General features: G+C 43.4%; 93 protein-coding genes, 1 tRNA gene and 1 pseudogene (1 of these 95 running past the window's edge). 40 read left to right on the top strand and 55 right to left on the bottom strand.

What is annotated here, in order from left to right; genetic code table 11:
* The first annotated feature begins 245 nt into the window (after positions 1 to 245).
* Positions 246 to 758, top strand: a complete 513-nt coding sequence (locus KXD93_RS09650) for a lipocalin family protein (protein WP_258136860.1) — start codon at positions 246 to 248, stop codon at positions 756 to 758.
* Between the two features lie 286 nt (positions 759 to 1,044).
* Here the strand turns inward: KXD93_RS09650 and KXD93_RS09645 are convergent, their stop codons facing one another.
* From KXD93_RS09645 to KXD93_RS09630, 4 genes are all read right to left on the bottom strand, one after another.
* Positions 1,045 to 1,248, bottom strand: coding sequence for a hypothetical protein (locus KXD93_RS09645; RefSeq protein WP_258136859.1), 204 nt, complete (start codon positions 1,246 to 1,248; stop codon positions 1,045 to 1,047).
* 102 nt (positions 1,249 to 1,350) lie between these two features.
* A complete protein-coding gene (locus KXD93_RS09640) occupies positions 1,351 to 1,668 on the bottom strand; it encodes a hypothetical protein (protein WP_258136858.1) in 318 nt (105 codons plus the stop codon).
* Between the two features lie 52 nt (positions 1,669 to 1,720).
* Positions 1,721 to 4,867 carry a DEAD/DEAH box helicase gene (locus KXD93_RS09635; protein WP_258136857.1) on the bottom strand — a complete coding sequence of 1,049 codons (3,147 nt, stop codon included), beginning with the start codon at positions 4,865 to 4,867 and terminating at the stop codon, positions 1,721 to 1,723.
* Entirely contained in the window at positions 4,857 to 5,273 is a 417-nt protein-coding gene (locus KXD93_RS09630; RefSeq protein ID WP_258136856.1) for a (deoxy)nucleoside triphosphate pyrophosphohydrolase, read from the bottom strand. Before KXD93_RS09630 ends, KXD93_RS09635 begins: the two co-directional genes overlap by 11 nt.
* Before the next feature lie 424 nt (positions 5,274 to 5,697).
* Here KXD93_RS09630 and frr point away from each other — a divergent pair, with 424 nt between their 5' ends.
* The gene (gene frr / locus KXD93_RS09625) at positions 5,698 to 6,261 is read left to right on the top strand and encodes a ribosome recycling factor (protein ID WP_258136855.1); all 564 of its coding nucleotides are present in this window, start codon (positions 5,698 to 5,700) and stop codon (positions 6,259 to 6,261) included.
* Positions 6,262 to 6,895: 634 nt separating this feature from the next.
* On the top strand, positions 6,896 to 8,650 hold the full coding sequence (locus tag KXD93_RS09620) for an ABC transporter ATP-binding protein (RefSeq protein ID WP_258136854.1): 1,755 nt from the start codon (positions 6,896 to 6,898) through the stop codon (positions 8,648 to 8,650).
* A gap of 23 nt (positions 8,651 to 8,673) precedes the next feature.
* Here the strand turns inward: KXD93_RS09620 and KXD93_RS09615 are convergent, their stop codons facing one another.
* Both KXD93_RS09615 and KXD93_RS09610 read right to left on the bottom strand, forming a co-directional pair.
* Complete coding sequence (locus KXD93_RS09615) at positions 8,674 to 9,354, bottom strand: response regulator transcription factor (protein ID WP_258136853.1); 681 nt, start codon at positions 9,352 to 9,354, stop codon at positions 8,674 to 8,676.
* On the bottom strand, positions 9,326 to 10,855 hold the full coding sequence (locus KXD93_RS09610) for a sensor histidine kinase (protein ID WP_258136851.1): 1,530 nt from the start codon (positions 10,853 to 10,855) through the stop codon (positions 9,326 to 9,328). The genes KXD93_RS09615 and KXD93_RS09610 overlap by 29 nt, the downstream gene beginning before the upstream one ends.
* 133 nt (positions 10,856 to 10,988) lie before the next feature.
* Between KXD93_RS09610 and KXD93_RS09605 the strand changes: the two genes are divergently transcribed.
* From KXD93_RS09605 to pgl, 9 genes are all read left to right on the top strand, one after another.
* Positions 10,989 to 12,182 (top strand): TIGR03435 family protein, encoded by a 1,194-nt coding sequence (locus tag KXD93_RS09605; protein WP_258136850.1) that lies wholly within the window; start codon positions 10,989 to 10,991, stop codon positions 12,180 to 12,182.
* Between the two features lie 256 nt (positions 12,183 to 12,438).
* Positions 12,439 to 13,194, top strand: a complete 756-nt coding sequence (locus KXD93_RS09600) for an ROK family protein (protein WP_258136849.1) — start codon at positions 12,439 to 12,441, stop codon at positions 13,192 to 13,194.
* 12 nt (positions 13,195 to 13,206) lie between these two features.
* Positions 13,207 to 15,210 carry a transketolase gene (tkt, locus tag KXD93_RS09595; RefSeq protein ID WP_258136848.1) on the top strand — a complete coding sequence of 668 codons (2,004 nt, stop codon included), beginning with the start codon at positions 13,207 to 13,209 and terminating at the stop codon, positions 15,208 to 15,210.
* 115 nt (positions 15,211 to 15,325) lie between these two features.
* Positions 15,326 to 15,775 (top strand): RpiB/LacA/LacB family sugar-phosphate isomerase, encoded by a 450-nt coding sequence (locus KXD93_RS09590; protein WP_258136847.1) that lies wholly within the window; start codon positions 15,326 to 15,328, stop codon positions 15,773 to 15,775.
* Between the two features lie 93 nt (positions 15,776 to 15,868).
* Positions 15,869 to 16,963, top strand: coding sequence for a transaldolase (gene tal / locus KXD93_RS09585; protein WP_258136845.1), 1,095 nt, complete (start codon positions 15,869 to 15,871; stop codon positions 16,961 to 16,963).
* 5 nt (positions 16,964 to 16,968) lie between these two features.
* Positions 16,969 to 17,595 carry an HAD family hydrolase gene (locus KXD93_RS09580; RefSeq protein ID WP_258136844.1) on the top strand — a complete coding sequence of 209 codons (627 nt, stop codon included), beginning with the start codon at positions 16,969 to 16,971 and terminating at the stop codon, positions 17,593 to 17,595.
* 1 nt (position 17,596) lies between these two features.
* Positions 17,597 to 19,027, top strand: a complete 1,431-nt coding sequence (gene gnd / locus KXD93_RS09575; protein WP_258136840.1) for an NADP-dependent phosphogluconate dehydrogenase — start codon at positions 17,597 to 17,599, stop codon at positions 19,025 to 19,027.
* A gap of 36 nt (positions 19,028 to 19,063) precedes the next feature.
* Entirely contained in the window at positions 19,064 to 20,581 is a 1,518-nt protein-coding gene (gene zwf / locus KXD93_RS09570) for a glucose-6-phosphate dehydrogenase (RefSeq protein ID WP_258136839.1), read from the top strand.
* Between the two features lie 97 nt (positions 20,582 to 20,678).
* Positions 20,679 to 21,404: a 6-phosphogluconolactonase gene (gene pgl / locus KXD93_RS09565; RefSeq protein WP_258136838.1), complete on the top strand. Its 726-nt coding sequence runs from the start codon at positions 20,679 to 20,681 to the stop codon at positions 21,402 to 21,404.
* Between the two features lie 101 nt (positions 21,405 to 21,505).
* Here pgl and KXD93_RS09560 read toward each other — a convergent pair whose 3' ends face one another.
* The 3 genes from KXD93_RS09560 to KXD93_RS09550 all read right to left on the bottom strand — a co-directional run bounded on the left by KXD93_RS09560 (position 21,506) and on the right by KXD93_RS09550 (position 23,130).
* The gene (locus tag KXD93_RS09560) at positions 21,506 to 22,114 is read right to left on the bottom strand and encodes a superoxide dismutase (protein ID WP_258136837.1); all 609 of its coding nucleotides are present in this window, start codon (positions 22,112 to 22,114) and stop codon (positions 21,506 to 21,508) included.
* 207 nt (positions 22,115 to 22,321) lie between these two features.
* Positions 22,322 to 22,795, bottom strand: coding sequence for a nucleoside deaminase (locus tag KXD93_RS09555; RefSeq protein WP_258136835.1), 474 nt, complete (start codon positions 22,793 to 22,795; stop codon positions 22,322 to 22,324).
* Complete coding sequence (locus KXD93_RS09550; RefSeq protein ID WP_258136833.1) at positions 22,795 to 23,130, bottom strand: tRNA-binding protein; 336 nt, start codon at positions 23,128 to 23,130, stop codon at positions 22,795 to 22,797. The genes KXD93_RS09555 and KXD93_RS09550 overlap by 1 nt, the downstream gene beginning before the upstream one ends.
* Before the next feature lie 249 nt (positions 23,131 to 23,379).
* Here KXD93_RS09550 and KXD93_RS09545 point away from each other — a divergent pair, with 249 nt between their 5' ends.
* Complete coding sequence (locus KXD93_RS09545) at positions 23,380 to 25,644, top strand: transglycosylase domain-containing protein (RefSeq protein WP_258136831.1); 2,265 nt, start codon at positions 23,380 to 23,382, stop codon at positions 25,642 to 25,644.
* Positions 25,645 to 25,842: 198 nt separating this feature from the next.
* Here the strand turns inward: KXD93_RS09545 and KXD93_RS09540 are convergent, their stop codons facing one another.
* Both KXD93_RS09540 and KXD93_RS09535 read right to left on the bottom strand, forming a co-directional pair.
* Positions 25,843 to 27,363, bottom strand: coding sequence for a Gfo/Idh/MocA family protein (locus KXD93_RS09540; protein ID WP_258136830.1), 1,521 nt, complete (start codon positions 27,361 to 27,363; stop codon positions 25,843 to 25,845).
* A gap of 7 nt (positions 27,364 to 27,370) precedes the next feature.
* A complete protein-coding gene (locus tag KXD93_RS09535) occupies positions 27,371 to 28,054 on the bottom strand; it encodes a 3-keto-disaccharide hydrolase (protein WP_258136829.1) in 684 nt (227 codons plus the stop codon).
* 201 nt (positions 28,055 to 28,255) lie between these two features.
* On the opposite strand from KXD93_RS09535, the gene KXD93_RS09530 reads away from it, so the two are divergent.
* The 4 genes from KXD93_RS09530 to KXD93_RS09515 all read left to right on the top strand — a co-directional run bounded on the left by KXD93_RS09530 (position 28,256) and on the right by KXD93_RS09515 (position 31,451).
* Positions 28,256 to 28,720: a DUF4920 domain-containing protein gene (locus tag KXD93_RS09530; RefSeq protein ID WP_258136828.1), complete on the top strand. Its 465-nt coding sequence runs from the start codon at positions 28,256 to 28,258 to the stop codon at positions 28,718 to 28,720.
* 107 nt (positions 28,721 to 28,827) lie between these two features.
* The gene (locus tag KXD93_RS09525) at positions 28,828 to 29,844 is read left to right on the top strand and encodes a YXWGXW repeat-containing protein (RefSeq protein WP_258136827.1); all 1,017 of its coding nucleotides are present in this window, start codon (positions 28,828 to 28,830) and stop codon (positions 29,842 to 29,844) included.
* A 123-nt stretch (positions 29,845 to 29,967) separates the two neighbouring features.
* Positions 29,968 to 30,237 (top strand): hypothetical protein, encoded by a 270-nt coding sequence (locus KXD93_RS09520; protein ID WP_258136826.1) that lies wholly within the window; start codon positions 29,968 to 29,970, stop codon positions 30,235 to 30,237.
* Between the two features lie 140 nt (positions 30,238 to 30,377).
* The gene (locus KXD93_RS09515; protein WP_258136825.1) at positions 30,378 to 31,451 is read left to right on the top strand and encodes a YXWGXW repeat-containing protein; all 1,074 of its coding nucleotides are present in this window, start codon (positions 30,378 to 30,380) and stop codon (positions 31,449 to 31,451) included.
* A gap of 73 nt (positions 31,452 to 31,524) precedes the next feature.
* On the opposite strand, the gene apaG is transcribed toward KXD93_RS09515, so the two are convergent.
* A complete protein-coding gene (gene apaG, locus KXD93_RS09510; RefSeq protein ID WP_258136823.1) occupies positions 31,525 to 31,911 on the bottom strand; it encodes a Co2+/Mg2+ efflux facilitator ApaG/CorD in 387 nt (128 codons plus the stop codon).
* A 134-nt stretch (positions 31,912 to 32,045) separates the two neighbouring features.
* Positions 32,046 to 33,050 carry a tRNA dihydrouridine synthase DusB gene (dusB, locus tag KXD93_RS09505; RefSeq protein WP_258136822.1) on the bottom strand — a complete coding sequence of 335 codons (1,005 nt, stop codon included), beginning with the start codon at positions 33,048 to 33,050 and terminating at the stop codon, positions 32,046 to 32,048.
* A 37-nt stretch (positions 33,051 to 33,087) separates the two neighbouring features.
* Between dusB and KXD93_RS09500 the strand changes: the two genes are divergently transcribed.
* From KXD93_RS09500 to KXD93_RS09480, 5 genes and pseudogenes are all read left to right on the top strand, one after another.
* On the top strand, positions 33,088 to 34,026 hold the full coding sequence (locus KXD93_RS09500) for a CPBP family intramembrane glutamic endopeptidase (protein WP_258136819.1): 939 nt from the start codon (positions 33,088 to 33,090) through the stop codon (positions 34,024 to 34,026).
* Complete coding sequence (locus KXD93_RS09495) at positions 34,026 to 34,238, top strand: putative signal transducing protein (protein ID WP_258136817.1); 213 nt, start codon at positions 34,026 to 34,028, stop codon at positions 34,236 to 34,238. The genes KXD93_RS09500 and KXD93_RS09495 overlap by 1 nt, the downstream gene beginning before the upstream one ends.
* Positions 34,235 to 35,053, top strand: coding sequence for a phosphatidate cytidylyltransferase (locus KXD93_RS09490; RefSeq protein ID WP_258136816.1), 819 nt, complete (start codon positions 34,235 to 34,237; stop codon positions 35,051 to 35,053). Before KXD93_RS09495 ends, KXD93_RS09490 begins: the two co-directional genes overlap by 4 nt.
* A gap of 53 nt (positions 35,054 to 35,106) precedes the next feature.
* A pseudogene (locus KXD93_RS09485) lies at positions 35,107 to 35,760 on the top strand (phosphatidylserine decarboxylase family protein); the annotation flags it as partial.
* Between the two features lie 264 nt (positions 35,761 to 36,024).
* Positions 36,025 to 36,495, top strand: a complete 471-nt coding sequence (locus tag KXD93_RS09480; protein WP_258136814.1) for a hypothetical protein — start codon at positions 36,025 to 36,027, stop codon at positions 36,493 to 36,495.
* Positions 36,496 to 36,506: 11 nt separating this feature from the next.
* On the opposite strand, the gene KXD93_RS09475 is transcribed toward KXD93_RS09480, so the two are convergent.
* The 16 genes from KXD93_RS09475 to KXD93_RS09400 form a co-directional block, all read right to left on the bottom strand.
* Positions 36,507 to 38,531 (bottom strand): PAS domain S-box protein, encoded by a 2,025-nt coding sequence (locus KXD93_RS09475; RefSeq protein WP_258136812.1) that lies wholly within the window; start codon positions 38,529 to 38,531, stop codon positions 36,507 to 36,509.
* Positions 38,532 to 38,723: 192 nt separating this feature from the next.
* Positions 38,724 to 39,092, bottom strand: coding sequence for a type II toxin-antitoxin system VapC family toxin (locus KXD93_RS09470; protein ID WP_258136810.1), 369 nt, complete (start codon positions 39,090 to 39,092; stop codon positions 38,724 to 38,726).
* Positions 39,093 to 39,100: 8 nt separating this feature from the next.
* Entirely contained in the window at positions 39,101 to 39,322 is a 222-nt protein-coding gene (locus KXD93_RS09465; RefSeq protein WP_258136809.1) for a hypothetical protein, read from the bottom strand.
* 160 nt (positions 39,323 to 39,482) lie between these two features.
* Positions 39,483 to 39,830, bottom strand: a complete 348-nt coding sequence (gene rplS, locus KXD93_RS09460; RefSeq protein ID WP_258136808.1) for a 50S ribosomal protein L19 — start codon at positions 39,828 to 39,830, stop codon at positions 39,483 to 39,485.
* A gap of 222 nt (positions 39,831 to 40,052) precedes the next feature.
* Positions 40,053 to 40,286 carry a hypothetical protein gene (locus tag KXD93_RS09455; protein WP_258136807.1) on the bottom strand — a complete coding sequence of 78 codons (234 nt, stop codon included), beginning with the start codon at positions 40,284 to 40,286 and terminating at the stop codon, positions 40,053 to 40,055.
* Positions 40,287 to 40,290: 4 nt separating this feature from the next.
* The gene (locus KXD93_RS09450) at positions 40,291 to 40,782 is read right to left on the bottom strand and encodes a hypothetical protein (RefSeq protein ID WP_258136805.1); all 492 of its coding nucleotides are present in this window, start codon (positions 40,780 to 40,782) and stop codon (positions 40,291 to 40,293) included.
* A 43-nt stretch (positions 40,783 to 40,825) separates the two neighbouring features.
* Positions 40,826 to 41,419, bottom strand: a complete 594-nt coding sequence (locus tag KXD93_RS09445) for an RNA polymerase sigma factor (RefSeq protein ID WP_258136804.1) — start codon at positions 41,417 to 41,419, stop codon at positions 40,826 to 40,828.
* Positions 41,420 to 41,573: 154 nt separating this feature from the next.
* Positions 41,574 to 42,251 (bottom strand): tRNA (guanosine(37)-N1)-methyltransferase TrmD, encoded by a 678-nt coding sequence (gene trmD / locus KXD93_RS09440; RefSeq protein ID WP_258136803.1) that lies wholly within the window; start codon positions 42,249 to 42,251, stop codon positions 41,574 to 41,576.
* Between the two features lie 220 nt (positions 42,252 to 42,471).
* Positions 42,472 to 42,876, bottom strand: coding sequence for a VOC family protein (locus KXD93_RS09435; protein ID WP_258136801.1), 405 nt, complete (start codon positions 42,874 to 42,876; stop codon positions 42,472 to 42,474).
* Positions 42,866 to 43,291, bottom strand: a complete 426-nt coding sequence (locus KXD93_RS09430; protein WP_258136800.1) for a VOC family protein — start codon at positions 43,289 to 43,291, stop codon at positions 42,866 to 42,868. Before KXD93_RS09430 ends, KXD93_RS09435 begins: the two co-directional genes overlap by 11 nt.
* 51 nt (positions 43,292 to 43,342) lie before the next feature.
* A complete protein-coding gene (locus KXD93_RS09425) occupies positions 43,343 to 43,543 on the bottom strand; it encodes a helix-turn-helix transcriptional regulator (RefSeq protein ID WP_258136799.1) in 201 nt (66 codons plus the stop codon).
* A gap of 1 nt (position 43,544) precedes the next feature.
* Positions 43,545 to 44,429 (bottom strand): hypothetical protein, encoded by an 885-nt coding sequence (locus tag KXD93_RS09420; protein ID WP_258136798.1) that lies wholly within the window; start codon positions 44,427 to 44,429, stop codon positions 43,545 to 43,547.
* Positions 44,426 to 44,863, bottom strand: a complete 438-nt coding sequence (locus KXD93_RS09415) for a hypothetical protein (RefSeq protein WP_258136796.1) — start codon at positions 44,861 to 44,863, stop codon at positions 44,426 to 44,428. The genes KXD93_RS09420 and KXD93_RS09415 overlap by 4 nt, the downstream gene beginning before the upstream one ends.
* Positions 44,864 to 44,957: 94 nt before the next feature.
* Positions 44,958 to 45,158 (bottom strand): hypothetical protein, encoded by a 201-nt coding sequence (locus KXD93_RS09410; RefSeq protein WP_258136794.1) that lies wholly within the window; start codon positions 45,156 to 45,158, stop codon positions 44,958 to 44,960.
* A 96-nt stretch (positions 45,159 to 45,254) separates the two neighbouring features.
* Positions 45,255 to 45,827 carry a ribosome maturation factor RimM gene (gene rimM / locus KXD93_RS09405; RefSeq protein WP_258136793.1) on the bottom strand — a complete coding sequence of 191 codons (573 nt, stop codon included), beginning with the start codon at positions 45,825 to 45,827 and terminating at the stop codon, positions 45,255 to 45,257.
* A gap of 84 nt (positions 45,828 to 45,911) precedes the next feature.
* The gene (locus KXD93_RS09400; protein WP_258136792.1) at positions 45,912 to 46,454 is read right to left on the bottom strand and encodes a 30S ribosomal protein S16; all 543 of its coding nucleotides are present in this window, start codon (positions 46,452 to 46,454) and stop codon (positions 45,912 to 45,914) included.
* 417 nt (positions 46,455 to 46,871) lie between these two features.
* Between KXD93_RS09400 and KXD93_RS09395 the strand changes: the two genes are divergently transcribed.
* Positions 46,872 to 47,921 carry a PAS domain S-box protein gene (locus KXD93_RS09395; protein WP_258136791.1) on the top strand — a complete coding sequence of 350 codons (1,050 nt, stop codon included), beginning with the start codon at positions 46,872 to 46,874 and terminating at the stop codon, positions 47,919 to 47,921.
* Positions 47,922 to 48,331: 410 nt separating this feature from the next.
* Positions 48,332 to 48,547, top strand: a complete 216-nt coding sequence (locus tag KXD93_RS09390) for a hypothetical protein (RefSeq protein WP_258136790.1) — start codon at positions 48,332 to 48,334, stop codon at positions 48,545 to 48,547.
* A 52-nt stretch (positions 48,548 to 48,599) separates the two neighbouring features.
* On the opposite strand, the gene recQ is transcribed toward KXD93_RS09390, so the two are convergent.
* From recQ to KXD93_RS09330, 12 genes are all read right to left on the bottom strand, one after another.
* On the bottom strand, positions 48,600 to 50,759 hold the full coding sequence (recQ, locus tag KXD93_RS09385; protein ID WP_258136788.1) for a DNA helicase RecQ: 2,160 nt from the start codon (positions 50,757 to 50,759) through the stop codon (positions 48,600 to 48,602).
* Positions 50,760 to 50,840: 81 nt separating this feature from the next.
* The gene (locus KXD93_RS09380; protein ID WP_258136787.1) at positions 50,841 to 51,323 is read right to left on the bottom strand and encodes an SgcJ/EcaC family oxidoreductase; all 483 of its coding nucleotides are present in this window, start codon (positions 51,321 to 51,323) and stop codon (positions 50,841 to 50,843) included.
* Between the two features lie 30 nt (positions 51,324 to 51,353).
* Positions 51,354 to 51,932, bottom strand: a complete 579-nt coding sequence (locus KXD93_RS09375; protein ID WP_258136786.1) for a cupin domain-containing protein — start codon at positions 51,930 to 51,932, stop codon at positions 51,354 to 51,356.
* Between the two features lie 60 nt (positions 51,933 to 51,992).
* Complete coding sequence (locus KXD93_RS09370; RefSeq protein ID WP_258136785.1) at positions 51,993 to 53,036, bottom strand: hypothetical protein; 1,044 nt, start codon at positions 53,034 to 53,036, stop codon at positions 51,993 to 51,995.
* A 153-nt stretch (positions 53,037 to 53,189) separates the two neighbouring features.
* The gene (locus KXD93_RS09365) at positions 53,190 to 54,488 is read right to left on the bottom strand and encodes a serine hydrolase domain-containing protein (protein ID WP_258136783.1); all 1,299 of its coding nucleotides are present in this window, start codon (positions 54,486 to 54,488) and stop codon (positions 53,190 to 53,192) included.
* Between the two features lie 171 nt (positions 54,489 to 54,659).
* Positions 54,660 to 55,235 (bottom strand): hypothetical protein, encoded by a 576-nt coding sequence (locus KXD93_RS09360; RefSeq protein ID WP_258136782.1) that lies wholly within the window; start codon positions 55,233 to 55,235, stop codon positions 54,660 to 54,662.
* An 18-nt stretch (positions 55,236 to 55,253) separates the two neighbouring features.
* Positions 55,254 to 55,478 carry a hypothetical protein gene (locus tag KXD93_RS09355; protein ID WP_258136779.1) on the bottom strand — a complete coding sequence of 75 codons (225 nt, stop codon included), beginning with the start codon at positions 55,476 to 55,478 and terminating at the stop codon, positions 55,254 to 55,256.
* Positions 55,479 to 55,522: 44 nt separating this feature from the next.
* Positions 55,523 to 56,023, bottom strand: coding sequence for a hypothetical protein (locus KXD93_RS09350; RefSeq protein WP_258136777.1), 501 nt, complete (start codon positions 56,021 to 56,023; stop codon positions 55,523 to 55,525).
* A gap of 176 nt (positions 56,024 to 56,199) precedes the next feature.
* A complete protein-coding gene (locus KXD93_RS09345) occupies positions 56,200 to 56,805 on the bottom strand; it encodes a YceI family protein (RefSeq protein ID WP_258136775.1) in 606 nt (201 codons plus the stop codon).
* A gap of 46 nt (positions 56,806 to 56,851) precedes the next feature.
* The gene (locus KXD93_RS09340; RefSeq protein WP_258136773.1) at positions 56,852 to 57,352 is read right to left on the bottom strand and encodes a cupin domain-containing protein; all 501 of its coding nucleotides are present in this window, start codon (positions 57,350 to 57,352) and stop codon (positions 56,852 to 56,854) included.
* A gap of 71 nt (positions 57,353 to 57,423) precedes the next feature.
* A complete protein-coding gene (locus tag KXD93_RS09335) occupies positions 57,424 to 58,197 on the bottom strand; it encodes a LuxR C-terminal-related transcriptional regulator (protein WP_258136771.1) in 774 nt (257 codons plus the stop codon).
* 155 nt (positions 58,198 to 58,352) lie between these two features.
* Positions 58,353 to 61,274, bottom strand: a complete 2,922-nt coding sequence (locus KXD93_RS09330) for an ATP-binding protein (RefSeq protein WP_258136769.1) — start codon at positions 61,272 to 61,274, stop codon at positions 58,353 to 58,355.
* Positions 61,275 to 61,442: 168 nt separating this feature from the next.
* Here KXD93_RS09330 and KXD93_RS09325 point away from each other — a divergent pair, with 168 nt between their 5' ends.
* Entirely contained in the window at positions 61,443 to 63,995 is a 2,553-nt protein-coding gene (locus KXD93_RS09325) for a M14 family metallopeptidase (RefSeq protein WP_258136768.1), read from the top strand.
* Positions 63,996 to 64,605: 610 nt separating this feature from the next.
* On the opposite strand, the gene KXD93_RS09320 is transcribed toward KXD93_RS09325, so the two are convergent.
* Both KXD93_RS09320 and KXD93_RS09315 read right to left on the bottom strand, forming a co-directional pair.
* Positions 64,606 to 65,394, bottom strand: coding sequence for a TlpA family protein disulfide reductase (locus KXD93_RS09320; protein ID WP_258136766.1), 789 nt, complete (start codon positions 65,392 to 65,394; stop codon positions 64,606 to 64,608).
* A 1,166-nt stretch (positions 65,395 to 66,560) separates the two neighbouring features.
* Positions 66,561 to 67,799, bottom strand: coding sequence for a phage integrase SAM-like domain-containing protein (locus KXD93_RS09315; RefSeq protein ID WP_258136765.1), 1,239 nt, complete (start codon positions 67,797 to 67,799; stop codon positions 66,561 to 66,563).
* Positions 67,800 to 68,878: 1,079 nt separating this feature from the next.
* Here KXD93_RS09315 and KXD93_RS09310 point away from each other — a divergent pair.
* Positions 68,879 to 69,265 (top strand): response regulator, encoded by a 387-nt coding sequence (locus KXD93_RS09310; protein WP_258136764.1) that lies wholly within the window; start codon positions 68,879 to 68,881, stop codon positions 69,263 to 69,265.
* A gap of 135 nt (positions 69,266 to 69,400) precedes the next feature.
* Positions 69,401 to 69,946, top strand: a complete 546-nt coding sequence (locus tag KXD93_RS09305) for an REP-associated tyrosine transposase (RefSeq protein ID WP_258136762.1) — start codon at positions 69,401 to 69,403, stop codon at positions 69,944 to 69,946.
* Between the two features lie 108 nt (positions 69,947 to 70,054).
* On the opposite strand, the gene KXD93_RS09300 is transcribed toward KXD93_RS09305, so the two are convergent.
* The 8 genes from KXD93_RS09300 to KXD93_RS09265 form a co-directional block, all read right to left on the bottom strand.
* Positions 70,055 to 70,354, bottom strand: coding sequence for a hypothetical protein (locus KXD93_RS09300; RefSeq protein ID WP_258136761.1), 300 nt, complete (start codon positions 70,352 to 70,354; stop codon positions 70,055 to 70,057).
* Between the two features lie 64 nt (positions 70,355 to 70,418).
* A complete protein-coding gene (locus KXD93_RS09295) occupies positions 70,419 to 70,856 on the bottom strand; it encodes an Hsp20/alpha crystallin family protein (RefSeq protein ID WP_258136759.1) in 438 nt (145 codons plus the stop codon).
* Between the two features lie 419 nt (positions 70,857 to 71,275).
* Positions 71,276 to 71,854, bottom strand: a complete 579-nt coding sequence (locus KXD93_RS09290; RefSeq protein ID WP_258136758.1) for a Crp/Fnr family transcriptional regulator — start codon at positions 71,852 to 71,854, stop codon at positions 71,276 to 71,278.
* Between the two features lie 80 nt (positions 71,855 to 71,934).
* A complete protein-coding gene (locus tag KXD93_RS09285) occupies positions 71,935 to 72,240 on the bottom strand; it encodes an NIPSNAP family protein (protein WP_258136757.1) in 306 nt (101 codons plus the stop codon).
* A gap of 8 nt (positions 72,241 to 72,248) precedes the next feature.
* Positions 72,249 to 72,656, bottom strand: a complete 408-nt coding sequence (locus KXD93_RS09280; protein WP_258136756.1) for a DUF4267 domain-containing protein — start codon at positions 72,654 to 72,656, stop codon at positions 72,249 to 72,251.
* Between the two features lie 497 nt (positions 72,657 to 73,153).
* Positions 73,154 to 75,601 carry an outer membrane beta-barrel family protein gene (locus KXD93_RS09275; RefSeq protein WP_258136755.1) on the bottom strand — a complete coding sequence of 816 codons (2,448 nt, stop codon included), beginning with the start codon at positions 75,599 to 75,601 and terminating at the stop codon, positions 73,154 to 73,156.
* A gap of 384 nt (positions 75,602 to 75,985) precedes the next feature.
* Positions 75,986 to 77,632: a PspC domain-containing protein gene (locus KXD93_RS09270; RefSeq protein WP_258136754.1), complete on the bottom strand. Its 1,647-nt coding sequence runs from the start codon at positions 77,630 to 77,632 to the stop codon at positions 75,986 to 75,988.
* Between the two features lie 22 nt (positions 77,633 to 77,654).
* The gene (locus KXD93_RS09265; RefSeq protein WP_258136753.1) at positions 77,655 to 77,987 is read right to left on the bottom strand and encodes a PadR family transcriptional regulator; all 333 of its coding nucleotides are present in this window, start codon (positions 77,985 to 77,987) and stop codon (positions 77,655 to 77,657) included.
* A 184-nt stretch (positions 77,988 to 78,171) separates the two neighbouring features.
* Here KXD93_RS09265 and KXD93_RS09260 point away from each other — a divergent pair, with 184 nt between their 5' ends.
* From KXD93_RS09260 to KXD93_RS09225, 8 genes are all read left to right on the top strand, one after another.
* On the top strand, positions 78,172 to 81,411 hold the full coding sequence (locus tag KXD93_RS09260; protein WP_258136752.1) for a SusC/RagA family TonB-linked outer membrane protein: 3,240 nt from the start codon (positions 78,172 to 78,174) through the stop codon (positions 81,409 to 81,411).
* A 43-nt stretch (positions 81,412 to 81,454) separates the two neighbouring features.
* Positions 81,455 to 82,918 (top strand): SusD/RagB family nutrient-binding outer membrane lipoprotein, encoded by a 1,464-nt coding sequence (locus KXD93_RS09255; RefSeq protein ID WP_258136751.1) that lies wholly within the window; start codon positions 81,455 to 81,457, stop codon positions 82,916 to 82,918.
* Positions 82,919 to 83,005: 87 nt separating this feature from the next.
* Positions 83,006 to 83,941, top strand: a complete 936-nt coding sequence (locus KXD93_RS09250; RefSeq protein ID WP_258136750.1) for a BT_3044 domain-containing protein — start codon at positions 83,006 to 83,008, stop codon at positions 83,939 to 83,941.
* 149 nt (positions 83,942 to 84,090) lie between these two features.
* Positions 84,091 to 85,068, top strand: a complete 978-nt coding sequence (locus KXD93_RS09245; RefSeq protein ID WP_258136749.1) for a carboxypeptidase-like regulatory domain-containing protein — start codon at positions 84,091 to 84,093, stop codon at positions 85,066 to 85,068.
* A 344-nt stretch (positions 85,069 to 85,412) separates the two neighbouring features.
* Positions 85,413 to 86,402 (top strand): carboxypeptidase-like regulatory domain-containing protein, encoded by a 990-nt coding sequence (locus tag KXD93_RS09240; protein WP_258136748.1) that lies wholly within the window; start codon positions 85,413 to 85,415, stop codon positions 86,400 to 86,402.
* 152 nt (positions 86,403 to 86,554) lie between these two features.
* Complete coding sequence (locus KXD93_RS09235) at positions 86,555 to 87,592, top strand: carboxypeptidase-like regulatory domain-containing protein (protein WP_258136747.1); 1,038 nt, start codon at positions 86,555 to 86,557, stop codon at positions 87,590 to 87,592.
* Positions 87,593 to 87,742: 150 nt separating this feature from the next.
* Entirely contained in the window at positions 87,743 to 88,774 is a 1,032-nt protein-coding gene (locus KXD93_RS09230) for a peptidase associated/transthyretin-like domain-containing protein (protein WP_258136746.1), read from the top strand.
* 237 nt (positions 88,775 to 89,011) lie between these two features.
* A complete protein-coding gene (locus KXD93_RS09225) occupies positions 89,012 to 90,028 on the top strand; it encodes a carboxypeptidase-like regulatory domain-containing protein (protein WP_258136745.1) in 1,017 nt (338 codons plus the stop codon).
* A 90-nt stretch (positions 90,029 to 90,118) separates the two neighbouring features.
* Here KXD93_RS09225 and KXD93_RS09220 read toward each other — a convergent pair whose 3' ends face one another.
* From KXD93_RS09220 to KXD93_RS09210, 3 genes are all read right to left on the bottom strand, one after another.
* The gene (locus tag KXD93_RS09220; RefSeq protein WP_258136744.1) at positions 90,119 to 90,478 is read right to left on the bottom strand and encodes a hypothetical protein; all 360 of its coding nucleotides are present in this window, start codon (positions 90,476 to 90,478) and stop codon (positions 90,119 to 90,121) included.
* 160 nt (positions 90,479 to 90,638) lie between these two features.
* Entirely contained in the window at positions 90,639 to 91,205 is a 567-nt protein-coding gene (locus tag KXD93_RS09215; protein ID WP_258136743.1) for a Crp/Fnr family transcriptional regulator, read from the bottom strand.
* 198 nt (positions 91,206 to 91,403) lie between these two features.
* Positions 91,404 to 91,820, bottom strand: a complete 417-nt coding sequence (locus KXD93_RS09210) for a DoxX family protein (protein WP_258136742.1) — start codon at positions 91,818 to 91,820, stop codon at positions 91,404 to 91,406.
* Between the two features lie 245 nt (positions 91,821 to 92,065).
* Between KXD93_RS09210 and KXD93_RS09205 the strand changes: the two genes are divergently transcribed.
* Positions 92,066 to 92,242 carry a hypothetical protein gene (locus KXD93_RS09205; RefSeq protein ID WP_258136741.1) on the top strand — a complete coding sequence of 59 codons (177 nt, stop codon included), beginning with the start codon at positions 92,066 to 92,068 and terminating at the stop codon, positions 92,240 to 92,242.
* A gap of 58 nt (positions 92,243 to 92,300) precedes the next feature.
* Here KXD93_RS09205 and KXD93_RS09200 read toward each other — a convergent pair whose 3' ends face one another.
* Entirely contained in the window at positions 92,301 to 93,227 is a 927-nt protein-coding gene (locus KXD93_RS09200) for a S66 peptidase family protein (protein WP_258136740.1), read from the bottom strand.
* Between the two features lie 127 nt (positions 93,228 to 93,354).
* Here KXD93_RS09200 and metG point away from each other — a divergent pair, with 127 nt between their 5' ends.
* The 4 genes from metG to KXD93_RS09180 all read left to right on the top strand — a co-directional run.
* Positions 93,355 to 95,424 carry a methionine--tRNA ligase gene (metG, locus tag KXD93_RS09195; RefSeq protein ID WP_258136739.1) on the top strand — a complete coding sequence of 690 codons (2,070 nt, stop codon included), beginning with the start codon at positions 93,355 to 93,357 and terminating at the stop codon, positions 95,422 to 95,424.
* A 195-nt stretch (positions 95,425 to 95,619) separates the two neighbouring features.
* Positions 95,620 to 95,691: transfer RNA gene (locus KXD93_RS09190), tRNA-Arg, on the top strand.
* 106 nt (positions 95,692 to 95,797) lie between these two features.
* Positions 95,798 to 96,355: a hypothetical protein gene (locus KXD93_RS09185; protein WP_258136738.1), complete on the top strand. Its 558-nt coding sequence runs from the start codon at positions 95,798 to 95,800 to the stop codon at positions 96,353 to 96,355.
* A 261-nt stretch (positions 96,356 to 96,616) separates the two neighbouring features.
* Positions 96,617 to 96,875: the beginning of a hypothetical protein gene (locus KXD93_RS09180; RefSeq protein ID WP_258136737.1), read on the top strand. Its footprint extends 359 nt past the window's final position; 259 of the gene's 618 nt are visible here — the first part of the coding sequence; it begins with the start codon at positions 96,617 to 96,619; its stop codon lies off the right edge, out of view.

Here is a 96,875-nt window from a genome sequence, read left to right as displayed (position 1 = left end):
CACTTCGAGTGCCTCAGTGTGACACCCCACCCTAAGATGTATAACTTGTCATGGGTAGGAGGAACGACGAAGCAACCTCGTCGCCATACCTATCAGCCATGCCGGTTTTACACTTTTCTCCTGGCTCTGTGTAGCTACGAGATTGCCGCGCTATCGCTCGCAATGACAACGGGATAGTTTTTTCTATATCCCCAAAACCCTCCTCCCCAAATTTTCGTAATATCCTAATAACCAACAATACAATTATGAAGGCCATTAGCATCATCCTGGTCAGCTTTTTAACGCTTTTTGCGACAGCGCCCAATAAAACTGTAAGCAATGTGGACAGCAAGCGCTTCGCCGGCACCTGGTATTCCCTTTACTCCATCCCCACCATGTTCGACAAGGGCAGCCGCCAAACCACCACGCATTACACGCTCAATAAGGACGGCTACTACGACGTGGTTACCACCTGCATAAAAAACGACAAGGGCGATATCCGCACCGTAAAGTCGAAGATCTTCCGCGTTGATGGCACCACCGACGGACAAATGAAAGCCCAGTTCATCTGGCCCATAAAGGTTGATTATTGGGTGATAGACCTTGCGTCCGACTATTCATGGGTGGTAGTTGGTCACCCGAACCACCGCTTCCTGTTCATCATGAGCCGCAAGCCCGAAATGGACAAATCCCTGCACGACGAACTGGTGGCCAAATGCAAGGCCATGGGCTACCCTGTCGAAAACCTGGTGTCGCAGCAGTTTCCGGGAGCGCGTTAGGGTTAGTTGGGTTTAGAGATTAGTTGATTAGAGGACAGAGGTTAGCAATGTCACCTATCACGGTTCATTGCGAATAACGAACCGTTAGATTGCGAAAGTGAAATGGCAAGAAAGGGGGTGTCATGCTGAGGCACTCGAAGCATGTGGGCAAAGGCCTCTGCACCATGCTTAGCACGCGGATTGGCCACTGCGCACGTCGCCCTTCGAGTGCCTCAGGGTGACACCCCACCCCTAAGTTGAATATAACCGCCTCGCAATGACGCGGAGTTAAGGGGTTAATTAACCCTTACGAATTCGCCTTAATAAACTCAGCCGAGAACTGGTTTAAATACTTGTCTACGTTATCGCGGATGTCTTCAAGGTCGCGGCCTTCCAATTTGGCCAGGATCTGCATCAGCAGCAGGTTATTTATTTTGTTGTAGGCATGTGTTGAAGCGGCAATGCTTAAAAAGTCAGCCTTGAATTTGTCGTTTTCTGTTTGATCGATCATTTTAATTGGGGGTATTTATAATTTTTTGCTAATGTATGATGTTTGAGGGAAAAGTGGAAAAAAGAACTCACAACCTGAACAACATACCGACTCATAGAAACTTTAATATTGCCGGTTTGTTTTCTCTAGAAGGGTTTTTAATGTTTTAATAGTCATGAATTCATCGCCGGCCACGTTTGTATATTCAAAACATTCAAACTCATGCCATGTCGGATCAATCCTAAAATCGACCGTCTCCAAAAACAATTCCGGTAGTCCCCATTCATCAGCATAGAACCATTCACCCCAAATTAGTTTAGAGCGAATGAGTTTTTCTATTTCTAATAGTTCAAAACCATCATGATTTGAAAGGATCACGAAGCCATACTTTTTGTAGTTGGCGGCATCGCGATATAGGTAATTGAATTTAATGTTTGGCACTTAGCCAAGATAGGTGCAGAGTGAATTACTGTCAATCGGATATAAGTGAACTTTAGCCGATTGCCAGCTTACCGCTTTCTTTCCAAATGTAAGCGGGCATTGGCTCACGTAATTGCCATTCAATATTCATTGGTTTTGAGCCGCTTGAATTAATAAATTTTGCTTCACCTAAAAAAACATACGACATTGTAAGTTCAAACTCATCATTGTTCTGCTCTCTTACGAACAATAAGATTTTTTTATTTAAGTCAGCTTGGTTAATATAAGACACCCCTTTTGATGACTCTGGTGATGTGGCATTTTGTGATTGCCAATGGAAAAGATATTCATTAATAGCGTAATCATCATACAAGGTAGTAGGCGAATATTCTTTTTCTGATTTTTTTAGTGTAATAAATAGCGCTTCCATATTTAGTTCATTATTTGAAGCAACTCCTTCACGATTTGAAACTGCTTTTTCAAATCGGTGCTTACCCATGGCTACTAGTATTTGATCTCGATTATATCGGCTATGAACTTTTAGTGGGAATGGATAATCCATATCAATGGGCTTTTCAACAAAATCAACCTTATCAATTAAATAGGTGATGACTTCTTCTAGCTCTTCAATCATTCTTGGATTTTTGCCAAGTTGCAGTATACTTTGCTTTAGTGATGTAAAACCCGCCTTCGGACCGTCCTTCTGCCAAATATCATAGTGCAACATTAATAGCATCAATTTTTCTTCTTCAGATTGAGCATTGATGAGGAAATTGTTTTTGATAACCTGCTTTATGAAATTTAAATAGGTAATAGAGTTGCATTGAAGTAGGCGTTTAATGCCCTTTGTAATTTCATTCTCGTTAAGTTCATTAAAGTTTTCAATGACACCGGCTTCTGCGCAAAGCCTTTTCCAACTTCCTTTTTTATAAATCAATTGCAAATCGACCTGTTGAAATTCAAGAAAGTGTTTTAGCGTTAGCGTTGATAATGATTGATGTTTGAAATTCTGAATTTTAACAATTAGCTGACGTCTGTTAAAACCTATCGCTGCCGCTATGTTTCTTAAAATGATTTCTTTTGCTTTCTTTTCAAGGATTATTGAACAACCTAACGGTAAATGCGGAAAATCATCTTCAATTTCCTTTATAATAGATGTATGAGTTTTTCCAACCAGTGCTCTGAATTTATGTTCAAAATCATATTCAGGTCGAGCGTTTCCCACAAAATCTAAAACTGTTAAGCAATCTTTATTTGGTGCAAGGCGCAACCCTCGCCCTAGCTGTTGAAGAAAGATAGTTAGGCTTTCTGTCGGTCTTAAAAAAAGCACCGTGTCAATTTCTGGGATATCCACACCTTCGTTGAAAATATCTCTAACAAATAAATAATTGATCTCCTTCTTCCTAAGCCTTTCTCTTAACTCTACTCTATCTCCTTCACTGTTGCTCGTTAAGTAATCAGCTTTCAATCCTGCCAAAGTAAACTTTTCGGCCATGTAACGTGCGTGTTCCTGGCTAACACAAAAGCCAAGAGCAATTACATCATTTACATCGGTTAAATATTTTTCACAGTTATTTAAGATGTCTGTTATTCTACGATCATCCTCAGTATAGAGTTTTGTTAATTCATTGATCTCATACTTGCCGTTTTTCCAAGATAACTTTGATAAATCAATATTATCTGATAATGCGAAGTATTGAAATGGCGAAAGAAGTTTTCTATTTAGGGCCTCTGGCAACCGGATTTCAGCAGCGATAACGCCACAAAAGTCTTTTAAAATATCCTCCCCATCTCCACGTTCAGGAGTAGCGGTTAATCCTAATAAAATTTTAGGTTTAAATTTTTCAAGTATTGGTCTATAGCTTGATGCCGATATATGGTGTACTTCGTCAATAATTATGAAATCGTAAAAATCCTCTGAAAGAGTTAATTGATTTATTCGATTTGAAAGGGTTTGAACTGAGGCGAAAACATATTCGTAACTATCGGGCTCAACTCCATCCCCCCACAAATCACCAAAATTTGCATCTCGTAGAATATGCTTAAAAGTAGTTTGTGCCTGTTCTAGTATTTCTTTGCGATGAGCAACAAACAGCAGCCTCGCCCTAGGATGGTTGTCTCTGAAGTTTTTGTAATCAAATGAAGAAATTACGGTCTTTCCAGTGCCGGTGGCGGCCACTACTAAGTTTTTATATCTCTGATGAACTACCCTTTCGGATTTTAACTTTTCTAAAATTTCTTCCTGATAAGGAAATGGCTTTAGATCAAAAAAAGTAGTTATTCCCTCTTTATAACTGGAATTCTGTTTTAAAGCTTTATTAAGCTTTTGTTTGTCCTTGCCCGGTTCATAATATTCAAAGTCTTTATCAACCCAATAGGTATCAAAAGTTTTTTTAAACTTATCTATAATGTGACTAATCTCCTTTGAGGTAACTTTCAAATTCCATTCAAGGCCGTTTGTTAGGGCAGAACGCGAAATGTTAGAAGAACCGATATAACCGGTATTAAACCCGGTTTTTCTTAAAAACAAATAAGCTTTTGCATGTAAGCGCTCGTGCTCTGAATTGTAAGAAACTTTTATTTCTGTGTTTTTTAAATTAGATAGGAATTCAACAGCCTTAACATCAGTTGCCCCCATGTAGGTAGTTGTAATAATCTTTAGCTTTCGTCCGCTATTAGTAAACTCTTCCAGTTCCTCCTTAAAAATTCTAATGCCGGAAAATTTGATAAAAGACACAAGCCAACAAATCTCATCAGAAGAAAGTATTTCTTTTTTTATCTCACTTTCTAATGTAATTCCTGAGTTACTGCCTGTAAACAGTTCGCTCTGACTTAAGCGGGTATATGGGGTTATCTGTTTCAGCCTTTCGTTAAAGATTAAGTCTGAATACGGAGAATCAATTTTAGAAAAAACAGCCTCTAATATCTTGCCCTCATTATCTATCAAATTGTCTGACAACCCTAATTTAGGCAGCTCATTTATAAGCACTTGAATTATTTTGTTAGATAGTTCAATTTGCTGGAAAGGCTTGTTTTCGTCTTTAATCTCATTTAAGGCAAATCTTATTGTCTCGGCTAAGTACGAACTTAAATATCTTGAAGCCTCTTCTTTATCAACGATGGTTCTTTTGATAAAAAAGCTATCACCGCTCAATGACCCTAATTGATTAGCAATTAGTTTGGTTATCAGTTGTTCATATATTCCTAGTTCAAATTGCATTTAAATAGTTTAGGTAATTGTGAAGTATCGGTACATCGGCTGCTGCCCAATCCAAATCTAATAGTTCTTTTTTAGTTAGCCATTTAAAATCGGCGTGTTCTTTTAGTAGGATTTCGCCTTTCAAGTGCTTGCAAATAAACGGAATAAGCTTAATCGTTATCGAAGGATAGTCGTGAACGTTAGCATTAAGGCCTGTTACAATTTCGATTTCAATATTGAGTTCTTCATGGATCTCCCTAACTAAACAAGCCTCAGCAGTTTCCCCAGATTCAATTTTGCCGCCGGGCAATTCCCATTTTAATGGCAAGCCCATTGTACTACTTCTTTGAGCGGCAAAAACACGATTTTGATCGTCAATAATTAAGGCGCAAGTAACATCAATTATTTTCCTCTGGCCTTCCTTCATAGTTAATTTTCTACCTCACAAAATACATGTTTACATTGGGTATTTAAACACTCATTAACATTCATTTGAAGTAGGGTGTGAAGGAAGCTTGAAATAACGTCAGTCCGCGTGCCGCAAATTGGGCATGTGGTTGGTTGATCGGTGAATAGGTAAAAGGATACATCTGCCATAATGTAAAAGTACTACAAACATCCTTTTAAAAAAGTTTGCAGTTGGCGGTTTACAGTTGGCAGTCCTCCGCTTGTTACAACTGTTACCTATATGTACCACCTGTTCTGCGTATCCGCAATGTATCGGATGCACGCCTTGTTTACTTGGAACACCGCCATTTCCCGCCCCAAAAACATCCAGCTGAATTACTATCCCTGCAGACTTTCGGACTCCCAAACTTTTTATTATTTTTGTCGGCAAAACGTACAAAACAATGAGCGAACTCATTAAAAAACAAGTTACTGACGCCCGTGCCCACATGGACAAAGCTATTGACCATTGCGACGGCGAATTACAAAAGATCCGCGCCGGCAAGGCAAGCCCTTCCATGCTCGACGATATATTTGTTGACTATTACGGCAGCCCGACCCCGCTAAGCCAGGTGGGCAGCGTAAACACCCCCGATGCGCGTACCATTGTGGTGCAGCCCTGGGAAAAGTCGTTGCTTGGCCCTATTGAAAAGGCTATTATGGAGGCGAATCTTGGTGTTAACCCGCAGAACGACGGGGTTATTATCCGCATCAACGTACCGCCGCTAACCGAAGAGCGTCGCCGCGATTTGGTAAAAAAGGCAAAGGCCGAGGCTGAAACCGGTAAAATTGCCATCCGCAATATCCGCAAGGATGCCAACGAGAAGATCAGGAAGCTGAAAACCGAAGGCGTTTCGGAAGACGAAATGAAAACCGGCGAGGGCGAGATCCAGAAGCTTACCGATGCTTACATCGTTAAGGTGGATGTTTTGTCTGACGCTAAGGAAAAGGATATTATGACAGTGTAAGCTGTTTTGGAATTTATATGGAAAGCCACTTGCTGTTTGCGGGTGGCTTTTTTGGTGTTGGGAGGTATTGGGTGCGGGTAGCTTCGAAAGTGTTTTTTTCTCGTCAGCAGACAAGCTTCGGGAAAAAGCCGAAAAAGCTGCCGGCCTAAAGCGGTGGGATAGGGCATAGGAAGTTTTTGCATACAGGGTGATAAAGCGACAGGGTAATCCGGCAAAAAAATTCCAGCCCGCAGCTTTTGCGGATTTGTGCTGAAAAGGCCTTGTGCGCCAAGAAGCATTTCTGATGACTTGATCTTTTGGTTACTTTTGGATCAAGCCAAAAGTAACTAGGCCTCCGCGGCTATGAGCGGGGGCAACATTAAGTGTTTCCACAAATTACATTCGGAGCCAACTTTGCCTTTCTTTCAAAAGTCAGACGGTATAGTGACTGATAATCATCATGTTTCAAAGTGTTCCGGGTGTTCCATGTGTAAAAATGGAACGCTTTGCCGGCGTGGGTACATAAACTGCGCTTCGCGGCAACTAAAGACGGCGCATATAAATAAAGCCATTACATACTCCGAATGTCAAATTAAAGTGAATGAGGTGCTTAGGGCTTTGCTTTTTTTATTTTTGCAGAAATTCTTGAATTCGAATGAAAATACTACTATCATATTTGTCAAAACACCGCTGGGTTGTTGCGCTTGCACTGCTCATGGCGGCCCTGAACATCGGTTTTTCCCTGCTTGATCCCTACATCACCGGTCGCATTGTTGATGGTGTGATTGAAAAACGCAGCGTGCTGCAATATGACCAATACGTTCATAACATCATTGTTTTGGTGAGCATGGCCATTGGTGTTGCCATGGTATCTCGCATAGCCAAAAACTTCCAGGATTATTTTACCAATATCATCACCCAAAAAGTGGGCGCCGAAATGTATGCCGATGGCTTAACCCATTCGCTCGAACTACCTTACCAGGTATTCGAAGACCAGCGCAGCGGCGAAACTTTGGGCATCCTGCAAAAGGTGCGTTTGGATTGCGAGAAGTTCATCACCTCGTTCATCAGCATTTTGTTTGTGAGCCTTATCGGGATGGTGTTTGTGATTGTGTATTCGATACATGTAAGCTATAAGGTAACGCTGGTTTATTTTGCAGCTATCCCGATCATCACCTTTGTAAGTATGGCGATGAGCCGCAAGATCAAAACAATTCAAAAGCGCATCGTATCTGAAACTACTGCGCTTGCTGGATCAACTACAGAATCGTTAAGAAATATCGAGCTGGTAAAAAGTCTTGGCCTGGTAAAACAGGAAATTGAAAGGCTAAATAATACTACCTATAAGATCCTCGGCCTTGAATTAAAAAAGGTAAAATATGTACGCAGCATGAGCTTTGTGCAAGGCACAACCGTGAACTTTGTGCGGAGTGTGATGGTAGTGGTTTTGTTGCTGCTGATCTTCAAGGGAACCATTTCACCTGGGCAATATTTCAGCTTTTTGTTCTATTCGTTCTTCCTGTTTAACCCATTGCAAGAGCTTGGCAACGTAATCCTTTCATGGCGCGAGGCGGAAGTATCCTTAGGAAACTTTACCGGCATCCTGAATACGCCTATCGATGCAAAACCAGAAAAACCAGTATTGCTTGAAAAAGTAAAAACCCTCACATTTGATAACGTTACGTTCAAGCATTTAACCGCTAATCGTAACGCATTAAATAACATCAGCTTTGAAACCAATACGGGCGAAACCATTGCCTTTGTTGGTCCGTCAGGTTCGGGAAAAACTACTTTGGTGAAATTATTGGTTGGGCTTTACCAGCCTTTGGAAGGTGATATTTTATACAACAATACGCTCAGCAAGGAGATCGATCTGGATCAGCTGCGCGAGAAGATAGGTTTCGTTACGCAGGACACGCAGTTGTTTTCGGGAACCATCCGCGAAAACTTACAGTTTGTTCGCCCGGGCGCAACTGACGAGGAATGTATGGACGTGCTGCAGCGTGCGGCCTGTCAAACCCTCCTGGCCCGCGCCGACAAAGGCCTGAGCACCGTAATTGGCGAAGGTGGCGTAAAAGTTTCCGGTGGCGAAAAGCAACGCTTATCGATAGCCCGTGCCCTGCTGCGTAAACCGGATATTTTGGTGTTCGACGAAGCTACATCTTCATTGGATTCCATCACCGAGGAAGAGATTACCGAAACTATTCGTGATGTTTCCGTACTGGACAACCACATTACCATATTGATCGCTCACCGCCTTTCAACCATTATGCACGCCGATAATATTTACGTGCTGGAAAAGGGCCATATCATTGAATCGGGCAAGCACTTCGACCTGCTGGCGCAAAAAGGCCTGTACTACGCCATGTGGAGGCAACAGATCGGCGAAAAGGTGAGTGTGGAAGCTTAATTGAGGGGAAAGCTTAAGGTTTTTTAGAAGATCAATTTGTAGCCTACTCCGCGCATGTTGATGATCTCGACTGAGGGGTCTTCCTTTAAATGCTTGCGCAGTTTGGTGATAAAAACATCCATGGTGCGGGTGTTGAAGAAATTGTCATCGCCCCAAAGCTTCAACAGTACCGCCTTACGATCAAGCACCTGATTTTTGTTTTGGAGGAGCAATGATAACAGCTCATTTTCACGATGGGATAGTTTACCCGATAATTGGCCGTTAAACCACAGTTCCTGCCTGGTTTGGTAAAAGGTGTACTGCCCTATGATCTCACTAACTGCCGATTGGATGGCTGCGTTCCGTCGCAACAACTCATTTAATCTTAGGATCAGTTCCTCTAAACTGAAGGGTTTTTTCAGGTAGTCGTTGCCGCCGGTTGCATAGCCTTTTATTACATCCTCCGTTTGAGATTTTGCGGTTAAAAATAAAACAGGCGCCTGCTTGTCGGTTTTACGCAGCTCCTCAACAAAGGTAAAGCCGTCCAGAAAGGGCATCATTACATCCACGATGTAGACGTCGAAGTCGTTTTTGCGGGCGGCATCCAAACCCAAAACGCCGTTATTTACATGCGTTACCGCAAACCCGCGCGAGCGGAGTGTTTCGCTTACAATTTTTGCAAGCTGCAACTCGTCCTCAAGCAACAGAACTTTGGCCTGCTTCATGGTAAATTAATGGGATGCTGATAATAAATTCGGTTCCGCTGCCTTCCTTGCTGATTAAGGTAAGTGAGCCTTTGTGCCTTTCAATGATACTTTTTGCATAGCTCAAACCAAGTCCGTAACCCTTCATATTATGGATATCTCCGGATGGAACGCGGAAAAAGCGATCAAATACTTTATCCTGGTATTGCTGCGGGATGCCGGGGCCATTATCGCTTACTTTGATGATAATGCTGCTGTTTTCTGTGGATTGATTTACGTTAATGACAGCCCCGTTGCCGCTGTATTTTATAGCATTATCAAGTAGGTTGGCGATTGCATTTTTTAAAAGGGGCTCGTCGGCCACAGCCATTAAATGTTGATCGCTACTGTTATAATTAACGCTGATGTTTGCGGCAGCCGATTGTGGCTTATAATCCTTTATTACCCTGCCGATCAATTCGCCGGTATTAACTTTTGTTAGGTTAAGATTGATATTTTCCTGTTCGGATACTACATTTTTAAGGATCTGGTCGATCAGGTTGGTAAGGTTCCCCGCCTGGTGGCGGATGATGCCAAGGTATTCATCAGCCGAAGCCTTGCTCAGGTTAAAATCCTGGATGGCTTCGGCAGCAATATTGATAGTGGCCACGGGCGTTTTTAGCTCGTGCGTCATGTTGTTTACAAAATCGTTCTTCAACTCGGCAAGTTTCTTTTGCCTCAGAATAGTTTTCACCGTGTAGGTAAAGCAAAAAACTGTAATGGCAATAAGGATCAGGGAGCTTAGCAGCAACCATTTCATCTGCCTGAAAAAAACAAGATCAGGATCCGGGAACCATGCGCTGATGGCTTTTTGGGATGAAGAAAAGCCGTAATTATAAGCCAGCGTAGCAAAGCTGTAGCCCTTTGCAGGTTTATTAACCTCACTGAACTTTTTAACGGAAAAGTTGGTGACGTAAAAGCGATGGGGTGTGTTAATGTCTCTTTTTAAAAGCTCAACTTTAAACAAAGAATCAAGTTGGGCACGGTTTAAACGATCTCTTTTATAGGCATTGTTCAAGCTATCACCTAAATTTTGGGTCACAAAATAAACTTCCTTTAATTTTAACTGGGTATAAACATTGGTTTTAACAAAGTGATTGATAATAAAAGCTTTTGTGGTGTTGTTAATGGTGCTAAGCTGTTGTTTAAAAGTATCGATACTAAATGATATCGATTTTGATCCCGCTACTTTTTGGTGTTTATCTGCAATGGTAAACACGGTTGAATGATAGGTAGTATTTACCTTGCAGGTAATTGAAACCATGCTGGTATCGGCCAGCCACGTTTTATATTTGGCCGCAAACTCATCCCTGCGCATATTGGTTAAATGTTCAACGGCGTCACTAAGCGCGCTGTTGCTTTCACTTTTAAAGGCCTTAACAGAACTCTGGTATGCCTTGTAATTCCAATAAAGCTGCAGGCACAGCAAAAATGTTGTGCAAAAAGCCATTGATATTACCACCAGGTTTATCCTTTTTTTCATTGCCGATGCAAAATAGCAGTTCATCAGCATAAACCGGCTAAACGTTAACACTAATTAACCCTTCTTAACGATGGTTAACTCCCGCCGTATTTTAATAGGTATATGTTTGGGATAATTAAAACTAATCAATGTCATGAAAAAAACAATGTTGCTAACTGTAGCCGTTTTGCTTGCTCTTTTTACAAGGGCACAGGTAAATATAGGGCAAACCATTCCCGAAATTAAATTGCCAGTTCTTTTAAACACCGGCGAAAAGATAGATAACCTTGGCGCATTAAAAGGTAAGGTTATCTGGCTGGAGTTTTGGGGCACTTACTGTGGCCCCTGTGTTTCGGCCATGCCACATTTGCAACAACTGCAAAAACAATACGCCGGTAAACTGCAGGTAATAGCCATCAGCATGGAAAAGGAAAGGAGGATAAACCAGTTTATTACCAACAAGCCGTCAAACCTGTGGTTTGCGCTGGACACGGCAGACACGTTCAGGAAATATTTCCCTTATCATACCATTCCGCATGCGGTACTGATTGACGAAAGCGGCAAAGTAGTAGCCATCACTGACCCCTCCAATATTACAACTAAAGTTATAGCTGATGTAATTGCAGGCAGGACAATTAACCTGCCGGTTAAAGCCGACAATATGACGGAGGACCCTATAAAAACCTATTTTGGTGCAGCCGCTTCTGTTCAAAACAGGTTTTTGGTTCAGCCGGAGATTAAAGGATTGAGCAGTATGTCAAAAACCTACATAACAGACAGTGTTTTTAAAAACCGCCGCCTAACCATGATCAACTTGCCCCTGGAAACTATTTATCGCGTAGCTTATAAAGATCTGCCGTATGGCAGGGTAATAGATCTTAGTCCCAAGGAAAATATTAAAGAAAATAAAACAATGTATTGTGTTGATGTAATTGTTGCCAAAGGACACGAGGCTGATTTATATCCAACATTGATAAAGGAACTTCAAACAAAGTTTGATTTAAAAGCCGGTATTGAAAAACGCAGCAAGGAGGTGTATATTCTTAAAATTGCCGATCCGGCTAAAATAAAGCAACTTAACCCGCCATCAGAAAAGGAGGAAACGTTTGCTGGCAGCGGAGGGGCATTTAGCGGGCAGAATGTTAAATTAAGCAAGGTTGCCGATTACCTGGAGGGCTTTGGGCTGGTGCAAATGCCGGTGGTTGACGAAACAGGATCAAATACCAGGTATGATATTGCTTTTGATTACCAGTCCGAAAAAAAAGGCAGCCTGATGGAAGCAATTGCAAACCTTGGGCTTAAGCTTGAAAAAGGTAAAAGAGATATTGATGTACTGGTATTTAGGTAACAGCGTATATGAAATTTGTTTTCAAAGATGAAGGCCCCTTACAGGGCCTTTTCCTGTTAATAATCCCTTTTTTATAACAACATTGTCAAAACCGCAAAAGCATGACATTAAAAAAACAATGGCTTAAGGTTAATGTTGTTTATTTGAAAATGAGATTTATGCGTATTATTAATACATTATATTATATAATTATTGATATTTACAGCGCTAAAATCGCTATTTCAATTATTCATACATCTCTGCCAGGCTCAATTTAATGAAATCAACCCCGCAACAATTAAAAGTACTCTCCATCGACATCGGAGGCTCGCACATAAAGAGCACCATCCTTAACGAAAAAGGTGAGCTGCAAAAGAAGTACGAAAAGATAGTAACCCCGGTTCCCGCCAGCCCCGAAAATGTTATCAATTCCATCAAAACACTGGTAAAAGATTTTCCGGAGTATAATAAGATCTCCGTTGGTTTTCCCGGCTATGTAAAAAACGGGGTGATAAAAACTGCACCAAACCTTAGCAATGAGCTTTGGAAGGACTTTGACCTGGCCAACAAGCTAAAGGAAGTTCTGGGCCACGAAACACAGGTGGTTAATGATGCAGATATGCAGGGCTTAGGCGTTGTGGATGGCAAGGGCCTTGAAGTGGTAGTTACGCTGGGTACCGGCTTCGGAACCGCGGTATTGCTAAACGGTAACTTGTTGCCGCATCTTGAATTTGCCCACCAGCCGGTTGGTAAAGTAGCGTCATACGATAAATACATTGGCGAGGCTGCACTTGAGAAGGAAGGCGATAAGAAATGGAATAAGAGGATGAAAAAGGTTTTTGAAACCCTGAAAACCGTTTTCAATTACGACTATTTATATATAGGCGGCGGCAACTCCGACAAGCTTACCTTTAAGCTTGATGCGAACATGAAAATTGTATCGAACGCCGATGGAATAAAGGGAGGTGCCCGCTTATGGGTACACGAAAATGCACCCGAAACAATCAATCCAATAAAAATCAAAAAGAAATAACTATAAACTATAATGAGCGCAAATAAACAGGACATAGAAACCTTGGCAATTGATACAGCAAGGATCTTATCTGCAGATGCAGTACAAAAGGCAAATTCAGGGCACCCGGGTACGGCCATGGCCCTTGCACCAATGGGACACGTACTTTGGAGCAAGTTTATGAACTATAATCCAAAAAACCCGGATTGGGCAAACCGCGACAGGTTCATACTATCATGCGGACATGCCTGTATGCTGCAATACAGCTTTTTATATTTAACAGGATACGATCTTTCTTTAGACGATATTAAAAATTTCCGCCAGATGAACAGCAAAACTGCTGGTCACCCGGAATATGGCTTAGCGCCGGGCGTTGATGTTACAACTGGTCCGCTGGGCCAGGGCTTTGCAAATGGCGTAGGTTTTGCCATTGCACAAAAACATTTGGCTGCCCGTTACAACAAGCCAGGCTTCGACCTGTTTAACTACAAGGTATACGTAATTTGCAGCGATGGCGATATGATGGAAGGTGTAACTTCCGAAGCGGCTTCACTTGCAGGCCATCTTGAGCTGGGCAACCTAATCTACCTGTATGATGATAACCACATTTCTATTGAAGGTAGCACAGATATTACGTTCAATGAAGATGTAAGTGCGCGTTTCAGGTCATACGGATGGCACGTTCAGGACCTTCCTGATGTTAATGATACTCACGCACTGGAACTTGCAATAATAAATGCAAAATCAGAAGCACAAAAACCATCATTAATTCGGGTGCGTTCGTTAATTGCTTACGGCAGCCCTAACAAATCAGGTACAGCAGGATCACATGGTGCTCCGCTTGGCGCTGATGAGCTTAAGCTGGTTAAAGAATTTTTTGGCTTCGACCCTGATAAATCTTTCAATGTACCTGATGAAGTACTTGATTATTATCATAAAGCCGGCGCAAAAGGCACTGGCGCCGAAGAAAAGTGGAATAAATTATTTGCTGATTATAAAGCCAAATATCCTGAATTAGCTGCTGAATATGAATTGCTAAGCAGCGGGGGCCTTCCGGAAGGCTGGACAGACGCATTGCCGGTATTTAAGGGCTCTGATCCTAAAATGGCAACCCGCCAGGCATCAGGAAAAGTATTGAATGCTATAGCAGCTAAGCTTCCCAACTTAATTGGCGGCGCAGCGGATCTTTCTCCATCAACAGAAACAAACTTAAAGGAATACGATTCATTCACCTCTGAAAACAGGGCCGGTCGTAATTTCCACTTTGGCATTCGTGAGCATGCAATGGGTTCGGCAATGAATGGTATGGCCTTAACTAAGGGCGTTATTCCTTTTGGTGCTACGTTCCTGATGTTCTCTGAATATATGCGTCCGCCCATCCGTTTGGCGGCCATAATGAAGATAAACCCGATTTTTGTTTATACGCATGACAGTATTGGTTTAGGCGAGGACGGCACAACCCACCAGCCGGTTGAGCAACTGGCTTCCCTGCGTTCCATCCCGAGGATCACTGTTATCCGCCCGGCTGATGCTAACGAAACAGCTTACGCCTGGAAGGTTGCTGTTGAGCACAAAGACGGTCCGGTGGTATTGGTGTTTACCCGCCAGGGATTACCGATCCTTGACCAGGATAAATACGGCAAAGCATCTGGTTTGGAAAAAGGCGCTTACATCCTTTCAGAAGGAAGCAAGGGCCCTGACCTTATCCTGATAGCAACCGGATCGGAAGTTGCATTGATTATGGATGCGCAAAAACAACTGGAAGCAGATGGCATTTCAACCCGCGTGGTAAGTATGCCAAGCTGGGAATTGTTTGAAAAACAGGATGCGGCTTACAAGGAATCAGTATTCCCTAAGGCAAGCAGGAAGCGCCTGGCTGTTGAAATGGCATCTCCAATGGGCTGGCATAAATACACAACAGACGAGGGCGATATGTTGGGCATGACCACCTTTGGTGAATCAGCACCGGCAGAAGACCTGTACAAGCATTTTGGCTTCACAATTGAAAACGTGGTAAAAAGAGCGAAGGCACTTTAAGCCCCCCAGCCCCCTAAAGGGGGCGCTTTTGATTTGCGTGGGTACTTACCAAATGGTAAATAAATATTAACATAAATAACTAACCTTTTATTCCCCCTTTAGGGGGCCAGGGGGCATGAAAATAGGAATTGCAGCCGATCACGGCGGGTATAAGTTAAAGGAAGTTATTCATCCATGGCTGATAAAGCTTGGGCATGAAGTGATCGACTTTGGCGCTTATAAGCTCGATAATACGGATGACTACCCTGATTACATTATCCCGCTTGCACAGGCGGTGGCTGAGCAGGAAGTTGAACGCGGCATAGCATTTTGCGGGAGCGGTGTTGGTGCGTCAGTAGCTGCAAACAAAGTAAAAGGGGTTAGGGCAGCCTTGATAAACGACCATTTTTCGGCCCACCAGGGCGTAGAGGATGATGACCTGAATATCCTTTGCCTCGGCGGCCGGGTTACCGGCAGCAGCGCCGCTGAAGAATATATAGAAGCATTTTTAAAAGCTGAATTCACAGGTGCCGAAAGGCACGTGAGGAGGCTGGATAAAGTAAAGAGACTAGAGACTGGTGATTAGAGATTAGGAAAAACAACTGATCACAAAAACAAAAAACGTTACATCTTTCGGACTTCCGGTCTTTCCGGGCTTTCGGACAAAATAAAAACAATCATGGAAACTAATAAAGTAAAACAAATACACAGCTTCGGCCAAAGCATCTGGCTTGATTTTATTGACCGCGCAATTATTTCATCAGGGAAATTAAAAAGCCTGGTTGATGTTGATGGCGTTAGGGGCGTAACTTCAAATCCTGCTATTTTTGAGAAAGCCATTACCAGCAGCTCGGATTATGATAACGATATCCGCTCATTAAATGATGGTAAAAAAACCAACGAGGAAATATTCTTTGGGTTAGCAATTTCAGATATCCAGAATGCTACCAAGCTTTTTGAAGGTGTTTATAACGAATCAAACCACGAAGATGGCTACGTAAGTTTAGAAGTTTCCCCGTTTTTAGCGCTTGATGCCGAAGGTACAGCCAAACAAGCGGAAGAACTTTGGAAAAAAGTTGACCGCAAAAATGTGATGATAAAAATTCCGGGAACTAAACCGGGTTTACAAGCGATAAGAGAATCAATTGGCAAGGGGATAAACATAAACGTTACCCTGCTATTTGGTTTGCCACGTTATGAAGAAGTAACTGAAGCTTACATTTCAGGTTTGGAAGATCATTTAGCTGCCGGTCATAAAATTGCTCACATCTCATCAGTAGCCAGCTTCTTTTTAAGCCGTATTGATGTTTTGGTTGATCCGTTACTTGACGAAAAAGGGTTAGGCGATCTGAAGGGCGAAGTTGCTATCGCGTCAGCAAAAAAAGCTTATGAAATTTACAAAAGAGTGTTCAGCGGCCCGCGTTGGGAAAAACTGGCTGCAGAAGGCGCGCAACCACAGCGTTTACTTTGGGCAAGTACCAGCAGCAAAAACCCAGCATTTAAGGATACCAAATACGTTGAAGCACTTATAGGCCCTGCAACAGTTGATACCGTTCCGTTAGAAACTATCGAAGCGTTCCGCGATCATGGTATTGCTGAAAATACTTTGGAGACTGGCTTAGCTGAAGCAACTGAGATTTTAGAAAAGCTAAAAACTGCAGGCATTGATATCGATAAGCTTACCCAGCAGTTGGAAGACGAAGGCATTGAAAAATTCAACAAGCCTTTTGAAAAACTGTTGCAAGCCATTGAAGATCAAAAAAGTAAAGTTTAATTACAGTGGAGACATTATCCGTAAAGTTCCTGTTTTTTGATATTGGGGGCGTTTTGCTCACCAATGGCTGGGGGCACCAATCGCGTGAGGAAGCGGCCAAAAAGTTCGGCCTTGACTACAGCGAGGTAAAGGAACTTCATACGTTCATTTTTAATGTATACGAAGCATCCGGTGTTGACCTTGATGATTACATTGATACGGTAGTTTTTAATCACCCCCGGGATTTTACCCGCGAGGATTTTAAAAATTTCATGTTCGAGCAGTCAAAGGAATTGCCTGGCACCCTTGCCTGGTTAAAGGAATGGAAAAAGGATTGCGGGTTCAAAATAATGGCCATTAACAACGAGGGCAAGGAATTGAACGATTACCGCATCAAAAAGTTCAAGCTGCATGATGTGTTCGATGCCTTTGTATCATCCTGCGAAGTGGGCATCCGCAAACCCGATCCTGCCATATTCAAACTGGCTATGGGCATTGCTATGGCTCAACCATCGGAATGCGTTTATTTCGATGACCGCAAGATGTTTGCCCTTGCTGCCAAAAAGCTTGGCATGCGGGCATACCAGCACACCAGCTTTGAAGACACCAAAGAGATCTTAGAAAATTTAAAAAAAGAAAATCAACCCCAATAAAATGAGTGCAACTACCGAAAAATATGCCTTTGGCATGATAGGCCTTGGTACCATGGGCCGCAGCCTGCTGCTAAACATGGCCGACCACGGTTATGCCGTTGCAGGGCACGACAAAGATGCCACCAAAGTAGCATCGTTAAACGAAGAAGGAAAGGATCACCATGTTAAAGGTTTTGGTGATGTTAAGGAATTTATACAAAGCTTAACTACACCGCGTGCTATCATGATGCTGGTTCCGGCCGGTAAAATTGTTGATGCGGTTATTGAAGAGCTAACCCCGTTGCTTGATAAAGGCGATATCCTGATTGATGGCGGAAACTCGCATTTTACCGATACCAACCGCCGTGTTGAGGAGCTGGAGGCTAAAGGCCTGCATTTCTTCGGTATGGGTGTGTCAGGTGGTGAAGAAGGCGCGCGCCGCGGCCCAAGCATGATGCCGGGTGGCGATAAGGACGCCTACAATGTAATGAAGCCGATATTTGAGGCCATTGCAGCCCATGTTGATGGCGCACCTTGTGTTACCTACATTGGTCCGGGTGCATCAGGTCACTTTGTGAAGATGGTGCATAACGGCATTGAGTATGGTATTATGCAGCTGATTGCTGAAACCTACGAGATCCTTAAAACAGGATTAAAACTGGATAACGCCGCCATAGGAGAAGTATTCACCAAGTGGAATGAAGGCAGGCTGAAATCTTTCCTGCTGGACATCACCAAAGACATCTTTCAATATAAAGCCCCCGGAACAGATCATTTATTATTAGATGATATCAAGGACGAGGCTAAGGCAAAGGGTACGGGTAAATGGACATCACAGGTTGCTATGGATCTGCAGGCTCCAATCCCTACAGTAGATACTGCCGTAGCGATGCGCGATCTGTCGAAATACAAACAGTTAAGGATCGAGGCAAGCGAGATTTACAGTAAGGACGCGATCTCATTAAATGTAAATAAAGATGAGTTCCTGGTTGCATTGGAGCAGGCCTTCTATTTTAATATGATCATCAGCTACGCACAAGGTATGCACTTGTTGTCCCTTGCATCTGCCGAATATAAATACGACCTGCATTTAGGCGATATTGCGAAGATCTGGCGCGGCGGCTGTATCATCCGCTCTGAGTTTTTGAATGACATTTTCAACGCCTATCAAAAAGATGCCAAACTGGCTCACCTATTACTGGATAGCAGTGTTGCTGAATTGATAAAAGCTGCGGTACCGGGTGCAAGAACAGTGCTTTCGGCAACAGTTGCTGCTGGCGTTGCTACACCGGCCTACGCATCGTCATTAAGCTATTTTGATGCCTTCCGCAGCAAACGGATGCCATCGAACCTAACACAGGCACAGCGCGATTACTTTGGCGCGCACACTTATGAGCTGATCGGCAAGGAAGGCGTGTTCCACACACAATGGGTACCTAAAAGCGAAGACTAATTATCATAATTTATTTAGCTGATAATATTAAATAAAATGAGCACAAGCACACATTCAGACCCAACCATATTTGTAATTTTTGGCGGTACCGGCGATTTAACTTCGCGCAAGATCGGGCCGGCGCTTTATAACTTATTTTTAGACGGATGGCTGCCAAAGCAATTCTCAATCATTGGGACGGGTCGTACCAAATTTACCGACGAACAGTTCAGGACTAACCTGCACAACGATATCAACCAGTTTTCGCGCAGCGGCAAAGCTGATGATAAAAAATGGGCGGAATTTGAACAAAGCGTTCATTACCAGGTGTCGGATATCAACGATTTTGAAACCTATAAGGAATTTGGCAAGCGCGTTGAAAAGCATAGTGCCGAATGGAAGGTAAAAGCGAACGTGATTTATTACCTCGCGGTGTCGCCTAACTTCTTCCCGATCATCGCTTCAAATATTTCGAAGGCTAAACTGGCAGATGATAAAAACAGGGTAAGAATAGTAATTGAAAAGCCATTTGGGCACGACCTGGAAACAGCCCTGGAATTGAACAAATTGCTTTCGAGCATATTTGATGAGTGCCAGATCTACCGGATTGACCACTACCTGGGTAAGGAAACCGTTCAGAACATTATGGCGTTCCGTTTTGCCAACAGCATTATGGAGCCGTTATGGAACCGTAATTATATAGAACATGTACAGATCTCGGTTACCGAGCAACTGGGTGTTGAAGAACGCGGCGATTATTATGACGGATCAGGCGCTATGCGCGATATGATCCAGAATCACCTGCTGCAATTACTTTGCCACGTAGCCATGGAGCCGCCTGTTAGCTTTAGCGCCGACGAAGTGCGTGACCGTAAGGTTGACGTGCTAAAGGCGATGCGCCGGTTTGGTCCGGAGGACGTACGTAATTCGGCTGTAAGAGGTCAGTATGGCAGCGGATGGATGAAGGGCAAGGAAGTACCGGCTTACCGCGATGAGCCTAAGGTTAATCCGGACTCGAACACTGAAACGTTTGCCGCCATCAAATTTTTTGTCGACAACTGGCGCTGGCAAGGTGTTCCGTTTTACCTGCGTACAGGTAAAAGACTGCACCAATCGTCGTCGGTTATTACCATCCAGTTTAAGGATGTACCACATTTGATTTTTCCTACAGAGGCCGCCGAAAGCTGGCAGCAAAACAGGCTGATCATCAGTATTCAGCCTGAAATGAGCATTCGTTTGCAGGTGCAGGCAAAACGGCCTGGCATTGATATGGTACTAAACGTGGTTGATATGGTATTTGATTATAAAGGCACATACACCAACCAGGCTCCTGAAGCTTACGAAACGCTGATACTGGATACCATGCTTGGCGACCAAACGCTGTTTATGCGCAGCGACCAGGTTGAAGCCGCATGGGAATTGGTAATGCCGATATTAAGCACTTGGCAAAACAAAAAGAGTTTGAATTTCCCTAACTATTCCGCCGATTCATGGGGACCGGAATCTGCTGAGGCGCTAATTGCCCGCGACGGATTTAACTGGTTTACTTTACCGGTACAAGGGGCGAAGAAGTAGTTTTAGAGAGACCAGAGATTAGTGGTCAGAGACTAGTTGAACCTATCACGGCTTTTTTAACTAATCTCTGGTCTCTAGCCTCTAATTAACTAACACCATGAGTTTGAATATCTATAACACAGAAAACGAAGTATTAACGGCACTGGCTGAATATTTTGTAATAATAGGCAGCGAGGCCATTACAAAAAACGGCAAGTTCTCGGTAGCGCTTTCAGGTGGAAGTTCGCCTAAGAAGCTGTACGAATTGCTTGCTGATTCCTTTCACGATCAACTGGATTGGGAAAAGGTTTATTTCTTTTTTGGTGATGAGCGCAACGTGCCGCAAACCGATAAGGACAGCAACTACCTAATGGCCAGGAACGCACTGTTTGCACCATTGATGATTGACCCTTCGCAAATTTTTGCAGTTGACACCAGCCTTGAGCCGAAGGAAGCCGCAAAAAAATACCAGGAAACAATAGAAGAGTTTTTTGACGAGGACGAGCAAAGCTTTGACCTGATTTTGCTGGGTCTTGGCGATAACTCCCATACCGCATCCTTGTTCCCGCATACACCTGTTTTGCACGACCGGGTTCCCGGTGTCAGCGAAGTGTTTTTGCAGGATCAACAGGTTTTCCGGATCACCCTGAACGCACCGTTAATTAATGAGGCACAAAATATTGCGTTTTTAGTTTATGGCGAGGGAAAGGCTATAGCAGTGCATCATGTACTAGAGGATGATGAGGACATTGAAGAATACCCGGCCCAGTTAATTGAGCCCATTGTTGGCCAGATCCAATGGTTTTTGGATGAGCCGGCAGCTTCCCTGTTGACGGATAAATAAGCCATCGGCAATAGACAAATAAAAAAGCGGCAGTATCTTTTGGATGCTGCCGCTTTTTTTATCCCCCTCCTGGTCCAGGACCTCTTGAAGGGATTGAATACTTATACAGCCTTCGTGTACAACTCAGCAACGTGGTTCCAATTGATCACGTTCCAGATAGCTGCCAAATAATCAGGGCGACGGTTTTGGTATTTCAGGTAATAAGCATGTTCCCAAACGTCGATACCTAAAATTGGCGTGCCTTTTACTTCGGCAATGTCCATCAAAGGGTTATCCTGGTTAGGGGTTGAGGTTACGGCTAATTTTTTATCAGCAGTAACAATAAGCCATGCCCAGCCTGAGCCGAAACGGGTTGCGCCGGCTTCCTGTACTTTTGTTTTGAAATCGGCAAATGAACCGAATGTGCTGTTTATTGCAGTTGCTAAAGCGCCTGTTGGCTCGCCGCCGCCGCTTGGCGAAAGCAGGGTCCAGAACAGGCTGTGGTTATAATGGCCACCACCATTGTTGCGTACTGCAGGCGGAAATTTAGAAATGTTTTTGATGATGTCGTCAATGTTGCCATCTGCTTCAGGTTTGCCTTCCAACGCTTTGTTCAGGTTGGTAACATATGCCTGGTGATGCTTGCCATGGTGAATTTCCATGGTCAGCTTATCAATGTGTGGTTCAAGGGCATCGGTAGCGTAAGATAACGCCGGTAGTGTAAAAGCCATAGTATGTTAGTTTAAAGTTTAACGAATGATAGAACTTAACAAATATAAAGTGTTGTGTGCGATAATTGTTCTAATAAATGTCATTTGTTTCGGATAGTTCATGGTTCATAGATCATGATAGAAAATAGTTGGCAGTTGCCGGTTTGCGGTTGGCAGTTAAAGAATGACCCAATAAGAAACTGCAAACTGCCTGCTGCTCACTGCAAACTACTTCCCCCTTTTCTTTTTAAAAAATCCCCGCACAAGTTCGGAGCATTCATTTTCAAGGATGCCGCCGGTTATCAGTGTTTTGGGATGGGTGATCTTTTGGTTTAGCCTGCCGAAGCCCAGCTTTACATCGTATGCGCCAAAAACAATTTTGCTGATTTGGAACCAATAGCTTGCCCCGGCGCACATTACACAAGGCTCCATAGTTACATATAGGGTGCAGTCGCGCAGGTATTTGCCACCCATGGAGTTGGCTGCTGCAGTTAAGGCCTGCATTTCGGCATGGGCCGAAACATCGTTTAACCGCTCGGTAAGGTTATGCCCCTTGCCGATGATCCGCCCATTCCACACCACTACAGCGCCAATGGGGATCTCGTCGGCAGCAAGTGCTGCTTTTGCCTCTTTGAGCGCCTCGTTCATAAAAAACTCGTCGGGCGATATGGCTGGCTCATCGCCAAAAGTAATATACCTCATTATATCAGTTTACTGCCGTTTGGTACGGGTTTGTCAATTGCTGCCAAAACTATGTCGCCGTTTTCATCGGCAAAGCCGGTAACCAAAAACTCCGACATAAAGTTCGCGATCTGTTTTTTAGGGAAATTTATAACCCCCATCACCTGCCGGCCCGGTAATTCTTCCTTTGTATAGTGCTTAGTGATTTGTGCGCTTGACCATTTGATCCCGAACGGTCCAAAATCCACCTTGATCTTATAGGCGGGTTTTCGCGCTTCGGGGAAATCGGCTACCTCCAGGATGGTCCCGGCATGCAGTGCTACTTTTTCGAAATCGTGCCAGCTGATGGTTTCCATAGTACAAAGTTAAAAAGCTGCGGCAAATGCTTCGTCCGAAAACAATTTTTATTTTAAATGAGATCAACACTTTAATCCGTCATGTTGATCCGCCACCTTAGTTTTAAAATATAAGCACCCTATAAACCTTAAAATCCACACCATTGAAATCACTTTTTATCCAAACCTTACCCGCATTTGGAAACATTTTGCCGTTAGCGGCGTTTGTATCGCATAATAATTAGTTTAGTTTTGGATAAATATTTTTAGATGCAGCGCCCCACAATCCCCAGGATACATATCAACCCCAAATATCTCCGTATTGCGGCAATCGTTCTGGCTTCGATTGTTGTGTTGCTGCTGATTGGCGGCTACATTGCGTATTCCAAACGCGAGGCGCTGCTGCAAAAGGCTATTGCCAGTGCAAAGCAAAAGGCTCGCAGTGCATATAATTTGGACCTTAAAATAGGTTCGGCAAATTTCACGGGGTTAAACACGGTGGCGTTTACCAATATTACGATTGTGCCGGATCATCGCGATAGCTTATTAAGCATCAAGCAATTCCAGGTAAGCGTTAAACTATTTCCGTTGATATATGGCGAGGTTAAGCTTGCTGATGTTGTGCTGCAGCAGGGACATTTGAACTTAACTGATGTAAATCATGTAAGGAATTTCGACTTTTTATTTAAGCACAAAACTGATACCACAGTAAAATCCAAAGTCGACTTGTCGGAGCTATCCAACAACCTGATTAAGGAGGTACTGTACAAGATACCGGATAACCTGGTACTGAATAACTTCCTGGTATCCTATAAAAAAGACAGCAGCAGCTTTACCGCACTGGCAAAATCGGCGCTGATAAAGGATGGCAAGCTTACATCAACCATCAATATTAACAACGGCCTTGCCTTATGGCATTTTGACGGCCGGATGCACCCATCGAACAAGGATATTGATGTAAAGCTTTACGCCGAGGGTAAAAAGGTAGAAGTTCCGTTTATCGACAAGCGTTTTCACCTGAAGATAAATTTTGATACGCTGAGCACCCGCTTAACAAAGGTTGAGCATAGCGATGGCGAAACCAGGATCTATGGTTATTGGGGGGTGAGTAACCTGGTCGTTAATCAGCCGGGTTTATCAAGCAGCGATATCGTGGTGCCGAGCGCCGGTATTGACGCTAACCTGTTTGTGGGCAGCAATTATTTGTCGTTAGACAGTTCATCTACTATCCACCTAAAAAGAATAACGGCTCATCCTTTTATAAAATATACGCTTAACCCGGTAAAAATTTACGAGCTAAAGCTAAATAGCGGCTGGCTTAATGCGCAGGATATTTTTGATTCGTTCCCATCGGGCATGTTCCAATCGTTAGAGGGGATGCAGGTTGCCGGCAAGCTGAACTATAAGCTCAACTTCTTTTTAAATACAAAACAACCGGATGACCTGCAATTTGATTCGCGGCTTGATAAAGATGGATTTAGGATAACTGGTTTTGGAAAAGAAAACCTGAATAAATTAAACTCCGTGTTTGTTTATACGCCCTATGAACAAGGGAAGCCGATGGGGCCACATATAATAGGCCCTGACAACGCGTACTACACGCCACTGGAACAAATCGCACCCGATTTGCGCAACGCGGTGATGACAGCTGAGGATCCTACATTTTATACCAATAATGGTTTTGTTGAGGCAGCGTTCAGGAGTTCGCTGGCTACCGATTTTAAACGGCATAAGTTTTCAAGGGGCGGCAGTACCATCTCCATGCAGTTGGTTAAAAACGCATACCTAAGCCGCGAGAAAACGCTTTCGCGTAAAATTGAAGAGATCCTTACCGTATGGATGATTGTTAATAGCCACCTCATGACCAAAAACCGCATGCTGGAGGTTTACCTAAATATTATTGAATGGGGCCGCAACGTGTATGGGATAGGCGAGGCGTCGCGCTATTATTTTGGCAAAAGCCCGTCAGAGCTTACTATTGGCGAGAGTATCTTCCTGGCCAGTATTGTTCCAAATCCCAAAGCAGGGCTGTATCATTTCCTGCCCGATGGCACGCTAAGGCCGGGACTTGTAAGATATTTCAACTCACTTGGAAACATGATGGCGGGCCATGGCCGCGCACAGCGCGACAGCAGCGATTATGGATTTTATTCGGTAAGATTAAAAGAAAGCCTGCGCCAGGATATAGCACCGGTTAATGAATCGGTGGCAGACAGCCTGATGAACCAAACCAGTGATGACGCAGCACCTGTAACGCCCGTTCAGCAAGAGGTAAAGGAAGTGAAAAAACCATCGTTCTTTCAGCGGTTGTTCGGCAAAAAGGATACTACCGCGAAAAAGGAGGAAGTAAAGCCACTGGATGCAAAGGCGAAGTTAAAGGCAGATATTGAGCGGTTAAAAACCGAGGAGAAAAACAAGGAGCTTTTGATTGATACCGCCGGAAAGACAAAAAAAGAGATTCGCCAGGAAAAGCGAAAGCTGCGAAGTGATGAAAAGGACGCCGAAAAGGCGTTAAAGGATGCGGTGAAGGAATAAGCGATTCACGTTGGCGATATTTTCATCTTTTCGTCCCCGCAGGTTCTCCTGAAAGGGAACCTGCGCCGTGTGCTAAGTCTGAAATAGAAATTATTCGCCGTTTACGTTTTGTTGCACACCATCCGCAGGGTCCTCTGCGAGAGACCCGGTGGGGACATTACTTTTTTCTTCCCTTTGTTATTTGGGTCGGAAATGCCCTTACAAAACCAAATCGCCCCAACCTTGCCTATAGGTTCGTTTGATATAGGCGTTGGCAGGCTCAAAATTGGTGATCTTCATGTTTTCACCGTCCCATTTTAAGGCAGTATAGCGCCCGCTGAATTTATAGCCTTCCATATTGCCATAAACCGGGTCGTTGCGCTTAATTTTCTCCTTGAGATTGAAGGTGCGTAACAGCAGGTTTCCCATCAATACGGTTTCAGTTAATGGGCCTGCGTAGCCCACAAAGGGCGAATCAACCTCCATTTTTCCATAGCCTGCAATGCTGGCATCAACCCATTGCCACCAGTGACCGTCCATCCCGCCCGGAACACGCGCATATTTTTCGGGTACATGCACATCTTTATTTAATGACAGCGGCAGCAATCTTGGGTGACTACCGCCCCAGCCACAGCTTACCTTTCCCTTTGTGCCGATGAACAATGTGCATCCCTCAAAATCATTCTCGCCCGGGAAATCGCCCAGGGCTTCGTTTTGATTTAGATCGGGATCAAGCTCGGCAAGGCGTTCGGGGGTAATGCCGCCATCCATCCAATACAGGTCGAGCGGCTTGCCGTTCTGTTGCGTAAACTTAAATTTTATAGAGCTGGATACAGGGCCGCTTTCGGGATAGATGCCCTCCACAAAGATCCCGCTGTATACCGTGCTCGCGCTCCCCGACACTTCGGTAGGGTAGCCAAGCCCCAGTAGTTTAAATGGCGGCCCCATTATATGGCAACCCATATCGCCGAGTGCGCCGGTGCCAAATTCCCACCAGCCGCGCCAGTTAAAGGGCACCAGGTTATCAATATAATTGGTTTGCTTAGCTGTACCTAGCCAAAGGTCCCAATTCAGTTCCTTAGGCACTTGCGGGCCAGTATTCGGCCATTGAATGCCTTGCGGCCACACAGGTCTGTCGGTCCAGCAGTATACCTTTTCAATATCGCCGATAAGGCCTGCTTCAAACCATTCGCGCAGGGTGCGCATCCCGTCGCAGCTGGCGCCCTGGTCGCCCATTTGGGTTACCACCTGGTACTTTTTGCTGGCTTCGGTTAATATACGGGCCTCGTGAATGTCGTGGGTTAGGGGTTTCTGCAGGTATAAATGCTTTTTCAATTGCATGGCGCTTAAGCCAACCAATGCATGGTTATGATCAGGAATGGCAACGGTTACAGCATCAAAGTTCTTATGCTCCTTGTCGAACATCTCGCGCCAGTCTTTATAAAATGGTGCTTTCGGAAATTCCTTGCGTCGCGGTGCCGCCATGCGGTCGTCAACATCGCACAAAAAAGCAACTTCGGCATTCTTCTTAGGCGCAGTGGCATAATGGTGAATGTCGTTTTCCGCTTCGCCACCGCAGCCAACTGCTGCAATGTAGAGCTTATCGCTTGGCGCGGTATATCCCTTGCCTAACACAAAGCGGGGCACAATGTAAAAGCCTGCGGTGGCAATGGCTGCCTTTTTTATAAAATTCGCGCGGCTGATGCTATTACTGGCTGGCGTATCCTTATTATTTTCCATGGTGCCACTATTTATGCAACGGTTTAACGGATACCTCCTTAAAGAAAACCACGTCATCAGGTCCGTGATTTTGCAAGCCGATATAGCCTTCGTTGGGGCGTAAGCCACGGTATGGCTCAAAATCGAATTTGCGTTTTGGGGTCGGTTGTCCCTCGGTATAATCAGTAACCTTTACGCCGTTAACGGTAACAATGGTGCGCGGGCCATCAAGGGTGATCTCCATCGTGTTCCATTGCGGACCGGGTTTGCCTGGCTTGGCCAGTGGTTTGGTTAATGAATACAAGGTTCCGGTTACGTGATAATCGTCCTCCTGAGATGTTTCCGGATGATTATCTATCTGCACTTCGTAGCCATAAAATACAGGCATCCACTCTTCGCGCGGTTCCAGCGGGATTCGGATAAACACGCCCGAATTACTATTGAATTTCTCCATTTTGTACACCAAACGGATGGTACAATTGCTGAATTTCTCCTTCGTCCAGTAAAGCAGGCCCATACCGCCATGGCTGCCTGTTGTGCCATCCTTTACGTAGCGGCTGCCTTTACCCACCTGTTTCCAGCCGTTCAGGTCCTTGCCATTGAATAGTTGCCGCCAGCCATCCTTTGTTTGGGCATTTGCACTGGTTAAAAACAGGAGCAGGGCCAGGCCCGCAAACAGGCCTTTGGCAAACAGGGTTTTGTTAGCTGTCATATCCGGAAGAATAAAATGGTTTATAATTGGTTAAACTAATGTAAGTGTTTTTTTGATATAACAAGAACTCTAATTGAATCAGCACCTACCTCTTTTTCCCATGAACCATCAACTATGAACTTCTCCCAACTATGAACTCTTCTTCCCAAACCACCCCAGCTTTTTATTGTTATACAGGTACATCCCTTAAATTTTAATGCCATGAAAACATTTGCAATAACCGCCTGCCTGTTATTTTCCTTATCAGCATTTGCCCAAAAACAAACACCTTTGCCGCACGGAATGATCTACGGTACAAAACCCGATACCAGCGCCATGCTTGACGCGACAAAACTGGAAACGTTTATGGGTAAAATGACGCGCATTTCAACCACCATTAAGGGCCGCGTAATAAACGTTACCAAGCCAAAGGGTGGCTGGTTCACCATTGATGCAGGAAATGGTAAAGTAATAGCAGCGCATTTTAAGAACTATGGAACCACCATTCCCGCAGCGCTAAGGGGGCGTTATATTATTGCCCAGGGCGTGGCCGCAAAACAATTTATAGCCGATGATCTGCAACACTTTGCGGGCGACACGGTAAACGGGAAGAAACAACACACCACTAAAACAAACGCCAAACATGTTCTCAGTTTCGAGGTAGCCGGTTTGATGGTAGAACGGTAGGCAGTTCGTCGCCTGTTTCGCCACATTAAATTTCCATTAGAATTGGTTTAGCGGTTAAACAATCCATAATACCAATTGTCTGACCTGTTAAATAAACAAAACAGGTTATGAAAAAATTTGCAAAAATATTTATCTTATTAGGTGTGATGTCTTTTGCGTTGTCAAAAGCAAGTGCACAGATCAGTATATCGGTAGGGATAGCTCCCCCGGCTCTGCCGGTTTATGTACAACCCGCATGCCCCACTGACGGGTACTTATGGCAGCCCGGGTATTGGGCATATGACGATAACGACGGGTACTATTGGGTGCCAGGTGTATGGGTTGCACCACCCCGTCCGGGTCTTTTATGGACACCTGCATACTGGGGTTATGAAGGTGGTGTATACGGTTTTCATTCCGGATACTGGGGGCCTCACATAGGTTTTTATGGGGGCATTAACTATGGCTATGGTTATGGTGGCGTAGGTTTTGCAGGCGGCGGATGGTCCGGCGATCACTTCAGGTACAATACCGCTGTAGTGAATGTAAATACAACGGTAGTTCATAATACTTATGTCGATAAAACTGTTATCGTCAATAACACCACTGTGAATAACCATACCAGCTTTAACGGCCCCGGTGGCGTTACCGCGAAACCACGCCCTGAAGAGCAGGCCGCCATGAAGGAACAGCATGTTCAGCCAACTGCCGAGCAAATGTCACACCAGCAAACGGCATCAAAGGACAGGAATCAGTTTGCGAAGGTTAATAATGGCCGGCCGGCAGCAACGGCTATGAACAGGGTAAATGGCCGTCCGTTCAACCAACAGGGGCGCCAGGCTACCAACACATCATTTGGCCATAGGAATAACGGTGCTAACGGAAATCCAGCTGCTGCCAATGGAAGCCGTCCGCAAAGCAATTCGAACCCGACAAGCGCAGACAAGCCTGAAAACAAGCAAAACGTTGAAAAGCCCGTAAGTAACGAAAATCCCGCAGCCGAAAAACCGGCGGCAAATCAACCACAACAAAGGCAGGCACCGCAGCGTCCACAACAACGTATGCAACAGCATGTGCAACAACAGCAACACCGGGCACCTGTACGTGCTCCCAAAGCGGCACCACATGAAGAGAAGCATCGTTAATATTATTATTTAGCCACTGATAAACCCCACCGATATACTCGATGGGGTTTATTTTTACATGCAAAATCCACTTCAAAACATTTTTCCCTGCCGCTTGTCTTAAGTTTATCAATCATAGCTGTCATGAAAAAGTTTGTATTCCTGTTTGCTGTCCTGGTTATAATAGGTAGTTCTGGTCGGGCTGCCGGTGCCGTGGCATTAACCAACAGCAAGGTGACGGTTCAACAGCAGGTTCAGCATCAAACACATAAAGTAAAGCGCCGAATTCGACACAGGCGCCATGTTTCGGCACGCCGTAGCAAACGGATGCGGATGCAGCTCAGGCAGGCTGATAAACATCTTAAGGATAATAAAAAGGCCGAAGCTGCACAACGTAAGCTTAAAAAGGAGTAACATCGCTCAGAATGAGCCTGATACATAACAAATATAAACCACGGGTACGAAAACATTATCAGCTGCTGATTGTCGTATAAAGGCGACGCAAATCAGCGCGATCGCTAAATAATTTATCAGGAAACAATACCCCCTCATTTATGAAAAAGATCATCAAAATATTTATTCTTTTATGTATAGTTGGTTTTGCATTACCACAGGCACATGCGCAAGTTAGTGTTGGTATATCCGTTGGGATTGCCCCACCTCCGTTACCTGTTTATGTACAGCCTGAATGCCCGGTTGACGGCTACATCTGGCAGCCAGGTTACTGGGCATATGACGATGCAGACGGTTACTATTGGGTACCCGGCGCATGGGTAGCTCCGCCGAATCCAGGTTATTACTGGACCCCGGCCTACTGGGGTTTTTCTGCCGGTGTATATGGTTTTCACTCCGGATACTGGGGCCCGCACATTGGGTTTTATGGGGGGATAAACTACGGCTATGGCTATAGTGGTCATGGTTATTACGGTGGCCGCTGGGATGGCGATCATTTCCGTTACAATACCGCGGTAGTACGTGTAAACAGAACCGTAATACATAATACCTACGTTGACCGCAGAGTTATAGTAAGAAATAATAACCGCACAAGCTTTAACGGCGGCAGGGGCGGAGTAACTGCCAGGCCGAGGCCACAGGAACGGGTAGCTATGAGAGAGCGCCATGTAGATGCTACGCCGGCTCAACGGTCGCACCAGGAGGCTGCTCATAAAGACAGGAGCTCGTTTGCCAAAGTAAATCACGGAAGGCCGGCTGTTGCTGCAGATCGCGGCAGGCCGACAGGCAACCGGAACAATCCGCAAGCCGACAGGAAGGCACCGGGCAACAAACCGGGAGGTAACAGGCCCGAGCGCCAGCAACACGCTGCGCAAAGAAGCCCGGCTCAGCCATCACGCACACCACAGCGTGAAGCCCGGCCTGCACAGCAGCGTGCACCACAACAACGCGCTCAACAGCCACAACGTGCACCACAGCAGCGTGCACCACAGCAGCGTGCACCACAACAACGCGCTCCACAGCCGCAACGTGCACCACAACAGCAACGTGCTCCACAGCCGCAACGTGCGCCGCAACAACGCGCTCCGCAGCCGCAGCGAGCCCCGCAACAACGAGCGCCACAACAGCGTAGTGCGCCCCGTCCGGCAGGTGGTGGTCATGAGCACCACAGGTAATAGAAAATATGATGCAATAAAAAACCCCGGCTGTTCAAGCAGCCGGGGTTTTCTTTTATATGTGGAACAAAAATTAATTCATTCTGTATGGCGCTATCAGGTAAAATTCAGGAATCTGTACATTGAATGTCGAATTATCCATTAGTCGCGACATCTGGTATTCGCCCTTCATGCTGCCCATGTCTGTTTTTAGGTTACAGCCTGACACATATTCATGTGCCTCACCCGGTTCAATAACCGGTTGCTGGCCAACAACACCTTCGCCCTCTACTTCGCGTTTTGCGCCGTTCGAATCGAAAATATACCAATGCCTTCCTAAAAGCCTGACTGCATAATTGCCCATATTCTCAATTTTTACCTTGTAGGCAAACATAAAATGGTCATTAGCAGGGTTTGAATACTCAGGCTGATAAATGGTTTCTACCGAAACTTTAACGCCGTCTGTAATAGTAGTAACCATATAAACAATCTTTAAATTCAAATATATATTATCCATTCAAATATCAAGCCATATTTGAATTTTTTTTTATGGAAGAGTTATAAGTCTTTAGTTCCAAGGCTAAAGTCTTCTTTCTTTCGGCTCAGGACTTTAGACTAAAGACTCATGGCTTCTTCCGCGTACCTCGGATTTTGGCTTACTTCATCCAAAATTTCCATTACATCCTCATACGTTCCGGCGGTAACCAGGCGCATTCGGTATTCCTTAAAGTTCTCAATCCCCTTAAAGTAATTGCTGTAATGCCTGCGCATTTCAAAGATCCCTGTCTTCGGTCCTTTCCATTCCATGGACTTTTGCAGGTGGGTTGTACACGCATCTATACGTTCGGCAATGGTGGGTTTTTCCAGGTATTCGCCGGTTTTAAAGTAATGTTTTATCTCGCGGAAGATCCACGGGTAACCAATTGCCGCACGACCGATCATCATCCCATCCACGCCAAATTCCATGCGCCACTCTGCCGCTTTTTGGGGCGAGTCGATGTCTCCGTTCCCAAAAATGGGGATTTGTATTCTCGGGTTTCTTTTTATCTGGCGGATCAGTTCCCAATTGGCTACGCCCTTATACATCTGGGCGCGGGTACGGCCATGTATGGTCAGTGCTTTTATGCCTACATCCTGCAGACGCTCAGCAACTTCGTAAACGTTTTTTGTATTATCGTCCCAGCCGAGGCGGGTTTTTACGGTTACCGGCAAATGTGTAGCTTCAACAACCGCTTTGGTCATGGCCACCATTTTGTCAATATCCTGTAATAAGCTAGCGCCGGCGCCGCGGCAGGCTACCTGTTTTACCGGGCAGCCATAGTTAATGTCCATCAGATCGGGCTTTGCCAGCGTGGCAATTTCAGTCGCTTCACGCATATGGTCGATATCGCTCCCAAAGATCTGGATGCCTATTGGGCGCTCGTACTCAAAAATATCAAGCTTCTGGCGGCTTTTTGCTGCATCGCGAATCAATCCCTCGCTCGAGATAAATTCGGTGTACATCATATCGGCCCCATTTTTTTTGCACACGTAACGGAAGGGAGGATCGCTCACATCTTCCATCGGCGCCAGCAAAAGCGGGAATTCACCTAAATCAATATTTCCTATTTGTACAGACATCCTTTATCTTCGTGCAAAAATACGTATTTTAAGCCGGATGATAAATACACCGTACAAACAGTTAGATAAGCGTGACAAATTTAACCTTAGTCCCGGTTTGCAGTTTTTAGTTTTCTTTGGAATTGCCCTGTTTACCCTCGTTTTATGTTCCATGATCGGCATGGGTATTGTATTCGCGCTTTACGGTTTAAAAACCATGACCGCCCTGGGTACGCTGGACGTTAATGCCCCACATTTTGTTGCTGCCTTATGGATAGTACAAATAACAGGTACCACCCTCCCCATCTTTGGTGTTTCTGTTTTATTTGCAAAGGTATTTACCAACAACCCGGGCGATTATATTAAACCCTCGTTCCGCTTTCCGTGGTTATTACTGGTGATCGTTTTCGTGCTGATGTTTGTTTCAAATCCGCTAATAGAACTTTTATCAAACATCAACCAAAAAATGGTTTTACCTCACTGGCTGCAATGGATGCGTGAAAGCGAGGATAGCGCACAAAAGGTAATGAACGCCATGCTGAACATGAACAGCATTTCGGATGTAATCATAGATGTATTGCTGGTTGGGCTGCTTACTGCTATTGTGGAGGAATTTATGTTCCGGGGCGTAATACAAACCATATTTTTCAGGTGGACAAAAAATGTACATGCCGCTGTCTGGATCACTGCTATTTTGTTTAGCGCCTTCCACATGGAGTTTTTTGGCTTTTTGCCGAGGCTGTTGCTGGGTGTTTTCTTTGGTTATTTTGTGGCCTGGAGCGGCAGCATCTGGACAGGGGTTTGGGCCCACTTCATAAACAACGCAACCGATGTTGTTGTAACATACCTTTACCAGCATAAAATTATCGCCGGCGACCCTAACGAGCAACACATGTTTACCTATATAGGTTATACTGTAAGTTTTATTTTGGTGATGATACTGATGTATGCCTATAAAGGAGTAGCCACAGCAAAAGTTCAAATCCCGGTGGAGTGATGGAGAAGAACTGGATAAAAATCTTTGTATCATCCAATTATTACCAGTCAGAAATGGTGAAACAAGCACTTACCTGGCACAATATCGAGGCGGTTTTAATGAATAAGCAGGACTCGTCACACCGCAACTTCGGCGAAATTGAAGTTTATGTTCACCAGGCAGATTTTAGCAACGCAATTGAAATTATAATTCTGAATCAAATTACCTCATGAAAACACGCGCCATAACCGGCTTCTTTTTTATTATAGTGATGCTGGCATCGGTGCTGCTGGGTCCGTATGTGTTTGGTCCTTTTTACCTGGTGTTAAGCGTATTTTGTCTCGTAGAGTTTTATTCGCTGGTAAAGCAGGGAGGAATTAGCCCCAATTGGGTAACAGGTATAATTTTTGCCATACTAACATTTATTAGCGCCGGCCTGGTAGCCATGAGCGATAACGACCCGGGTTGCTATGAGTTTCTGCTGGTTATTATTCCTTGCGTGGTAGCTATATTTATACAGGAACTGTTTAAAAAAACCAGTTCACCCTTCACAAATATTGCCTACACCGTTTTCGGGGTCATATTTGTTGTTTTACCGATGGTGTTTTTCTATGCTATGGCGTTTGTAAACAGGATCACCGGTTTTGACTTTCATTTCCCGCTTGCTTTTTTAATAATGCTTTGGGCCAATGATACCGGCGCCTATCTTACAGGCCGGGCGTTTGGGCGCACTAAATTATTTGAACGCCACTCGCCCAAAAAAACTTGGGAGGGCTTTGTGGGTGGAGTTTTAATAAGCGCAGGTGCGGCATTTATCCTGGCCCATTTTTACACTGAGCTTAAATGGAGCCAATGGGTTATTATAGCCGTATTGATCTCGTTCTTCGGCACCACCGGCGATCTTATAGAGTCGATGTTTAAACGCAGTATTAATGTTAAAGATTCCGGCGGTATTTTACCCGGGCATGGTGGCTTGCTCGATAGGTTCGATGGATTATTTTTAGCGGCTCCAATTGTATATACTTACCTTTACTTAATTTCAAATTAGTAGTTTTGCAAAATTATCAGCACACGATAACACCATAAGAAACAACCCCAATGATGACTTTCCACAAAGAGGGATATACTTCCTTAGCCATTTGTATTTTGTTCATAGCTATACTAAATGCATTTATATCATTTTACTTTCCCGAGGCGCATGTTATCAAATGGATAGCTTACATCCTTTCGTTTTTTCTTTTTGTAATCATCGTACAATTCTTTCGCAGCCCGAAGATCAGCATTGATGCGCATGACAAGCATGTGCTTTGCCCTGCAGATGGCAAGGTGGTTGTAATTGAAGAAACTGTTGAAACCGAATTTTTGAAGGATAAAAGAATCCAGCTTTCGGTGTTTATGTCGCCCATAAATGTGCACATTAACCGAAACCCGATTGCAGGCGTTGTGAAATACTTTAAATATAATCCCGGCAAATACCTGGTGGCCTGGCACCCAAAATCATCAACCGAAAACGAGCGTACCACAATTGCTATCGAGAATAAGGAGGGCGTAGTGGTGTTGTTCCGCCAGATAGCAGGCGCGCTTGCACGCCGCATTGTATGGTATGTAAAGGAGGGCGATGTAGTTGGCCAGGGTGAGCAATTCGGCTTTATAAAATTCGGATCGCGGGTTGACGTTTTTTTACCGTTGGGCACCAAAATTAATGTTGAGCTTGGCCAGGTAGTAAAAGGTGGTAAAACCATACTGGCTGAACTGGCTGATAAACCGGAACCTGTAAAAGCGGCCCCTGCACCAGCCAAAACCAAAGCAGATGCTGCTGATGCCTTTGAAGATGTAAAAGCTTCCCGGCCGGTTAAGACCACAATAAAGAAGAAATAAGCCTCATAGATTTTAGATTTGACAACTTTTTAAAAGTTGTCAAATCTCTTTCCGGTTCGTTTTCTAGCTTCCGATCCCTTCCAGTATTTGTAATAAAATTTCCGATATTTAGATTGATATTTTACCCAAAGGATCTAAATAATGAGAAAGAATTGCCTTTATCTTGCAGTGGGTCTTACAATCTGCTTTGTAGCTTTCGCGTCAGCCTCAAAAAACAGCAATCTAACGTCGCAGCTTATTGGTGAGTGGCGAAATGTTTATGTGAAAATAACACTTCACAATAAAACCAAACCGGTGCAAACCATGGAGGCCGATAGCACCAACTGGGAAGCCAGGCTTGGTATTAAACCCATCCGCACACACTTTATGGAGGATGGCACTTATTATTCGGAATACCGGAATGGCAAGGATAGCATTTTAAGGCGGCCATCAGGTATGTGGAGCATAAAAGGCGACTCACTTACCATAACGCAGCTAAAACCCGATAAAAGCGTATTAAAAGTGCAGGTAAAGATTAGTAATGACCATGCTACCTTTAGCGGTCTGATTGATTTTGATGGGGAGGGTGTATGGAATGATGAATATTTCGGGATCCAGAAAAAATTTAAATAGGTCTTGAATTCTTAAGTTAGCTCCTGATCTAACGGAATCTCGAAAAAGAAGGTGGAACCATTGCCTTGTCCGCTTTCTACCCACAACCTCCCCTTATGCCTGCTGATGATCTCCTTGCTGATGAATAAGCCTATCCCGAGGCCCGAGATATGGGTAGCCATGTCTTCAACCCGGTAAAACCTTGTGAAGATCCGCTCCTGCTGTTCCTTGCTTATTCCCAGGCCAAAATCCTGAACGGCGACAACGGCCTTATTGTTAGCCATTGATACCGAGATGTTAACCAGATCGGCCCCCGGGGAGTATTTTACAGCGTTCGACAGCAAGTTGATGATCACCTGCTCGATCCTTTGCTTATCCGCAGTAACCATCAATTTATTGCCCCCCGGATTTAATACCAGCCGGTGTGTTTTGGTGGAGTATTGCATTACCTCGGTAACTTCGTGCAACAGCTGCAACAGGTCGAAGCTGGTGAAGGAGAAGGGGAGTTGCCCGGTTTCAATTTTTGATACATCCAGCAGGTCCGAAATCAGGTCCGAAAGTTTGTTTATCTGCGCCAGTGCTTTTTCTATAAAGCTTTTATTTACATCGTCGGCGGGCAGGCGCCGGTTAATGATCTGCAAATAACCGCTCAGGCTGGTTACCGGGGTTTTTAACTCATGGCTTGCAAGGCCTATAAACTCATCTTTCTTTTCGTTGAGTTTTTGGATCTCTTCATATAGCTTGGCGTTTTCAAGGGCAATAGCGGCCTGTGTCGCTACGCTTTCAATAATAGCCTCATGGTGACTGGTAAATTTCCCAGCCTCGGGGTGTCCATAAAATAACCCGCCTATCACCGCACCTGATTTTGAAATTACGGGTACGGCCAGGTAGCTCACTACCGGTAAGTGTCCTTTGGGCATCCCAAAATGTGGACTGTTTTTGCCGTAGCGAGGGTCCTTTGTTATGTCATCGACCCTTACAGTGCCTTCGCCGTTAAAAGTGGGGCTAAAAACGGCGGTATTACGCGGCATTCCAAATTTTTCAAAGGCCTCCCTGGGCGCTCCCGACAGAGTGAACAGTGTGTACGATTCACCATGTTCATCAAATTTATTGTAAAAGAACGCGCCGAAGGCTGCGCCTGTAACCTGCGTGGTAACATCAGTAACCTGTTGCAGGATGTCCTGCACAGCCAGGCGTTCAGAAATCATTTTACCAACTATATTTAGTGTTTCAAGATTGCTTGCATAGCGCTGCAGGCTTTCTTCAGCATTTTTTTGCCGGGTTATATCACGTGCAATTTTTGAGGCGCCTATTACTTCCCCTTTTGTGTTCAGGATAGGCGATATAGTTAGCGAAACCGGAATTTCTGTACCGGCCTTAGTTAAGCGATAGGTTTCATAATGTTCCACTTTTTCGCCGTGCCTTATTTTCGAAATTATTTCCTCTTCCTCCTGCCTGCGGTTTTGGGGAATAATAAGGGTAATATGGTTTCCCACCGCCTCCTGCTCCTTATAGCCAAACACCCGCTCAGCCGAGTCGTTCCAGGTTGTTATTGTTCCATTAAGAGTTTTACTTACTATCGCATCTTCCGACGATTCAATGATGGCGGCAAGCATGGCTTGTTTGCCCTCGCTGTTTCTTTGCTCGGTTACATCTATCAGTGTATTAACTGCGCCAATTAGTTCACCCGAGTCATTAAAGGTTGGTACCGGGAATGGCAGCACATTAAGCCTTGTTCCGTCGGGTCGTTGTATAATTATCTCTTCACCTTCAAGGGCAATGCCTTCTTTTAAAGTACGTGCCATAGGGCAGCTATCCAGGTTCAGCGGTTCGCCGTTAAGCTGAAATATCTTCCATGATCCGCACCAAAGGTCCTTGCCAATTTCGGGTGTACGGCCCCATAGGTTTACGGCAGCCTGGTTAAAAGAAGTAATAAAACCCTCTTTATCGCAAGAATAAATGGCAATTGGTAAATTATCAAAAAGCTGCCCTGTAAGTTTATTAAATGCAGTTGGTAATTCTTTTTTTTGCAATTTACCGGGTCTTTGTGTTATCATACCATTTGTTGTGATCAATTAACAAAAAATATTCCTGTATGTTTTATACCTTCCGGATTTTAGGGAATGCCCGATGTTTTTAAATTACAAAAATAAAAACAACAAAAAAGCCTCCCCGGAAAACCGGAAAGGCCAATGTATTTTGTTCACACCTTTTAAGAAAACCAGTAAAGACGGAAGAGACCTTTTAAATCAAATTAGTTGTATGCCGGGAATAAAGTTAAAGTCTTTAATATTATAAGTGAAAAGAGGGATTTGGTAAATTACTGCCGTCGCGCCGATGATCGCATCTGGTATTTGAAGACCGTGGCTCAACTTAAAATTCTCAATAAGACTACTTGCCATTTTGGATGTATTGATATCAATATCGATAACATCATAGAATTTTATTTTCTTCTTTAACTGAGCCAGTTCAGTTTTATTGCTCATTCCCTGGTAGAGTTCCATTACTGTAATGACGGATAGCACAACCTGATCTAACCCAATATCATTTAAACGGCTTATCGTTGTTTGCCTTCCGTTAAAAGCGTGAATAAGTATATTGGTGTCGCACAAAACCATGGTAAACTTTATGGTTTTCTTTGCCAGGCATCTCTACGGATATTTTCGAGTGATTTGGGAGCTTTCGCCCAAATCCCAAATAAGCTTTTAGGATTTATTTTTTTATCCCCTTTGATGATAGGTGCATTACTTTCATCTGAAGAGACAACTCTAACAGTGCTAAATGTCTTGAATAAGGCAGATAGCTTTTCCATTTCGTTTTTGCTGTCTATTTCAATGGTTATTCTCATAACAAGATTGTCATTATTATAACAAATATACAATTAACAACTGCTATTTTATAATGAGGTATTTTATCGACATGCAAAAAATCAATCCCACGAAAAAAGCCTCCCCGGAAAACCGGAAAGGCCAATATACTTTCTCCACTCCCCTTTAGGGGTTGGGGGCTTAAACTCTTTTTGATTTGATACGGGCTGCCTTGCCTGTAAGGGCACGCAGGTAGTAAAGTTTAGCACGGCGTACTTTACCGAAGCTGTTTACTTCAATTTTATCAATGTTTGGCGAGTTGATAGGGAATATACGCTCAACGCCAATACCGTTTGATACTTTGCGAACAGTAAAAGTTTCAGTATTACCTGCGCTGTTACGTTGAATAACAACACCCTGGTAAACCTGGATACGTTCTTTATTTCCTTCCCTGATTTTATAATGTACACTCACTGTATCGCCAGCCTTAAAGGTTGGAAGTTCTCTTACTACTACTGATTGTTCTTCAACAAATTTTACTAAATCCATGATTTTTAGCTCTTAAAAGCGATTTTTAACCCGTAAAAATCGGAGTGCAATAATAGGAAAATTATTTAACATATAAAAATGGATTTTAAAAATTTCCACATTTTATGTTTTGTTAACAATGAGGGAGTTGATTAGGTTGATTAAGTTGGATTGAGTTGATTAGGTTTTTGCCTGGCTTTATCCAGTTTTCAACTCAATCTAACCCATTCAACTCAACCCAACTTAATCAACTTTCTTCCTAGCCTCGGTAAAATAGCCGATAATTGAATACACAACACCGATCAGTAATAAATTGAAAACAAAATTTATCATCGTATCGCTTCCTGAGTGTGAGCGGCCATCTATATCGATAAATGTGTAAACCGCATAAGCAGTTGCCATACCCAGGATAACCCAGCCAATTATTGATGCCGGTAAATAGATGATTCCCTTGCGTGTAAACCAGTTTAATTTCATAGCATTAATTTTTTAAGGAGATTGATTCTGTCATTGCGAAACTTATGAAGGCAAACAAAATGGCCAGGCTTAATAATATGAGTATGATGTTCCATATTTTAACCTTTATGGTCACGCTGAATTCCCTTACTTTTATTTGGTCTGGGTCGGGCTTGTCTACCCGTACGTGCATTATTGACAGCACATTGATAATGATGCAGATAATTGGCAACACTACTAATATTATCGGCGCCAGGAAATCGAGGTACGGCGTTTTTTCCATGCTTACTATCAGCGCAAACATGGCCGAAAACCAGTTCATGTGCGCATGGAAATGATAGTACATAAATACACAAAATAAAAAGTAGCAGGGTACAACAATTAGCCACACCCCCAGCGCCGCCGAGCGCTCCGCATTCATTATGGCCATTTTTACCACTTTTGGATGTTTGCGCGGATCAATGTCCGGCACCTGTAAATTTTCCATCGTCTTTAAAAATTCGTCCTTGTCTTCCATGTTAATTGTACTTATAATGCAAAGCCGGCATTCGGTTGCAGTGTTAAAGCATATTTCTTAATTTTTCCAGTCCACGCGATAGCAGCGACTTAACAGTTCCTTCATTTTTATCTAGAATGGCGCTTATTTCGGTGTTTGTTTTTTGCTCAAAGTAGCGCAGGGCAATTACTTCCTGGTATTTCAGATCAAGCTTCAGCATGTTGGTGCGGATGACGTTATAATTGTTAAAGGCCCGCAATTCCTTTTCCATTACTTCGCGTTCGTCATCATCCTGCTGGTGCAGCAGCTTTTCCATCTGCGGATTTTCCAGTAATTGCTGCAACGATTGGGGTTTATATTTGCTGCTGCGGTAGTACTGGTTAAGCTCATTGCCTGCAATGCGGTATAACCAGGCCGAAAGACTGACACCCCGCCAGCGAAAGCCATTTATCTTTAAAAATGCTTTAAGAAAAGTTTCGGCAGCAATATCTTTCGATAGATCGTAATCAGCAGTTCGGCGCATGATGTACCCAAAAACAGGCTTATACCACAAATCGAACACCTGCCCGAAGGCGGCAGGATCAGCGTGACATTGTTCAATAAGTTCTTTTTCCTGTTCGGGGTTCATGGTTGCAACGCTATAATGCAGGATAGGCATTTTGGTTGCAATCTAATTTAGGGATTATTTATGTTGAACCAGGGATATAATTGTAGGGGCGTATCGCATACGCCCTATTCATTATTCCTAACCACAACTGTAGGAAACGCGTTTGAGGGCGTATGCAATACGCCCCTACGGTTAAATGGAAAATCTACTCATCCAACAAATCCGGCCTTCTTGCCCTGGTCCGCTCCACGGCCTGGTCAAAGCGCCATTTTTCAATTTCGGGGGTGTTGCCGCTCAGCAGGATATCGGGAACTTTATGGCCGTTCCAGTCTGCCGGGCGGGTGTAAACAGGCGCATCCAATAAGCCATCCTGGAAGGAATCTGACAGGGCCGAGGTTTCGTCAGACAATACACCCGGGATCAGCCTTACTACTGCATCAACCAATACAGCTGCGGGCAGCTCGCCGCCTGATAATACATAGTCGCCAATAGAGATCTCGCGGGTAACATAAATATCGCGGATGCGCTGGTCGATGCCCTTATAATGGCCGCAAAGTATAATGACATTTTTTTTGCCGGAGAGCTGGTTTGCGATGGCCTGGTTCAGCGTTTCACCATCCGGCGACATGAAGATCACCTCGTCATATTCGCGCTCCGACTTTAGCTTTTCGATACAAGCTGCAAAAGGTGGGATGGTCATTACCATGCCGCTGCCGCCACCGTAGGGATAGTCATCAACGCTTTTCTGTTTGCTGGTGGAGTAGTCGCGCAGGTTGTGTACCACAATTTCCGAAATGCCCTTTTTTTGCGCACGCTGTAAAATGGAATGTGCAAAAGGACTTTCAAGCAGGCCGGGCAAAACAGAAATGATATCAAAACGCATGGCGCAAAGATAGGAAAGATGTGCGGATGATGGATGTGCGGATGTGCGGATGAAAAAGTGTTTGTGATGTTTTGGGTATTAAATTCACGTCATGCCGAACTTGTTTCGGCACCCCATACTAAAGGTCTGCTCTTTGCTAAATCTACAATTTGCCAGGTATTAGCACGGTGTAGACTTAGCAAATGAGGTGCTGAAATAAATTCAGCATGACGCAGGTGGCTTACAATGGCCGGCAAATTTCCCAGTGATGCCCGAAGGGATCAATGATATGCCCTAAGCGGTAGCCATAGTCCTGGTCGGCAACGGGGTAAACTTCGATGGCTCCGGCTGCTATGGCGCTGGCTGCAAAGGCATCGGGATTGGCTACGATCAATCCCATGCGGATAGGGATGGAGCCGGCCTTTTCCGGTGTTGGATGCTCCGCCTCCGGCGATCCGTCAGCAACAAAAAATCGTGCGCCATTAATGGAAAGTTCGGCTACAATGGCGCCGTCGGGGTCTTCAACGCGCATCAGTTCCTGCGCATTAAATGCCTTTTTATAAAATTCAACTGCGGCTACGCCATTGCTTACCGACAGGGTAGGCCTGATGGCGGTTATAAACTCATCAGCAGGATTATTTTCCATAGTTTTGGTTGATTAAGATGTCGGGGTTAAATATTTTTTCAATGGTCCAGTGGTGGCCGAAAGGATCGACTATTTCGCCCTGACGGTAGCCGTAATCGTAATCCTGCACCGGAGATTTGGCCGTTGCTCCTGCCGCCACCGCCTGCGCGAATACCGCATGTACATCATCAACCATTAAGCCAACGGTCACCGTTGTTCCGTTATGTTTCCCCGGACTAAAAGCATACGATCCCGGCATTTGTTCGTGGATGTGAAACAAAGCCCCGTCTATTTTAAGGCCGGCTACATGTACCGATCCGTCATCATTATTAAGCCGCCATTGCTCAACGGCATTAAAGGCTCTGGTGTAAAAGCTGATGTCAGTTACCCCGTTTGGAATAACCAGCTGCGGTGTAAAAGCGGTTTTGGTTTCCATAATATTTTTACTTTTTTCCTCTCCTGATTCTTGTCTCTTGACTTCTTGATTCTAATCCCCCTCCTCCAGTATAAAGATTTCCTCAAGCGGCTTGCCAAATATTCTTGAAATTTTTAATGCAAGCACAGTTGAAGGTACGTATTTATTGCTTTCGATGGTATTGATGGTTTGGCGCGATACGCCTACGGCATCAGCAAGATCGGCCTGGGTTATATTTTTTATAGCGCGTTCAACGCGAATGTTGTTCTTCATGTCAGATGCTTTTAATTTCGGCCTGCCTCGAGATGCGGTACACCTTAAAGTTAAACCATATGAGAAAAATGAGCGGAATGGTTACCAGGTTCACCAGCTGAACCCCAAGGAAATCGACACCGAAAACAAAGAAGTTTGATAACAGCAGGATGGCATAATTTACATATACAGCTATCTGCATGGCTTCCAGCCGGGTGGAAGCTATGAATTCGTCCTCTTCCTTTTCGCGCGAATAAACCCATAACAGCAGGCTAAGCGGCAATATAGATAGCATATAGTAACCGGAATCGTCACCTTTAAATGCAAAAAGGGCTATCGTGGCCGCAATAATGATTACGGAGATCCATTTTCCTAAAAAACGGTAGGGCTTATTCGGCAGGAAATGTACCGGTTTTATATCAAACTCATTTTTATTGCGCAATAATAAAAAGTAAAAGCGGCCGGTAAAAATAAGTAATGGCGCAAACAGGTTGTAGCTATAAAAGTCGAAGTTTTTGGTTAAATTATCGATTATTCTGCTAAGCGCCGGATTCTTGAGCCACGAACCAAAAAGCGTGATAACAATTATAAAGGCATACAAAATATAATTTACCAGGATGGCCCAGTACAAGGCATTCAGCCGCATTTTGGCCGTAAGTTCGTCCTCTCTTTTTACGCGGGAAAATGCGATTAACAGTAGGCCTATGATCACCAGCGTCAATGCCAGCTCATTGGTAAAGTTCTCAATTGCCGGCAGAAAAAATGTGCCCTGAGTTCTTAACTTAAGCCCGAAGCCCGGGATCTCGTAATTTTGATAAAGTACAAAATAACCCAAAATAAAACCGGGAATAGCCAGTAGTACCCCCAGGTACTTTAATCTGGCCGGAAATAATAGCGGCGTTTTCATATGGCTTCCTCCCTTGCTGAACGGTTTAACCTGAAGATCACCCACCGGAACCTGATGTAGAAAAACACCAGCGGTATCCACAGGTTCAGGTGCAGGATGTCCTTAAAATCCTGTTGATTGGCGAATACCAGGGACGTGATCAGGATAAGATAGTTGAGGTAGATGGCCCACTGCAATGAATCGGCCCGGAGTTGGGCGATCTGCTCGTCCTCGATCTTCTCCTTTGCGAATGCTACCAGCACCAGCCCGGTCAGCATGAGCAGCGAAGTGGCGATGAAAAATAAATGGTGCGGACTAAAGATGCCCGGTTCATCCGGCAGGTTATGCGGATCGAACCCGAACGATTTTCCGAACAGGATAATCGGGATGTGAAACACAATGCAGGCAAACCCCAGGTACCTGCACCAGTAAGGAAATAAGAAGCGTGTTTTCATTGTTTGTAAAGTTTGATTTACCAAATGTAAAACAAACTTTACAAATGTCAAAGAAACTTGACAAAATAATTTTTGGCTTTTTCGCGGCCTTACATTATTTTACTGCCGGCACAAAATGCTTTTTTACCAGAGCAGCAACTTTATGACGGATATGGGTCGAGATAGATTTCCCCCAAACTATCTTGTATTTTCCATCTGCCCTTGTAATAACGGTGAAATAATCCTTCAGATCTCCATTTATTTCACTCGAGTTGTTTAACTCTATCTGTTTTATTTCCTGGTCAAAATTTTCCATTTTTTTCTTATTTACTATTTATATACTCCCAGTAACTTATTCAACTCAATCGAACCTAATCAACTCAATCAACCAATCTCTCAATCAACCAACCCCTCAATCCAAATAAATATCCAGCAAGCCCTCGGGTAAATCAACGCGCACAATTTCCCTCACCACATCAATGCCTTTTATTATTTCCTCGTTTAGCGGGAAGAGCACTTCACAGTTTTTGTAGGTAACGGTTGCAAGGATCTGTTGGGGGTATTCCTGCACATCAGTGATCTTGCCGAGCTCGCCCTCGTAGTCGTCAATGGCGGTAAAGCCCACCAGGTCGAACAGCGTAAATTCGGCTTCCGCCTTTTTTGGCTTCAATTTATTGGGCAGGTAAAGGTCCTTTTTTGCAAGATGTGCCGCCTTTTCAATGGTGTCCACATCCTCCAAAATTAAATATGCCGCATTTTTCTGCAGGTATTTTATCGAGCTTACAAAATATGGCACCAGCTTACCGGCTATTTCAATAAACAGCGAATTGAACTTTATGGCTTCAATGCCATCAAAATCGGTATAAATATGCAGTTCGCCCTTTAAGCCCTTGGTTTTTATGGTGCTGCCTATTCTGAAGCAATCTTCGGTTGTCATGGTGTGGATTTGATTTCCTTTACCCATAGCGATGGGTTTCAAACCCATCGCTATGGGTAAAGGTGTTACAAAATAACAATGGCGAAAACCCTGTTAGGGTCTTCGCCATCATTTATAAATTGCTGATGAAAATTATTCAGCAGCTGTTTCGTCAGCTGATGCCTCAGGTGCTTCAGTAGCTTCTTCTTCAGCAGGTGCTTCAACTTCTTCAACTGCAGGTGTGTTTTTAGCAACAATTGCGGCAGCTTTAGCTTCCTTCTTTTTAGCTTCAGCGGCTAAAGCAGCTTTACGCGCTTCGTCTTTTGCTGATACTAAACCTGTTTTCTTGCCGGTGATCTTTCCGTCCTTGGTATCTAACCATTCCTGGAATTTAGTTTCAACCTGCTCTTCAGTTAAAGCGCCTTTTTTAAGGCCACCTTGTAAATGTTTCTTGTATAAAACACCTTTGTACGACAATATAGCACGACAGGTGTCAGTTGGCTGTGCGCCGCTGTTAACCCAGTCAAGAGTTTTGTCGAAATTGATGTCAATTGTTGCAGGATTAGTGTTTGGGTTGTATGAACCTAAACGCTCAATAAAACGTCCATCACGCGGCGCGCGTGCATCTGCTACTACGATGTAATAAAAGGGTTTACCTTTTTTACCGTGTCTTTGCAATCTGATTTTAGTTGCCATTTTTTTATTTTATGTATTCAACATTGTCCCCGGAGTCCTTTCTGCGGGGATGCAAAGGTAGGTATTATATTTGTTAATTGGAAATGATTTCATCATTTAGTGATCAGAGGCTAGAGACTGGAGATTAGTTGGTTATGGTTGGAGGCTAGAGACCAGAGATTAGAGGTCAGTTGAAAATTAAGTAGGGTCAGTAATATCGCATTGCGAAGTTACTAATCTCTGATCTCTATTCTCCAATCACTAAATTCAAATTCTTCTTTTAAAAATCAACAGATATCGTTACTATCGCGAAATAATAAGTGTTTGGTCGGTTTTACGGCATTTGCCGGGTAAAAAAGCCTATTGGCCATTAGACAGCCCGATAATTAAAAATAAAAAATTAACTTTATATTATGGCCAACGCGCTTAATTTAAAACATGCCTGATCTGCTGCTGAACGAACTTGGATTTTTGTTTGATGACAACCCAAATCCCATGTGGGTTTTTGAAATCGCCTCATTGCGCATCCTAAAGGTTAATAAGGCAGCGATCATCAATTACGGCTACACCGAGACGGAATTCCTGGAACTTACCATCAGTGATCTGCGCGATGAATCCAACCTGGAAGCGTTTTATTCCTACCTTACGGATATTGGCATAACGGAATCTAATAAAAGAGGGATATCAAGTGCGGGCGTCTGGAAACATAAAGGCAAACACGGCGACCTTATCTATACAGAAATCACCAGCCACGATGTAAAATACAGGAACCTCGATTGCCGCATTGTTGCTGCTGCTGACATCAGCGAGAAGCTGCAATACAGGGATCAGGCCAAACAACGTGAACAGGAGCTGGTATGGACAAAAAACAGCCTGGAAGCGCTGATAAACAATACCGAGGATGAGATTTGGTCGGTTGATAAGGAAACCCGGTACATGTACATGAACCAGGCCTATCGCAACCGGGTAGCATATTTAACAGGTACTGAACCAAAGGAGGGCGATTATTCCTATTTACACAGCTACACGCCAGAAATAATTGAAGCCTGGAAGGGCTATTACGGACGCACACTTGCCGGTGAAAGATATGCCATTGTAAATGAAAGTATTACCCCTGATACTAAGGAGGTGCTATCGTTCGAAATAAACTTTAACCCGATTTATAATAACGAAGGCGAAATAACCGGTGTGGGGTGCTTTGCCCGCAATATTACCCAAAGGCTTAAAACAGAACAGGCTATTATTGATCAGAACAATCGGCTGCGCCATATAGCTTCGCTTACCTCGCACGAGCTGCGTAGGCCGGTGGCAAGTATGCTCGGATTAATTGCTATTATGGACCGGGCCAATTTTTACAACCCGGATAACCAGGAAATTATTGAGCACCTGTTAACCGTAGGTAACGAAATTGATGAGGTGATCCGCCTGATAGTTGATAAGACCTTTACCGACGAAGACCGCCGCCCGGACAAGTTTCAAACACCGTAAAAATTCGTAACGTTTTTAAGGCGTCAAAAGACCTGTGATGGTTCGACCGAGCAGCCCATGACACGTATATACTGAACAGCGTGGGGCTGTCATCTTGAGCTTGTCGAAAGACGACGTGCGCAGAGGCCTGACCATGTGCTAAGCATGGTGCAAAGGCCTTTGCCCGCATGCTTCACTTCGAGAACCTCAGTGCAGGCTTGTGCCTCAGCATGACACCCCTCTTGTCATTTATGCTTCAGATTTCCCTGGGAATTTATCGCTCTCCATTACATCCCACCTTTTCATATCTCCTGCGGATATTTTAAAGTTAAGATACGAATAAGTACTAAAGGTTAAATTTTTTCAACGCCGTGCTTCATTTTTTAAACCTTGGATATTATAATTTCAAAAATAAATTCGTATGTTCGGGCATGTCAACAACACCTGAAAAACTAAACATCGACGATATCATCGCTTCCCTGCAAACGTTAGATAACCATGAAAGGGCAAGGCTCCAGTCGGCATTATTTGATCTTCAAAATGATCTTGACCTTAAGGCAGTGATCCGCGAAAATCTTGACGATATCAGGAGCGGCCGCGTAAGCTCGCACCAGGCGGTAATGAACGAGATTAAGGCAGCGCTTTAATAATATTAGATTTACGAAGTTTCGAAAACTTCGTAAATCTTTCGATGAAGCATCAGGCTATCTCCCCGTTTTTCCGCATCCAGGCCACAACCGCCTTTATCTCGCCATAACTAAAATCATCACCCAAAACCTCCTTTATCGGTGAAAGCTTTTCGGCTCCATAGCTTTCAACCACATCCTTAATAGCGGGCATTTTTTCAGGTGTCACCAATTCAAAAACATCCATTTCGCCTTTATAAATATAAAAGCTCAGGTGGCCCTCAATGGTAGTTGGAGATAAGCCACGCTGGGTAGCAATTTCGGTAACTGTATTGCCAGCACGGTAAAGGGTAAAGCTTTCCTGTGCAGTATCCGATGCTCTATTCCCGCTTCCGGTTTTTGCCTTTCGCTCCCGCTTAGGTACCTTGTGCTTCATTTTGGATGAGAGCCCATTTTTCTCACTATAGCTTTTAACCGGGAGCAAAAACTCGCGGCCATACCGCGCCAGCTTGATATCGCCGAAGCCGGAGATCAGCCTTAATTCGTCAAGGCTTTGCGGCAGGTAAGTGGCCATTTCCTGTAGCCCGGCATCTGATAATATAATATATGGCGGCACATTTTCATGCTGTGCAATATCCCGCCGGATGTTCCGTAGTTCGGCCAACAGTGGGGCTTCATATGGTAACACCTCTGTAGCGGGCTGGTATTCCTCAATAACCTGCGACGCAACCAGCTCAACCTTCTCTGTACCTTTCAGTACGCCTTCACTCTTTGGCGTAAGCTTTACTACCGGGTACATGTCGTCGGTAACCTGCAAATAACCCTGCGCGGCAAGCTCGCGGAAGTAGCGTTGCCATTCCGGCTTGCTGATTTCCGCGCCAATGCCATAGGTTTTAAGTTCCTTATGTTCCGGGCGGATCTTTTCACTTCTCGATCCCCTCAAAAAATCAATTACATAAACGCTGCCAAAGCGTTCCTTTAATCGCGCCACTGCCGACAGCGCCTTTTGAGCGATGAGCGTAGCGTCGAACATTTTAAATTCGGTTAGGCAGAAATCGCAGGAACCACAGTTTGGCGGGAAGTCCTCATCAAAATACTTCAATAAATATTGACGGCGACAGGCGTGTAGCTGGCAATAGTTTACCATGTCGTCCAGCTTTTTCAGCATGATGCGGCTTTGCTCGGGGTTGTCCTCCACCATGGCAAATTGCTTCAGCTTAATGGCATCGCCAGGCGAAAACAACAGCATGGCATCGGATGGTAGACCGTCACGGCCTGCCCTGCCGGTTTCCTGGTAATAGCCTTCTATGTTTTTTGGCAGATCCATATGCACCACATAGCGCACGTTCGATTTATTGATGCCCATGCCGAATGCTATTGTGGCAACTATTATCCGTACCTCATCGCGCAGAAATGCTTCCTGTGTTCGCGCCTTAACACCATTATCCAACCCGGCGTGATAGGGCTCGGCTAAAAAGCCGGCATCTTTTAAATCAGCGGCCAGGCTCTCTGTCGATTTACGCGACAGGCAATAGATAATGCCCGAATCCTCCTTATGATCTTCTAAAAATGCAAGCAGCTGGCTAAAGCTATTTTGCTTGGGAAGAACCCGGTAGGTAATATTCTCGCGGTTAAATGAGGATACAAATACGGCCGGATTGCGGAGGTTGAGCTTTTCAAGGATATCCTTCTTGGTGAGCTTGTCTGCCGTGGCGGTAAGTGCAATTACCGGCACATTGGGGAACTCCAGTTTAAAGCCCGACAGCATCAAATATTCCGGCCGAAAATCATGCCCCCAATGCGAGATGCAATGCGCCTCGTCAATGGCTATGAGCGAAACGGGTAAGGTCTTTAAAAAATCTATCAGCTTGCTGTCCTTGCCAAACAAGCGTTCGGGGGCCAGGTATAATAATTTGATTTGGTTATTTTTTAACCGTGTGCTGATGTCTATTTGCTCCTGCGTGGATTGGCTCGAATTTATAAATGCAGCCGGGATGCCGTTCACATTCAGCGCATCAACCTGGTCCTTCATCAGGGCGATCAATGGTGAGATCACAATGGTTAATCCATCAAGCAAAACCGCCGGCAACTGGTAGCATAAGGACTTCCCTCCACCGGTAGGCATCAGGGTAAGCACATCCTTCTTATCTAAAATATGATGGATAATTTCCTCCTGCTGATGCCTGAACGCACTATAGCCAAAATATTTTTGCAGGGCCTGGATGGGTGTCATTGTGCTGTTTAGATTTGCTTTTGATCATACAAATATGCTAATTTTTTTGGCAAATCAGGAACAGCCCCGCGCTATTACTTATTATTTGACACCTTTTTCGAGCTTGGCATTCTGACCGGCCCGGATGAGCCAAACACCATTTTGTTTTGTTACTACGATCATTCGGCGAAACTCAAACGTTTGGCCTGGATACCGGGCATCATCCGTTAATCCTGTACGGACATGCACAACCGCGACGTCGGGCTTCAAATATTGAATATCTTCTATCGCCCGGGTATAATAATGGCTTGGTTTAAAATAGGTGGTATGTACCTGCTGGTAATGAAATTGGATATCATCGCGCCCTTTATAGTAGGCGCCAAACCAGTTTACCCAGGTAGCATCAACAGTGTAATTATCCGCAAGGCCCTTAGGGTCGTGCCGGTTCCAGGCGTCTTCGTAATTCTTAATGAGCTGCCTTATCGCTGTATTTTCTTTGATGGTGTCTATTTGCTGGCTGTACACCTTGAAGCTGCACAGCCAGCATAATCCAATTACAATAAATTTAAAACTCCTGCTTTTCATATCTTAATTATTAATGGGAGTTAGTATGCATCAAAACGCTTTCAGGATATCAATTGGCGGCCCCACGCGTTCAAAGCCATGTTGCTTTCTAAATTCGTCCTGCTCGGCTTCAGGTCTACCCTTCATCTGCCCTTCGCTTATTGCTATAAAACATTCTTCCATTTTACCTGCCGGCTGAAAAGTAGTAAGCATCCTGCCAACACCTTCGCCCATTTTCGAAAAAGCATGTGGTACGCCCCGCGGACCAAATACACTATCACCGGGTTTAACATGGTGCATTTTATCGCCTACTTTTATCAGGAATTCACCCTCCAAAATATACCACCATTCGTCCTGGTTGTAGTGCAAATGCAAATTTGGGCCGCCTTTTTTTACGCGCGATGATTCATATATGTACAGATCTCCATCGGTGTCTTTGGAAGAAACCTTGGTATAAAAAGTGTCCCCGTCAAACAAGTTGATGGGTTTTTGATAGCGGTCGGTCCCGGCATCTGTTTTAAAGCCGGTTTTTTCGCGGAGCCTTGCATAGCCTTTGGCAATACTGTTCAATGGGTTGGCTAAAACGGCACCGGCTACGGCCAATGTGCGAAGGAAGCTATTACGTTTCATTTAGTTGTTTTTATTTTTTAGAACACTGTTTATTTATTGTACAGCTATTGAGTGACCGGCCTATTTGCAGTTGTAGGCGAAAGAATTTATCCCCGAGCCATCAAGTGCCGCGCTCACCGGAAAATTCTTCTCGTTGTATTGATAGGTAATGGTTGAGTTAATGGTAGCAGCCGGCTGGCCGCCAACGGTTATCAGCTTGCCGGTTATTTTAACCGGGTTGTTTTTACTCAGTATTGCGCAACGGCCTATCCAAAAACGAAGCTTATCCAGGTTGTAGGCGATAAAACCACTAAAATCTTCCCCTATAAATTTCCAATATTTTGAGATGGCGGTGTATGGGGAGGGCTTATCGTCATAGGTAATATTCAGTAACTCATCAGAAGTTTGTTGGTAATCGATACGGGTTTCACCAGTTTGCGGCGCGTAGAACTTCCGCTCGTAATCATATAAAATTTTTACCTGTGTTACGTTGTCATTGGCATCATAGGTAAAATTGAGTTCATATCTGAAAAGCGTGAAGCCGTCGGCGCCTTTGGAACCGTTAGTTGCTATCAAAACGGAAGTCAGATGTTTCTTTGCGTCGTCATAATTAAATTGATACAAGGAGTCTGTTTTTATAGAGGTGCCGGAGTTCGAACCGGTAAATAATTGATGCATAAATTGAGGATTGCCATCATAAATATTGCCGCTGCCGCCACTGTAAGTATAGGCGATGTTAATAGTACCATAGTAATGGTTTCCCTGCCCATCAACCGATTCAGTAGGATAGGCGTCAATGGCCTTAGCAGGTATAATAGTTCGCACAAAAGGTCCGTAATAATAATTGGGACCTGTCATTTTTGTAAGAAGGCCTTTATCATCATATTCAAAATTGCGGAGCCCAAGCGCCTGGTCAACATCACTTGCAATAGTACAGGCCGACACATTTACCACAGGGGGAGTAGGGTTATTAGAGGGTTTTCCGCAACCATACAAATTAATTAATACGCTACCCGTTACTAAGGCAGCAAGCGCGGATCTGGCAATGCTTTTTCGCTTCTTTTTGAGTCTTTTGAATGTGTTTTCCACACTGTTAAATGTAAAGTGGTTTTGAAGTGTTTTCATTTTGGTAGATTTATGGTTCCTTGATCCTGATTACATAATGCTTAAAAAATAGAGCGAAAAATGGCCCCTTTCAGGCGGTTTAACCTGAATTATTTGAGAGGCTGCCACATCTTTAACTGCGGCCGCGGACGACATGCTAATGAAATTAAACGGTTATTTAGTGAACAAATCGTCTGTTGCCCAGGTTGGATTTTTGGCTAAAGCCTTCCAGAAGATCTGGTCCATGTAATAGTCAAAATTATTTTTAAAACTGCGGGTGTTGGTCAAAACCACAAAATTAAATCCATTATCCAGACGGGCCTGTTCGGTTTCCGTACCGGGCAGACTTCCCGTGTGAAGATAGTTTTTGTCTGCAATGCCCCAGCCGCATCCATAAGCCGGATTGGCTGTTGAGCCGGTGTACATAGTATTTAGCGCCGATGCGGTGAGAATATCCGGACGTACCGGAAATTTATCAATATAAACCAGGAACCTGGCCAGGTCTGCAGCTGTGGCGATCCATCCGCCGTGCGAATCCATCCGGCTGACATTCATTGCATAAGGGTCCTCGCCCGACTGGCCGTAGTAAGTAACTTCTTTTGTTTGTTTGTCGGCAAGTGTGTTACCGCCGATGGTCATATCTGTAATCCCCATGGGTTTTAATACCAAAGTATTTACGGCTTCTGCATACGTCTGCCCGGTGATCTTTTCTATCACCCGGCCCAGGATACAGTACCCAAAGTTCGAGTAGTTATAGGTGGTGCCCGGCACATTATCAAGCGGGCGGTTATCTAAGGTAAAGGTGATGAGTTGTGCGGCAGTCATTGTTGGATTGGTGAACATCGGGTCCTTGTCGTCGTTTGTCCAGCCCCCGGAGGTGTGGTGCAGCAGCTCGTCAACAGTAATGTCGGTGATGTGCGGCCCATAGGCTTTGGTACCATAGGTTTTACCCAATAAAGCGCCATCGCCAAATACCTTGTCCTCCAGCTTTATTTTACCCTGGTCAAGCAATTTCATTATGGCAACGGATGTAAACTGTTTTGAAAGGCTTGCTAAACGGTAACGATCGCTAATAACAGCTTTAGTTCCTTTAGACTGGTCACTGATGCCATAAGCTTTCAGATAAACCAGCTTTTCGCCCTTGGTGATCGCAATAGATAATGCAGGAACGTTATAGGTAGTCATAAAAGCATTTACCTGGTCATCTACAGCAGCAACAGCAACTTTGCTGGCTGCAACGGTATCGATAGTGGTGCCCGTCCCGGTTCCTGTACCCGTCCCAGTCCCGGTTCCTGTACCAGTCCCGGTTCCTGTGCCAGTCCCGGTTCCCGTGCCGGTGTTCGTTTTAGTTACTGAAGGCGATTCCTTCCCGCAACCGGCGACCAGCAGCACGCCGGCAACCGCCACTATTTTAGTAAATTTCAAAGCATTCAGCGCAACTGAGCAAATCCCGGATTTCTTGTTTGTTTTCATAGGTAATAAGTGTTTGTTGTTTAATTATTAATTGATCCCCTTTAATTTAGGGAAGCCTGGCAGGGAACCCAAAGAGACATAAATAGCCGAAAAGATACTTTCGCGTATGTTGCAAATACTTTCGAGTTTGTTGCATTTGGCCTTTGAGCCAAGCAGCACAACGGCGGGTCATTATTCAGGTGTCAGTTTTATGGGCACGGCAATATCTTTTCCAACATCAAGGATGTGAAAAACAAGATCTTTAGCGTTGTTGGGCACTTCAAAAGTTACGGTGCCAACCAGCTCGGCATGGCGCTGAACCAGTTCGCTTAAATCTCCTGAAGGTGCGGTAAGGGATCCATCAATAGCCAGCCTGAAACCTTCGTTCCAGAAAGTAGCCGGCGAATAATTGCTGTTGTTTTTGTATTTTATTTTAATTGTCAGCGAGTTACTTTCAGGCGTTATTGCTTCAAGAGATGAGCCAAGGATACTGTATTCATGATCTTCAATTTTTACCCCGGTCATTGAAAATACCGGCTTAAGCTTTTCAACCGGCTTTTGCGGTTCCTCTTTTTTTTCTGTCAAACTATCCGCATCTTTTTTAGCCTCCTGTTTTGTTTCGGTATTTGCCTTGTTTGCCACGGCAGATTTACTAAATAAACCGGCCCCGTTTAATGCCACAATTAAACCGGTAATAGCGGTAACTATAGCAGCAATGCCGGTAATAATTCCCGGCACGGTTGTCCAAAAGCTTTTTTCATCGGGCATAATGGTGTTTGTTAAGGTTTATCGGTTTGGGTTAACGGGATTGCTATGTTCCCGTTCATTTTTATTTATAAGCTTTTTCTTTTTTTTGCTGTCCATAATCAGGGTTACTATGGCGAATATGAATACGGCCAACATTGCCAGGATCTCCTGGGTGTTTTTTTTGACAATGCCGTCCACCACGCAAATGGGGCCCAGCACTACCAGGCAAATAAGGGTCGGTTTTCTCGGCAATAAAATGGCCATGGTAAATAATTTAAATGGTTAAAAAATTTGAGGTGTATAATAACTTACTGTACGACGAGGTCTGTTTCAATATTGATTTCATTATCTGCTTTCACCTTGTCCCAGATGTGCACTTTTACGTGATAGGTTTCCCCGGCTGTCATTGGCTTTGCAATGGTGATATCACCACGCAGTTCGGTAGCGTTTGCAGGGGGATAGCCCTGGCCACCGGCAAACAGGTCGGCGGCGTTAAGTACCGGGGTTCCTTTTTTATCGGTCACCAAAAGCATCATCCCCGGGAAAACCTTGCCATCCTTAAGCCCATAATTGTGTATGCCAAAGGCTGCTATAGCTATCCGGGTATTCAATTGCACCTTATTATCGGTCATGGGTTTATTAGCCGGGTCAATCAATAAAACATCCTGCACGATAAAGCCATTGTAGTTGAACGACAAGCCGGTGCGGAGGTCTTTTTTGGCACCGGTGCTAAAGTTGCATCCGGCAAATATCGCACAGCCTAGTATCATGATAAATGGTATCGCTAAGGTTGTTTTTAGGTTTTTCATGGTAGATAAGAATATTTGTTGATTTGAAACCGCGCCAAACATTATCACTAGAGGTTTTAATGCAGTTGCAATTGCTTCACAAAGAAACATATCCCACCCAAAAGTTACTTTCGCGTATGTTGCAAATGCTTTCGAGTTTGTTGCGTTGCAACGCGCCCGTTTCGGGACATAGCATCTCATTTTGATCTGGCCGCCAGGATGTGTAAGCTGATATTCACATCAGGATAAATATAAAGTGGTTTTGAAGGGTCGTTATAAATGTTCATTCCCCATTTGGTGCGATCGAGTTTAAATTTTGCCTCGGTTTTTAAGCTGTCGGCAGTTCGGCCGATCTTTACCGGAAAAGACAGCTCATGTGTCTCCCCTGTCATGGTAAAATCTCCGGTCATCAGGTAATTGGCACCTTGAACGGCGCTGGTGTCTGTACCTCTATAAGGCGCGACGCCGGTGATGTGAAATTTGGTATCCGGGTAGGTTGCTATCTTAAAGAAGTTAGCGCTCTTAAGGTCATCAAGCAATTGCTGTTTGGCCGGATCAGTCAGATCATAGTCCATGATAGAGGCAACGGGTATGGTGAAATCCCCGCTCTTAACCGTTCCGTCAGGATTGGTGATTACGGTTCCGTTCAAGTCAAAAGACCCGATATGTGAGTGATCGCTTGCTGAGCCTTTCCACCCGATTTTTGAAGTGCTGCTATTGACCACAAAGGTCAAGGGTTGCTGTATGTCTTTAGTACAGGCTGATAACCCGATCAGCAGCAGAATTGATAATGTTTTTTTCATGGTATTGGTAATTTGATGTTTAAAAGATGTGACAGATTATATTATGCTATAGGTCGGGTAGCAAAAGAACGCCGAGGTCTTTGTTGGCCCTTGTCATCAATTCAAAGAAGGAAGCATTAGGTTTTTCGCCTGTAACCGGGGGGAGCGCGAATTCTATTGCGGGCCGGCTGCACTGCCTGAACATAGCCTCAAATCCGCCCGGTGTGATCAGCAGGAGCAACGTTACCGTATCCGTGGTCGGTTTAAAAGTATGCGGCACCAGTTTAGGGAGATGAACGAAATCGCCGGCCCTGGCATGGATCTCCCTGTCCCCCGCCTGGTACCCGATTTCGCCATCCAGGATAAACGAGCTTTCATCTTCATTACTATGGATATGGAGCGGAGGTTCGAAACCTTTTATCAGTACGCACCTGATCAGCGCGAAAGCGCCGTTCGTCTCTGCCGATGTGATCAGGAAAGTTACCAGGTTTGGACCGAACCAGAGCGAGCGTTCCAGCATTTGGTCACCGGAAATATGAAAAGGAAGATTATTTGATTTGATGTTCATAAAACCATTGCTGTTTATGAACCAAAATTAAGAGCGATTGCCAGGCGATAAATCATCCAAACGGATGATTTTTACTTGATCAATCCGTATGTTTTTGCTTTAACAATTGCTTCCGTGCGGTTACCGGCCTGCAGTTTTTGATAAATTTTTATGGTATGTGTTTTTACCGTATTCGGGGAAATAAAAAGGTCATCAGCAATAGCGCGGTTCGTAAATCCTTTCGATAATAAGCTGAGTACATCAAGCTCCCTGGCAGAAAGCAGGTCTGCATGATAACTTGGGGGAACCTCTGCCGGGGCCGGTTTTTCGCCGTTTGATGCGCGGGTGTTTTCAATCGCTTTTGCGATAAATACAGCCAGTGTTTTAAGGATTTCCATGGATTGCGGCCCGTAGGCGTTCTTTTCCAGGGTTCGTACAGAAAGTAATCCGATGATCTCTTTGTTGATGAATAAAGGAATATACATCAGTGAAGCAGGATTGATCCCTTGCATTGGTGTAATGGCATGGGGAAGGTATAAAAGGTACTCCTTTTCATAATCATTGATCAGCAATTCCTTTTGATGGGTAAATACCCAGCCCGAAAACCTTTCCTGGTTGTGCGCATAAATAGAAAAAGCAGGCAATTTTTGGTTGTTTTCCCGTGCGCCAATGTATTCTATGCGCTCAGATACCGGATTATAGATCCCTATGGCAAATGAATAGGCATCCATGAGTTTATTAACATGCTCATAAACGGTATCTATCATCTGCTCAATGGTAAACTCAGAAAGAATGGATGCACCTATCTGGTTAAGGATCCTCAAACTCACCAATAAAGCATCCGCCCCTTTCTTTTTGCTATTCATTGATTTAGTATCTGCTGCAAGATACGAAAGAGAATTTAACAGTTATATTTTTGCCTGTTTTACGTACCTCCCGAATATCTTTTTGAATGATGTATAGCGTATGCTTAAAAATATTTCTCAAGGAAACACAAAGAGATATAAGTAATAGTTAAAGATTAAACCTCTGCCACCTTACTTGGAGCAAAGCCGAAATGGCGCGAGAAACTGGCCGAAAAACTGGCAGGGCTGCCAAAGCCAACCATATAGGCCACCTCGGATACTGTTGCTACACGACGCTCCAACAAGTCATGAGCGTATTGCAGGCGAACAATGCGAATGAGTTCACCGGGGGCCTGGCCAATGAGGCCCTTTAATTTGCGGTGTAATTGTGTGCGGCTAAGCCCTATATCTGTAGCGAGCTGATCGGCGCTGTAACCCTCGTCGTCCAGGTGGCCTTCAACAGCCTGGCGTACCCGCGCAATAAAATCCTGCTCAATCGACGGCAGGGCAGAGGTGTCTTTAAGCCAAAAGTCGCGGGTGCTGTAATGCAGGCGTAACTGCTCGCGCACGCTGATAAGGTTTTCAATAATGGCGAGCAACTCCCGTTGCTCAAATGGCTTTGCAAGGTAGGCATCAGCCCCGGTTTCAATGCCTTGAATGCGGCTATTCAGGTCGGCCTTTGCGGTTAGGATGATGACTGGGATATGGCTGGTTTTCTGGTCCGTTTTAAGGGTTTCGCTCACTTCGTAGCCACTCACCTTAGGCATCATCAAGTCGGTAATTACCAGGTTAGGGATGTATTGCAGGCCAAGGGCTATACCTTCCTCGCCATCGGCAGCGGTAATTAACCGGTACCGGCCGGCCAGCGACTGCCGGATAAACTCCCTCAGTTCATGGTGGTCCTCAATCAACAGGATCAGCGGGCTGTCCTCATCGGCAACCAATACTTCAACGCTATCTTCCACCGGCGTAAATAAATCATCAGGTAATGTTTCCAGCGCGGGTTCAGCAATAGCCTCGGCAACCTGGTACGGCATATCAATCCGGATCTGTGTGAACAGGTCCTCTTTACTTTCCACTGCTATTTGCCCGCCCATCAGCTCTACCAACTCTTTAGTAAGCGCCAGGCCGATACCCGTACCCTCCGCTGAGCGGGTATCTGAAGGGTCTGCCTGGTAAAAGCGCGTAAAAATGTACGGTACCTTAGCCGCTGGGATTCCTTTCCCGGTGTCTGTGACCGTGAGAATGAAGGCATTGCCGGGCGCTTCAGCATTTTGGCGCAAGGTAATTGCCACCTTCCCTTTGTCGGTAAACTTTAGCGAGTTTGAGAGGATATTTAAGATTATCTTATCCATTTTATCCCGGTCGGTCAATAACCATAAGGCGTCCCGGTCGGCGGTAAAGCGCAGGGTGATGCCTTTTTGTAACGCCAGCGATTCGTAGGAGAGGGTATGCAGTTTCACAAGCGCTACCAGGTCTACCGGTGCCAGGTTTACTTCCATAAGCCCGTTTTCTGCCTTGCTTAAATCCAGCAATTGGTTAATCAACTGTAGCAATCGTTCGGCATTGCTAATGATCAGTCTAAGGTTTTTATTGGCATCCCCATCAGGTTTATGCAGCAATTCCTTAGCCGGGTTCATGATCAGCGTTAGCGGGGTTTTAAACTCGTGGGTAATGTTGGTGAAAAACCTCGACTTTACCGCGTCCAGTTCCAGTAGTTTATCGGCCTGCTCTTTCAGTTCGGCGGTGCGTAGCTGCACAATTTGTTCCAGTCTTCGGGCTTCGGTGGCTACCAGTTCTGTTTTCTCGGTTTCCTGGGCAAGGGCCTGGGCCGACAGGTTTTCCACCTCGCGGAGCTTTGAAGTAAGCTCCTGGTTGGTACGGGCAAAATCAAGCGCAAGATAAAGCGATAAGCATAGGGGCAAAACAAGGGACCCAGCGCCCATTACAAACAAGCGCATGGAGTTACTGCCATAGTGCCACACAGTAAACGTATCGTCCCAGGCGAAAAGAAAAACCAGTATGATGGCGCTTACCCCAATGCCAATAAGCCAGGCATCCTTTTGCTTCCTTTTTATAACCTGTGCTACCGACCACAGGCCATCCATCATGCAAACAATATAAGCTACTGAAAAATAACCATCCCATGTTTCCACTCTAAAAACCCAAAACCTTAAAATATACCCTGTAAGGTAAAAAAGGGTAATGCCCGTTAAGGCGGCGATGCGCCAACGCGGGATCCGGCGATAATTGAGTACGTAAAGCAAAATCACTGCGGACCACATGATCAATACTTTACACGCCGACGTTGTAAAATCGGCAAAGTATTGCACCGATGGATACGGCGTTAGGTAAAACTGGTAAACAGCAATACCATTGATCCCGATCAGCAACACAAACAACGCGTAATATGCGTTGAGCTTTTGCCTTGGGTAAAAAAGGAAAAACAGGAAATGCAGCAGGCCCAGTATCAGCTGTGCGGCAGCAAACATGGGCAAATAGTCGAATAATTTTTTGCTCGCGCTTGTTTTTTCGGCACGTCTTGCATAATCACCTATAGAAAGCTGGAAACCCCAAAAATTGGGGAAAACTCCAAAGAAATTTGAATAACGAATAGCGAGCAGGTGAGGGCGGGTATCGGCAAGCCAAAGCGGGATCAGCTCTCTTGGGGCACGAATAGCCTCCATTTGCTGTGCCGAATGGCCAACCTTGCCGTAACCGCCTATGGGTTTGCCATCCATGAAGATTTCGGAAGCGCCATCGTGATTAATGCTGAGATAAAGTTTCCTGTTTACCAGCCCCGTATCCGCCCTTATCCATAAACCAAACCAGCCCATGCCCTGCCATCGAAGGGGCGCATTCGTTTTGCCAAAAGAAGTACGATGAAGGGTATCCCACCCCGCTGTATTGGTTGCATGCTTACCGCCGGGCAATTCGCCGGGATGGAAAAACCAAAGTGAATCATCAAAGAAGATCTGGTTATGTTTACCAAAATCACTGCCGCGTATTGCAGTAGCGTGCTGCCCGTATGATCCACCGGCGATGCACGACAAAGCACACCATAATAGAACGCACAATACGGCCTTGTTTGAAAACATATTACTGATAATAGGTAGAAGATCAATAAATTTCTCTCTTTCAAAAATAATGATTTAACGCCGGGAATCAAACACTTGTTATAAGTTCGACGGCTTTGGTCACATTCATGATTGGTTCCGTGATATTCATTTTTTAATTTTATATTAGCATTTACTTATTCTGCATCCATGATAAAAAAACTACTCCTGTCATTTATTTTAGTAGGTGTTTTTTGTACTGCCTTTGCGCAGGAAATCCAATCGCCCGAGAAATTTTTAGGTTATAAGTTAGGCGAACGGTTTACGCCGCATTACCGGATTGTAGAATATTTTAAATACGTGGCAAGTGCGTCTAAGAACGTAAAGCTGGTTCAGTACGGCTCAACAAACGAGGGCAAACCGCTATTGGCGATGTTCGTCGCATCGGACGAAAACATAGGCAAGTTGGAAGAAATCAGGGTAAATAATTTACGCCTGGCGGGACTTGAAACCACTATAAATAAGGTTGGTAACGACATTAACATAAAAAACGCTGCCACTTCATCACCTGCTACTACTAACACACCTGTCATTTGCTGGCTAAGCTATAATGTACACGGCAACGAGCCTGCATCATCCGAAGCTGCCATGTGGACCTTGTATGACATGGTCGATCCGTCGAACACCCGTACCCAACCCTGGTTAAAAAATACGGTAGTAGTTATTGATCCCTGCCTTAACCCTGATGGCCGCGACCGTTATGTGAATTTTTACAATTCAGTAAAGGGCGCTACTCCGGACGCTAACCCGTCATCGCGCGAGCATTCAGAGCCATGGCCCGGCGGCAGGATAAATCATTATTATTTCGACCTTAACCGCGACTGGGCATGGCAAACACAAAAGGAAACACAGGCCCGTTTAGCACTATTCAATCAATGGCTGCCCGAAGTACATGTGGATTACCACGAACAGGGCTACAATGCACCCTATTATTTTGCCCCGGCTGCCGAGCCCTTCCATAAAGTGATTACCCCATGGCAGCGCGAAATGCAGACAACCATTGGTAAAAACAACGCCAAATATTTCGACCAGAACGGCTGGCTATATTTCACCAAGCAGGAGTTTGACCTATTGTACCCATCTTATGGCGATACCTACCCCATTTATAACGGCTCCATCGGCATGACCTATGAGCAGGGTGGGATCAGCGCTGGTTTGGCGGTGCTTACCCGTACCGGCGATACCTTAACTTTGGTTGATCGCGTGGCGCATCACCATTCAACCAGTTTAAGCACGGTTGAAACGGCATCGGCCTATTCACAAAAACTATTGGACGAGTTTAAAAAGTTTTATGACAACAGCAAGGCCAACCCGCCGGGCGAATACAAAACCTACATCATTAAAAACGAAAACGTTGATAAGGTAAATGCCTTAGCCAAACTGCTCGACAGGAATGGCATTCAGTACGGCTTTGGCTTAAAAAGCAGCGTTAATGGCTATGATTATGCAACCGGCAAGACCGAGCAATATAATGTTGATCCTAACGATTTGGTGATTAATGCCTATCAGCCCAAATCAGTGTTATTGAATGTATTGCTGGAACCTAAAACCTTTGTTGCCGATTCAAACACCTATGACATTACCGCATGGTCGTTACCCTACGTTTATGGGTTGAAAGCCTATGGCGTAAAGGAGTCGTTAAAGCCGGTTAGTTCAACTTTTAGCGCTGCCAAACCGCAGGTGCTGGTTAATACGCACGCTTATGCTTATGTTTCCACCTGGCAATCGGTAAACGATGTGCGGTTTTTAGCTGCACTGATAAAAAATAATATCAAGGTGCGTTATTCCGAGAAGCCGTTCCAGGCAGCAGGCAAAAGTTTTGCTGCGGGATCGCTACTGATAACGCGTGCCGGAAATGGCCGGTCGGATTTTGACGACATTGTTGCAAAAATAGCCACCTCGCTTAACCAGGACCTTACGCCATTAATGTCGGGTTTTGTGGAAAAGGGGAACGACCTTGGTTCGGATGTCATCAGGTATATCCGCCAGCCGCGGGTAATGCTGGCTGCAGGCGATGATGTATCTTCAGAGGCGATGGGCGAGGTGTGGCACTTTTTTGAACAGCAGATAGGTTATCCTATCACCCTGGTGCGTTACCAGGACATGACCAGGGCGCGTCTTTCTGATTTTGATGTAGCGATATTTCCTGATGGTAACTATGATGGTTTCCCATCTGATAAACTGCAAAGCTGGATCCGAGATGGTGGTAAGCTGATTGCCATTCAAAATGCAGTAGCCCAGTTGGTCGACAAAAAAGGCTTCCTGATAAAAAAGAAGGAGGAGAAAAAGGATGATAAGGCCGATTCGAAGGCTAAGGAGCCTGAATTGGTGTCATACGAATCCCGCGACCGTGATGCATTGCGCTCAAGTGTGCCGGGAGCCATCTATAAAATTAACCTGGATAACACCCATCCGCTTGGCTTTGGATTGCCCAAATATTATTACTCCATAAAACTAAGCGACGATATTTACGATTTCATGGGTGATGACGGCTTCAGCGTAGGAACCGTTAAGAAGGATGGACTTGTATCGGGCTTTGTAGGCCAAAAAAGCAAGGAAAAAATTAAGGACGGTTTATTGCTTGGTGTGCAATCCATGGGCCGCGGCTCTGTAGTATACCTGGTGGATGATCCTATCTTCCGCAGCTTTTGGGAAAATGGCAAGCTGCTGCTGAGCAATGCCGTTTTTATGGTAGGGCAGTAGAGATCAGTTGGCAGTTTTGAGTTGGCAGTTGGCAGTTAAATCAGTGGGTATTGCCCGCAGATGTTATACCGCATATCTATATTCTGCAGGAATGTTTAGGCCGTTTTTTGGATAGTTCTTCCTGGACGTTTCCCCGCTGATAGGAGCGGGGCCGCGCTATGCACTCATACGTCTGCAAGCCTTAAGCGCGGCCTGCACTGAGGCCCTCGAAGTGGCCGGTATCCGTTTCTATCGCTAACGTATCTTTTTGCTAACCATAAATTTTTATTTTGCGCTTCACAACATTTTGCAACATAGCGTGTTGGCTACCTAAACCCGGGCCACAAGGCAGGAGCCTTGCGGCAGCGACAAAACGCTTGCGGTAGCCGGGGGCTTTAATAAAAACTTTTCTTAGATGATCTCCCATGCTTATCACATAGATGGGAGAGTTTGTAGCCCGTAGGGGAAGCTTTTCGAACCCTTTCTTAGCGGATTTACGCAGTTTGACAAGTTGAAAAATTTACTTCTTGTTCAATCAGAACTTATATAAATTGCTAATTTTCAGCAAAAAAATTGGCCCGCAGGAGCTAATATTGGTTCGAATCCCGATGGGATCAGCTTATTGATATTATTATTTCGAGGCTTCTGTGTTTATTATTGATGCAAGTTCATCAGAACCGACCAAAACTTTTGAAATTAAACCTTGCTTATTAATTATCATTTGTGTTGGATATAGATAAATTTTCAATTCGTTCATCAGGTAATTTTTTTGATTCGGAATTAATGCATATTTGAAGATATTGTCCTTAGAAAATTTTTGGAGATCATCTTTCGAGTCAAAAACCAGGCTGATAAAAACAATATCTTTCCTTTTTCGATATTGATCTACAATTTTATTCAGGGTTGGTATTTCTTCTCTGCAAGCACTACAGGCCAAATACCAGCACTTAATAACTACAGTTTTATTCCGGGTTGTTTCGCGGTTGTAAATGTTTCCTTGAATATCGCGAAAATCAAATCCCGGTAATTTACGCCCCTCCATTTTAAAATACTTGTAATCAAGTTCACCCCAGTCTTTCAAAATACTTAAGATACCATCATTCAACGCAGAGCTCACCTTATACAATTTATAACAAGCCAGCTTATTTTTGGATATAAGTCGCAAGGGCAGATAATCTCCTTCTGAAAAAAGCTTAAAGAAAGTTCGTTTATCTATTCGACGATTCGAATTATCAAATCCTATAAAATCTTCAGATAGTCTTAAGTAATCTTGATTATATCTTAATAAGTCCACCTCGCTTTTAAGAATTACACCCGGGTCTTCAATCGGCTTCAAAGGAAATGTCGATTGGCCACAGATAAACGAGGGTGAGCTACCAATAAAAGATATAATTAGAAATATTTTTTTAATAGCATTCATTTGCTTGTCAATGTTGGTTGTAACGTTAGAAAAGCAATACAATATTATTACAAATTGCATTGCTCAATAGGTATTCCGGATAAATAGACCATCGTGTTCCGGAAAATTGAAAATTCATTTCTGTATCACATTGAATAAGCTAATTTACTGATATTAAATTATGGTTTTAAAATCAAATTACACAAATCGGCGTTCTGTATCCTACGGAATCGCATGGTCAAGCCCTCCCGGATCTCCAGCTATTCACCGAATATTTTGCGTAGGCATTCGATTTAGTTTCGACATCATAGAAGACCTCCATAGTCACAACTATCCGAAAAGAGGAACGTCACTCCTCAACTTACTGTCAAAAGTCTAGAACAAAATGGCTTAAAAATATCTGTAAAAGAAGCCGAAGAAATCCAGGATTTCTTATATCTTTTAGGTAAATTAACTGCAAATTAATACTTTAATAACGACAAAAACAGCAATTTAAAACCCGCCCGGTTAAGCGTCCACGCTTAACCGAAAATAGTTGCGAGTGCCCACACTCGCGAAAATTCATAAAAAAAAGCCGCTCTACTTTCGTAAAGCGGCTTAGTAGAGGGAACGCGCGAAATGTCGAACTTTTTGGAGGATTTACAGGTTATTGTAAGTGCTAAAGATATTATTGGAAAGGAATAATTAATACATTTTTATATCGAAAAAGAAGAATGTCTATTTGTACCACTTACACTAGGCAACCTAATCTGGATGATTATATTCCTGAATACTAGCTCAAGATCGGAAATACACATATCCGCCGTTGACTTAACATCACCGTCCTGTTCTTTTTGATGGAGAATATTCGTAAGTAACTTGTAATCCTTACTATTACCATCCTTAAATTGAATTAAGTTACGGACGAACGGAATGCAAGCAATTAGATATTTTTCATTTTCATGAACTCCATTTCTCCAATTATTAAATGCCGATCAGGCATAATTTGTAAAGCATTATAAAGTTAATGTGATTCCACGTTATATATTAATAGGAAAAGACGGAAAGATACTAAGTGATGATGCGCCACGTCCAAGTGATCCCAATTTGAAAGTGCTGATTGGTCAATATTTATAAAAACATTCCCGTTAAGTTGTTATGTAAGCTCTACTAAAGCTTAATAAACGGAACAATCTTGCCAACACTATTCAGGTCGCAAACTTGCTTTTATAGGTTTGTTCAAAGTACAACCGCAAAGAGCATATCCTTTCTATGTCAACATGATTTATATAGCGGTGAAACATTTGCTCAGAACTGTGTCCAGTTGCTTCCATCAACAGTGCGGTAGGGATTTTTCCATAGAAATTGGACGCAAAGCTGCGGCGTCCGATGTGACTCGTGACAGCTTGCCATTTGGGAATCATTTCTGTTGATACCCTGAAGCCCATTCTTTTCCCTACTCTTACCAGATTATCGATTCCGGCTAAACGCACTACTTCCTTGATAAGTTCATTATATCTTTTAGCAGAAAGTTTCTCAGGAAAATTCTCGCCATTATGTGATTTGATTACCTGTACTGCCGGGTGCAAGGGTAGCATAACATTTTGTTGTGTCTTCTTTTGCACAAAAGATATACATTCTTGGCCTGCCACCTGCTGGATCATCGCCTTTTCAAACTCCATGAAATCAGAAACCCGCTGCCCGGTATAACAGCTAATGACCAGCCAGTCTCTTGCTGCCTGGAGAGTGGGGGGGATGTCCATTCGTTTGATCTTCACCAATTCATCTTCCGTTAGTGTAATAAATGGTTTACGTTTCTCTGGTTTGGGCAGTTCAAGCTCATAGGCAAAAGTACGGACACCCCGTTTTTCAAGGTGGTTGAGAACGGTTTTGATAAAGTTGATCGTGCGATATGCGGTACTGTTATTATAAGATTCCTGTTTACAAAATTCAAGAAATTCCCTAACGAAAGTTGAGTTTACGTGCTCTATCATTATATGACGCATTCGGTTTCCCTCAAAACGCTGCAATAGATTGAAAAACACTATGTACCTCTTATAGGTAGATTTACAAATGAGGTGTGAGCGGGATCGAATATAACTATCCATACTCGACAGAAGACTTTCCGGGAGATATTGAACGCCCTGGGAGGAGCTATCTTCCTTCATCCTGCTTTTGATTGCCCGTAACGAGATCTTTTCAAAATTCCAGTCTATAGAGTTAAGGTAAGTAGATATACATATCCTCAGTTTATCCAGGCGTTTATTCAATTTCTTGCAAATTTTAAGGTAGATGTTAGCTGGGCGTTGTTTTTGCTCATCCCACTTTTCCTTTGCAATACGAAGTAAGGTAGGCACATGGTGACTCTGACCATGACCATCATTGAGTTCCAATAGTATAGCGCTAGACGCAGATTCGCCAGCCAATTTAAATGAAAAAGTAATCATGAAAAGTATCGTCTTAATTCACAGCGAATTTAGCGAGAATATTGGTCTATTACAGACTACTACCGGATGAGCAAATATAGAATATTATTGGGTTAAATAAAAGTTAAACAACTCTTTATTAGACAATTTAAGCGCTTGATTTTTTTTCGCTTCTTCAAGTATTATCCAAGCATTCTCGAGTCTTTTGCATTTTAAGTGTCTTAAGTACAAGTATTAAAAAGTTAAAATAAGTCTGTAATAGACTACGGATTTTATCCGATCCGGATCGTTAAAAATAATCGAGCACTTACAATATGACTCGTGCAACCTAATGCTGATAGCAAATATCCGATGCATTGCTTGCACCAGTATAGTGAAAAATTAATATAGAACTATTTTTCAATGGAACAACCCAGTCAAGAAAACTATGCGTTAACCAAACCCCTTTCCGTGCTGCATGTCGATGGTGACATGCTCATGCGCAAAATATTAAAAAATACTTTCCCTGGCAACCTTTTTCAGCTTGATTCAATGCTCCGCAATTCAAATACGAAATGCCCTACTATATCAATTACCAAGCAAATTAACCATATAATGACAAACAAACTCTTTACATCCGCGACTACACACATGAACGCCAACGTCTGCTGTAGAAAGTGTGGCGAAGAAATGCAACGCATACCCCGTCCCTCTTTTATAAAGGCATTCCTGTTTTGGCTACCTGTTCGACGATACTTATGCTATAGATGCTTGCGGAAACGATGGATGAAACCACCGAAGCTACAGGAAAAGCCATAAGAAACATTAGCCCTGGCAATGATTTCACTATAACCGATCAATACCATATACCTATAGAAAGTTTTAGGTCGAAATAATGAAAATACCCTCAGCTTAACGCGACGATTATTATGACAGATGTTCTACAATTTCTCAAAACGGAATTAAGTGTGGGTAACATTTGGCAGAACATTGCCATGTACACAACCATTGGCTTGTTGTTAAAGATAATTGCCGTACAGCACAAGGTTTTAAAAGATAGGAAAAAACACATATAGACCCAGCCGATGCTGTGGCAATGATCTAATTAAATAAAAATCGATATGTTGATACCAGAAAAGCCGCTTATTGCTATCGTCGACGATGACCAGGTTTATCGGGTACTACTACGCTTTCTTCTGACAAAGAATAATTACAATTTAGCTTTTGAAGCTAAAAACGGGGCAGATTGCATTTGTCAATTACAGGAGTCATTGTTATTTCCTAACTTGATTATAGTCGATTTGGAAATGCCCATTATGGATGGCTTCCGGACGGTGAAACTTATTAAGTTACACTGGCCCGAAATAAAAATTATCGCTCATTCATCCATTCTAGACCCAACTGCCAGGCAAAGGGTGATTGCATGCGGTGCAAATGACTTTATTGCTAAAGGCAACCAGACCATAAAAATATGCGAATTAGTACAGAAAGTGCTAAATAATGCTTAGCTGTAGTCCTCAAACGGTCGCCCCCGCTCCCGCAAGAGCCTTTTCGCTGCCGCAAGGCTCCTGCCTTGTGGCCCGCTGCTTGGTAACCAACATGCTCAGAAGTATGATGTTAAGTAAAATTTTTACTTTTAATGCATGAGCCGTAATTATAAGTTCCACAACCCCGAGGGGTTATATTTTATAAGTTTTGCAACAGTATTTTGGGTAGATGTATTTGTAAGGCGTTTGTATTTTGATTGCATAGTTGAAAACTTGAACCGTTGTGTTGATGAAAAGGGTATGGAAATATATGCCTGGTGTATAATGCCAAGCCATGTTCATTTGGTTTTTAGATCAATCCTTCAAAAGCCCGAAGAATTAATAAGGGACTTTAAATCCTTTACCTCAAAAAAACTGATTGCACTTATTGAAGAAAATATGCAGGAGAGCAGGCGCGAATGGCTGCTGAATTCGTTTAAAAAAGCTGCTGCAGTCAATTCAAATAATACCAAAAACCAGTTTTGGCAACAGCACAACCAGCCGATAGAGCTATGGAGTCCGCAGGTTATCCAGCAAAAAATGGATTATACGCATAACAACCCTGTGGAAGCAGGTTTTGTTGAAAATGATTATGAATATTTATACAGCAGTGCAAGAGATTATTGCGGCATAAAGGGGTTGGTTAAAGTTATTATTGATTAAGCAACGGATTACCTTTGGACGGGTTACTTCTCGCTTGTTTACCAAGCAGCGGGCCACGAGGCTGGAGCCTTGCGGCAGCGATAAAACGCTTACGGTAGCTGGGGAAAATCAGCAGCCTTTCATTTCCTCCATGTTCGTTAAACGGAACATTTCCCGTGCGATCAGTTTGCAGTTACAACCGAGTTCTTCCAGCGTGCAGCAGATCGTTTTGATCTTCACAGGCAATTGGTCTACGGTTTCCATCAGATCGATATGCAGCAGGCAATTATCTTTTATAATTTCGCTGCCTTTTAACTGCCGGAACAGCGCATAAGCAACCTCGCTGTCGTTCCCGAAGAAATACTGACCATAATCCATGAAACCCTGCGGGGTTTTCAAACTCAATAAGATATGGAACTGTGTTTTCATAGCGGTATTAAATTCAAAGAGCCCCCGCAAACAGGAGCCCTCTTGATTTAAAAACTAGTTACACTTATTTGATCTCGATCTGGCGGCGCACCGCTTTGGCTTCTTCGCGCTTGGCGATATCGATGCGGAGGATACCATCGGTATAGTTGGCCTCGATATTGCTGTGATCAGCGCTGTCAGGCAAGGTAAATGAACGTACGAAGGAACTGTAGCTGTATTCGCGTTTGCTGTAATTCTTTTGGTTGTCTGCCTGTTCGGAAGAAGTTTCTACCGAAATGCTCAGCTGGTTCCGTTCCAGGTTCAGCTTGAAATCTTCTTTCTTTAAGCCCGGAGCGGCGAGTTCTACATGATAATTGTTCTCGCTTTCGCTGATGTTCACGGCAGGAACACGAGTGATCATCCGGTCGCTAAAGAAGCTGTCGTTAAAAATAGAATCAAAAACATCATTAAAGCCTGGCATTAATGTGTTGTTACCGTTTTTGTTGAATTTAACTAAGGTCATGGCCTTTTAATTTAATAAATGAACAATGGGTTAATTAAACTATTGAATAACTAACAAGCCCTGTGCCAGCACCCTAACCCTGAAAAATTTGCAGCTAACAGCTGAAAAATTTTCAGATGACTTGCCAATTTTTCAGATGCCCTCCTTTAGTGCGATTATCCACGCCGGCCAAAAGAGGTAGGGTACCCGTGCTCTGCTTGCTAAGTGGCCAACATGTATGCCGCAGTATCCTTCCCCAAATATTGAAGTTCCTTGATTGTCCTGTGTAGAGGTTGCTTCGTCCCTCGCAATGACGCGCGATTTGAATTTCGAAATGCCCTGTTGCTCCTGTTACTAAAATCATTTTTTTGCTTTTTGTTAGATTGATAAAGCAAAATTCCATGAGATAACGCCCCGAATAATGCACCCGGGTTAACTCATCAGAACTGGGTAAAAATTCTTTTACGGATGCGGCTGAGTGATTGCGGTTTTACCCCGACAAATGAGGCGATATGGTACTGGGAGATCCTTTGCTGCAAATCTGCATGGTTTTTTAAAAAGCGCTCATAACGCAATTCAGGCGTTTCCGCATATAAGGCACTGATATCCTGCAGCATTTTTAAAAAGACCATTTCAATGGCGATCCTGCCAAAACGTTCACCTCCGCGAACGTTGGCATAAAACAGTTGCAGGTCGGCATGCGAAATAACAAAAACGACACTGTCCTCTAAAGCCTGGATATTTTTCGAAGACGGGGTCTGCGGAAGAAAACTTTCATAATTGCATACGAATTCATTTTCCTGGGAAAAGTCATAGATCTTTTCCTCCCCATCCTGATTAATATAGAAGCGCATCAATCCCTTTGCCACAAATCCTACTTGTTTGCAAATTCGCCCTTCTTCTAAAAAAAATTCGCCCTTTTTATAAGTCTTCTCCTTAAACAAAGTAGTCACGATAGCTATCTCTTCGGCGTTTAGCGTAATCACCTTTTGTATGCTATTCAATAAGCTATTGATCATATCATCATTTGAATTGGGTTAAACCAAAAATACACAACCTGCGGGCACGTTGTGTATTAAATTCTGCTGCGGCAAAACCATTAGCTTGCGGACCTCAGTATTTTAGTTTCTACCTGGATGATTTTGTTTCTGTCAAAACCTGCTGTATCGGCGGCAAACTCCGGGCTTTTCAAATAGCATTCGGTCATTTCGTCGACATCGGCATTGTCCGGAAAAGATACAAGGGCAATAACCTGGTTAGCGATGCCGGGTGTATTGCCGATCCAAACACCTTTGACCGCAAAACCAAACTTCGGAAGGTTTATCCTGTGTTTAGCCCAGTTTACTGTAAAATAATGTGCTGCTGTTTCTTTATCGGCAAGCGTGTAAATTCTTAATTGTTCCATGATGTTGATTAGTTTACTATTTCCTGTTGTTTTGGTGTCGCTTTTTTAGCGGTCAGTAACAGTATGCCGACCACTGAACAAATGATGGTGGCTACGATATGTGGTACCGCCTGCTGCACACTGGTGTAGCTTTTACTAAGGACAGTAATCATGTCGGAAACCGGAATGATTGTCGCCACAAATAACATCACTCCCAGGGCCCGGCGTTCGTTCATCAAGACCAAAGCGCACAACAAAATCCCGGAAAATATATCCCGGATACCTTTGGTGTGATGAAAGGAGTAATCTCCGTTGGCGTTAAAGCGGATACCGAATGCGTCTGTTGCTGCTTCAGGCGAGAAAAAAAAGCGGGCTCCCAGGAAAATCATTCCAAGGCCCAGTAAAAATGCGATTGCATAAGAGATTTTCGTTGTCATAATAATTTGTTTTTAAATAAATAATGACACAAAATTATCCCTGCCGTAGCCACAATTCATGCACCTGGGTTAACAAATCAATTTGGCGTGGGAATTAATGTCTTGTCCTGAAATAGGTTTACACAAAAGTGGAACATTCTGATAGTCAGCATGTTTCATAGTGTTCCGCCCGTTCCACGTGCAAAAATGGAACGCTTTGACGGCTTACAACCGGTGCCCAGCATTTAAATAGTTAGCAGCCTATATCGCAAATCAATGTTAACCCCCTATTTTTATAGATGTTTGATTACCAATGATATAGGTCTAAATCTTTCGAAAGTATGTTAACCCTGTTAACCCCCCCCGCCAAAAGAAAGTGCCCCGGGTGCCTGCTCACGAAAACGGCGGGCAAGCAACAAAAAAGCCTCAAATCTTTCGACTTAAGGCTGGTGAGTGGTGAGTGTGTTAACTTTACTCGCATTCAACCCACTCACCAAGCTCTATTCACCACTCTTTAATTAATTTCCCTTCACCCTTCCCTTTTCATCATCGGCGCCGGTTTGGTGCTCGCGCATTTTGATCTTGTTGTTGCCGAAGTTGTAGGTGAATGTCAAGCGGGTTATCCTGCTTTCGTTTTTCTGGCGGATGTCCAGGTTGTTCGACTGGTAATAGCTGGTAACATCATTACGGCGGGTGTTAAATATATCGCTCATTGAAAGCTTGATATTAGCCTTTTTTTCCAAAAATGAATGGCTGATGCCTGCGTCTGTTGCATACTGCGGCTTAATGTTAAAGATGCCATAGGTCATTGCTGAATTATAATAGTTTGACAGTTCAGCCTTCCAGCCCTTGGCTATCATAAAGGTTTGTGTTGTTTTTATTTGATAAGCAGCCTTTCCATTGTCAAGCTTGCCGCCTAAAAGGGTATCGGTTTTAAATTTCATATAAAAGCCGGTAACATTCACATTGCCTTCCCACCACTTGGCAATTGTATAAGGTGCATACAGGTTTACATTGTAATTATTCTGGCTTTGCAAATTCAAGTTGGTTTGGTAAGTAGCCTTGCTTATCGGGTCGGTCAACAGGATCTGCGTAATGGCATCCGAAGTATGGCTATAACCCAATGTTAGGGTGATAGACTTATTATAGGTGTAATTAAACTCGAAGTTATTGGTGTATTGCGGATTCAGGAAGGGGTTACCCTTTTCGTAAGTGTATTGGTCAAGGTAATATACAAACGGGTTTAGTGCATCGTATCCCGGCCGGTCTATCCTGCGGCTGTATGATAAACCGATCTCATTCTTGTCATTCAGCGTACGGTTGATGAAAACGCTTGGGAAAAAGTCGAGATAATGGCGTTTTACCACGTTATTGTTAGTGATCAAATCACCGGTCGAGCTCGTATATTCTGCTCTTAAGCCGGTTTGGATAGAAAAGTTCTTATAGTTCTGGCTTAAGTTAGCATAAATAGCATCTACCTTTTCAGTGTAAACAAAGCGGTTGGTAAGGGTGGTGTCGTTAATATAGTTGCCGTTCACTTGTTTTTGAGCGCGCAGGTCATTATCTGTTTTTACATCGCTCAGCTTAAAGCCGGTCTCTAGTTTCAGGATCTTATTGATGGGATAGGTATAGTCAACCTTAGCCGTGCGGATGGTAATATTTGATGGGGTTTGGTTGCGTAAAAACAATGGCGAAGCCATCTCACTGCCGTCGGGCTGAAAGAAATAGGTATTGTATTGTGAGTTTGAATTGTTTTTAAACTTTGAATAATCCAGGTCGACTGCAATTTCCTGGCCAGCGGTGTCTATTTTATACCTGTCGTTCAAGTTGAGCGCGAAATTTTTATACGATTGATTAATATGCGAGAGCGTGGTTTGGTATGAATCAGTAACTGAGGGTTGTGTGCCAATGTAGGTTTTGTTGACATTATCGTCTGTTTCGGTATTAAAATAACCATTCACCAGAAACCCAATGGTGTTTTTGCTGCTGATGTCATAATCTGCTCCCAAACGGTAGCTATTATTATGGTTATCATTCGGGATTGATGAAAATTGGTTGAAGTAGGTTTTACCGCCTGTGCTATCGGTAACAATTCTTCTGATATCAAGCGTATGTTCGCGTTTGCGGTCGTCATGGCTAAAAGAGCCAAATACATTCAAATTGCCTTCCTTGTGATTTAACGAAATGCTTTCGTTATTCTTAAAGGTATTGCCATAGCCTGCGCCAACAGTTACACTACCGTTAGTACCGGTTTGCTTGTTCTTTTTTAGTTTGATATTGATGATCCCCGAGTTACCCGAAGCATCGTATTTGGCAGACGGGTTGCTGATGATCTCAATAGATTGAATGGTGGTACCATCGGTTGAGCGCAGCAAAGTAGCCAACTGTGTAGAGGTAAGATAAGTAAGCTTGTCATTTATCATTACAGTTACCCCCTGTTTTCCCTTCAGGCTAATGTTGTCATCCTTATCTATCGAAACGCCAGGTGCCCGTTCCAGAATTTCGAGAGCAGTATTACCGGCCGCAAGCACACTGTTTTCGACGTTCATAACGGTGCGGTCAATTTTATGTTCAACCAATGGTTTTGATGCCGTTACGGTAACTGTTCCTAAAGTGTGGCTTGCCTGCTGCATTTTGATGGCCGGTAGGGTAATGTCTGACGATGCATCAGAAACGGTGAACGGCTTGCTTAATGTTTTTTCATAGCCTACATTGGTTGCCTTGACAATATATGTTCCTGGCGTAATATGATCGAAAACATATACCCCGTTATCGTTGCTCAATGTGCCTTTAATTACGGTGGAATCTTTTACATTAAGTAAGCTTACTGTGGCATAGTCCATTGGCTTGCCCTTATCGTCAATAAGCGACCCCGAAACCTTAACAGGCGGCTTCGCAAAGGCTAATGTTATACCTATTATATATAGTATTAAAAAGGCGAGTGTTTTTATAGTGGTGGATCTCATGGTGTTATAGTTTTAGGGCAATAGCAAGCCCATTAAAGAATGCTGTTCTTTTTAAAATTTGTTAGTATTAAGTTTTGGCTTCCGGCTGTTTACCGGCTTTTAGTTGATGTTATTATAAAGTCGTAGTTCTGTTCATAGCGTATAAATTTTATAAGGCAGCCGTTAAATGGCTGTTTTATTAGTAAGATGAAGAAAGCGGGGCATAGGTTACAGCAACATTTCGGGTATTTGGTCAATGGATTAATTTTATCGGTCAACGGGCTGTTTTCGTCGGTGAAAAAATTTAAAAATTCAGACCCGGTTTCAGCATGGAGCAGGATGATCAAAAAAATAGCGATGAGTTTTTAAACCCATCGCTATTTAATAGTTCAGGTTTTACCCTGGTTACCGCGCTTTTACCGTATCTGTTTTGACGCTATCTGGTTTTGCAATACCTCCGGTATCAACCTTGCATTGCAAGCCGTTGTCCGTCATGTTAAATATTGAGTAAGATGCTTTGTTATCTCTCTTATTCAGATCGCGGCATTCATAAAGATTAACACCCTGTAAATAATTGTCAAGTTTTTGGTCGATGATCACTTTTGAGTTAAGCGGTAATTTCAGAGTAAGGGATACCTCTTCGTTATGCCAAAGCTTATTGAGCTTTCTGCGCAGGGTATAATCAAACTTTAATACAGTATCCCGTTGATCGAATACATACGATACGTTACGCGCATTATACAAAGCCGCCTCGTAGCTCGGACCATTCGCCCTGAATGATTCTTCAAGCGTAGGTTGTGCCACATCACTTCTTTCAACATGTAGGGTAACGCTCTGCGGCTCATTATGAAAACCGTTATAGTTATCGTCGGTTACGATCATTCCGCGGAAATGGTCCTTTATATCAAGCCTAACGCTGTCATCGTGCGAGAAGTATTTTATGTCGTTAAGCTTCAGGTAGTAGGTGTTATTCTTTGTGGGCTTCAAATTTACCGTTTCGGTAAAGCTGGCTGACTCTCTGAAGCCCGAGGTTATTTTGGCTGCATAAAATATAAGCACGCCTAAAGCGCAAAGCCAGATCACCAGGAAAACAGTTCCGGTTGATTTTCCGATAGAGCCGGTATTGAACACCGCTTTAATAATAACCAGTATGATGGTAAGCACAGGTATAAATGCCACCACAAATGCGGATATGAAAATATTATTGGCAAACTCATTTTGAATTATCCGGAAAGGGAAGATGTGGTTGACCATATCTGCGCCAAAACCCACACTGCCAACAAACACAACTACCAGGAAAATGGCTGCAGCAAAAGCGGCAAGCAATAAGCATATGCCAAGCAATTTTATAATCACTTTGCCGGCTCCGTTAAAAAAAATACCCAGGTGATGAAAGAAGTCGCCAAAAAAGTCGCGGGCCTGGTAAACAAAGGGGCGTGCCTCGTGACTAAAGTTCGACAGGTTTTGACGCATCGAGCTTAACTCTTCTTCAAAGTTTTTGGCAAAGCCCTGCAGGTTTTGTTTTTCACCCTTCATTGCCATTTTATCGGCGCGGGTAACTGCTTTGGGTATCACTATCCATAATATAATATACAGGAGGAACCCGCTTCCTGCTACCGGGATAAATAAGGCAAAGAAAAGCCTGGTCCAAACGGGGTTAATATCAAAGTAATTGGCTATGCCGGCACAAACGCCTGCCACCAGGTGATCATCCGGATCGCGGAATAACCTGCGGACCTCGGTATTGCGGGTGTAGTGGGTTGATTGGGCATCGCCCTCGCTTTCGGCGCTTTCAAAATCAGCTACCGAACCCATCTGTTCAACTATCTTGTTTACATCCTGCTCAACAATAACCTGCTTGTTTTCGCGCAGCAATAGCTCGCCGAACATTTCGGCAATGCGGTTTTCAATATCGGTTGTAATTTCAAGGCTATCGGCAGAATTTAAAAAATGACGCTTAACCTCCGTCATGTAGTTTTTTAGTATTTCGTAGGCATCCTCTTCGATGTGAAATACGATGCCGTTTATGTTTATAATAATTGTCTTGTTCATGATGATAATAATTTCAGGTTTCTTACTTTCTGTTTCCAATAGCCGTCTGCACAGCAAATAATAACTCTTCCCAGGTCTTGTCCAGTTGTTCCAGCACGTTCCTGCCCTCTTCAGACAGGATATAATATTTGCGTGGTGGCCCTGATGTGCTCTCAACCCAGTTGTAGGTAAGCAATCCATTGTTTTTTAAACGGGTGAGTAAGGGATACAAAGTGCCCTCAACTACAAGCAGTTGGGCTTTTTTTAATTCAGCAATTATGTCTGAAGCATATGTTTCGCCCTTCGCTATTATGGAAAGGATGCAATACTCCAGTATCCCTTTCCGCATTTGGGTTTGTGTGTTTTCAACAATCATACTGCAAAGATATATGTTTTAAATTGTATTATGCAATACATAGTACTAAAAATATTACATTTATACCTAAAACTTGCTTTTTTTAAAAAAAAAGCAATGTTTTTAAAGATTTCCCTTGACAATTTGATAACGTAACATTACTTTTATGACTAATTAACTATTAACTGATCTTATTATTAACGAAATGAAAAAACTTTTACTAGTAAGTTTGTGTTTCCTGGTGTTCTGCGTAACCCAGTCGTTTGCACAAAATCGAACAATTACTGGTACTGTTACTTCAAAGGATGACAATCTTCCTCTTCCTGGAGTAAGTGTAACAGTGCCTGGAACTTCTGTTGGAACACAAACCAACGATTATGGTAAGTACACCATTAAAGTTCCTGCCTCCGCAAAGTCTTTAGCCTTCTCATTTGTGGGTTACAACAGACTGGTTTTACCAATCGGTGCAACCGACGTCATTAATGGCGCCCTTGAAACAAATGCCAAGGAACTAAAAGAAGTTGTGATCACTCAGGGTTACGGCATTAAGCAAACAGCGCGTTCAAGCACTAACTCTGCACAGGCAATCTCTGGTTCAGATCTGAACACTGTTCGCCAGCCAAACATCAACAATGCCCTTGCCGGTAAAGTTGCGGGTATCCAGGTTCGTAGTCAATCGGCTGCGGCTCTTGGTCGTACTACTGAAGTAAGGCTTCGTGGTGCATCAGGCTTTGGAACAGGCTCAGGTGCTCTTTATGTGGTTGACGGTACGATCCTGTTGAACTCGGATGGTCTGAATCTTGACGACGTTGAAAGTGTTACTGTACTACAAGGTGCGGCTGCCGCGGCTTTGTTAGGTTCGCAGGGCGCTAACGGTGCTATCATTATCACTACCTCTAAAGCTAAGAAGAATGGTGGTTTAGGCATCGACCTGCGATTAGGTGCTACTTTTGACAAGGCTTACATCCTTCCAAATTATCAGAACACTTATGGTGGTGGTAACAACCCGAACTTTACCCAGTATGTATGGAAGGCCGGTGACCCTAATGAGTGGAAAACACTAAGCGGCAAATACTATCCTGATTATTCAGATGATAGCAGCTGGGGCCCTAAAATGGAAGGCCAGGAGTATATTCCATGGTACGCATGGTACCCTGGTACTAAATACACCGGAAAAACAGCTTCATGGAACCCGCAGCCAAACAACGCAAGAAGCTTCTTCCAAACAGGGGATTTGCTTGACAACACCATTACCTTTAACAAAGCAGGCGACGACTACAGCTTCAAATTGAGCTATGGTAACGTTTACCAAAGAGGTATCATTCCTGACCAGGATTTAAGAAGAAATACTTTAAACCTGAACTACAACTATGACCTGAGCAAACACCTGTCGTTAAACGCTAATATTAACTATATTAACCAAAAACAACACGGTACAGTTCAGGACGGTTATGCTAACCAGTCTTCAGGTTCATTTGACCAATGGTTCCACCGCGATATCGATATGGGTATCATGAAGGAACTAAGGGGTTTACAATATGGCCCGGGCCAATACGCAACCTGGAACCATAATGACCCGGATGCATGGGATCCTGCTAACCCAACTGCATTTTACGGTGCTAACTACTGGTATAACTTCTATACCTACCAGGACTTAGAAAAGGACTTCTTTAACGGCGACCGTATCTATGGTAACATTGCTTTAACTTATAAGGTGAACAACGATTTAAGCTTCAAAGCAACCTATCGTAAACATCAGAATACCACATGGACTGAAAACATCGAATCAACTGAATTGGCTATTGCCCAGACTCAAACCGGTGTTAAGGGTAGCTACTATACTTACAACTCATACCAAAACCGTGAGAATATCGAGTTCTTAGCGTCATACAACAAAAAGATCCATGATTTCTCTGTCGCTGCCAACGCAGGTACTGATAAATTTAACTTCACGGATAAAGAAAATGGTGGAACAACAGTTGGCGGTTTGAGCATCCCTTATATTTACTCGCTTGCCAACAGTGCGAATACTCCGACACTATATAACGTACGACAAAAAGAAAAATATAACGCGCTTTTGGCTAACGTGAACTTAGGCTGGAAAGATTTAATCAACATTGACGGATCGATCCGCAATGATTGGTACTCAACCCTTCCACAATCCAAGAACGACGTATTGTCAAAATCATTAGGTGCAAGCTTCATTTTCAGCGATTTGTTGAAAAGCCAAAGCAGCTGGTTAAGTTACGGTAAGTTGAGAGCTTCTTATGGTCAGATCCCTAAGGCGCTTGGTACAACCAACGAAACCTTTGGTTACGGCCGTTACCCTGGTCTTGCTTATGGCGTTCCCGCTGTTAAGTATGCCGGACAACTTATTCAAAGCGCTCCTGATCAGTTTGTTGATAATACTATCCACGGCTCGGTTGTTACCAGCAAGGAAATTGGTACAGACTTACGTTTCCTTAATGACAGGATCGGCGTTACAGGAACTTATTGGACAGCTTCAGAAAAATCGCTTCCTCTGGCAGTTAACGTAAATGGTGCATCAGGTTTCAGCTCAATCCTTACCAACTTTGGTGATGTTGAACGTAAAGGTTTGGAATTAACTATCTATGGCTACCCAATCAGGTCAGCAAACTTCTCATGGAATGTGAACTTTACCTATGCTAACTTGTTACAGGATAAAGTTATTGAGATCAGCAAGAAATACGGTGTAAACCAGGTTATTGTTGCTTATAATACCTTTAGCCAGGTTCCTTACATGGTTCATACAGCAGGCATGGCCTGGGGTCAGTTATTTGGAACCGGTATTTTACGTAATTCCGCAGGTGTACCGGTTATCAACTCTGACGGATCATACGCCCAAAACAAATCAGTATACTTTGGTAGCGTGCTTCCACAACACACGGGTGGTTTGCAGAACTCTTTCAAGATTATGAAAGATTTTGATGTTGACTTTAATATTGACTACCAATTTGGTGGGAAATTTAGCTCCCTGTCAAGCGCGTGGGGTGACTTCAGCGGTTTAGCTAAAGGAACCGCAGTACTTAACGATAAAGGTAACCCAATTCGTGATGCTGTTGCCGACGGTGGTGGCCATCATGTGGTGGGTGTTGATGCAACAGGTAAACCGGTTAGCATGTATGTAGACGAATACGCTTATGTACACAATAACTTTAACAACGGTACAACTGATATGTATGTTTACGACCTTACCTTCATTAAATTACGTGAGGTTGGTGTGGCTTACCGCATCCCTGTTAAGAAATTAGGCTTAGGCAGCGCTATAAAAAATGCATCTATTCAATTACAGGCGCATGACCTTTGGTTGATCTATGCTAAGACAAAAGACTTCGATCCGTCACAGATTAGTGCAGTTCAAGGCGAGTCAGGCCAGTTGCCAGGTACAAGAGGTATAGGCTTTAACTTAAAGGTTGGTTTCTGATAACGAGGGATTAAGTAAAAACTTATTAAACATTAAAGACACAATGAAAAAGACATATAAATACACACTTTCGGCTTTGCTCATACTGAGCGCTGCAAGTTGTAAAAAATTGAATGATTTCGGTAAGACTAACCAGGTTCCGGACGCGGTTACTACGCCTATACCTTCCGCGCTCATTGCAAACGTTGAGAAAAGCGTTGGAGGCTACTCGTCTACATCAGGATATGCAGTTACTGGTGGATATTATGCACAGTATTTTGCTGAAACGCAGTATCCGGGCACATCGTTGTACGATCTTGTTCAGCAAAATTTTGCGGGCGACTATAATGGCACCCTGTATGATGCCCAAACAGTGATCAATACACCATCCAGTTCCAAAAATGCTGTTGCTGCCGCAACAATAATGCAGCAATACATATATTGGATCCTTACCGATAATATGGGCGACCTTCCTTATTCACAGGCATTGCAAGGAATAAAAGCAATTACACCAGCTTATGATACCAGTGAGGATATTTACAAAGGTATTGTTACAAAGACGGCCGCTGCTGTTGCCGCATTAAGCGGAAGCGGAGTAGAAGGTGACGTGGTTTATGGTGGTGATATTACCAAATGGAAAAAGTTTGGTAACTCGTTGATCATATTAGTGACAACCCAGGCTAGCAAAACGACCGAAGCAGATAGCTGGGCTAAACCGGCCTTTGCATCTGCGGTAGCGGGTGGTTATATCAGTACTAATGATGCGAACTTCTCTGTGCCTTACACTGCTGATTACCATAACCCCTGGTATGCGTTATATGACGGACGTAAAGATGAGGGCGAAAGTACAACTGTGACCGCTTTGACAGCCTCTTTAAATGACGGCAGACAATTAATGTTTGGCGGCGCTGCCAATGACCCGAATAATTCCAATAATGCTGCCACACCAGACAATGCCGAAACGTCAAGTGTTGGCGTACCTTATGGCCTGGGCCGTACCGACGCGAATAACTTTATTGCTAAAAACCAAGGGTGGGCTTATATCATGCGCGCTGATATACGCTTACAGACGAGCCCGGTTATTGCGGTATCTGCTTCTGAGGTTTTGCTGGCTGTTGCTGAGGGCGTAAGTTTGGGATGGACCAGCGGAACCGCCAGTACAATTTATGTAAGTGGAATACAAGCATCATTTGACCAGTGGGGCGTTGCCGCTCCTTCAGCTGGTTATTTGGCTAACGTTCCGTTTAGTGCAAAAAACCTTGCCATACAACAATATTTAGCCGGATATCCGAATGGGCACATAGGCTGGAATGTTTGGAGAAAAACAGGATATCCTGCGCTAACTCCTGCGCCTGCTCACTCAAATACATCCGGTCTGATTCCAAGAAGGCTTGAATATAACTCTACGGAGTTACAAACAAACACGGCTAGTGCTAAAGCTGCTATTGCCAGGGAAAAAGGCAAAAATCCGGGAACAGATTCACAGGATAATGCAGTGTGGTGGGACGTTACAGGTTTAGCTCAGTAACGTTAATTAGTTGATAAATATTAAACTATCACGGATCGGTTCGTTTGAAAAGATCCGTGATAGTAAAAACTTTAAAATATCAGTTCAATGAAAACGAAAATTTTACAATACTTAGCTCTTGCGTGCTTGCTGATCACTGTTTTCAGCTCATGCCGCAAAGAGTCGTTCGGAGGTAAGGAAAATTCCCAGGCCGGAAAAACTTATGTTTGGATAACCGAAGCTCCCGAGTTGGATCAACACTTTGATGTGTTCACCGATATTAAACTCGTAACGATGTTTACAATTCGAAGGGACCCGGCTAACAAAGCCGACCTGCAAAAAGCAGTTACCGTTACAATAAAATCATTAGGGCAGGATCAACTTGACGTACTTACAGATACTGCGGGCTACACAGATTTATTCCCTTTGAGTAATCTTTACACTATGCCAACGGCTGCTAATATTGCTTCAGGCGGTATATTTACCGGTACAGGGGGAATTACAAAAACAGCTACCGGCTTTACCGTAAACTTTGCTGCCGGCGAGTTTGCAAAGAGCATTATATTCTTTATTGATGGTAGTAAGTTAGATCTTACTAAAAAATATGGTTCAGCATTTCAAATCACCAATTTTGGTGGCTTTACCACAAAAACCGGGTATGGTGCAATTGTTGCAACTGTAGGTATCAAAAATAAATATGACGGCGTTTATCATGCTGATGGTACATTTACGCGTTACAGCGCTCCGGGAGTGTTCCTTGATTCAAGGACAATCAACCAGGATAAAACTTTGGGTACAGTTGACGCAAACACCGTGTCATCAACTGTTGCTGACTTAGGTTCTGGTGACCCTCTTAACTTAACGGTAAATGCTGATAACACTGTTACTGTAACGTTTGTTGGTACCAGTTTATCTAATTTACCTGCGCCATATACCCAGGTTGGTGATAACCACTATGACCCGGCAACTAAGACGTTTACGTTAAGTTATCAATACCGCGGACAGCTAAGAACTACAACAGAAACATTGAAACTCAATCAGTAAATTGTAGTTAGTAAAAATATAAGACCGCCTTTTGATAAAAGAGGCGGTCTTTTTTGTTGGCAGTCTTTTTTTAAGGTAATATATTATTTCTGTAGGCGTTAAGTGACTAGTAATCAATTTAGTTATAGCACCACTAACTATAGTAAACAATGAAAAAGGTATTTTGGATAATATTGATGCAAGCAATAACAGTAATTGCTTTTGGCCAATCAATTTCAATAAAAGGCCAGGTTAGGAACGCGGATGGCCAGCCTGTTCCCCGGGCATTTGTTAAGGACTCACAGCATAGTATTGCAGCCTTTGCAGACTCGTCCGGGGCTTTCTTGATTAAAGTAGACCCAACTGCTTCTTTAACGGTGCTGGCGGAAGGGTATGCGGATGCGCAGGTTAAAATAGATAACAAAACAGCGTTGGTGATCACTCTGGGTAAGGGCAGCAGTTCTTCCACTTCAAATTCAAACATCGCTTCGGTTGCCGACAATAACCCGGATGGTGGTTTGATGTTTCTCACACGCGAGAACTTAACTACTCAGACACTAACATCACAATCGGTAAAAGTTGGGTTTAACCAGGAACCTACCCAAGGAAACCCGTATCTTTTTGCTGGCTGGACAAAAGGATTTGCCGTGGATAACAATGGGTTGTTATTGTACGATATTAATAATTTATACAATTACGATAAAATTACCGGACAACTGGTTTTTACCAAAGACCAAAAGTCTTTAATGCAGGTTGTTAAGAGTGACGTAAAGCAGTTTTTTCTTTATGACGGTAAACTGTTACCCCATATTTTTGAAAGCGCCCCTGTGTTGGGTAACCAGGTATTTGTTGAGGTAATGGTAACCACACCCAGGTACAGGCTGTATAAACAAACCACTACAAAGCTTGTACGGGCAGATTATCATAACAATGGTGTATTAGAATCGGGCCATAGATACGATGAATACGTAGATAATGTAAAGTACTATTTTCTCAAAGTTGGGGACGCAAAAGCGAAATCCATTTCATTGAAAAAGAAAGCTATAAAAGAAGCTTTTGCGAGCGATGCCGATAAATTTATAGACGCACAGGGCTCACGCGATGTCGATGATGATTACTTAAGAGAATTGAATTTTAGTTTGCAATAAAAATTGTTTTGCTTTTTGTAGGTGGCAGGTAATGTGCTTACCATTTTGCAGATGCAGATAATAAGAGCTGTTTGATTTTCTAAGGAATGCACATTAACGGCTATTAGCGAAAATTCAGATAGCTTTATATCATCACATACCCCCAGGAAGGTGTATGACGTGGCAATTTAATGAGCGTAAATTCAATAGGGATAAGCGATGATTTTACCCGTTGTTTGTAACAAGTTTTTTACCCTTGAATTAAAGAAAAGTTAGTTTAAAGAGAATTTCGTAGTGGGTTTTTTCTATTTCATGGTTATCTTTAGAAACTTTAAACTTTACAAACATTGAGATTATTAATGAATATGAAAATTTTCTTCCGAATTACCTTATCTGCTTTTTTGCTATCAGGAACAGTTGCCTTTGGACAAACAATAGCTGTGACCGGCACGGTTAATAACGAAAAAGGAAAGCCTATCCCTTTTGCGTTTGTTAGAGATGCGCAACATAATTATGCCACCTATGCTGATTCAACAGGCTCTTATCAATTAAATGCCGACCCGGCGTCTTCGCTCCAGGTAATTGCAAACGGCTATGTGAATACTGATGTTAAGATCGATAATAAAACGAATATAAATGTTACGCTGCCGGCAGGTAAGGCTGAATCGCCGGTTTCCCCGTTAAAGTCTGGAAATGAGGAAGTTGATTCACACTTTCTGAACGCAAGGGAGTTATATGTATATGGCGGTGGTAATGCTAATGCAGGCGGGCAGGAAACAATAAAAGAAGGTTTCACCCAGGAGCCAACACGCGGCAGCAGGTACCTGTACAAAGAGTGGGCTCCGGGTTTGGGGATCAGCAAGGAAGATAAGCTTATTGTGGAAACCACCAATCTTTATAACTACGATAAAATTAACGGGGATATTCTGTACACTAACGATGGTAAATCGATGGCTAAAGTATCAACCGACCAGATCAAAACCTTTAGCTTATATGATAATGCCGGTCATGCCCACCTGTTCGTTGCTGTTCCGGAAATAAAGGGGAAAACATTTACTGAAGTTTTGTTAAGCACACCTAAGTATAAAATTTATAAAAAAGTAGATGCAAAACTGCTGCGTGCTGATTTTCATACCAACGGTGTTATAGAAACCGGCCATCGCTATGATGAATTTATTAACGATGAAAGATATTACTTTGTTGGTGCCGATAATAAGCTGCAATCCATTTCTCTTAAAAAAAGCACATTAAAAAAGCTATTGGCAGGTGATGCAGATGGCTTTATAAGCTCACAAGGTTCAAGAGATGTGGATGAAGATTATGTGCGTGACCTTGGAAAAAGCCTGAGCAAATAAATCCCTTGTTATAAACAAGTATTAAAAAATATTGACACACGCCCGGTTATTCCGGGCGTTTTTTGTTTATCAAGGAACTTGATTTATACATATTTTTCATGGATATGTTCCCGTAAGTGCTTATATTTATGCAACTTAAACAGTCAATAGATATGAAAACTTTCACCATCACAATCATTGCGGCTTTATTGGCGGGGACTGTAGCTTTTGGGCAAACAATCGCGGTGTCCGGTACAGTAGCTGACGAAAAAGGACAGCCCATTCCTTATGCCTTTGTGAGGGATGCACAGCACAATTATGCCACGTACGCAGATTCAACCGGTTTCTTTAAACTTAGGGCCGATCCTTCATCATCATTACAAGTGATGGCAAATGATTATAAAAGCGCAACAGTTAAGGTTGATATTACAGGCAGTGCAAACATAATTAGTTTAAAGCCGGTAAATCCGCCGGGCACCCCGGTTGATGGTATAGTACCCCTTAAATCAAACGAACAAGTTAAGGTTGCTGGGTCTACCTTTTTGCAGGAGCGGCAATTGCTGGCGGTCTGGAGCCCGGTATATGCAGGTGGCATCGGCGGCGGCGGTGGCGGCGGTACCAACGTTACTATAGTTAAACAAGGTTATACCGTTGAGCCGACAAGGGGAAGCCGTTACTCATATGAGAACTGGGTGTCGGGCTTCGGGATCAACAAAAAAGATTCGCTTATTGTTGAAACGGCCAACCTGTATAATTATGATAAAATGAATGGGAATATCATGTACACTAATGATGGCAAATCAATGGCGGCCATATCAACACAACAAGTAAAAACCTTTAGCTTATACGATAAAAGCGGGCGCGCACATGTTTATGAAAATGCACCTATGGTGAGCAATAAACCATTTACTGAAGTTTTGTTAAGCACACCTAAATATAAGATCTATAAAAAAATCGAGACAAAACTTCAGCGGGCTGATTTTCATACCGATGGCGTTATAGAAAATGGTCACCGTTATGATGAATATATTGACGATGAGCGGTACTATTTTGTTGGGGCTAATGATAATAAAGCACAATCAATTTCGCTTAAAAAGAGTGCCCTAAAAAAGCTATTAGCCGGGGATGCAGATAGCTTTATAGCTTCACAGGGCTCAAGAGATGTAGATGAGGATTATGTAAGAGATTTGGGTAAAAGCCTGGGTAAATAATCCCTTCTAATACACAGGTATTGAATAACACTGACAGACGCCCGGTTATTCCGGGCTTTTTTTGTTTGTCAAAGAACTTAATTTAAACATATTTTCATAGATATGTTCCCGTAAGGGCTTATATTTATGCAACTTAAACGGGCAATAGTTATGAAAAATATTTTTACGATCACATTCGCCACAACTCTATTATCAGGTGTCGTCGCTTTTGGACAAACAATCCCCGTCACCGGCACAGTGGATAATGAGAAAGGACAACCCATTCCATATGCTTTTGTCAGAGATGCACAACACAATTACGCTACCTATGCAGATTCGGTAGGGGCATTCAAATTGAATGTTGACCCGGCTTCAACGCTTGAAGTTATGGCAAACAATTATGAAGCAAAAAAAATTAACATCAATAACCAGGCAAACATAAAAATAGTGCTTCCGGGCGCAACAGCCGCCGGTAGTGGTATAAAATCGTTAAAAGAGGGAGAGCAAACTGCTGTTACTCCTTTTTTACAGGCACGGCAGCAGTTGGTGGTGGGCAGTGGTGTGGCAATGAACAACGCGGACCCAAGTACTCATACCGGCGGCGAGGGTGGAAGTGAAGCTGTAGTAGTAAGGTCGGGCTTTGCGCTTGAACCCACAAAAGGAAGCCGCTATCTACTCGATGATTGGGCCCCTGGGTTTGGCGTCAGCAAAAAGGACTCGCTTGTGGTTGAAATTGCTAATGCATACAGTTATGATAAAATAACGGGTAATATAATATTTACCAATGATGGCAGATCAACCGCTGGTGTTGCTCCCGCGAATATTAAAAACTTCAAGATATACGACAAAAATGGGATCTGCCATACTTTTGTTAACGCTCCTGAAATAAATGGAAAGCCTTTTGTGGAGGTTTTGCTCAACACTCCTAAATATAATATTTATAAAAAAATAGATACCAAATTACAACGGGCCAATTATCAAACTAATGGAGTTTTAGAAACAGGCCACCGTTATGATGAATATGTTGACGACGTACGGTATTATTTTGTTGAAGCAGATAATAAGCCGCAATCAATTTCTCTTAAGAAAAGTACATTAAAAAAATTGTTAGCCGGTGACGCGGACAACTTCATTGCGTCACAAGGTTCAAGAAACGTGGATGAGAATTATGTAAGGGAGTTGAGTAACAGCCTGGGTAAATAAATTCTATTTTATAATATAAGATTAAATAAAATAATAGGAAAGCGCCTGGTTATCACCGGGCGTTTTTGTTTATGTACCCCTCCAAAAAAATATACTTCTTGTTCTGCTCACCGCCTGAGATTATTATTAAATAAGCAACGGTTATTCGGCGTTCGATAGTTAAAACTATTTATAAGAGAATTTTTGATGTTTATGCCTGTAACTGCTTATATTTATGTAACTTAAATAGTAGCAGGTATGAGAAATATTTTTACAATCACCCTGGCGGTATCTTTACTGTCAGCTTCTGTGGCTTTTGGGCAAACAATCCCTGTGACGGGCACCGTGGATAATGAAAAAGGACAACCCATTCCTTATGCTTTTGTTAGGGATGCGAAGCATAACTATGCTACGTACGCAGACTCGACCGGGACTTTTACACTTAATGCAGATCCTTCATCGTCATTGCAGGTAATGGCCTATAATTATAAAAGCGCAACTATTAAGGTTGATAGTAAAAATAACATAAATATTATTAGTTTATCACCGGCCGGCGCTGCCGTTGATGCTATAGTTCCGCTTAGTTCATCAACTGCACAAGCCCCAATTGCCGGTGCTACATTTTTACAGGACAGGCAAAATCTTATTATGAGCCGCGTAGCTGGGGGGGCGGAGGCTGGCGCTGTTTCAGTTATCACTGCCAAAGTGGGCTACACAGTGGAGCCTACGAGGGGAAGCCGTTATTTGTATGACAATTGGGTGCCCGGATTCGGAATCAACAAAAAGGATTCCATCGTTGTTGAAACCAGCAATATGTACAATTACGATAAAATGACCGGGAACATCATGTACACTAATGATGGCAGGTCAATGGCCATGGTGTCACCCCAACAGATAAAAACTTTTAGCCTATATGACAAAAGTGGGCAGGCTCATGTTTATGAAAACGCACCTTTAATAAGTGACAGACCATTTACTGAAGTTTTATTGAGTACACCTAAATACAGGATCTATAAGAAAATAGATACAAAACTTCATCGATCTGATTTTCAGACAAATGGCGTTGTGGAGTCCGGCCATCGTTATGACGAATACATTGACGATGAGCATTACTATTTTGTTGGAGCGGATAACCAGGTAAAATCAATTTCTCTTAAAAAGATTACGCTTAAGAAATTGTTAGCGGGAGATGCAGACAGTTTTATTTCAGCACAGGGCTCAAGAGATGTTGATGAGAATTATGTGCGGGAATTGGGTAAAAGCTTGAGTAAGTAATATTAGCTTACTAAAAAAGCGGTGCTTGTTTTTTAGCGAGCACCGCTTTTTCATTTAAGGTACTAAAACATTTTTTTTAAATGTAATATATCAATAATACAAGATCGGTCCAGTATAAGCAAAGTATGAACTGGGAGATGAGGTGCCGTATCCGACCACACTCAAATAAGGTTGTGTACCATGCGGAAACGGCCAGCCGGTTGTGTAATATGATCCTGAAAACGAATAAACATTTGCTCCTCCAACATCGAATTTTACCGCTGTAACTGTACCCGTGCTGGCATCACCATAAACCGAATAAAGCTGTCCTCCATACTCAAAGTCTCCTAATTCTGTGATCGTGGGCCGTTTAACAATTTCAATACTATGCGAATTGTTTTCTGCTTTAAAAGATGAGATTGGTACAAGAAATACCAATAGTACAAAGATTGATAAAAGTTGCTTTTTCATAAATATTAATTTTAAGTGAATAAATAAGACTATTTATAAACCACAATATACAGACGGCTTACTGTTAATAAAGTTAAGCTAATCAGGAAATTAACGTTGTGATAAAAGTCACAATTGGAGCAGGTTAAAATCACATGTTTAATTATTGCTTAAGTCGGCATTATCCCTTCGAAATCATCCGGCTCAAGGTTTCCCGGCTCATATTAAGGTAAGAGGCAATTATTTTTAAAGGAACTTTTTGGAATATCAACCGGTTGTTCTTTTTCATTTCGCGGAAACGTTGTTCGGCGCTTAAAACTGCGAGCCTTTGTTTCTGATGTTCTTCCTCATGAAAAATTTTCAGTATGTTTTTTACAAGTAACGAAGCCTCGGGGAAAGCTGTAATCAATCCACGCAAATCATCATATTTAAGCGTCAACAGCCGGGAGTGATCCATTACCTCGGTATAGAAATATGCAGGCTGCGCCCAATATCCCTGGTAGGATAATATAATATCGCCAGGTCGCCAAAATTTGACGGTGTGATCGTCCCTATGTTCGTCATAATAATAATTCCTGGCAAGCCCGCTTTCAATAAAGCACAGTCGATTTTCAAATTGGCCCGGGGCAAATAATATTTGGTGCGGCTGGTACTGTTCTTCTACGAGAAATGTACTAATAGCATCCTTCAATTGACTTGACAGTATGCAAATGCCCGAAAGGTGATTAATAAAGCTATTTTCAATCATAAAAACACAGATTAGGAATAACCGTTAGATTAAATTGAATTTGTGTTTGAAGAGATAATGATGGAGGGGTTGATGTTTTGTTTTTTCATATTTTGTAGTTTAGGTAAAGCGATATTTATTAACCTAAAATTACAAAATTGGTTTTGATTAATAAGATATGGATTGCCAATAATGACAATTTAATTACCAGGAAAATCGTTATTTTTTATCTACACTATAACTCCCCGGCCCGATAAAAAACAATCCGGCAAACACTACTGCGTCCTCAATTGCATGCGCTGCGCCGCCAAGGCCGCCGGAGTCGCCGCTTTGATGTAGATGGAACATAACTGCCACAATAAGATTGATGACCAGCAATAAGCAAACCGGCCTGAACGCAAGCCCCAGGATGAGCAACACGCCGCCAACAGCTTGGGTAAGCGCCGCCAGCAGCCCCCACACTACCGGTAAAAAGTGAATGCCAATATAACGGGTTGCACTGCCGACCTCGCCCCACATTTTTGGGCCGCCGATAAGCATCGGATAGCCGTGCCATATAAACATGATGCCTAAACCAACCCTGATCACTAAAAGACCAAAGTTTTTGTATTTCGCGAGGGTGCTAAATAATGCCATAATTACGAATTTAGGAATTAAACCAGATTTGAGTCAATATAGTTTGATGTTAACTGTGGATTAATAAAGAGTCCAATTATTAACATCTGTTAATATGTATTTTTAGGAGCGTTATTTGTTTTGATATTTATTATTAATTAAATTTACCTTGTTGGTTTACATATAAATCAGCAATGGGTCCTAAACTAAATTACAAATTCAAATTTATTCAAATCAGAATTATGGAAAAACTAACCAAACAAGAGATGAGAAACGTCACTGGTGGTGTGGGTATTAAGTATGTATGGCACTGCCGTGATACAGCCACTTCGGCGTACATGACGGCCGGCACATGTTCAAGTGGCGACCCTTCGGTGTATTGCGGCGAATATTCCTGCATTAACTCCGGGGTAACTTGCACCGGCGGCGAGTATTGCCCATAATATTAATTGCTATGCAATAAAGAGCCGTGTTGAATTAATTCAATACGGCTCTTTTTGCTTAAGTATATTTTAACGCTGCATAATTTGCACTAACTGATAAATTTAACTGTTTTCCCAACACCAAACTACAGTTATCAGGCACGTGCCCGCCGGGAAAATCAAAACATACCGGGTAATCATAATCCTTTACCACTTCCATCACAATTTGAGGTACGGTTTGGCCAAAGGGAATGTCGTTGTCCTTCAGATCAGAAAATCCGCCTACAACCAGGCCCCGCAGATTTTGCAGTTTTCCGGCACGCTTAAGGGTGCGCAGCATTCTGTCAATACTGTATAAATATTCACCAATATCCTCTATAAATAATATTTTACCGGTGTAATCCATATCAGATACTGAGCCCGATGCAGAAAGGAGAATGGATAAGTTGCCGCCGATGAGCAAACCCTCGCCCTCGCCAAGCCGGTTTAGTGGGTTGGGATTGAGCCGGTAGCTTATTTCTTCGCCGAACAGGGCTCTTCTCAATGTATCCAACGACCGTGCCGAGGCATCCGGAATAGTCATCGGCATTTGCCCGTGAATGCTTGGCGCATTAAAATTAGCGAACAGGTGGGCATGCAGTAAAGTAATATCGCTAAATCCAACCACCCACTTAGGGTTTGCTGCGAAACGACTGAAATCAACCATGTCAATCATTCTTACGGTTCCATAGCCGCCGCGGGCAGCAATTATTGCTTTAATACTGTCATCGTCAATAAATCGCTGAAAATCCCTGGCCCTGAATGCGTCGTCGCCGGCAAACTGGTGCCAGGAGGCGTCCAGGGTGTCGCCAATTATCACCTCCAGCTCCCACGATTGTAAAAGTGCTATGGCATCCGTCATTGGATTGGGCAATTTCTTTGCCGGGCAGGTGATGGCAATTTTATCACCCGCTTTCAAGTACGGAGGGAGGAGTCCGGAAGAGGTTGCATTCACTGGTTTATCCATATTGTTTTTTGATAACAAAGAAGCCGCAAGTTATACATTATCTAAAAAATTTTGCGTACCCGCCTTTTTCCTTTCGGACGTTACTGACTTTCGGACTTTCCCGACTAAAACGGTATCTTTGCCAACTATGTCGCAATTGAATAAATTTAAGAGGTTTACAGTTACTTCGGCGCTGCCGTATGCCAATGGTCCGCTGCATATCGGGCACCTGGCAGGGGCATATTTGCCGGCGGATATTTTCGTACGCTACCTGCGCCTGCAAAACAAGGATGTAGTTTACATCTGCGGGTCTGACGAGCACGGCGCTGCTATCACTATAAAAGCAAAAAAAGAGGATACCACGCCGCAAGCCATCATTGATAAATACCATAACCAGATAAAAACAAGTTTCGAAGAGTTCGGAATTTCCTTCGATATCTATCACCGCACTTCGTCGCCTATTCATCATGATCTTTCGCAGGAGTTTTTCCTGAACCTGTATGAAAAGGATGAGTTTATTGAGAAATTTTCAGAGCAATATTTTGATGAGGACTACCAGCAATTTTTGGCCGACCGCTATATTATTGGTACCTGCCCCAACTGCAGCAACCCGAATGCTTACGGCGACCAATGTGAAAACTGTGGTACATCACTAAACCCGACTGACCTGATAAACCCTGTATCAACTCTAAGTGGCAAACCGCCGGTATTGAAACTTACCAAACACTGGTTTTTGCCGCTTGACAAGTACCAGCCATGGCTGGAGCAATGGATTGACACCAAGGAGGGCGATTGGAAGGTAAATGTGTTCGGGCAGTGTAAATCGTGGCTTAAATCGGGCCTGCAGCCCCGCTCCATGACCCGTGATCTTGATTGGGGTATCGACGTGCCGTTGGAAGAAGCTAAAGGCAAGAAGCTGTATGTTTGGATGGACGCGCCGATAGGCTATATCTCTGCGACCAAGCAATGGGCGCTGGATAATGGCAAGGACTGGAAGCTTTATTGGAAGAAGCAGGAGAATGAGGCCGATGAAGCCTGCCTGCTGCATTTTATCGGCAAGGATAATATCGTGTTCCATTGTATCATCTTCCCATCCATATTACACGCCCACGGCGAGTATATTCTGCCACAAAACGTACCTGCTAACGAGTTCTTGAATTTGGAGGGCGACAAGCTTTCCACCTCACGTAACCACGCAGTATGGCTGCATGAGTATTTAGAGGAGTTCCCCGGAAAACAGGATGAGCTACGCTATGTGTTAACCTCGATACTACCCGAGACCAGCGACAGCGAGTTTACCTGGAAGGATTACCAGGCCCGTGTAAACAACGAGTTGGTGGCTATTTTGGGCAACTATGTAAACCGGGTGATGATATTGATGCATAAATTTTACGATGGTAAAATTGAAGGCGACAGCGCCAAAATTGTGCTGACCGACAAACACATCGATGCAGAACTAAGCCGTTTTTATGACGAGATCCAGGTTAATCTTGAGGCTTACAAATTCCGCCAGGCATTGCAGAGCGTAATGGATATAGCCCGTTTAGGCAACCGTTACCTCACTGAGAACGAGCCCTGGAAAACTATAAAAACCAACCCCGATGCCGCTAAGGAAACGCTGCACAATAGTTTGGTATTGATCGGCCATTTGGCAACCTGCCTGCAACCGTTTTTGCCCGCTACGGTTAAAAAGATTGTAGGGATGTTGAACATCCCATTCAGCGCCATTGCATTGGACCAGGAAATGACATTTGAAAATGGGCACCAGTTGAATCCATCATCATTATTATTTGAAAAGGTAGAGGATGAGGTAATTGATGCACAGATCCAAAAGCTGCTCGATAAAAAGGCCGCTACCGCGCCTGTACAGCCTGCATTAGTGTCTGCCAAGGAGAACATCAACTACGAATCTTTTGCCACAATGGACATCCGCACCGGGACCATTGTAACTGCCGAAAAGGTAGCCAAAACAAAAAAGCTGCTGAAGCTAAGCATCGACACGGGGTTGGATACCCGCACCATCGTATCCGGCATCGCCGAATATTTTGAGCCCGAAGCCATCATTGGTAAAAAGGTAAGCGTACTTGTAAACCTGGAGCCAAGGGAAATAAAAGGCATCCTGTCGCAAGGAATGATCCTGATGGCTGAGAGTGCTGATGGCAAGCTGAGCTTTGTTACGCCGGGGGATGAAATGCATAATGGTTCGGTGATTAGGTAGATTGATGTGCAGATGTGCGAATATGCAGATGTGCGGATGAGGAAGCATGATGGCTTAACTTAGTCAACATAATCAACTACTTAACTCAATCAACTAATTTTTGCCTAACTCATTCAAAATTCGCACATTTGCACAGAATTCGTAAAGCGAAAAGGTAAATCCGAAATCGACAATCCGAATTCCGAAATAGAAACTGGTCCCGTAGTTCAACGGATAGAATAGGAGTTTCCTAAACTCTAGATATGAGTTCGATTCTCGTCGGGACCACTAAATGACCCACCGTATGCCAGGCATGGGAATAAATTGAAAAAGCCTTTAGATGATAATCTGAAGGCTTTTTTAATTTTCAAATGATTGTATCTTAGCGTTAGTTATGAGTGCTGATTATTATATGCCTTTAGGTTTTGGCTTAACTTCGAGAGACGTACGCCATTATTATGATCAAAATTTGCCATTAGCTGCTCATGAACTTGTCATTAGACCGCTTTTATATAATAGTGAGTGTGCCTATGTATATGGATTAGACTCAGGTTCTGAATTGTATATCAATAATCGAGATATATTGATTAAAGAAAAAGGAAAGTTTAAATTCGATGTTAGTCAAGAATGTATCAAAGGGCATGAATTAATATGGAATGTTCAAAGATGGACAAGAGGGTCTATTGTGATAGTATGTAAACCTGAAAGAATTGATTTCAAATCAATTCTTTCAGGTTGTTTTTATGTGGGTATAGCCGCAACACCAAATACGGGAAACACCCTTGCCGCCACTAAGTTTTGCAAAAAGGAGGCAGCTAATGGTTATTTAGCTTTTTGTTTCCCTGCATCAAATGGTTTAGACAGTATGCAGTTATATGTTGATGAGCCATTAAAGGCTTCACTTTTGAAAGAGTCGTTTAAATATCTACCTGATTTTCGAAACCGACGATAATTATCAATTTAAAATCACGACAAATTTTCCTCCAAACCCGCTGCACAATACAAATCACTTATAAAAGAGTTCGAGTTTTGTAGTCTAAGGACCACACTCCACCCATCCATGGGAAAGATTATTGAAAAAGCCTTTAGATGAAAATCTGAAGGCTTTTTTCTTAAAGGGCAGTTCGGTAATTTGTCCGTTGTAAATCATAAATCTTAATGCGATATTGAAATACTTTTGCACAAGAGTTTAATATTTCTAAATCACTATTGTATGCTAAAAAAACATTCAATTCTATTGGGAATAATTATTTCGATATTGTTGCTGTTTATAGCGACATGGCACTATCCCGGTGGGTCGCAAGTTGACAAAAACTCCGTTGGGTTTGACTGGAAAAATAATTATATAAGTAATCTTTTCGGTAAAAATGCTGTTAATGGATCAGGCAATTCAGCTCGTTTTTGGGCTATAGGAGGAATGATTTTCTTTTCGGCTAGTTTTGCTATATTCTTTGTTGAATTTTCAAAGAAAA

The organism is Mucilaginibacter phenanthrenivorans (genome assembly GCF_024721155.1).
Lineage (GTDB): Bacteria > Bacteroidota > Bacteroidia > Sphingobacteriales > Sphingobacteriaceae > Mucilaginibacter > Mucilaginibacter phenanthrenivorans.
This window is presented reverse-complemented; position numbering and strand designations above follow the sequence as displayed.

Bases quoted from the DNA above. Each gene is read 5' to 3' on its own strand.
- KXD93_RS09650 (WP_258136860.1), top strand. From the start codon at position 246: ATGAAGGCCATTAGCATCATCCTGGTCAGCTTTTTAACGCTTTTTGCG.
- KXD93_RS09645 (WP_258136859.1), bottom strand. From the start codon at position 1,248: ATGATCGATCAAACAGAAAACGACAAATTCAAGGCTGACTTTTTAAGC.
- KXD93_RS09635 (WP_258136857.1), bottom strand. From the start codon at position 4,867: ATGCAATTTGAACTAGGAATATATGAACAACTGATAACCAAACTAATT.
- KXD93_RS09630 (WP_258136856.1), bottom strand. From the start codon at position 5,273: ATGAAGGAAGGCCAGAGGAAAATAATTGATGTTACTTGCGCCTTAATT.
- frr (WP_258136855.1), top strand. From the start codon at position 5,698: ATGAGCGAACTCATTAAAAAACAAGTTACTGACGCCCGTGCCCACATG.
- KXD93_RS09620 (WP_258136854.1), top strand. From the start codon at position 6,896: ATGAAAATACTACTATCATATTTGTCAAAACACCGCTGGGTTGTTGCG.
- KXD93_RS09615 (WP_258136853.1), bottom strand. From the start codon at position 9,354: ATGAAGCAGGCCAAAGTTCTGTTGCTTGAGGACGAGTTGCAGCTTGCA.
- KXD93_RS09610 (WP_258136851.1), bottom strand. From the start codon at position 10,855: ATGAAAAAAAGGATAAACCTGGTGGTAATATCAATGGCTTTTTGCACA.
- KXD93_RS09605 (WP_258136850.1), top strand. From the start codon at position 10,989: ATGAAAAAAACAATGTTGCTAACTGTAGCCGTTTTGCTTGCTCTTTTT.
- KXD93_RS09600 (WP_258136849.1), top strand. From the start codon at position 12,439: ATGAAATCAACCCCGCAACAATTAAAAGTACTCTCCATCGACATCGGA.
- tkt (WP_258136848.1), top strand. From the start codon at position 13,207: ATGAGCGCAAATAAACAGGACATAGAAACCTTGGCAATTGATACAGCA.
- KXD93_RS09590 (WP_258136847.1), top strand. From the start codon at position 15,326: ATGAAAATAGGAATTGCAGCCGATCACGGCGGGTATAAGTTAAAGGAA.
- tal (WP_258136845.1), top strand. From the start codon at position 15,869: ATGGAAACTAATAAAGTAAAACAAATACACAGCTTCGGCCAAAGCATC.
- gnd (WP_258136840.1), top strand. From the start codon at position 17,597: ATGAGTGCAACTACCGAAAAATATGCCTTTGGCATGATAGGCCTTGGT.
- zwf (WP_258136839.1), top strand. From the start codon at position 19,064: ATGAGCACAAGCACACATTCAGACCCAACCATATTTGTAATTTTTGGC.
- pgl (WP_258136838.1), top strand. From the start codon at position 20,679: ATGAGTTTGAATATCTATAACACAGAAAACGAAGTATTAACGGCACTG.
- KXD93_RS09560 (WP_258136837.1), bottom strand. From the start codon at position 22,114: ATGGCTTTTACACTACCGGCGTTATCTTACGCTACCGATGCCCTTGAA.
- KXD93_RS09555 (WP_258136835.1), bottom strand. From the start codon at position 22,795: ATGAGGTATATTACTTTTGGCGATGAGCCAGCCATATCGCCCGACGAG.
- KXD93_RS09550 (WP_258136833.1), bottom strand. From the start codon at position 23,130: ATGGAAACCATCAGCTGGCACGATTTCGAAAAAGTAGCACTGCATGCC.
- KXD93_RS09545 (WP_258136831.1), top strand. From the start codon at position 23,380: ATGCAGCGCCCCACAATCCCCAGGATACATATCAACCCCAAATATCTC.
- KXD93_RS09540 (WP_258136830.1), bottom strand. From the start codon at position 27,363: ATGGAAAATAATAAGGATACGCCAGCCAGTAATAGCATCAGCCGCGCG.
- KXD93_RS09535 (WP_258136829.1), bottom strand. From the start codon at position 28,054: ATGACAGCTAACAAAACCCTGTTTGCCAAAGGCCTGTTTGCGGGCCTG.
- KXD93_RS09530 (WP_258136828.1), top strand. From the start codon at position 28,256: ATGAAAACATTTGCAATAACCGCCTGCCTGTTATTTTCCTTATCAGCA.
- KXD93_RS09525 (WP_258136827.1), top strand. From the start codon at position 28,828: ATGAAAAAATTTGCAAAAATATTTATCTTATTAGGTGTGATGTCTTTT.
- KXD93_RS09520 (WP_258136826.1), top strand. From the start codon at position 29,968: ATGAAAAAGTTTGTATTCCTGTTTGCTGTCCTGGTTATAATAGGTAGT.
- KXD93_RS09515 (WP_258136825.1), top strand. From the start codon at position 30,378: ATGAAAAAGATCATCAAAATATTTATTCTTTTATGTATAGTTGGTTTT.
- apaG (WP_258136823.1), bottom strand. From the start codon at position 31,911: ATGGTTACTACTATTACAGACGGCGTTAAAGTTTCGGTAGAAACCATT.
- dusB (WP_258136822.1), bottom strand. From the start codon at position 33,050: ATGTCTGTACAAATAGGAAATATTGATTTAGGTGAATTCCCGCTTTTG.
- KXD93_RS09500 (WP_258136819.1), top strand. From the start codon at position 33,088: ATGATAAATACACCGTACAAACAGTTAGATAAGCGTGACAAATTTAAC.
- KXD93_RS09495 (WP_258136817.1), top strand. From the start codon at position 34,026: ATGGAGAAGAACTGGATAAAAATCTTTGTATCATCCAATTATTACCAG.
- KXD93_RS09490 (WP_258136816.1), top strand. From the start codon at position 34,235: ATGAAAACACGCGCCATAACCGGCTTCTTTTTTATTATAGTGATGCTG.
- KXD93_RS09480 (WP_258136814.1), top strand. From the start codon at position 36,025: ATGAGAAAGAATTGCCTTTATCTTGCAGTGGGTCTTACAATCTGCTTT.
- KXD93_RS09475 (WP_258136812.1), bottom strand. From the start codon at position 38,531: ATGATAACACAAAGACCCGGTAAATTGCAAAAAAAAGAATTACCAACT.
- KXD93_RS09470 (WP_258136810.1), bottom strand. From the start codon at position 39,092: ATGGTTTTGTGCGACACCAATATACTTATTCACGCTTTTAACGGAAGG.
- KXD93_RS09465 (WP_258136809.1), bottom strand. From the start codon at position 39,322: ATGAGAATAACCATTGAAATAGACAGCAAAAACGAAATGGAAAAGCTA.
- rplS (WP_258136808.1), bottom strand. From the start codon at position 39,830: ATGGATTTAGTAAAATTTGTTGAAGAACAATCAGTAGTAGTAAGAGAA.
- KXD93_RS09455 (WP_258136807.1), bottom strand. From the start codon at position 40,286: ATGAAATTAAACTGGTTTACACGCAAGGGAATCATCTATTTACCGGCA.
- KXD93_RS09450 (WP_258136805.1), bottom strand. From the start codon at position 40,782: ATGGAAGACAAGGACGAATTTTTAAAGACGATGGAAAATTTACAGGTG.
- KXD93_RS09445 (WP_258136804.1), bottom strand. From the start codon at position 41,419: ATGCCTATCCTGCATTATAGCGTTGCAACCATGAACCCCGAACAGGAA.
- trmD (WP_258136803.1), bottom strand. From the start codon at position 42,251: ATGCGTTTTGATATCATTTCTGTTTTGCCCGGCCTGCTTGAAAGTCCT.
- KXD93_RS09435 (WP_258136801.1), bottom strand. From the start codon at position 42,876: ATGGAAAATAATCCTGCTGATGAGTTTATAACCGCCATCAGGCCTACC.
- KXD93_RS09430 (WP_258136800.1), bottom strand. From the start codon at position 43,291: ATGGAAACCAAAACCGCTTTTACACCGCAGCTGGTTATTCCAAACGGG.
- KXD93_RS09425 (WP_258136799.1), bottom strand. From the start codon at position 43,543: ATGAAGAACAACATTCGCGTTGAACGCGCTATAAAAAATATAACCCAG.
- KXD93_RS09420 (WP_258136798.1), bottom strand. From the start codon at position 44,429: ATGAAAACGCCGCTATTATTTCCGGCCAGATTAAAGTACCTGGGGGTA.
- KXD93_RS09415 (WP_258136796.1), bottom strand. From the start codon at position 44,863: ATGAAAACACGCTTCTTATTTCCTTACTGGTGCAGGTACCTGGGGTTT.
- KXD93_RS09410 (WP_258136794.1), bottom strand. From the start codon at position 45,158: ATGGAAAATTTTGACCAGGAAATAAAACAGATAGAGTTAAACAACTCG.
- rimM (WP_258136793.1), bottom strand. From the start codon at position 45,827: ATGGGTTTGAAACCCATCGCTATGGGTAAAGGAAATCAAATCCACACC.
- KXD93_RS09400 (WP_258136792.1), bottom strand. From the start codon at position 46,454: ATGGCAACTAAAATCAGATTGCAAAGACACGGTAAAAAAGGTAAACCC.
- KXD93_RS09395 (WP_258136791.1), top strand. From the start codon at position 46,872: ATGCCTGATCTGCTGCTGAACGAACTTGGATTTTTGTTTGATGACAAC.
- KXD93_RS09390 (WP_258136790.1), top strand. From the start codon at position 48,332: ATGTCAACAACACCTGAAAAACTAAACATCGACGATATCATCGCTTCC.
- recQ (WP_258136788.1), bottom strand. From the start codon at position 50,759: ATGACACCCATCCAGGCCCTGCAAAAATATTTTGGCTATAGTGCGTTC.
- KXD93_RS09380 (WP_258136787.1), bottom strand. From the start codon at position 51,323: ATGAAAAGCAGGAGTTTTAAATTTATTGTAATTGGATTATGCTGGCTG.
- KXD93_RS09375 (WP_258136786.1), bottom strand. From the start codon at position 51,932: ATGAAACGTAATAGCTTCCTTCGCACATTGGCCGTAGCCGGTGCCGTT.
- KXD93_RS09370 (WP_258136785.1), bottom strand. From the start codon at position 53,036: ATGAAAACACTTCAAAACCACTTTACATTTAACAGTGTGGAAAACACA.
- KXD93_RS09365 (WP_258136783.1), bottom strand. From the start codon at position 54,488: ATGAAAACAAACAAGAAATCCGGGATTTGCTCAGTTGCGCTGAATGCT.
- KXD93_RS09360 (WP_258136782.1), bottom strand. From the start codon at position 55,235: ATGCCCGATGAAAAAAGCTTTTGGACAACCGTGCCGGGAATTATTACC.
- KXD93_RS09355 (WP_258136779.1), bottom strand. From the start codon at position 55,478: ATGGCCATTTTATTGCCGAGAAAACCGACCCTTATTTGCCTGGTAGTG.
- KXD93_RS09350 (WP_258136777.1), bottom strand. From the start codon at position 56,023: ATGAAAAACCTAAAAACAACCTTAGCGATACCATTTATCATGATACTA.
- KXD93_RS09345 (WP_258136775.1), bottom strand. From the start codon at position 56,805: ATGAAAAAAACATTATCAATTCTGCTGCTGATCGGGTTATCAGCCTGT.
- KXD93_RS09340 (WP_258136773.1), bottom strand. From the start codon at position 57,352: ATGAACATCAAATCAAATAATCTTCCTTTTCATATTTCCGGTGACCAA.
- KXD93_RS09335 (WP_258136771.1), bottom strand. From the start codon at position 58,197: ATGAATAGCAAAAAGAAAGGGGCGGATGCTTTATTGGTGAGTTTGAGG.
- KXD93_RS09330 (WP_258136769.1), bottom strand. From the start codon at position 61,274: ATGTTTTCAAACAAGGCCGTATTGTGCGTTCTATTATGGTGTGCTTTG.
- KXD93_RS09325 (WP_258136768.1), top strand. From the start codon at position 61,443: ATGATAAAAAAACTACTCCTGTCATTTATTTTAGTAGGTGTTTTTTGT.
- KXD93_RS09320 (WP_258136766.1), bottom strand. From the start codon at position 65,394: ATGAATGCTATTAAAAAAATATTTCTAATTATATCTTTTATTGGTAGC.
- KXD93_RS09315 (WP_258136765.1), bottom strand. From the start codon at position 67,799: ATGATTACTTTTTCATTTAAATTGGCTGGCGAATCTGCGTCTAGCGCT.
- KXD93_RS09310 (WP_258136764.1), top strand. From the start codon at position 68,879: ATGTTGATACCAGAAAAGCCGCTTATTGCTATCGTCGACGATGACCAG.
- KXD93_RS09305 (WP_258136762.1), top strand. From the start codon at position 69,401: ATGAGCCGTAATTATAAGTTCCACAACCCCGAGGGGTTATATTTTATA.
- KXD93_RS09300 (WP_258136761.1), bottom strand. From the start codon at position 70,354: ATGAAAACACAGTTCCATATCTTATTGAGTTTGAAAACCCCGCAGGGT.
- KXD93_RS09295 (WP_258136759.1), bottom strand. From the start codon at position 70,856: ATGACCTTAGTTAAATTCAACAAAAACGGTAACAACACATTAATGCCA.
- KXD93_RS09290 (WP_258136758.1), bottom strand. From the start codon at position 71,854: ATGATCAATAGCTTATTGAATAGCATACAAAAGGTGATTACGCTAAAC.
- KXD93_RS09285 (WP_258136757.1), bottom strand. From the start codon at position 72,240: ATGGAACAATTAAGAATTTACACGCTTGCCGATAAAGAAACAGCAGCA.
- KXD93_RS09280 (WP_258136756.1), bottom strand. From the start codon at position 72,656: ATGACAACGAAAATCTCTTATGCAATCGCATTTTTACTGGGCCTTGGA.
- KXD93_RS09275 (WP_258136755.1), bottom strand. From the start codon at position 75,601: ATGAGATCCACCACTATAAAAACACTCGCCTTTTTAATACTATATATA.
- KXD93_RS09270 (WP_258136754.1), bottom strand. From the start codon at position 77,632: ATGAACAAGACAATTATTATAAACATAAACGGCATCGTATTTCACATC.
- KXD93_RS09265 (WP_258136753.1), bottom strand. From the start codon at position 77,987: ATGATTGTTGAAAACACACAAACCCAAATGCGGAAAGGGATACTGGAG.
- KXD93_RS09260 (WP_258136752.1), top strand. From the start codon at position 78,172: ATGAAAAAACTTTTACTAGTAAGTTTGTGTTTCCTGGTGTTCTGCGTA.
- KXD93_RS09255 (WP_258136751.1), top strand. From the start codon at position 81,455: ATGAAAAAGACATATAAATACACACTTTCGGCTTTGCTCATACTGAGC.
- KXD93_RS09250 (WP_258136750.1), top strand. From the start codon at position 83,006: ATGAAAACGAAAATTTTACAATACTTAGCTCTTGCGTGCTTGCTGATC.
- KXD93_RS09245 (WP_258136749.1), top strand. From the start codon at position 84,091: ATGAAAAAGGTATTTTGGATAATATTGATGCAAGCAATAACAGTAATT.
- KXD93_RS09240 (WP_258136748.1), top strand. From the start codon at position 85,413: ATGAAAATTTTCTTCCGAATTACCTTATCTGCTTTTTTGCTATCAGGA.
- KXD93_RS09235 (WP_258136747.1), top strand. From the start codon at position 86,555: ATGAAAACTTTCACCATCACAATCATTGCGGCTTTATTGGCGGGGACT.
- KXD93_RS09230 (WP_258136746.1), top strand. From the start codon at position 87,743: ATGAAAAATATTTTTACGATCACATTCGCCACAACTCTATTATCAGGT.
- KXD93_RS09225 (WP_258136745.1), top strand. From the start codon at position 89,012: ATGAGAAATATTTTTACAATCACCCTGGCGGTATCTTTACTGTCAGCT.
- KXD93_RS09220 (WP_258136744.1), bottom strand. From the start codon at position 90,478: ATGAAAAAGCAACTTTTATCAATCTTTGTACTATTGGTATTTCTTGTA.
- KXD93_RS09215 (WP_258136743.1), bottom strand. From the start codon at position 91,205: ATGATTGAAAATAGCTTTATTAATCACCTTTCGGGCATTTGCATACTG.
- KXD93_RS09210 (WP_258136742.1), bottom strand. From the start codon at position 91,820: ATGGCATTATTTAGCACCCTCGCGAAATACAAAAACTTTGGTCTTTTA.
- KXD93_RS09205 (WP_258136741.1), top strand. From the start codon at position 92,066: ATGAGAAACGTCACTGGTGGTGTGGGTATTAAGTATGTATGGCACTGC.
- KXD93_RS09200 (WP_258136740.1), bottom strand. From the start codon at position 93,227: ATGGATAAACCAGTGAATGCAACCTCTTCCGGACTCCTCCCTCCGTAC.
- metG (WP_258136739.1), top strand. From the start codon at position 93,355: ATGTCGCAATTGAATAAATTTAAGAGGTTTACAGTTACTTCGGCGCTG.
- KXD93_RS09185 (WP_258136738.1), top strand. From the start codon at position 95,798: ATGAGTGCTGATTATTATATGCCTTTAGGTTTTGGCTTAACTTCGAGA.